The sequence below is a fragment of the Pelosinus sp. UFO1 genome (assembly GCF_000725345.1).
In the GTDB taxonomy this organism is placed as follows: Bacteria; Bacillota; Negativicutes; order DSM-13327; family DSM-13327; genus Pelosinus.
The window spans coordinates 2,397,358-2,512,700 of the sequence record NZ_CP008852.1; the positions used below are offsets into that span (position 1 = coordinate 2,397,358).

A 115,343-nucleotide genomic window follows, 5' to 3' on the forward strand; every position below is an offset into this window, starting at 1 on the left:
TTTACTTTTTCAATAGTTAAGTGATAACCGTCGACTGGTAAAAGGGATAGCTGTTCTCTTAGAATTTCCTCTGGTAAACCTGCATTTAATAATGCTCCTAATAACATGTTACCACTAATGCCGGCAAAACAATCTAAATAAAGCGCTTGCACGATATCACCTCATCTTATTAATAATACTTGCCAATCGTCCTGCACCAAATCCATTATCAATATTCACAACGGATACTCCGGCGGCACAACTATTTAACATACTTAATAAAGCTGCTAGACCATTAAAGCTAGCACCATAGCCAACACTAGTAGGTAAAGCTATGACTGGCTTGGCAACCATCCCCCCAACGACACTGACTAAAGCCCCCTCCATACCTGCAGCGACGATAATAACATTCGCCCTTTGGATGACCTGCTGCTGAGAAAATAAGCGATGAATGCCGGCTACTCCGACGTCATAAACACGTTCTACTTTATTACCCATAATCTCTGCAGTAACAGCAGCTTCCTCAGCTACTGGAATATCACTGGTTCCTGCTGTCATAACTAGTATAAATCGTTCATCATCTGGTTCGATGGTATTATGTTTAACAAAAATTATTTTAGCTACTTCATAATACTGTGCGTCAGGTACAACTTTTTTTACAGCAGAATACATATCCGCTGTTGCTCTAGTAGCTAAAACATTTTGATTATGTATCGATAAGCTTTTCATTATAGTTGCCACTTGCTCGGCTGTCTTTCCTTGACAAAAGATTACTTCAGGAAATCCCTGTCGAATCATACGATGGTGATCTATCTTTACAAAATCTAAATCTTCATATGGTAAAATTTTAAGCTTGTCCACTGCTTCATCCAAAGATAATCGACTAGCATGAAATTCTTCTAATACATTGCGTAGGTTCTTGATATCCATGTTATCTCCTTATTATTATTTATTCAGTTATCAATAAGATTGTTTCCTATTATATCACTTTTTACTTTTAAGTATGACTAAGAAGGAAAAAAGTTAAGAATTTGTTCAAATAAGACAATATAATACAGAAAACTTGGCCTTTAGCCAAGTTTTAGTAACTTGTAGCAATGATCCCAATATTAGGTTCATGTAATAAATTCACTATTCCAATTGGCGTGGAAATGAGCGGACGAGTTAAATTACTACTATTAAGCCCGAACACTTTGCCATTTAAACCATTGGTAAGTTTGACTTCACTATCAATCTGATAAGGAATAGCCACTGTATTGAAGGCTTCAATTACATTTTCATCAAAATATACTTTATTACCTTTATTTATTATTTCCATTGCCTCAAATGAAGTAAGTCGTGAACGATAGACTCGATTTGTTGTTAATGCATCATAAACATCTGCCACTGCAACAATTCTTGCTAATGGATGTATTTGTAATTTTGGGATCCCCCAAGGATATCCGCTGCCGTCGCATCGCTCATGATGCTGTAATGCCATAAAATTAATACGATAATCGAGTTGTGTATCTACTTTTAGTACATTATAGCCAAGGGATGCATGTTGCTTAATTTCATTAAATTCTTCTACAGTTAATTTGTCTTGTTTATCAAGAATTGTTTTTGTAATTCTTGTTTTTCCGAAGTCATGTAGTAATCCGCCCATGCCTAAAATACATAATTCTTCATAAGGTAATTCCATTGCAATGCCAATAATGATAGAAAATATTCCTACATTGACACTATGCATAAACAAATAATCACTTGCGCAGTTAACATCATTTAAATACATTAGAATATCCTTATTACTAGCTAATGTAGAGACAATGTCTTCTATATAATTTTGCAATTGTGTTAAATGTTTAGCTAAGCCGTCAGAACTGGTAAAGGCGTTTTCTACATTAGAAATTAACTGCAACCTAGTGTCCATGCTTATTAAATCGCGAAGTTCGTTAATCTCACGATTTGTAAACTTATGGTCACATACATAAACAGAATAAATTTCGTGTTTTATAAGTAAATTAATTATTTCGTTTTTTAATGTCATTCCTGACGCTACAAGTATTCTACCATATTGATCAATTACGTCTTCTGCTAAAATCATTCCCGCTTTGACATCATTTAACAACTTTTGTTGAATCTTCGTTACCTCCCATCAAGGGTATGCTTTATCTTCATGTAGTAGTAAGCCCAATTTTCTTTATGTTAATTCTACATAAATTTCACAATTCCCTTCTATTTCAATGAAAATATTGGATATTATATAATATTAATAAAAACAAAAAAAGTAACCGCCAATATCAGGCGATTACTTTAGATAAATTTGCAACTTTTTATAAATTAATGTTCTTTTCTGTTTTGCTTTTCTTAAAGGATTGTTGCATTTGATCAATTAAAAAATACACTAGTGGAACAATAATTAAAGTTAAGAAAGTGGATGTTATTAGACCGCCAATAAGTACTACACCCATTGAAGAGCGTAATTCGGCACCCGCTCCCAAACCTAATGCTACGGGCATCATACCAAAAATCATGGCCATTGTAGTCATGAGAATTGGCCGCAATCTTAAAACTCCAGCTTCGACCAAAGCATCCTGGATTGACATGCCGTTATTACGTAACTGTATTGTATGGTCAATTAGTAATATTGCATTTTTCGTAACTAGACCCATTAACATGATAATACCAATTAAAGACATCATATTAATTGTTTTACCTGAGATTAAGAGGCCTAGAACGGCACCAACAAGTGAAAAAGGTAGTGAAAGCATAATCGTCAAGGGATGAATAAAGCTTTCAAACTCTGCAGCTAGTACCATGTAGATAAGTACAATAGCCAAAAGTAACGCTTTACCAATTTCTTTGAAAGAATCCTGCATCATCTGCGCTTGGCCTACAAATTTATAGGTATAGCCTAAAGGCAAATTGATCGATGGAATAATTTCTTTAATCTTTGTGAGAACTTCACCTGTAGATACCCCTACTGTATTTGCATAAACGATAACTTGCCTTTGTCGAGATTCGCGGTCAATTTGGGTAGGGCCGGATGAAAACTTTACGTTAGCAATGTCTGCAAGCCGGACAAATCCGCCTGTTTTAGATGATATTCGTAAGTTGGCTACATCAGACATGCTTAACCGATTGCTAGGCTGCATCTGCACACGAATGTCATAATCACTGTCTGCTACATTATATTGATTCTTAGTTGTGATTCCGAGGAATGCCATCTGAATGACCTCTCCGGCAATAGTACTGTTAATCCCTAGCTCAGCTGCTCTGACAGGGTCCAATTTAACTTGCACTTCTGGTTCAGATTGATCACTTGAGATATCTACATCTGTTGTACCAGAAATTTGTTTAATGGCTTCTGCTAAATCAAAAGCACTACGGTTTAAGACCTCTAATTCAGGTCCCCTGATGCCCACCTGAACAGGGCGAGAATCCCCTCTACCCATACCTTGGTTAGATTGTACTGCAACCTTTAAATTTTGGACTGTACGGAATTTGATTCTTAATTGATCCATGATTTGAGACATAGATCGCGATCTATCAGCACTGTCGATTAGTCGTATACCTATGTTTACTTTATTTAATTGCCGGTTTGTGCCAATCAAAACAAACGCAGATTCTAGTTCTGGAATAGATAATACTTCTTTTTCGATTGGCTCTACAAGCTCCTTCATTTTTTCCATAGATGTGCCAGAGGATGCAGTTAACATCACGTTGAACTCTCCAGAATCGTAAGTAGGCTGAAACTCAACACCAATAAACGGTAGTAAAAGTCCGTTAAGGAACAAGGACAATACAGCTAATGCAACTAATTTCTTCGGACGTTTTAGGGCCCATTGAAGAATTAATTTGTAGTTATCTCTTAAGGAAAGGAAGCCAGTCTCCCAAACATCAAGGATTTTTTGCAGCCAACTCCAGCGGCTTTGTAGTGATTCACCATGATTGTTTTTTAGCCAGTAAGCGGCTAAGGTAGGAGTTAAAGTAAAAGCTACAAATAAGGAAAAAGCTACTGCAAAAGCAACGGTAATACCAAACTGTTTAAAAAATTGGCCTATGATTTCTCCCATATTACCTACAGGAACAAACACGGCTAAAATCGATAAAGTAGTAGCAACTACTGCCAAAGAGATTTCGGTAGTACCGACTCTAGCAGCCTCCATAGGTGATAGACCATCTTCCATATGACGGAAGATATTTTCAATGACAACAATAGCATCATCAATCAAAATCCCTACTGCTAAACTAAGCCCCATGAGTGACATATTATTAAGAGTAAAGCCCATTACTTTCATAGCAAAGAAAGTCGCTATGATAGAGGTTGGGATGGCAATGGCTCCAATCATTGTTGCTCGAGTATTTTGTAAGAAGAGAAATGTAATTACCACTGCCAATAAGCCACCAAAGAGCAATGATACCATAACATCTTCCACACTACTGCGAATATACTTGGAGCTATCTCGGACAATAGAAACTTTAATATCTTGTGGTAAGACATTCGTCTGCATGTTTTCCATTGCCCTTTTTACTCGTTCTGCCACATCTACTGTATTTGTACCGGATTGCTTTTGCACAGAAATAATTACACTAGGTGTACCATTTGTATGTGCGTAAACACGTTCTTCGGCCCAGCCATCTTCAATTGTAACAACGTCCTTTAAAGTAATAAGACGGCCGTCTTGATTTGCTACAATTATATTCTTAATCTCATCTACACTTTTATATTTGCCCATTGTACGTACCGTTAATTCGGTACCTTTTTCGTTTACTTTACCACCAGGAGTATTTAAGTTTTGGTCATTAATTGCATCACGGATTTGTTGGAAAGAAATATTATAAGATTCTATTTTTTTAGGGTCAATAAAAATATGAATTTCCCGATCCGTGGCACCAAAAACGTCTACTTGCGCTACTCCGTCCATGCGTTGTAATTCATCTTTTACAACATCAATGGCCAATTTACGTATTTCACCACGACTACGAGTATCAGAGGCTAAACTAAAATAAACAATGGATTGCGCCGTAATATCGAAACGTTGTACAACAGGTTCGTCAATTTGATCAGGTAATCTTTTACGGACCCCTGCCACTTTTTCTCTAATCTCATTAGCCGCTAATTTTGGATTTGTTCCAAACTCAAATTCCAAAGTGACTTGAGAGGTACCTTCACGAGAAACTGAGGATAAAGATTTTATTCCGGAAACGGAACTAACTGCGTCTTCCACTGGTTTAGTAATTAGGCTTTCCATTTCTTCTGGTGAAGCACCTGTGTAAGTTATGGTTACAGTAACAATAGGAAACTCAACATCTGGGTTTAAATCAATTCCCAAGGTAGGATAAGCACCTAAACCAAATACTACGAGTAGCATGACGATCATCGTAGTAAATACAGGCCGCTTAATAAATGTATCAATCATTTAGTTTCCACCCTCTTTGCCGCTAGGAGCAGTTATAGTGGAACCATCTTTTAATTTATTTTGTCCTGCAATTACAATGCGTTCACCATCGTTTAAGCCTGCTAATACTTCAGCCCAACCCTCACCTACATATCCTAATTTTAGAACGCGTTGTTGGACTTTATTTTCATTTGTTACCACATAGACTGTCTTTTGATCTTCACGCATGACTAATGCACTTTCAGGGACAACTAATGCATTTTTATGGACTGTACCAGGAATTACTATTTTACTAAATAAACCAGGTTTCAATATCCCAGAAGTATTAGGAATTGTAATTTCTGCGGTAAATGTTCGGGCTGGCAAAGTTGCTGCCGGAGAGATACGAGTGATTGTTCCGATGTATTCCTTATCTTGTAAAGCATTTACTATGATTTTAACTTGTAAGCCAACTGCAATTTCACTAAGTTCAGATTCACCAAGTGTAGCCTTACCCAATAAAGATGAGACATCAGCGATACTTACGATTTGTGCTCCAGCTTTTGCATATGAGCCAGCTTGTATGTAACGTTTTAAAACAATCCCACTGCGCGGTGCTATAATATTTGCATTGTCTAAACGAGCCTGCAATAAAACAACATTACCTTCTGCTGAACGTACTTGTCCAATCGCCAGATCTCTTTTTGTACGAGCTGTATCTAATGATTGTGCTGATACAGCGCCTTGCTTTGCTAGCGCCTGTGCTCTAGATAAGTCTAATTCGGCTTGTTCCAAACTTGCCTGATTCGAAAGTAAATTACCTTCTGCTTGCATAACTTGTGCTGCTAGCTCATTCGTATCAAGCACACCAATTATCATACCTGCAGTTACAATATCCCCTTCATCAACGTAAAGTTTATCAACTCTACCATCTACTTTAGGCGAAATATCTGCATTCCATAAGGGTTCAAGATTAGCTGAAAATGTTAAAGTAGGAGTAATGTCTCGTCTTGTTACTACTCCTGTTTCGACGGCTGCGCCACGTCCTTGGGAACCTTTGATTGCACGTTCTTTGTTGGCGGAAACATTGTCATAGATTCGGTATGAGATAATACCTAAGAAAACGAGTACTACGAAACCTGTAATAAAGAAAACCTTTTTCTTTTTTGCATTCACTACTATAACCTCCATAAAAAGTTGCATATCCTTATAGTTAATTCGATTTGAATGAATATGTTCCTGTTTATTAACTAAAAAAAATAAGTAATAATTTTAATTATTACTTATTTTTAAATCTAGTATATTTTATTTGGAACTGTAATTTCTTTTAAGACACGAATGACAACATCTTCAGGAACTTGTTTACAGATACTGACCTGCCCAATCTCATTCAGCAATACCCAATTAATCTTATTATCAACTACTTTTTTATCTCTATATAAAAGTGCAAATAATTCGGTTATGTTACATTCAGGTGCAGATAATGGTAATTTGAATTTACTAATAGTATCTTTCAAATTGATAACAGTCATCTCACTGCACATGCCAAGATACTTGCTAATTAACGCTGCGCCATACATACCAATGGCTACAGCCTCGCCATGATTATAGATGGAAAAGCCCGTATTAGCCTCAATAGCATGGCCAATTGTATGTCCAAAGTTTAAAATCGCTCGCAATGAACTCTCTTGCTCATCTTGTTCTACCACCCAGGCCTTTATTTCACAAGATCTACGGATAATTTCGGTTAAGGTACCTGGCTCTTTGTCCAAAATTTGTTGTACATTGTTATTCAGATACATAAAGAAGTTTTTATCTGCGATGACACCGCATTTAATGACTTCTGCTAGGCCAGTGAATAATTCTCTATCGGGTAACGTATGCAGGCAATCAATATCGATTACTACAGTTTTGGGCTGATAAAAAGCACCAATTAGATTCTTCCCTAGGGGATGATTAACTGCAACCTTTCCCCCGACACTTGAATCTACTTGCGAAAGCAGTGATGTTGGTACTTGAATAAAAGGAATACCTCTAAGATAAGTAGCTGCTACAAAACCTGATAAGTCACCAACTACTCCACCACCCAATGCAAGTATAGTTGAATTACGGTCAAGCCCTAAAGCTATGGCTTTTGTGTACAATTCCATAGCTGTATCAAGGCATTTTGAGTGCTCACCTGGTGAAATACAATGTAGCTCTACAATAAAACCAGATTGTTGTAATTGCTTTTTTAGTTCTAACCCATAAATATTTCCTACATTATGGTCTGAAATAATTAAAACTTTTTGATTTACTTTCATATTTTGCATAAGTGTAGCAATTATGTTCTTGTTTGCCACATCAATAAAGATTTTGTAACTTCTGTTTCCTAAATTCACATTAACTTCTGCCACGCAAATAACCTCCCTGCCGTAAAAAAAACATGATTTCGTTAATTACCTGTTGTGGTGAACTATTACTCGTATCAATATGACAATCTGCTTTCTGATATAGTTCCATCCGCTCTTTCAGTAACTTATTAACAATTTGCTCTCGTTTTTCAAAATCATCAAGTAATGGACGAGTATTGCGTCTACCCGTTCTTTCTAGAATCGTTTCGGTAGAAGCAGTTAGGGCGATAATAACACCATTTCGTTTTAAACGGATCATATTCTCGGCTGATAGCACCACACCACCACCAGCTGCAATAACAGTACTATTATAGTGGGATAACCTGGCTATCATTGACCTTTCTTGTTGGCGAAAGTATGTTTCGCCGTAAGCATTAAAGATTTCACGAATGCTCATACCGTTTTCATATTCAATTTTCTTGTCGCTATCAATAAAGGGGCGACCTAGACGATTGGCCAAGAGTCTACCAATCGTTGTTTTCCCTGTTCCCATAAAACCTATCAATACAATATTTCTCATCATATTACCTACAAACTCGTTGGTAACAGTTATTAATCGTTATATCAATTGACATTTTTTTTGAAGCTTGTCTATAAGGTCTACCTATAGTAATAATTTTTGTCATAGTAATTCACCTCAGCGAAAAATAAAGAAAACAATAAGACAAGCGATGTTGTTATTAATATTTCGTGATTAAATTTCACTATTAATAACAGCACCGCCTGTACTTTTTTCAAGGCTTGTGTATACTATTTTACTATATAATTGTAAATATATCTAAAGTTATTTCAATTATTTTTAATATCTGTAGTTTTACTGCTTTCAGCAGGTACTCCAAAACTATAAATTTTAGCTAAAATTTTACTTTCTAAATTGTTTTTACCTGCTTGCATAGAAATGGTATGTACATTTATAAAACGTAGTTCATTTTCAAGTTTATTTAAAAAGTTCATAGATTGTGCAAATGATCCACTTATCAGTATTTCAATAGCATATTCTCTATAGCCTTCTTTGTTAGACGTTTGTGTTGGTTTGACATGACCAAGATGTACACCGCATCCCTTCGATAATTGTTCTATTTGTATAAGAAAATTACTAATACCAGGATTATTCGGTAACATTGCATCAACATTTATAAACTTTTTATCTAATTCTAATGCAAATTGTTCAACATTTGGATGGAGTAATAAAAACTCCTCAATTACTTTTACCTTTTGACGTTCTATATTAGATTGTGCTGTTAATTCTTCGATTTGACTCCATTGAGGCAAGAGTAAAAAAGAATATAAGAACCAAGTTGTAGCTGCTACACTTGCAATAAACAAAATAACTTTATCTTTATTTGATGTTTTATTCCATGAAAAAGAATTCATTATTGCATCCCCTTAAACTTTACCATTATTTCAAATTTAACAATTGATAAAGTCCCATCACTTTCAACCTTGTTCAAATTTGGTTCGGTAAAAATAGGATCATTCTCTAAATTTTTCATTAATTGGGCTACAGCGGGATAGGCTCCTGCCGAACCTTTAATATAGACGACACCTTTATCCGTATTGCTTAAATCAGTAAACCATAAATCCTGAGGCGTTATAGTTACTAAATGTTGTATAATGGAATACCAAGTGCTACGTCCTTTTGTTAAACTCACTACTAAATTATTTTTTTTATCATATAATTGCTGTTTGGCATCCAAATTAATCATCTGGATTCTTGTTGGCTGCAACAATTCATATTGGTTACGAGTAGCTTGCAGTTCTTTTTCGATACTCCAGATTTTATAAGTATTATAACAATATAAACTGCTAAACAGCAAAAGTAATAAGAAAATAGATATAATTAGAAATTGATTTATAGGCCACTTAGGTTGGCGCTCCGCAAGAGGTAAGAGATTGATGGTATTCATCTCTCACCTCCTCGTAAGGATAAACCAATTGCAGTGCTTAATTGAGGTGCTATTTGTTGTAAGTGATTTTTATCAAAAGATGCTGGGATTTCTAATTTTTCCAATGGGTCATGCAATACGATTGGTAAATCTAATTGTGTGGCCAAATAAGGAATCAAATTACTCATTTTTGAGCCACCACCTGTAATATACATCTTATCAATAATTGCTGCGTTATTTTGTAGCTGATAGTATTCAGCAGTGCGACGTATGTCTCTACAAAACTCAGTTAACAGTAACTTTAGTTGTTGATTTACCTCAGCATATTTTCCCGTCATGTCTTCGTTAATCAAATCAAACTGTCCTTGTTTTACTTGCTCTGCTTCAGTATCTGTAAGCTCCTCTACTTCCATAATTACCTCAGTCATACGTTCTCCACCAATCGGAATGTTGCGGATTACAGCAGGGCTACCATTTTGGAATATAGTAACTTGGGAAATCATTTTTCCAATATCAATTATTATAGCATTTTCGGCATTAATAAAAGTACGATATAAAGCCATTGGTTCAACATCAACAGCGACTGGTACTAAGTCAACACTTCTAATAATAGTCGTAAGACTATTAATTAGTTCATGAGGAGCAGCCACTAATAAAACCTTTATTTCCGTCTCAATATCACCCTTACCTACGATAGAAAAATCAAAATAATAACTCTCAGGAGCATAGGGTATATATTTTTCTAAATCCCACTTAATTGCTTCTTGTAATTCTTCTTGCGTCATTACAGGGAAAACTAATTCTCGTGCAAACATTCCTCGGCCACCTACTGCGACAACAACATGCTTACTAGAAATTTTGATAGTGGCAAGCAATTTACTTAGAATATCACTTAAAAGGTTACTGTTAATGATACGCCCATCTTCAATGACTTTTGGTGGTAAGGTTTGAATACCAAAGTTTTTTAATACGGGTTGCTCTTTCGTCCATACGATTTCAACAACTTTTATGGCACCTGTACCAATATCAATACCAATCGTATTTGATGTCTTTTTTAATAAAAATCTTTCGATTTTTTTCCACATAATACTCACCTATTTTTCCGCATGATGGGGTTGCTTTTTCACTATTTTAATGGCTTGGGTAATAGCAGATACGACATCGACGTGAAACTGTTGGTCCAATGAACTTATTTTAGTATAGGTTTCACCTGTAGAAGTTGCAACATAACGAGTCGGCAAAGCATTCAGAGCTAAGGCGGCAATATCATACTGGCATCGCTGGCAAGTACACATAGTAGGGTTTGCCTGAATAACAATCTCAAGTTTTTCCATAACTAGTTTTTCCATATAATTTTTAAGTTCCATAATACACATCTCCTTAATAATCCCAAGTAATTTCAAAAGGACTTGCTATGTCAGTTGGCAGATTGAAAAATTGTATAATATTGTTATCATAAATAACAGTGGCATCCTCTACATTAAGTTTTCCACCGACAGAAATACAGCCTGTAATTTCTGCACTCGTATCAATTTGCCCATTACCTTTCGCTAATAAGATAGCTTTGTTTAGGATAGCATGATCTGAGATGATAATATTTCCACCTGCAACTATCATAATATTGCCGAGTATTTGAGATTTTGTATCAATTATGACATTGTTTTTCACGTAGATTAAACCGTTTCCTAGTAAGTAGCTATTATTTTTCATAATAAAATTGTCATTTGCAAATGATAGGTTATCAGTTAGAGTATAAGTTTGTCCATCAAGAAAATCATGCAAAAGGCTACTATTCCTATAGTCATTTTCATTGTAAGCAGGTATTTTAATAATTGGTACATTATAGTTTATCATACCATTTATTGTTGTTTCATTGTAACTTATTTTAGTAGAATCCCGAATAAATATATCACCGATTATTTCACAATTGTTACTCAAAGTAATGTTGTCATTACTACGGAGTGATCCAGTAATCATAGTGTTCGTAATGCTTAAATTGGCAGTGGAGAACAAAGCATAATTAAAAACACTACTAGCTACTACTGGTAAAAGCACCTTGCCAATAATTTGGCGTTTTGCTTTATTAACTGTTCCAATGGATCGAATGAGGCGTACATTTTTGTTAGTAGTTTTAGAATCCGGTCCTATTTTAACATTATAACTTCCAATTGGTGATAACGTACCAAGAATTTCGAACGTGGTTATAAAATCCTTGCTCTCAGTTTGGCTTTTGAATTCATCATCTATTTTTAGCTTAGTAATAGCCCATTGTATTCCAGCCTCAGCTACGTATTGTGCAGCAACTCCATCTCGATGATTCGTTGCTATTTCCAACTCTATTCTGCTGCGTGTCATCATGCCAAGGCCTATTAGTCCTAATAACATCATAGCAATAATCCCTAACAATGCTGCCGAACCTCGCTTATTGTTCATTAAGCATGCCACCTTTATTTAAAGGGTAACAGGCTGTATGAAGCAGCTTTTTTTCGCCAGTATTCTCGTCAGTTGTTTCTAATGTTATCATTACCGCTTTTGGATTTTCACTCTCCGGATAAGCAAGAAAATCTAAGTTGGTTACAAAATTTTCTGTTATCGGATTACTGGATATCCCCCCTGCAGGTTTTGTCTTAGTTTTATCTATAATAATATATATGGTTTTGGAATGAGTTCCGCCACCTAATTGAAAGGTATTATTTTCCCCACTTGGTTTGGTAATAAGTAAAGAGGATTTATTCTTAAAAGTGATTTGCTGAGCATAGCGTATTTCTCGAGCTATACTATCCATTGCTAGGCGTGCTGTTTGCTGAATATTCTCTTGATTTCTATTAAATATCCAAAGTCTTAAAGATTCGGAAAACAAATCTGCGATACCAGAAAGTAACGTAAGCATTAGCGTGATACTAATTAATAATTCTACTAGAGTCAATCCATCTTGTGCAGTAAGGTATGCTTTTTTCATGGGACACCACCTCTTTTGCTAACAAAATGCTATTAGTTAAGGGTAGGATAAAATGCAACAAACTGTAGATTGCACTCTCTATTCCTCTCCTTCCAAGAAGCAATAATATTCACCTGCACAAGATGACTGTCTAGTGTAGATAAAGTTGCTTGTGAGGTTAATGTGTATTTTGATGGTGGTAGTAAACGATTTACTTGCCACGGTATTTGACAAGGCAGTGCCAGCTCTGCCCAATATTCAGGAGATTTAGTTTTTAATAATTCTAATTGTTGTTGCATGAGATTCGCAGCACGGGTATAGTCAGCAGCTTCAGCACTGGTCTGTATTGATTGCGTAAACAAACCAGAAATTGGTACTAAGGCTACACAGACAAGAAAAATTGCGATTATCACATCAGCTAACATGAACCCCCGATTTTCCTTCAGAACATTCATATGAGTACCTCCCCCTTATTCTTCAGGTTGTGTACTTATAGAGCTACTGATACGCACTCGTCCAGTGACTGGCGCAAGAATAACATACTTCGACTCTTTTAGTTTAGGGCTATAAAGAGCAACTGATTGCGCACTATTTTTAGGTGCTCCATTCAAGCTAAAAGAAATAGAGGAAAACTGCCCGGATAAATTTACTGATGGTGGAAAGGTAACAGCTTTTATTCTTTGGGTATTCGCAGTAATATAATAGCCATAAGGAGCCGTATATTTAAAAATTAATACATAAGCAGTTGTATCTACACCCGAATTTATAGATATCTGCTGTAACCAACGAATGTCTGCAACTAATTGACGAGTGCTATTCTCAAGCTCTTGTTTTGCTAAGGATTGACCAATTGTTGGCACTGCCATACTAGAAAAAATGCTGAGTATAGCAATACATAGCAGAAGTTCAATAAGGGTTACACCTCGTTGCATGGGATATAGCCACCTTATTATAATCGTTCCAAATACCAAGTAATAATTTCATTTCCGTATAAGCTACTAATTAAGGCACCTAGGGCGATAAAGGGACCAAAGGGTATGAAATCTTTACGGTTTTTTAACTTAAAAGCTAATAATAATAAGCCGCCTACACCACCAATTATAAAAGATAATAGTAAGGTTAGAAGTAAGTATTGCCATCCCAACCAAATACCAAGAGCTGCAGCAAACTTAATATCGCCGCCTCCCATGCCACCACGGCTGATTACGGCAATGAAAAGTAATAATCCACCACCAAGGAAACTGGCGATAATCATGTCCCAGATGTCTAGGCTATTTGTCCACAAATTTATAACAACACCAGCCCCAAATAGCCATAGTAAAACTTTGTCTAATATAAGTTGGTGATCATAGTCAATGAAAGTAATAACAAGTAAAAAGGATGTAAGAATAAGGGTTTTGAAAAGTTCTAAAGAGATCCCCAATATATACAGACACCAGACAAAAAGGCCTGCGGTCAATATTTCTACGATAGGATAGCGCGACGAAAAGGAAACACCACAATAGCGGCAACGACCGCGGGATAAATGATAACTAAGGACAGGAATTAGATCCCATGGTTTAAGATGTGTATTGCATGTCATACAGTGAGAAGAAGGCGTAAGGATAGATTGGTTTTGCGGTAGACGGTAGATGCAGACGTTGAGGAAGCTACCAATGATGAGACCTAGAGTAAAGAAAAATAGTTCAATATACAATTGAATTCTCCTTAGCAATTTTATCTATTAAAATGCAAATAAATACTATAAATCTGTCAAGAAAACCATCAAGGCGACTACAAGAAGCCGCCTTGATGGGATATTGTTTCTAGTTGAAAATATTTCTCAACTTCCCACAGACGAATATATTTACTGTATCGCTTCACTGCCTGGAGATTTAGTGGCAGTACCTGCCGAATTTTTTCCTGATAATTTGTATGAAGAACTTGAAGCTACTGTTGATCCACTTGCTGCTCCTTCATCTGTAGGTGTATAACTCATATCTTCACCTTTAGCATCTTTAGGAACTTCGGCTATAAGTTTATCTGTAACTAAAGTAGCCAAGGTTGCAGGATATTTTTTAGGAGTAGTGGTTGAGTTAGCATAGCTCATCATTAGTGCGCCGTCGAGAGTTCGTAAATCAGCTGTCAGCTTAGCATCTTTTGCTGACGCTGTTGCACCGGTCATTTTAGGTATGGCAATTGTAGCTAAAATACCAATTATTGCAATTACTACCATCAACTCTACTAATGTGAACCCTTTTTGATTTTTCATTTTTTTTCTTAAATTGATTAACATAGATTTACCTCTTTTCAATTTTTTATAAATATCAACAATTATTGTAATCCGAATGAAACGATTCACCTCCTTACATTAAAACAAATTTTACACATTACTAAAATTTGTTATGACATCAAAGAGTGGTATCATAATAGAAATCACAATTAAACCAATCACCACTCCCAATACCCCAATAATTACAGGCTCAATGATGCTACTTAGACGGCTAATCACATCATCTACATCATTCTCATAAAAATCAGCAATTTTTTCTAGCATTTTGTCCAAGGCACCACTTTCTTCGCCTATGGATACCATTTGGATGACCATAGGAGTGAAGACTTTACTTTGGGCTAAGGTTGTGGCTAGTCCCATGCCTTCTTTGATACCACTTTGGGCTTGTTCTAAGGCTTTCGTCATACTAAGATTACCAATAGTTTTCTGGACTACTTCTAAGGCAGTAATGATAGATACGCCACCGTGTAGCAAAGTACTCAAGGTACGACTAAAGCGAGCAATACCAACTTTCCGGGACAACATACCAACAATGGGGATCTTTAGTGTTAAGGCATCTATATATTTTTGCGTATCTTCTCGCTGATAGGCAATCTTGAAGCCGTAAACGCCAGCGATAACGGCTATTAAGAGAAAAGGAGCATAATTACGTAAGAAAGCACTAATTGCTAATAAGATACGAGTTAGTAATGGTAACTCCATCTTCATATTGTCAAACATTTGTACAAATGTGGGTAAAACAAAGGTTAGGATAAATACTACAGATAAAACTGCCATAGCACTTACGACAGCAGGATAAGTCAGAGCAGATTTGATCTTCTCATTCATTTTGTGTTCTTTTTCAAAATGATTTGCCAAACGACCGAGTACATCATCGAGCACCCCACCAACCTCTCCAGCTTCTACCATGTTAATCATAAGCCCAGGGAAGATACGAGGGTGATCCCCTAAAGAACGTGATAAAGTTTCCCCTTCCTTGACTTTTTTATAAACATCCTGGAGTGCCTTTTTCATCCGAGGATTATCAGTTTGTTCAATGAGTACATTAAGACATGACACTAGAGGTAAACCTGCATCGATCATCGTAGAAAATAACCGACAAAAAATAGATATTTCCTTTAGACTAATACGCTGTAAGTTATCGATAAAAGAGCGTATTGCACTAGTGCTACCTTCTTCTTTAAGCTGAGTAATAAAATAGCCTTTTTCACGAACGTGCAGAGCTACGGCATGTTCATTCTCAGCCAAAATACTGCCTGTCAGCACTTGTCCATTACGGTCTTTTGCTCTATAGGCAAAATTTCTAGCCACTCAAAATCTCCTACTTTCCTTTTTAACTATTAGCGAGACGAGCGAAGGTTTCCTCATCAATGGCTCGCATGGCTGCTTCCCCATAAGATACAATTCCACGTCGATATAGATCTCTTAGGGCCATGTCCATTGGTTGCATGCCAAACTTTGCTCCCGTTTGAATCACCGAAGTTAACTGGTGGGTTTTACCTTCCCGAATCATGTTGCGTACTGCAGGCGTGGCGATTAGTATTTCTAAAGCAGCAATCCTACCTAGTTGATCAATGCGAGGCAAAAGTTGCTGGGCAACAATTCCTTGTAATGTGACGGAAAGTTGAATACGAATTTGCTGCTGTTGATGGGCGGGAAAAGCGTCGATAATACGGTCAATAGTCTGGGCGGCACTGCCAGTATGCAGGGTGGCAAATACCAAATGTCCTGTCTCTGCTGCTGTAATGGCAGTAGCTATTGTTTCGGGATCACGCATTTCCCCTACCAAAATAACATCAGGATCTTCCCGTAGTGCAGCCCTTAGAGCAATTGTAAAAGATTTTGTATCTGAATGCATTTCACGCTGATTTACAATAGATTGATTGTGTTTATGTAAGTATTCGATCGGGTCTTCCAGAGTTAGGATATGGCAGGACCTTTCCTTGTTAATCAAATTAATCATCGCTGCTAACGTTGTGGATTTACCACTACCAGTAGGCCCAGTAACTAGGACCAGCCCTCTAGCTTGAGAGGCTAGATTTTTAAGCACAGGCGGATGCCCTAATTCTTCCAAAGTAGGCACAGTTTCATTTACAACACGAATGACAATGGCCGTTGAACCACGTTGCCGGAAGGCATTTACCCGGAAACGGCTTAGACCGAAAATAGCAAAAGAAAAGTCAATTTCACCATGGTCTTTAAAATACAACTGTTGTTCTGGTTTGGTAATGGAGAAAAATAATTCCTCCGTATCCTTGACTGTGAGCACCTTGTGTTCTGCCCGTACCAAATTACCATTGACTCTCAATATAGGTGGTACTCCTACCGTAATATGTAAATCTGAAGCCCCACTTTTTACGGCTTGATGTAATAATTTTTCCATTAGAGTTCCTCCCCGTTACTTCCAGCATAGGCCACCCGCATCACCTCTTGAACATCTGTCAAACCAGCTAAGGCTTTTTGAATCGCATCCTGGCGCATAGTAGTCATACCCTGTTTAACAGCAATGTTACTAATTTCGTCACTAGAAGCTTTACGGCTAATCGCTTCTCGTATTTGAGCGGTTATAGGCATTAGTTCATGAATGGCCATTCGTCCCCGATAGCCCGTATGATTACAACGTGCGCAGCCTACTCCCCTATGTAGTGTAATTTGTGCGTCGGGTCCGATACCTAAGAAGAGCCGTTCTAAAGAATCAGAATTAGGTATATAACCTTCTTTGCATTCGGGACATATTAACCTGACTAACCGTTGTGCTACAACACCTAAAACAGACGAAGCTACAAGAAAAGGCTCAACATTCATATCTAGTAAACGGGTGATAGTCCCTGCTGCATTATTTGTATGTAAGGTACTAAAGACTAGATGGCCAGTCAAGGCCGCTCGAATCGCAATATCCGCAGTTTCGCTATCACGTATCTCGCCTACTAACACAATATTAGGATCTTGGCGCAATACGGAACGAAGTCCGCTAGCAAAGGTAAGACCAGCTTTAGGATTGACTTGTACCTGATTTACACCAGCCAAACGATATTCTACAGGATCTTCTAGGGTAATAATATTTTTACTGGGTGAATTCACTTTAGTTAACGTAGAATAGAGAGTCGTCGTTTTTCCTGATCCAGTGGGACCTGTAACTAAAACCATGCCATAGGAATGGGAACATAATTTGTGATACATAGTAAAGTTTTCAGGGGAAAAGCCAAGTTTATTAAGATCCAAAATAACTGCTTTCTGATCTAATAGCCGCATGACGACTTTTTCTCCCATAATGGTAGGTAGAGTTGATACTCGCACGTCCACATTATGGCCTGCTTCTTTCACTTTGATTCTGCCATCCTGGGGTATCCGCTTCTCCGCGATGTCCATATCACTCATAATTTTAATTCTAGCAACAATTGCAGGATGAATGTCTCGCGGAAAGCTGCCAACTTCTCTTAACATGCCATCTACACGATAGCGAACTCGGAGTGTCTTATCTTGTGGTTCAATATGTATGTCACTAGCCATGTCCTTAATGGCTTGGTTCATAAGAGAATTGACCAAGCCAATGATAGGCGCATCATCTGCTGTTTGGAGTTCGGCTGTTAATGCCATATCTTCTGGTCGCATATTATTGACAGCCTTTTGCACTAAATCTTGGACACCATAAGATTCTCTTATGGCTCGTAAAATATCTTTTTCCGTGGCGATAACTGGTTCTACATCAAAACCAGAAGCCATACGAATGTCATCAATGGCATAAAAATTAGTAGGATCAACCATAGCTAGGGTAATTTTATTACCAGCTATTTTTATCGGAATCACTTGGTGTCGTTCTGCTAAATTCACTGGAACAAGAGCTGCTGTTGCTGGCTTTATAACAATATTTGATAAATCCACATGAGGTACGCCTAATTGAAACTCAAGAACTTGAATCATGGCATCTTCGGATACATAATTAAGATCGCTCAATACTTTACCTAGCCGTTTATTGTCCTTTTTTTGAATCTTTAGTGCTTCCTCTAATTGTTGTTGTGTGATTAGATTTGTCTCAAGCAACAAATCACCCAGTCTTTTTCGTTTCATTTTCCACCTACCTATTCATAAAAAAAGCAACCGAACAGCAAATACATTCATATTTTAATTAAATGCATAAAGTTAGTCGGTTGCACTACTTGTTCCATCCTAGATAAAGTGCCCAAATACATCACGGATTTCATCACAACTATCTATATCAACTTTTATATCCAGCATTCGCTAAAATAATGTCAATTTATTACCAAAAATGCTAAATAATAGATTTATAATTATGTAAAGATTACTCTTATTACTTAGAAGTGTGTGCTGTTAAAAATATAATGACTTCCGTTTCTGATTTCGAATTATGTACACTTTTAAATAATGTTCCGATCAAAGGCAATTCACTTAAGAAAGGTACATTATTATTTGTTTTGGATTCTTCACTACCAATAAGACCGCCAATTACCATTGTCTCACCATCGTTCATGCAGACCGTAGTTTCAGCTTCGCGAGTAGTAATACGATAATTTTTAATATCAGATACTAAAGTTGGAGTACTCACTTCCGTACGAACTTTAGCAGTCACAGTACCTTCAGCGGTAATGGTGGGGGTATAAGTAAGTTTAATACCTGCGTCAACATATTCTACAGTAGTGGTTGTTTTACCGTTTTCTGTTTTTTCTGTGAGCACAGGGATGTGATCTCCAATTAAAATACGTGCTTCCTTGCCATTAATGGTAGTTACCTTAGGACTTGCTAAAATCTTAGCATTACCATTGCTAATAAGAGCATTGATCTTTGCCTGGTAGTAAAACTCATAGGGGACTCCTGCAGGACTACTACCAAATCTTATAGTACCTTTATGTGCTGTCCGAGTAATTGTGGTCTTTGCGGGTGTTGTTACTTTACCGTTACTATCTCGTACTTCATCTGTTGTTTCAACTTCAGGGTACTGGGGCGTCACATCCCATGACCAATCAATTCCTAGATCTTTTGTTTTAGCTTTATTTATGGCTACTACTTTCGCTTCCAGGGTTACCTGCTGTTGCGGAATATCAAGATCTGTTAATAGTGTTTTAATACGAGCACAGCCTGTAGGTGAACCACTAACAAGTAAGGAGTTTGATACTTCATCTATCTCTGCTTTTAGTTTGAGACTTCCCATAATAGGTTCTAGAGATTTTTTTATATCAACAGCACGAATATAACGAAGTTTATAGACTTCTGTTATACCCATGTCAGCAGGTTCGATAATGTAGGAATCACCTATTTTTCGATACGATATTCCCTTAGCAGAAGTGATTAGGGCCAAAGCATTTTCAAAGGTTATATTATTAATTTTCATGGTAATATTACCTTTGATCGAATCATCAATAATCATATCAACATTTCCAATTGTGGCAAGAGTATGTAGGACTACACGCACATCTTCATCCATGAAATTAAGGTTAATACTTTGAGGAGATGCCATTGCCATACTAGAAATCCCTATAGAGAGAAAAAGTACTAACAAGCATATAAATATCTTGTATCTCATTTTCTTCCTCCTTTTTTCCCGGGAGTTTCTAGGGATAATACGAGCTGGCTATCATTATCTTTAAGAATAACAGTATCATCCTGAATCGCAACCAGTTGGTATGTATCTATAAATTCATATAACTGGTAGGCTTTACTTTTGTTCGCTGATTGAATAACTGCTAAACGCTGATTATCGGTACTAACTATACCAGTCAGTGTAACAGATTCTTTGGCTTTAATTGGGGTAATTAGTTTTTCACTCGCGGTAGGTTCTCTATTTGAACTAGGAACCTTTGAAAATCCTTGATCTCTTACGTTGTTAGTAATTGGTATTTTTTCTTGAAATTCGGAAGGTATAAGGAAAGGATCACGAAACACTTGGTTTGTTTGATTACCTTGTTGTCCAACAAGCATAATAGCCTTATTGGTGGAGCTCTTAACAACTCCCGTATTTGCTTGTTTAGGAATAGTAGGTGCCGTCACTACTTCGGTAGGTGTTATATACATTGTGATGATAAATACGATGCTTCCCACTCCGAGAATTATGCCTAGACGTTGTTTGGCTGTAAATTTTCCAATTTGAGCTGATAATTCCAAAGTTGTCCACCCCTACTATACTAAATAAGACCTAGCAATTTTTCTCTTATTTACTTAAAAAATTACTGATAATTGCGACAAATAAAAAGGATATTATAATGCAATTTATCATAATAAAATTTCAAAATAAAGGCTCGGGTCCTGGGACCCAAGCCTTTATGTCCTAATTATGTATATTCTAACCAATTTTGTAAATTCCTGCTTTAAAATAAGGTGTTTTGTTATTTTTTTACATATATTTTGATAAAATATTCGACATAATAGTACGCGGTGCTTGCTTATCTGTCCATAGTTCAAATGCTAAGGCCCCTTGCTCTACCAACATTCCTGCTCCATTAATGATTCTATAGCCACGAATTTGAGCTGAGTTTAAAAAAGCAGTAATTGGCGGATTATATATTAAATCACAGATAGTAGCGTCCTTATTTACATTCTCCCATAGAATAGGCAACTCTTCTTTTTCACTAGTTGACATACCAATGGGAGTCGAGTTAATCAGAATATCGCATTCTTTGACTTGGTTAGTAAAAGTACTATCTCGCCAGTTACAGCCTAATAAATTTTTAAAATTTGGGAAAAAATTGGTGAACTCTTGTGCCTTTAGAGAGTTTCTTGTGCCAATGGTGATTTGGTGTATGCCATTTTGTATGAGACCAGAGGCGACAGCTCTTGCTGCGCCACCAGCGCCCATAACAACAGCTTTCTTACCCCTTATAGTTACATTCTTTCTTGTTAACGACTGGATAAATCCTTGAGCATCCGTATTGTAACCAATACATTTTCCTTCTTTTATAAGAATTGTATTCACCGCTCCCACAAACTGGGCACTAGGATCAATTTCATCAAGGTAAGACATAATAGCAACCTTATGTGGTATGGTGACGTTTGCACCAGTAAAGTCCATGGCTTTTAAACCAGCCACAGCTTGAGCCAATTTTTCTGGTTCAACAGGTAATGGTACATAAACATAATCAAGATCGAGTGCTGTAAAAGCTGCATTATGCATGAGGGGGGATAAGGAATGTCCCAAAGGCCATCCTAAAATGCCTATTTTTTTTGTCTTACTGGTAATCATAACCTTACCTCCATTTATTGGATATTTCCTGGAAATATATGTAATCTATTTTAATAACCCCTTAGTTTTTAATAATCCTACAGCCAATTTTTCTAATCGACGAGTAATTTTGGTACCAATGAATTCTTTTGCACTGAGAGGTTTAACCCAAATGGTAACTAAACCTAAACGATTACCACCAAGTATATCAGTGAATAATTGATCACCGATAACAGCCACTTGGTTTGGAGATAATTCCATTGTTGCGATTGCTTGGCGAAAGCCTTTCTTAGCAGGTTTATAAGCTCTAGATACAAAGGGTGCATTAAAAATAGTAGCTATACTTTTCACCCTTTTCCCCATATTATTTGATAAAAAACATATTTTAAAACCTTCAGCCAGCAAGGTATTTAACCATGCGATAATTTCAGGTGACATTTCTTGGCTATCCCAAGGAATGATGGTATTATCTAAATCAAAAATGATCCCTTTAATACCTCGGCTTTTTAAATGATTGTATTCAAGGTCGTGTAAGGAATTATAAATTAAGTTTGGACATAAAAGACTATACAAAGAATCTGTACCTCCATAATTAAGGATCGTTCACTTTCATCTTACGAAAAATCCTATATATTATTACGAAAATGAATGGCTTCTGCAATGTGCATATCTGTTATTTCGTCTGTTTTTGCTAAATCTGCAATTGTACGAGCTACTTTTAGTATACGATCATATCCTCGTGCGCTTAAATTCATTTTTTCGAAAGCCTGTTTAAGGATTAATTGTGCTCCTGGCGTCATGTGACAAGCAGTCTTAAGATGTTTATGACTCATTTGGGCATTACAAAATAAATTATACTTTTTTAAACGAGCATACTGAATAGCTCTTGCTTCTATCACCCGTTGGCGGATAATAGCAGAGGATTCTGTGGGTACAGTCGTTGTCATTTCTGCGTATTCTAAGCGTGGTACATGTACATGTATATCCATTCGATCAAGTAAAGGACCAGAGATCTTCTTGCGATAACGATTAATATCACCAATACTACAGGAGCAGCCCTTACTACTATCACCCAAAAATCCACACGGACAAGGATTCATTGCCGTAAGAAGCATTAGCTTTGCTGGATAAGAAAAAGAAGCATTAACTCTCGAAATTGTAACTTGTCCATCTTCTAAGGGCTGGCGTAATACTTCTAAAACGGTTCTTGGAAATTCAGCTAACTCATCTAAAAATAACACACCATGATGGCTCAATGTAACTTCGCCGGGCCGAGGGATACGTCCACCACCTACCATGCTAGCAGCAGAAATAGTATGATGGGGACTGCGAAATGGTCTTGTCGTTACCAATCCCGTATGATTGTGTAGTAAATCTGCAATGCTATATATTTTTGTGACTTCTAATGCTTCCTGGGGCGACATGGTAGGTAAAATAGAGGTAATGCGCCTAGCTAACATAGTCTTTCCAGAGCCTGGTGGTCCTACCATTAATAAATTATGTCCACCCGCTGCTGCAACTTCTAAGGCCCTTTTGGCAACGAATTGCCCCTGTACATCAGCAAAATCCTCATAGTTATTGTTCCCCAAATCGGTAAAAGGTTTTTGCTTTTCGGGTGTCAGAAGCTCTTGTCCATTTAAATGGTTAACTAATTGAGCTAAGTTAGTAGGGGAATATACCATTAACCTATCTACCAGCAGGGCCTCTTGAGAATTATCAGTGCCAACAACTATTTGATTGACTCCTTGCTCAAAGCAATGAATCGCCATTGGTAATACCCCTGAGATACCTCGTAACTTACCTTCTAAGGATAACTCACTGACAAACACATATTGCTGATAATGTTTTGAAATAATTTGTCCGCTGGCCGCTAGGATACCAATGGCAATAGGTAAATCTAGTCCCGAGCTATCTTTTTTTAGATCAGCCGGTGCTAAATTAATTGTAATACGTCGGGAAGGAAATTCAAAACCTGAATTTTTTATTGCTGCCCGTACACGTTCTTTCGACTCTTTAACAGCAGTATCGGGTAAACCAACAATATCTAATGCTGGCAGTCCATTGGATATATCTACTTCTACTGTAATAAGAACTCCATTCAAACCTAAAGTGGTTGAGCCAAATGTTTGCGAAAACACAAAGTTACCTCCGTAAGTTATTCATCTTACCATCTGGAAATAAATCGTTAATATCAATTGTATCACAAATTTTACCAACCATCATATCAATTAGGTCGTTTAATGTATTGGGTTAGGGATATCTACTTTGTCAATTTTACGCGACATTTTCGTTCTAGTATATCATATCCAGCTCGAAGTAAATAATCTGCAGCCACCTGTTCCCCAATATCTCCTCCTGAGCCTTATGCACAATTACACCTAGATACAATATACCCCTAAAAAACAACATCCTGCTACTTCTCATTTTCAATAATACTCAGTGTTGGAATAAATGTAGACCAAGACTTTTATGGTAAAGACGCACCGGAAAATAAATCTTCGAGCCTAGTAAGATAATAAAGGAAAAAAGCTTTGCTAAACTATAAAATTCTAGATAAAAATCTCCCACTATTAGTAAACTTTAATTATAGCAGATTTGTTGCTGATGTCACTGTAGTGGCTACTCCATAATCTGAGGCGCGTACGTGGCTAACTCCAATACAATTAATTTCTATTAGACTGGTTGCTGTTATGAAAAATTGCATCCCGAAGTTTCTTTACTCCAATACCTATTGCGACTCCAGCTCCAACCACAATAGTTACTGCCGCACCGTAGCTGCTACTCCAGCCGCCCCAGCGTTACCCTGCTGCAGTTAGGGCTGAAGCAGTAGCTGCCGAGAGGTACCCATCTCTTGCTACCTTTCCAGTGAACTCTCCAACCAAATATACGCTGACGATTCCTCAACTGCCACACACGGTTAAGTAGTAAATTCTTCAATTGTTAATACCTAAATTGCTTGTCGTTATCATTAATTCCACTCCTATTCACATTTAGTACTAGCATTTGAGCACTTTACTTAATTTTAGAATTAACAAAAATATAGTGAATTCAAATTCGTCTCGTTATTAGTTACTTCGTTTCTCTTTTAAAGCCCTTTTCCCTGCCTGTCTATAAACAAATCCATATTCTGCAATAATATGTAAAAATATGAGTACACAAAAAAGCACAGCTCTGCTCCACTGATGGATAGGCTGTGCCTCTTTTATTAAGTAATTATTGTTTGTATGTGTAATGGCTATTGCTGCGCAATATCAACTAAGATCGTTGCCAATCCTTGAGGATCAGATAAAAATGAAGAGTGCCCAGTATTCATTGAATATATTTTCCGGACAGGTGTTGCGGCAATCATCTTATCTTGTAATGCTGGTGATATGGCTAAATCTTGAAGAGAAGACAATACCACCGTCCCCATTGTCTTCTTGTTGAGTTGTAATTATTCTTTCATAACCATATCGATACACATAACCGATGCCAATACAAGTGTACGTATATTGTCATCTTTATTAATCGAGTCATTGATTGAAAGCATGTAGTATTTTCTTCTCCCTTTGTTGTATTAAAATCCATTACTGAACCTTTCTAGTCTAATGAAGACACAGCACTACTCCACTAATGGATAGGCTGTGTCTTTCTTATAGTTTTTCGTCGTTACAAGTGATACGGTTCTTCATATCGGGTCAAACGGCGAGTTTTTTAGGGAAACTCTGAGTCAAGGAACCGCCCCATTACTCATAAAATAAGTGTCCCTCCCGGCTGCATTACGTGAACCGGAATTCTGTAGCGTTTTTCCACTAACTTTTTAAACTCCTCAGGCGAGGCTTTTATTAAAGGATTGGTATTATAATGCATTGGAATTACTGCCTTGGGTTTGATCAGTCCCACCGCATCTGCCGCGTCAGCTATTCCCATAGTGTAGTTATCTCCTATTGGCAGCAACGCATAATCGACTTTAGCCTTGGCGATGAAGGCCATGTCACCGAATAAGGCGGTATCACCGGCAAAATAGATGGTTTTCCCGTAGAAGTTAACAATAAACCCAGCGGCCAGTCCTCCGGGGACACCAGAACCATGAACAGCCGGTGTTAACTTGACGTAGCCGAAGTCAAATGCCCGCTGACCACCGATATCCATAGGGGCCACATCACATCCTTGCTCTTTCAGCAGTCCGGCAAGAGCGTTAAACGTAATAACCTTAGCACCAGTGCGCTTGGCAATTGGAACGGTATCCCCCAGATGGTCCTGATGACCATGTGAAACAAGGATGTACTGGCATTCAATTTCATCGGCATTGGCCGCCTTCCACGGACTCTTACTCAGATAAGGATCGAAGATCAACTTTGTGTTGCCGTGAGAAAGCATAAACGCCGATTGCCCATAGTAGGTCAGGGTAACTTTTTCGTTAACTGAGTTGTCATTTGCGCTTGCTGCTGCAGCCAGCGAGCTACTCAACAACAGCATTAAAAAAGATAAATAAACCAGAAATTTTCTCAATATGTTTTCCCTCCTATTGTCCTTTAGTCAACAAGTTGTACGCCTTAGATTAATATATAAAATATCTTTCTCTTTAAAATCCTCTTTCCCTGCCAATCTTTGAGAAAAAATCCATATTTTGCAACAATATGTAAAAATATGAGTACACAAAAAAGACACAACCGCTCCATTAGTGGATAGGCTGTGTCTTTTTTGTGAGCAATGATTGCTTGTACGTGAACGAGTCGGACAACCGTCAGCTGACTCATTCATATGTTAAATTCATATTAAGACTTGTTCTATTACATAGCACCACTGTCATAATCCTCGTGAACTCTAAGTTCATTTTTTCTGGGATTGTTCTATGACTTTTGGTATTCGCCGAAGTCCATCCCTACCTATCAAGAACAAATACTCTCACCCCATGAGTACGCCCTAGCTCATATAGTTCTTCGTCTGAAGCGTCTATATGAACGTCAAACACTTTACCTTTAACCGCCCCCCCGGTATCTTCTGCGATACGCCGAAACACTCTGCCGTCAGGCATAACAATCTCAACCTCTGAACCTAGTGGAACTACGTCCGGGTCAACGGCTACAGTCCTGCCCGAGGTAGCTGTTGTGCCTGATGCTGTTTTACCTATATCGTTGTACCAAGTCACCTGTGCGCCGTCTATGTAGCGAGCCACCCGGTGCCCACCACGGCTAGTTGGGTAGACGTCACGCTGGACCGCCAGCTCACGCCTTAGAATTGCTATGTCTTTTTGCATGTCCTCAACCTTTTGCAGATTCGCTTGGGCCTCAGACGTTATTTGTGCTATTCGCGCTTCATCTGCTTGCTTTTGATCAATGATTGTTTTGTAGTTGATGCCAACGCCAAGCATTAAGGTTATTATAATCGTGCCGATAGTCAATTTTAGTCTCATCCTATCACTCCTTCAAATGATATATTAAGGCTTAGCTTATATTATATCGGTAAAGTGGAAGCGGTATCAATGGATAAATTTTCTCATTCCCATTAGAGTCCATCAAGGTAACTGTTTGTCCTTACCATCTACAACTAAAATACTATATTTTGCAATAATATGTAAAAATGTAAGTAAAATAAAAAACAGCCCTGTTCCACTAATGGATGGGCTGTGTCTCACATTGATTTCATATTGAAAAAATCCAAAGTTGAGTAATAGAGCGAATTTCTAATATTACTTACACCATTATACGAGGATGCGCCCTCACTGGTTAGATTATAACCTGAAGGGTATGGAATAGTCTTACTTTCCGCAATAATCTCATTGTTATCTGTACTAGCTGCGAAAACTATATTCACAGTATTCAAACTAATTCCCAGAACCATATAAGTAACTAACAAACAAAATATTTTCTTCACTTTACCACTCCATTCTTTTATATTGTACAAACTAATTGATACTAATCAATTCTATAACTTCCCAGTTATAAAAATAGCATATGCCACACAATACTATAAAGGATGATTTTCACACTAATTACTTAAGGAGGCAATATTCATGACTGTACAAAAAGATTTACAAAAAGCTGTTGCTGCTGCAGAATCCGCTAAAGGTACATACGCTACCTTTGGACAATCCACTGATGATCAAACTGCTAAACAAATGTTTACACAAATGGCACAAGATATGGACCACCACATCAGTCAGCTCAATAGCCGCCTTAATGTTACAGCAGAAAATCAGTTAAATAATCAAGAAGACCAATAAGGAATAAGGGGTAGTGATAACTACCCCTTATTCGCGATGCTCCATATTCTAAAATAAAGGATTGATACGGTGGACGTTCATGTTGGCATCCCACGCGCAATGCTCTATCACGAGTTTGGCAGTTTATGGACTGCTTTTTTTAAAAATTTAGGGGTTCCAGTAACAGTATCTAATGAAACGAATCAGCAGATACTAGATCGAGGTACAATGCTGGCGATTGATGAATCATGCCTGCCATTAAAAATATATCTTGGACATGTCGAATCATTGTTACCAAAATGCACGCATATTTTTATCCCTCGTATCGCAGGATATCACCCTGGTTTTTTTCTATGTGCTAAATTTGCTGGCCTACCTGATATTGTAAGAAACACTTTTAACATGTCTTCCGATCAGCTTATTGCCCCAAATATTGAAAATAAATCTCTGGTTACCCAACTCAAAGCCCTCTATACCACATGCCAGGCTCTAGGCGCATCTAAAACATCAGGTTACCTGGCCTATCAAAAAGCTAAAAAATCCTGGAAAAGCGACCTTGCCTGCCCTGCATCTGGTTCTAAAATAGCAGTTATCGGTCACAGTTATTTATTAAATGACGCATTTTTCTGCCACAATATCTTAACCACCCTGTCCGAGCGTGATATTAAAATAATCACTCCTGAGCAAATTCCAGGTAAGATATTATACCAGGAATCCGTAGTCTCTCAATCTGATATTTATTGGCAGCTATCAGCAAAAATTGACGGGGCAGTTCGTTTTTTTAGCCGTCAGCCTGATATACGCGGCATTATTATGGTATCAAGTTTTGGCTGTGGTCCTGATTCACTATTGAACGAATATGTCGAACATCATATTTTGAAAAACAGTAGTAAACCTTATATAATTCTTAATCTTGATGAACATACAGGTAATGCAGGTATTATTACTAGATTGGAAGCATTTTTGGATTTAATGGATCGGAGGTTAGAATCTTGCAGGTAACATTCCCCCACATGGGCTATTTGAATATCCCAGTATCTAATATGCTGACAAACCTAGGGGTTAGCGTCATCGAAGCGCCGACAATTACCAAAAAGACTATAGAATTAGGCTCACTTCATTCCCCAGAAGGCGTCTGCCTGCCATATAAAATTAATATGGGCAATTTCTTAGAAGGTATTGAACGTGGAGCTGACACGTTGGTAACAGTTTGTGGCGCAGGCAAATGCCGCCAGGGGTTTTATAATTCTGTGCAGAAAATATCCTTATCAGAAAAAACACCACTGCAATTTCACACTATCAACGCCTCAGAGAACTTATTCATAAACTTATATGGTTTCTTACGGACAGTAGCACCAAATGCCAGCCGCTTTTCAATCGTAGAAAATATTGCTATAGCTATTAAAACATTAAAAGCCCTGGATGCCCTTAACAATGCGAAAAACTATTATGGAGCACGTGCTAAGAACGCTGATACCATAATTTCTATTTATCAGAGCGGGATAAGTCAATTAGGTCAATGCCATACATTTCGAGAAATAAACAAAAAACAAGCCGAAATTACTGCTCAGATGCAAGCTATTGCTACTGGCGGTGCAAACCAACCTGCAAAAGTTGGAATAATTGGTGAATTATATCTATTATTAGAACCATATGTAAATCACAATATTGAAGATCTACTTATTAAACAAGGTGTTGAAGTGAAAAAATTTGTTTACACTGGCGATTGGGCCTATTCGCAAATAATATTACGCACTTTAGGACTGTATAATGAAGAAACTGATCATCTGAAGCAAGCACGTCCTTATTTAAACTATCACGTAGGTGGCGATGGATTAAAATCCGTCGGTACAGCCTTATGGTGCACGCGTCATCACTATGATGGCATCATTCACCTTTACCCATTTGGCTGCATGCCTGAAATAGTAGCACAATATGCACTTAAAAATATTGCTAAAGACTATAACATCCCTATGCTAGCGTTAAGTATTGATGAACATGCGAGCGATGTTGGAATAATAACTCGTCTGGAAGCATTTATCGACTGCCTCAAACGCAAGCAAAAATAAAAAATAATGATCGATCAAAAAACAGTGTTAAAGATCATTTTTTCTCAAGCTTAGAGCATTCGCTCTAAGACATTTTAAGGAGGATTTAGTTATGCAGGCTTTTTTAGGGCTTGATGTTGGTTCTGTGAGTACCAATATTGCAGTACTTAATATGCAAGATCAAATTATAGACAATTTATATATACGTACTCAGGGGCGGCCGATTGATGCGGTACAGAGCGGTTTGCGAGAAATTAAAGAGCGTAACCCTGAATTGACGATAGAAGGCGTCGGTACTACAGGTAGCGGCAGACAATTGGCAGGAATCGTTGTAGGTGCTGACTCCATCAAAAATGAAATTACAGCCCACGCCGTAGCTGCAATACATATTGTTCCTGATGTACAGACTGTTATTGAAATTGGTGGACAAGATTCTAAATTGATTATTATTCGCAATGGGATAGTTACTGATTTTACTATGAATACCGTGTGCGCGGCAGGAACAGGCTCATTTTTGGATCAGCAAGCTGCTAGGCTTAATATACCTATAGAAGCTTTCGGTGAACGGGCTATTGAATCATCGGCATCAGTAAGGGTAGCAGGACGCTGCGCAGTATTCGCTGAGTCGGATATGATTCACAAACAGCAAACTGGGCATCAGATTCCAGATATTTTAAATGGCCTATGTCAAGCGTTAGTACGCAATTTTCTTAATAATTTAGGTAAAGGTAAAGAACTCAAAGGTCCTATTATCTTTCAAGGCGGTGTAGCTGCTAATAAAGGTATGAAACGGGCGTTTGAAGAGGCATTAAATTGTTCAGTAATAGTACCGACCTACCATAATGTTATGGGCGCTATTGGAGCGGCACTCCTAGCTAAGGAGCAAATGGCGAAGTTAGAGCAGGCAACCGTTTTTCATGGTTTTGATATAGTTGATTTTACCTATACACCGCGTAGTTTTGCATGTGATGGCTGTCCTAACATATGTGAAGTAATCGAACTTAAAATGAATGATCAGATAACAGCAATGTGGGGTGACTGTTGTGGTAAGTGGAGCAAAAGTATGCCATTATAAAATAAGAACATTGATTTATGCCCGCATTAAGATTGCATGAACGATCGGTATTAGCTGTAGCGTAGATCATTACGAGCTCTTTAAAGCTAACGGATATACTCATTAGTTTTTTACGTTTTAGCTTAGACAAGCCTGCAAAATTAGCATACTAAAAAAGTGAGGTCAGCGGATTTTTATCCGTTGACCTCTTTGCTTCATTGTACTTGTAATTTATTACTGACGTGCGTCTTGGATCTTACGATTTAGTTCTTCGTATGCTCTACAACTCATCGGCACCTTTACACCTAATGAAGCCGCAATTCATTTAATCTTACATACCTTGCTATTCCATGATTTAATACCATATTTTTCAACAATATGTAAAAATATGATTGATACAGACAACCTGGCACGGGTATTGAAACCTAAAGCCTGACACCGCGTACTCTCCTTATAACGGCAATTTAAAACTAGAATAATCTGCTGGAGTTCAAACAAGGGGCATCAACGGGAGATATAGCCTGGTGATAGAGGCTTGAAGCGGAAAATCAGATATGGTGTTGTATTTTCTGCCTTTCCATCGTGGAAAACAGCGGCTGCGGAGACTTGGGACGCTGAAACATACATATTACCGTCTAAGGAATATGAAATACCATCAGGCCACACCATGTCCGGATGACTTATTAACGTATGGTATTTACGGTCTGGTGTTATAAGTCCAATAGACTTGCTCTCCAACGCAGTCAAGTAAATATTACCTGATTTATCGATGGATAGCCCGCCATTATTGGGCTTATCAGAGTACCGCTCCACTTTCGAGCTAAGTTCTGCAGACGTAAGCTTTTCGTTGTTCAGTTCATCTACACGAATCCGATATAAAGATTGCCCACTCAACGGTCCATAATATAGCCACTCTGCCTTCCAATCCATAGTAATACCGTCACACCCAACTTTGATAATGACGGGATTTCCGTCTTTGCCTGGGAAGGTAAGATCTTTATCATCAAAATGAAGTGGAACATTCTCCGGTATTGTAGAGCGGTCGCCTTCCAAAACTCTTCGTGCATATCCACTGTCCATGTCGATAATGATGATGGCGGATTGTGAACCATCCCCACCAGGACCGATATCTTCATCTGCTATATAAAACTTTCGATTTTTCTGATCGATAACTAAGTCTTGTGGTTGCGATCCTGGTCGTGTCACAGGTTCTGGCATATAATATATTCGCTCAAGCTTGTTAGTCCGTGTGTTCCATCCAACCAATTTTGGGGTAATATGGGTGCGAAACCCCATATCAAGCATCCAGACAACTCCATTCTCATCCGACCTCAATCCAAGTACGTTATCAAGATAATGATCAGTGCCCTGCCGCGGTGTGTTCCATTCGGCATTCGGAAAAGCTTCGAACGTCGTTGGCGATGTGAGTCTAGCTACTCGAATATTCGGAGCATAAAACGGATGATGACTAAAAATAATTTGATTTTCTGGCGTGAAAGCAATGTTACCTACGGAATAAGGAAGTCTTGCAACAATTTCCGATTGGACAGGCTGAATGTTCGACTCAGCAGCATCGACGCTCGTAAAAAATGTGGTCAAAAAAACTGTTAATACAAGTATTATAATATTAGTCATTCTTATCATATCGATTTATTTCCTCCTACTAAATTTAGTCCATACGATTCCTGTATCCTAACTTAACTTCCAAAAGCAAAAACACTTATAGCAATTACACTGCGAATAAAAATGCACCTCCTCTTCGCCAGCAACCTTTGTTTTCCCTACTGGTCAGAAAAAAACAACTAGAGACCAATCCCAAAACGGAATTGGTCTCTAGTTATCTAGTCAACCATTATTTGTTATATCTTAAACTATATTATTTCTTCTTGTCAAGATGTCTTTTAGAAAGGACAGGCTATTTTATTCCCTAAAAAAACCAAAGAACTTCTACCAAATTAATAAAAATCTGACAAGAGTTCTATTTATTTCGCATTACCAATGATACCGTTCTCCGTATCGGGTCAAGCGACGAAATTCATTTTTAGAAAATATCAATGCGAAAAGACATCCCTTGTCCCATTATTTAATGTAAATCTTTTTTCAGCAGTCCCTGAACCGCTTTTTGCCAATTCCTGCACAACTTCCGGCGGTGGCTGTTCTTTGGGGTACTTCTTATCACCTAAAATCCAGCCATCTTTTGTCGCAAGAATTTCTTGCTTTTTCTTATCCTCTGCCATAAAAACACCCCTCCTTCACCAATACTCACACCGCCCTAAGGTGACGATTCTACCGTCTCCTCCTTCTTGAAGGGACATCACCTGTAACGCTGTACCCCGTTCTTCCTCGTTTAACAATACATCCAAGCCTAAGGCAGCAAAACCTCCAACAGGTTAACTATTTAATACTCCATAACATGCCATGTTGCATGCTGTCACCAGAATATGCAAGGAATTAAAGGAATTTCTCTTGATTTAAGGAACAATAATATTACTAATATCTATTTTTATATTCATTGTAATTTTGCAGTGTCACTGCAAGTCTAATATCGGGGGAGGATGCACCTATGAAAAAAATATTTTTATCTAATGTGCAAACTGAGCTAAATAAATGTAAAGCGAATAACGAGGTATTTACGGAAGAAGATATTTCTAATCTTCCTAGCCCAGTACAGCGATATTTTAGATATTGTGGCTACATCGGCACAGAAAAAATGACTAATGTTAAATTTCTGTGGGATGACGTTAACTTTAAAATACGCCTTGATAAACCATGGACAAAAATGGAAGTCCAGCAATATAATTTTGCCTCTGAGCCAGGCAGAATCACTTATATGTATATAAAAATGTTTGGCATAATTCCTATGGAGGCCAAAGAAGAATATCTGAATGGGAAAGGCACAATGCTTGGCAAATTGCTAAAAAAAGTAACCATATTTGATAATAGGGGATCGGAAACAAATGCATCCCAAGCTATAAATTACTTAGCTGAATCTTTGTTTGTCCCTACTTGTGCTCTACAGCAAAATATCCTATGGCAGTATATAGACCAAAATCATGTCAAAGCAATCTATGAATACAAGGGCGTTAAAGTAGAGGGTATACTTACCTTTAATGATAAGGGTGAATACACAAAGTTTGAAACAGAAGATCGATATATGGACACTGGTGGCGGCACATTAAAAAAAACCAAATGGACGGCTGAAGTATGTAATTATGTTGAAAAAAATGGTATAGCAATACCATCGGATTTAAAAGCAATTTGGAACCTACCTACTGGAGATTTCGAGTATTTTAATGGTACTTTAACAAATATTGTGCATAATAATACAAGAATCAATTAACTTAGAAAACATCAGATGGTTTTAAATACTAAACTTAATTAATCAACATCTCTAAATGTCCTAGCCTATTCGCAAGAAAATTGCAATACTGATATAAATATTTAAACTTAAGCGGATTCCCCTTAAGCTTTTAGAATGATATTATATATAAGGCGGTACATCCGTCTTTTTCTTTAATCATTTTACCGAACATATGTACTAATGATATTTTTTTAGAATAATAATATCGTGTTTTGCGACAACTTCTACAAATACCTTATAGTTACTCATAATTCCACCTCTTAAAGCGAACACACGTTCGTTATCGTTATAAAGTCAAGATTAGTAAAAATCAAGTAATATGGAACAAACAGATTCTACCAATAGGAATCCAAGTAGCAAAGGTGACGCTAAAAGAACCAGCAAATTAATTCGCTGGTTCTTTTAACTGAGAAAGACATGGGGAGAATCCAAAAGGAGAATTATTTCATCTCCATGAATTGTCGTTAGGTTTATCATACATTAAATTTGTGAAATAATTGTATCGTTTTTGTTATTTTTATGTTAAAAAGCAATTTAACATATGTTAAGGATATTTTCTGGTATTTAATTTTATAGATATAATTGGCACTAAAATCAAATAAAAAAGCACCGCCCTACCAATTAAGGTAAGACGGTGCATCTTTATATCCACTCACCTAATTAAAGGTAAATGAAGATGGAAAATTCATTCTTTCTTATGTGCGGCAGGTGCTACGTTAGAAAACATCCTTAGAATCCATAGAAAGATAATGGCTCCTATAGTACTTGAAATTATCGATCCTATCGTACCATATACGGGCATACCTATGAGGTTAAATAAATATCCACCAATAAAAGAACCAAGAACGCCAGTTACTAAGTCACCCCAAATACCAAAACCTCTACCGCGTGAAATCAAGCCTGCCAACCAACCAGAGATTAATCCGATTAATAATAACCAAAGCATTTGCATCAAGTATCATCCTTTCATGAGTGATGCTTGTATGCTCTCCATATATTTACCATTTTATACAATGAGAATGTGACTGTTTAGTCATTTCTCATTAAAAATAAAATCATCGTATTTTGATGAAAACTTACGAGTGCCACCTATAAATGAAATAATGTAATAATCGAACTACTAGCAGTGTACAATACTAGTATTCCAGCAAAAATTACAATCGGATGACTACGCCATTCATTTTCTTTTATATTGTCACGTTCGTAACCATCACTGGAGCGACCGTCTGAACCGTCACTATTGACATAGCTCATGTATTATCCCCTCCTTCTTTCAGAATTATAATACAGGAAAAATATGACAATTTGATGACAGCAAGAAAGCGTCCACCAATTCGGTAGACGACTTTTATTCAGTTATATGAGCCATTTCATTCTTTCTTATGACTAGCTCTGCTTAACGAAACATACGTATGGCCCATAGAAGTATAATAGCTCCCATAGTACTTGAAAGTATCGATTCTATTGTGCCATACACAAAGATATCCGTAACATTAAATAAAAATCCGCCAATAAAAGAACCTATAACAGCCGCCCCTAAGTCTCCCCATATACCACCGAAACTATCGTTGCGAGAAATCATGCCAGCCGCCCGCCGAATCTTCGTATTACTTTCTTTATCTGCTGGTTCACAATATGTATTCGACATTAAAATCATTCCTTCCGAACTAAAATATTATCGTTGAGGTAAATATATACTTTTTGATAATCATTGTAAATTTAAAAGTGTATTCCGTTAAAAGGCGCAATTGTGTAAATTATAAATATTAAATATTGCTGTAATTGTTTGTAAAATAAAAAAGCACCGCCCTACCAATTAAGGTAAGGCGGCGCTTAAATAGATAACTTCTATTCTTCAATCTTTTTTGCGCTACCCTTTACACACTCTCTATAGATATCTAAGTCAACATATTTGCTTCGAATAAAATTGCGACCTAATGCTATCGCGGGATTTTCAATAAACTTGTTATAAAAATGCGCAACAACAATAGATATTAGCGGAACCATAGCTACAATGGCGTAAATAGGAAAAAAATCTTTAAGAGAATAAATTGCAGTCAGTAGGACTATCGGGTGTACTAAATATAAACTATATGAGATTTTACCAAGATATATTAATTTGGGTTTTAACAAAAATCCTTTTACTTTATCGTCTCCTAATGATAGTGCAATAAAAATAGATGCCCCAATTCCTGTTAAAAGATCAAGAACATTATGACTTAAATTAAAAGGAATTAACCATTCAAAAAGGTAAAAAATTAATCCAACAATAGAAAATGTGAAATTCATTGCTTTTTTTGAATTAGCTATATATGAAGAAATAGAATAGTGATACTTAGCCAATAAACATCCCATTATAAAGAAAGATGAAAAATGTACTAAATGCGACTTATGAAATATTAGTAAAATAGAAATACATAAGACTATTCTCCAATTTGCCTTTTTGACGAGGTATACCAATAAGGGGAATATAATTGAAACTTGCATCTCGTACACAAGAGACCATGTTACAGTGTTGATATTGTGTGTTTCATCTGTGCTTACCATAAGCAATAAACCTAACCAACCCGCAAAGTCGGGGATACTTTTCCACATTGCATTAAACCATTTACTAAGACTGACTATTCCATGTTCAGATAATATTTGTAATAACAATGCCGAAATTATTAGAGAGACTACATATGGGATGTATATACGGAAAATCCTCTTTATAATGTATTTGAAATATTTTTGTTGATTTTCTTGAAAATAAGGAAGAGATAATACAAATCCACTTAGTATAAAGAATAGAATAACGGCTTCATGCCCAGCCCAAAATAAATGCAACGGCGAATAGGTTAAGAAAGAAACAATAGGTATGATACCTTCATGAAAGTTAGCTGCAAGAAATAATGGGAATACAAGCAGGCAATGGTGAAGAACAACTGAAAACGATGCCAAACCCCGTAGTGCGTCTAATTGATGAATTCTAGTTGCTATAACTATGCACCTCACTTTATAGACATATTATAACAAACTAGACAAGTATTTACTACCCAAGCATACACAAAGGCCGCCAAACTCATAAAGAGCTAGGCGGCCTTTGTGTATTACTAACGTGTTAGCAAATATCCTCCTGCAGCAGTACCAACTATACATCCAATACGTTCCTTCTTGCGGGAGGATTTTTCTTTCTTCATCTCTTCTGCATTTATTTTTGCTTGTTTTTCCAGTTTTTGATTAGCGATTAGCCTAGCTTGAACATTCGCCATTCAGTAACATCTATTTTAGTAGTAGAAGATGTTGAAAATCCCAAAAATCATCATAGTCCTAAACATATGATTAAGCCCCATAGAGTTATCCAATAGGTTTGCAAGCGATACCATTACAAGAATAAAAACCTTTCGTTTCAGACCATTCAAACGCAGCATAAAACCCTTTTCCATATTCCCGGATAATAAGCAATTTTCTATTATGATATTCTTAGGTGCTATGCCTTTATGAGTTTCCCAGTGATTTGGCTCGATTCCGATTCCGGATTCTGGTGCTGTACCATTCTGGTTTGTAAAATCTGAATCCCGAATTATAACACCATCACACGACACAATTGATAAGCCCTGTCGCCTATTGTTAGTAGAAATTACATTTGTTACCAAAACGTTTTTTAGATAATTTATAGTCATATTACTGCCCAAATAGATGCCATCTCCCCAACCATCCTGAGTAATGACAGAATCTATTTTTATGTTGTTACACCCTTCAATGATCTTTATACAGTGCCCCCATTCTCCCTTTATTGTGCCACCGGCAATAACTACATTCTCAACATTTGACAGGTTAAAAACAGCATAAGTATCTGAATTATTAGGGATAGCTTGGATTACAGCGTTTCCTGCCATAATTATTCTGGTTCTGCAAGCGGCTTAATGTCAATATCGACCCTGGCCTTTTCTTTTTCAAGCCCAAGGCTGTTCTCTGTTTCCAGTGCCTCCGCTTCCAGGAGGAGAAACTTGTGTGCGTTTTCCACTCCCTCCACCGATGAAGCATATTCCGTTAAGGCGGCTTCACTACCTTCTGTTAGTCTACCGTTTTTAATTAGAAATCTTGAATTCCTTCGCAAATCGAAGCTTGGTGTTGCATTAGTAAGCTATTCTTATTTGCAGTCGAACACTTGTTCGTTTCGTCGTTTGCCGACACCCCCATCCATGGTTTAAAATGGATACGAGATAGTAGTTGGAGAAGATCTGTGGCCACAGTGTAGCCTACTATCTCCTGCTGGGAGTGCCCAGAAAAAGGGGTGGACGTTAGCGCGTCCACCCTCTATCTTTCCCTCTTACATTGATAAAGAGAAAAGCTTAAAATCCAGGAAGCTTTACGCTACCTGGATTTCTAAACTAGCTTACTATTTTTTTATCTTATATCGAGATTTTTGATCAAAATAAGTCATATCGGCATAACCAGCGTAAATTTTGCCGGAATGTCTAACTCCTTCGAAAATAAAATAACGGTCACCTTTGACAAATGTTTTCTTTACTCCATCAATTGTTAGATCAATTTTTCCTTCTAAGACGATACCCCATTGAAATTCATGAGAGTGTTCGGGTAGTTCAACATCTTCACTAAATTCCATTATGATTTTTGACTAATATGAAACAAATGATAAATGAAAAAGTGCCATTGGTAAATATCCAATTAATTCTCTTATAACACAATTGGACTTACTCTATTCGAAAGTTAATGTGCCAGTAAGTTTTACGGCTACTTGTCCTGTGAAATTACCTTTATATGGATGGTATTAGATAATAAAAAGCACCCCGAAGGATGCTTGATAATCACAATTTTATTTCTTTTAGAAGTACACTTTTATCAATCAGGAATCACAGGAATCACAAGAGTCACTGGAGTCGCAAGAATCACAAGAATCACAGGAGTCACTGGAGTCGCAAGAGTCGAAGGAGTCGCACTCGCACTCCCACTCGCATTTATGACACTTATGACACTTTTTACAATCACGATTGGATTCAAAATCGTTCATTTCTTCACCTCTTTTACACATTATTCTATATATAATATGTAATTTAAGTGAAAAGGCTCCTAACTATTTGATTCTTAACAAAACTGCCCCAGTACTGAGGGGAGAACATTAGATAATAAAAAGCACCCCGAAGGATGCTTGAGTGTTGAGCCTCAAAATTTGAAGTGCTCTCTATTTAGAATGTTTTGCGCATAAGAATACCTTCATATTTAATCACTAACGTACCTATTATATAAGTTCTTGGTAGCTAATGTAATAATAATAACTGAAACTACTATATTGGGTATACTTACGCACCAAGAAGTTATTAGAGTATTTACCCCTGTCAAACCAATATTTAGCAAGGTTAAATAAAAAATCATAGCTACACCTCCAACATTATAATATGCGCATTAGTTAATAATAGTCTAATTAATTACAGTATTGACATATCCAACATTTACCATACGTCTTTTATCTAAAAAAGAGCACATTGGCTTAGTTTCTAATATAGGTTCGGCGTTTTGTTGTAGATCTTCTTTTGCTTGTTATTTTCTCATAAAAATCAATACTCATTGTTAGTATTCCCAAGAGGGTCGCGATTAATGTTAGTATCCTATCATAATCCACTCCCCCATGAACCCACCTCCTAATGTAATTTTAGAGATATATTACAAGGGTTACACTTATATATTACCATAATATGGTACTAAAGTAAAACATTCACGTATAGCAAATACCGACAATCCCACATAATACCAATTGAACTTTTTTTCACTTTTATACTACAAAAGGTTTTAATAATAGTTATGAGTAAGTACATAATTCTATGACTTCTTTTATGTAAAAAAAGCCATCTGTTAATCACTTTCCATGTTTCTATGATATCCCTCTTAACTATTAAAATAAAAGAGAAGGTAGCAGATAATTAGTCTGCAGATCCTTCTCATGTAATTACTTATAAATTTTACTAATATCATTTTATCTCATGTGAACTCGCATGTCACTGTCATGTTTTTCGCATCTAAGAAATGCCATCAATGCCGAAGATTAAAGCACTTAGCTTTGAGCAAGCTTCACGAATGTCACGATAGTAGGTACTTTCATCTATCCCTTCACTCTCACATAAATCCGCTAGTTTGAGTCCATCAAAGTAAACAGCCTGTATAATGCGATACCTCCGCTCATCCTCAACCTTCCCAGATGTCTCACAATAAATCTTATATAACTTTAACATCTGATCAATATGAGCAAGGATGATATAGGTCCTGGTTACACTTTTTTTAATAGACTCAATGTAAATATCACTGCTATAACATTCTAGAGAATCAAGCACATCTACAACCCTTTCAGTAGTGATAGCCTTCGGTAAATCAAATACAGATTCTCTGCAATGCTCTTTTAAAAGTGGGTAGTGCTTTAAAAGCAACTTTGTTTTCTCAGTCTTTTATCATGACGGGATTTTTTCTTTTTTAAGCTCTGTTGCGCAAGATAATTCATAGCTGCATTTACGGCCGCTTCAGCTGCAATTTTAACAATTAATTCTTTGTTCATTTTTCATGCCCCCCACAAAATAAAATGCCGACACTCCTGGTAATCAGGTAGTGCCGGCTTCCGTTCTTCGGTCAGCCAATTATTCTTTTTTTCTCCGGCCGGATACTCTGACGTATATCGACTCGGGTGACTTCACCGTTTTGGATTATAAAATCTACGTTCCCATATTTGAGGGAATCTAACTGGTCTTGTACTTTTTTTATTTGAGCGATGAGTTCATTACTTAATGTCATTCGCGCCTCCTTCAACCCCTTAATAACTTAAGAAATAGTAAATATTTACCGATATACTAGTGGAATTATGGAAGCTTATTGATTTAAAGGAGATGTTTTATTTGAAACGTATATTATTGCTCATTCTATTGCTAATGGTATTTATAACAACTTGTGCTTTTGCATCTGAGGGAAGTGTATATGAGGATCGATTCCACAATACATTCCGCATCACATTGCCCAACGAATGGCAAAGCAACCAAGTTCATGGAGCCATATTCGGAGCAACTGCACCTAGCCATTCTACTTTTAAAATTTACATAGATGTTGCAAACAAAGAAGATCCTTTTTCTTCGAAGAAAGAGGAAGAAGAATTTGCAACCGCTATTGTTGGAGAAACAAACACGGTAAAAGATAATCACCACATAGTGATTGATAACCGAGATGCCTTACGAATCATATCTTTCGATGATAAAAAATCAACGTATAGAATACAATACACTTTCTATAAAAAAGGGGTTATCTTTGTGGTAACGGGTGAAGGTGAGCTTGGCCAACTAGATGAAGATCAAAGTACTTTTGACCAGATTATGTCCACCTTTAAGTTCCTCTATTAATTCAACCTACCCAGTACATGCTGGGTATTTTTCTTTACCTCCCCATAATAACCTCACGCCTACCATCACTGTAGGTTCTTTTCACTTATCTACTCTCCATTTAATCTCCGCTATTTCTTCTTTAGTCATTATGCTTGCTCTCCTATCATTTGGTTAATTTTAGTATAATAGTAAAGAAGGAGATGATTATTTGAAACGTATTATCTTATTTACATTGGCATTATTATTTACATTCTCAACTATTGGATTTGCCCAAAAAGGAATAACTTACGAAGTTGATGATTCTTTTATAGTTACATTTCCTGAGACTTGGGAAGTGAAAGAGAGAGATTATAAGATTAGCTTTATAAACCTAATTTTGCCTAACCATTCATCTTCGGTATATATCTATGCATTGCCAATTAGTAATATAAAAGATTTTAAAAGCCTTGATGACATGGTAGTTCGTAGTGAAAAAGATAAAGTTTTATTATATAGCCGATCAGGTTTAGACATTAGATTACAAGAAAGTAGTAGCCTTTACATAGACAATCATGAAGCGAGACGAATATTATATTCTATCGAAGAGCATCCACCCTTTAAAAAGACCTACCATCTTGAATATAAATGTCAATATAACGAATATATCTATTCATTTATTTTTGATGGCAACTACGATGATTTAGAAACTGATCAGCTAACTATTAACGATATAATAGATAGTTGTAAACTACTAAATAAACAAGAAAACATACATGGAATTACTAATATCTTTACTGTTGATTTCCCAGAAGATTGGACTGTAAAATCGTTTCGCAATTTGGCAACAAGCGGTATCTCCCCTAATGAATTACCTAAAGTAACCATAACATTCTTTCCTATGATCCAAGAAAGTCTTAATGAATATATTGATAGGATAAAGCGTACGGAAAAAGAATCTATTCAGTTAGAAGATAGTCAAAACCTATATATCGACAATCGAGAAGCAAGATTGCTAATATATTCTGGCTATAATCCCAAAGGAGTCAAATCTTATTATATAAACTGTTATGTATATGGTGATCAAAATGTCTATTATATTTGGAGTACAGGGAATTACGATGATTTAGAAACTGATCTCAAAACCTTTGATAAGATAATATCTAGCATAAAAATACTTAAGTGACCTTCCACCAGCACTCGTTGCTGGTTTTTCCTTATCCCGCCCACGAATCTCCGCTAGTTCTTCTTTAGTCATTGCCATATGCCTGTCATTTTTAGTTAATATTGGATATAATGGTCCCAAAAGGGTTTTTTTATTTGAAACGAATATTTTTTTTCTTATTACTAATTTTAGGTTTATTATCAAATGTCGTTAATGCTGAACAAGGAATTAAATATCAAAACAGCTATTTTTGTATCATAGTTCCAGAGAGTTGGAATACGGTTTACATTCCAACTTCTATTAGAATTACATCTCCCAATGGAACAAGTAGCATATTAATTTGTCCATATGCTCAGCAGCAAATCTCGCTTGATGAAAAAGTGGCTGGAATAGAAAAAGATTATCCACTTTTTAATAGATATTTAGAGCAAAGTGGGAATTTACATATTGATAATCTGGATGCAAGATTTTCATTATATGTTGAAAAAAACTCAGACAATATAAAGGAAAAATATCTACTTAATTATGACTTTTATAAAGATCAACGCTTCTATATGATTTGGACTAATGGCAATTATGATAATCTGGAAACAGATCGCAAAGTTATTTCCGAAATAGTGTCTAGCCTCAAAGTACTACAATAATTAACTATCCATGTCCCATCAGTCACCTTTTAAACTCTAGCCCTTATCTCTTTCAGTCTAGCTCTCATACCATCTCCCCCCCAATTCCAAATACGTTGCTGCCCTCTAGCTGGTATTGGGTCTATTGCTTTGATGTTTTTGAGTAACCAGGCATAACGGCCAATCGTGTAATCACCAAATTCCAGCTCATTTCCCATAATCTTTATGTCATTTTCTAAGACAACAGCCACTCTTTTTTCATCACCTATTTTGAGCGATATTTTCCCTATTACTTTAAGGCAATTAGTTAAATCCGCTATAGCTATGACAGCTCCAAAGTGCAATTCAGGAACTATTACCCCTAATCTTTCAGCTCTGAAAACAATATGTCTAATGCGCTCATTCTTTTTATCTTGGTCCTTAGCTGCATGGATGGCTATTGGACCTCTATATTTTGTTGACCATGATCTAGTCTCTATTGTTTTTGCACCCGCTGGGATTAGTCCCGCCCACGGCTGCAGGATGGTTATTGCTTTCAATATATCTTCCTCCTTTAAACGTATATTTATTGTGGAACAAACCAACAATTAAATATACGTAATTTTCTAGGGGTTGATTTAAATGAGTAATCAGACGTTATTATGGGCAAGTTTCGTACTTTCTTGGTTATCTGTTCTTTTTCTAAAGAAAACAGAACTCAAACGTTATATGCCTGTTGCCTTGTTTGGCGGTCTTGTAGCCACGATTGTAATAGAGATGGGGATAACTTTGCATTGGTGGGCGACTAAAGAAACTGTTTTCCCGCTTGTAAATATGCCGATATTTAATTATGGCTCTTTTCTTATCGGGATTATTTGGATTTTCAAGTTCACTTATAAACGCTTTTGGTTGTTTCTTGCCACAAACGCAGTTATTGACTTCATACTCACAGGTCCCATGGATAAATGGCTTGTCAATCGAGGCATTTTAGAGTTGTATGATATTACTAGTTTTCAATTGTTTCTTGTGGCTACTGGAAACGCCATCATCTTATATTGGTATCAACTTTGGCAGGAAGGCGATGCTAGTCCGTTTCAAATATTAAAATTTTCACAAAACGTACAACCTGTTGCCAGCAAGCCCCTTAAGGATAATGAGGATTAAATTTAACCACGTTTAAACCTGCCCTCCCAAATATAACCTCACTCCTACCATCCTTATATGATGCTTATCCTAATGTTCTGTGCGATGATCGCTATGAATACAATGGGTACAGGGGGAGATTATATTGGTTATTGAATTCATTCAAAATTCAATCCTGCTCATGCTTACTCCGGTAGCAACTGTCGTGATTATATGGTTAATCTGCAAGATATTTAAAGGCCATTAAGCTCTCCTTAGGAGGGCTATTTCTTATATGCTCGGCTAATCACTCTTATTTACCAAAGATCATATTATGTATAAATATCTTTCTATGAGCAATTAGGAGGTGATAGTATAATATGGATTATCATAAATGGGGAGATCCTGATATTGAAGAGTGGAGAGAAGACCTAAACGATAGAAATGAATTCGGACTAGGGTATAATACTAGTGGTTATCGTCATTCTTGGTCATGCTGGCCTAGGCAAGACTGCTGGTATAATGATCATCATCATCAGTATAATGGTTGTTGGCCTAGATACTTCTGTTGGCCCAGACAGTCATGCTGGCCTAGAGGGAATTGTTGGCCTTGGAAAGCTTGTTGGCCTAGACAAGGTTGCTGTCCACGTTAGTATTCCATACTTATTTACTATTAGAAAGCCTTCGGGCTTTTTCTTTTATTTCTCACGCTCTAATAATAAGTATCACTCCCACCTATTTATTTCCAAAACCAGCCCCGCCCACACATCATTTTCTCCTATCGCATCGTAATTCAGCTCCCGAATCCCCTCACGGAACTCAGCTACTTGCCGAATTCGACTACCTGGACAATACTCCTCTGCTAATGACTGCAGTGTTTCTCCAGGGGAGCAAATATGTTGAATTGCCACAAGTACCAATACAAGAACAAACCGTCTCATTTTCAACCCCATCTCCTTTTAGATTTCATCTTTAGTATTTTAGTTTGACTCAGATTTTCCAAGCTACAGAATAAACTATATGTCGCAAAGTATTTATTATGCATTTGTTTTCCAGAGTTATGTTCATCTTAACCTAATAACCGGCAGGGATTTTTATAGTCACGGCCAATGTTTTTAATATCACGTAGATCTGATACCCTATCGTCGAACATTAGTTCTTTTTGTCGGAGGATTCTATGGATATTAAACGTCGTGTAAGGAACTTAGTTAAAAAGTATAACACCCGTAACCCTTATGAACTTGCAGAGTATTTCAAAATAGAAATTAGATTAACTTCTTTACCATTACATATTCATGGCTTTTATGATCGTGTTCTTAGACGCAAATTCATTGTGATTAATAGTGAGTTAGAGCCATACAAACAACGACAAACTTGCGCTCATGAATTAGCACATGCCCTACTTCACAAAGGTTGGGGTTATTACTTTATGATTGAGCATACCTTCTTCTCTCCTGGGCGCTTTGAACGTGAGGCAAATGAGTTTGCGTGGCAGCTGTTGTTTGATGAAGAAAGTTGCAGATCTGATTATGACAATGATCTTGGTAGGTATGCGCGTGAGGAAGGGATTGTTGAGTTGGTTGATTATATGAAGAATAACATAGCAAAGACACAGCACTACTAATAGATAGGCTGTGTTTTATTTTAAGGGATGTATATCTTTTAGATGAGGTAATTCCTGCCGTGATACTGTATCCTATAAGTAACAATATTTATTGAAATCATAAAGTAGCAAAACTTTAGCCTAAAAACGGTGGACTTAACAATACAATTAAGACAAAAGCAGTCTTATATCTGTCACACGACGCATGGGAGTGATTCAAATGTATTTACCTAATTGGAAAGATACTATTCATTATATTAAAAAGGATAAATGGTATTTTACTTATGGATTACTTGTTACGTTCATTTTATTTACTGGATTACTCTTTTATCATTATTATATTATTCCGCAACTACCCGCCCCACCACCGACCCCAGGAATAATGGCAGAAGAACTTTTGGGAAAAGAGTTTGGTCTTCTCACTACTTTATCAGGAACGGCACTACAACATTATGCGAGTTCTCATAAACGTACTCTAGCATATAGTCAAGGCAGCTATAAAACTAATAAAAGCTATAGAGAAATTCGTGCCTTCTATATTGAAGAAGCGAAGAAAAATGGATGGACATTTGTAACGGAAGAGCATCTTAATTCGGATTCATCAGAACATATTCAGTTTCGTAAAGATGGTCCTCAAAAAGCTGATCAATTTCATATTTATTCTTTTCAACACAAATTAAGTATTTATTACTTTTCAAATAAAAACCTTTTTACAGTAGATCTGACTTCAAATGGACACGTTATCAGCAATAACTAAAAAGGGCAGCCTACTTCATTATTAGATGCAGGCTTTTGTTTTGAATATGCTCTATTCCACAGGTTAAGATTGTTGTCGGTTCCGGTTCTGGCAGGTATGTGCGTGAGGAAGGGATTGTGGAGTTAAGTGGATACATGAGAAAATAAAAAAAAGACGCAGCACTATTCCACTAATGGATGTGCTATGTCTTTCCTTTGAGCAATTATTGACATCACATGTCTAGTAAGTACAAAAAAGAATCAGCAATTACTCTGAGATTTTCGTTCTTAGTACACTTTCCTTTATACAACCAGCATATAGGTTCTTTCATAGATTTTCTCGTGGTCAATGTTCATCTATGAATTTTTGTAATTCATAGTGCCATGCATCAGGCTCAAATGTACCAATTCCAGTTTCCTCTCCAAACAAAAGGTCTACGATGTAGCGTGGCTTTTTACCTCCGATATGCATTGCTTTGATACATGAAATGCAATAAACCACCACATTATCACAAGGTATATCATTTGAGCGTTTTTTCATCTGTTCTTTTACAAGCTCCACAGGCAAAATTCCGTAAAAACTGTCGCCACAGCAGATTGCTTTAGTACGAGTATTTTCTGGTTCAATAATTTTTATATTCATTCTTTCAAGGAGTTTTCTAATTGCAGAATGTACCCTTTCCTCGGTGCGTGTAGGACAGGCATCATGTATGGACATATTCATACCGTTATAGTCAGGAAATGAAAATGTTTTACTTTCAGCTAATATCTCCCAAAGCGATATGGTAGATATCCCATCATAAAGCTCTCTATATCGCCTGTCACAGCCTCCACAGGTGTTAATTACCTGTATGCCACTTTCGAGATTAGGTTCATGTCTACAACAAATCAGATGTTCAGGAATATCGCCTAAATCCTTATTTAAAAAATCTAATACTTTTCTAGCAAGCTCCGACTTATAAATCATAAATGCACAACCTGGTGCATAAACTTGTTGCATTACAATCCCCCTCCAACAATAATTCTAGTACAGACATATTTTACAGGAAATGAAATTATAAATCTTCCTATATTTCATCGAGTAATTTTGTGCTAAAAAATTTGTTCTTCAGTTAACTTTTTAACAGACTCACTGAAAGCTGGATTTGATTAATATGTACATTAAACAAAATCATTATTGTCAGCATACTCTTTGATCTCAGTCATGATTTAACGCTTCATCGCCTTTATCCTGCCAATCTTTGAGAAAAAAACCTATTTTGCAACAATATGTAAAAATGAGTAAAACAAAAAGACACAGCACTACTCCACTAATGGATGGGCTGTGTCTTTCTTATAGTTTTTTTCGCCGTTACCAGTGATACGGTTCTCCGTATCATTTATAACGGCGGATTATTCTAATCGCATTCAAGTCAAGGACCGTCCTTGAATAGCTCAAAAAGCAACTTAATAAAGTGTATTACTTTGAAATTAAGTGTATTAATAAAAATATTGCGAGTTAGTAAAGTTCTATAATATTGCGCTAAACGAGGATGAGATTATATATATTTTTCATATTCTTATGAGTCTATGGCGACTATATGATGCGTATAAGGTGGAAATCTATACTAATTAGATGATGTGTATAGTAGATAGGCGATAAGTGTATTTTTTTATTTTCAACAGATCCCAAGATAATCTTAGCGTATTTTTTATATTTTGCACCAGTTGTCAGAAATTCTACTACCGAAAAACATAGAAAATCCGCGCATCTGCCATTTAACTACAAATACTAAAATGATGAAAGCGCCGACACTACAATATCAATGATGGTGCTTTTTCTTAGTGGCCCAGTTAGTACTACCTGTTTTTCCGGCGTATATTATATTTGGCACAAAAGTTGCATTATTATGGAAATGTAATAATAGAAGAAGGAGCGAAATCAAGATATTATGAGTAGATATTAAAACGAGGCCATTTATTGTATAAAATGGCATGGACACATTAGAAGAATCTTTAAATAAAGATGTAAAGTTTTTTTCCATATGCCCCCTTTCAGAGATTTATGCCAAGGAATAAGAGTATGGAGGTATTACGTCATGTCACAATATCAATCTGAAGAACATTACACAATCAGAAAATCGTCTTTCCTTGCCGATAATAAACGTCATCAATGGCTATTGTCAGCCTACTTATTAATAATGATAGTGATCCATGGCATTAATATTTTTGCATCTTTCACATCCAGCGTATTAAGTGGTTTTGTTTTACTATTAACGATACTTATGTTGGTCGTTTTGTATCAGCAAAGAGCTACAAAAGAAAACACAATACCAACAATTGTTGAAAAAAAAGCAGTCTCGGCTGCGGGGCAAGAAATCAAGGCATCACTTATAGAATACTCTCTTCAATTAGATACTATAAGCGAAAAACTTTTGTTAAGTATGGACTGCTCATTACAGACAAATCGACAAGTAGTTACCAATGCTAACCAAATATCGAATGACACAGATTCGCAAATCATTGTAGTTGCTCAGGCCATGACAATTGCAGAAAAAATGGTAGAAATCATTGATAACATATTTGTTGCTATGGCAGAAGCTTCAGAAAAATTCGAAGTAACAATGTCAAGTGCTTCAGCTGGGAATCAAGCAGTACTATCGGCTACCCAACAAATGATGGTAATCAATAATGCAGTGAAACAATCAGCTAAAACGGTACAAGAATTAGGGAATAATTCAGAACAAATTGGTGAGATTGTGGAAGTCATTACTGCTATTTCTAGGCAGACGAATCTATTGGCATTGAATGCAGCCATAGAAGCAGCCCGCGCAGGTGAACACGGACGAGGCTTTGCAGTGGTTGCGGAAGAAGTACGTAAGTTGGCCGAACAATCACAGTCTGCTGCTCAGAAGATAACCTTGATTGTGAGTGAAATTCAATCTAAAACAGGGGAAACTATTCAGTTGATGCTCCAAGGTGCCACAGAAGTAGAACGAGGCAATGAAGTCATTATACGTTCAGGTGACTTCTTTAAGCATATATCATCTTTAGTAGAACAACTTAGAGGGCAAATACATCAAGTAGCTGCAAATACTTCTGAACTTGCTTCAACTGGTTATGAAATATTAGATTCTGTAAGTACCGTAAAAAACAAAATGGTTAAAAGTATCGGCTCTACCAAAGGATTAATCGAAATCACAGGAGAACAATCACACAGTGCAGCCCAAAATATTGCTATAGCTGAAACCATTGTTCAAATTGCTAGCAAACTGAAAACCACAGTAAATGTATAAATAGTTGTATCCTATCGCTCTGGTCGGCGACTAACCTTGTCAGCACACATTTAGAGTGTAGCAAAGGGTAAGTACTTTTTATGTAAATCGCGAGAATTTTGATCCTAAAGATTTAAGCTAGTATATAAGAGAAGCAGGGAGCAATTTAACTCCCTACTTCTCTTATATACTAGCTTAATTTATTCAATTACTTCTGACATAGCTTCCTTATACACCATCACTATAATGTTCGCTCTGATATACAAAATTCCGCACAAGCTAGCTTGCAGCGATGATAGCCGGAATGAAACTACTGTTTTTCCGTTCGATTTTATGTCTAGAACTAACACGGACTCCAAGACTCTTGAGAAAACTAACTATAATTAGCATCGTCACAAACATTCCTATATAAATGATACGGTTCTCCCTAATTAATCTTAAACGACTGATATAAGCTTTCTAGTCTTATGTGTTGCGGTCAATTTTACCTCCATATTTCCTCCCCCTGCCCTCTCTCATCAGATAGCGATCCCTATTCAAATTGCTCATTTAGATGATTGTGCTGCTGATGCTATTGCACCAATAAAAAGAGAGGTTCTTTAATTTATTTTGTATATTTTATTAATAAACGTTGTTGATTTTTATAAGCCCACTGCGTCGCCGTTTTATCGTTGTTAAGTTCAATACATTTATTATAGTCTGCTAGAGCAAGATCGTATTGTCCTTTAAATTCATAAGCAACTCCTCGATTATTGTAAGCGATCGCATATTGAGGGTTAATTTGAAGAGCTTTATTATAGTCATCTATTGCAAGGTCATATTCACCGATTATGTAATATGCCCAACCACGACGGTTATAAGCTGTTATATTGAAAAATTCTGTATTGTTTAACTCGATTACTTTGCTATAATCTTTTATAGATAGATCATATTTTTGCTGTTCAAAATAGGTAAACGCTCTCTTCCAGTAAAGGCCTTGAATAATAATTGGATCGCTCTGTTTTGCAATTGCTTCATTATAGGCTAATATAGCATTATCATAATCTTTATTATCACTATACTCCACACCTTTAATAAACCATTGTTCGGCAGTCAGTTCTTGTTTAGCGGCGAATACAGGAAAAGTTAGAAGTAACATTAGTAATATAATAATGCTAGTAACTAATTTGTGTGGTATTAAATTAAACATGCAAAAAAACCTCCATTTAGATATGTAATCATGCTGCATAACTAAGCTATTACATATAGTCCATAAATTAACCTTTAATTACAAAAAACAAAATATCAAGCGAACTCTAATACAGGTAAGTTTCATTATGCTGGCTGTAGGTATGTTAGGATGATGTCGCCAGGTCATAAGGTATTTTATGATAATAGAGATGAGGCTATAAATGCGGGGTTTGTGCCTTTTAAGGTTTGTAGGCCGTAAGGTTGATAGTTACTTAAATAAGAAAGACACAGCCTTGCTCCATTAATGGATAGGCTGTGTCTTTCTTCTTGTTTTTCGCGCTTACCAGGTCTATCATGAAATCTTCTCGCATTTAATATCTTAAAAAATGATTACAAACATAATCCTCCATTATGCTATATATTTATAATTTAACTAAAAAAGAATGAAATTGCCAATGTCGTACAATAGGATTGATAGCACACACTATTCGTTATTTCTCATTTTCTTTTCCTCAGGGAAGTAACAGTTTCTCCACCTATTCCCCAATTATCCGTATCTACTTCATCAATCACGACAACGGTAGTCTTCGGATTTTTTCCTAGAAGTTGAGTTGCTCCCTGAATCAACAGTGCCTTTTGTTCGGGTGTGGCTCCTTCTTTGGTAATCTTTATGTTTACATATGGCATTATGCATCACCACCCTTCTTATTTATAGCTGATGTCATCAGCACTAGTAAAGCAAGTATTAACATCACAACAGCAAAAAAGCTAGGAGCTAAGATGTTGAAGTTTTTTTGAAGATACGCTGCGACAATAGGTCCTACGATCTGCCCTAAGGCATATACGGTTGTCAATTCTCCGATAGCCTGTAATTGAGCTTTCGGCTTTACTCTGGATGCCAAGGTAATTGTTAAACTGGTTATCCCCATAAAGGTTCCACCAAATAAAGCACCTCCTACCATAGTACTAACTTGACTCGGAATTATAACTGGCAGAAGAATTCCCAGAGCCTGCGCCCCATAAGCCAGCCTCAAGCTCACTGTTATACTTGTCTTTTTAGCAATTTGCGCCCAAAGATATGTCGAGGGGGCTGCCGCCAAGCCAATTAATATCCAACTTTGGTTTGCAATATGACTGAGTTCAGGCATTGATTTTATCATTTGTATAATGAATGTGGCTGTAATGATATAGCCAATACCCTCAAGTCCGTAACTGATGAGAAGAACGTACCACTCATAATCCCTTACAAACTTATCTTGGATTCGTATCTGGCCTGACTTCCCAGCTTCAGGGCACGACGCTTTCGATAGAGTATACCACGCGACAATTCCAAAGATACTTCCTCCCAGTGCTAATCCCTGCCAGGTGGCTGTCCAACCACCTACAATATCAAACATGGGTACAAATATTCCAGTAAACGCAATGCCAATACCAACTCCACCATAAAGATATCCTGCCCAATCACTTCGTCCTTGCCCCAGAGTAACGCTTGAGGCAACGACAAATAAAATTGCGCTAAGAAACCCTGAAACTAACCTTAGTAAAGACCAAAGTAAAATATTTAACGTGAGTGACATAGCTATCAGTAAAACAATACTGGTAAGTATTCCTCCACCTAACCAGATTCGGATATACTTTCTGATCCACTGTTTTCGTGAGATATAGGCCCCAATCAGATAGCCTAGATAATTTGCAGAAGCCATAACTGCGATATCCCATTCGGTTACTCCAATATCCCTTTGCATCAGCGGAATAATTGGCGTAAACCCAAATCTCGAAATCCCCATGGCTAAGCTCAAGGCGCAAATTCCACCTACAAGAGTAGAAATATTACGGTTATTTTTCGATTTCGTCGCCTCCTAGCCAAATAATATGATTATATGTTACTATAGAAAAAACACTAACAGAAGCGATTCATTTCTATTGCAGCAATCGGTTTTATCTATAAGGAGCTGACGAAGATGGATTTAGAAGATATAAAAGTTTTCCGCGAAGTAGTATTGCATGGTTCCATGACCCAAGCAGCAGAAACTCTAGGATACGCACAATCCAGTGTTACTGCACGCATACGAAAACTAGAAGCTAACTTAAAAGTGAATTTATTTTATCGTAATGCCAAAGGAGTGCAGCTCACTCCCTCCGGTCAAATTTTCCTAGAGTACGGCTCAAAAATTACACAACTCACGGAAGAATTATACCTCCTCTTGAGTCCAAGTGAAGTTCCAAACGGATTACTGCGAATTGGCTCTATGGAAACAACAGCCGCAATTCGACTACCTTCGCTGCTCAAAAAATATCATTCCTTATATGATAAGGTCGAATTATCACTTCAGACTGGGCCTACCGAATACTTAATTAATCAAGTTCTGAATTACGAGCTCGATCTGGCCTTTGTCGCAGCGCCTGTCAATCATCCAGAAATCACTGAAATCGAAAGCTTTAGAGAAGAGATGGTTCTGGTTGCCGAGAATAAAGAAAATATCCAAGATATTTTGGATATTATAAGAAATAGAACGATATTAGTTTTCCGCCCTGGCTGCTCTTATCGATCATTGCTTGAGCGATATTTATTGGAAAGCAAATCGATACCTTTGAGGCGTTTTGAATTTGGATCTCTGGAGGCTATTATTGGCGGTGTGTCAGCTGGTATCGGAATCTCCTTATTGCCTAAGTCTGTTATAGAAGATAAACTTCAATCAGGCGTTCTAATCGCTTATGAATTGCCATCTCATCTACGAATTTGCACAACAATGATAATACGAAGAAAAGATGTGATACAAACAGCGGCCATGGCTAATTTTATTGACTTAATAAGTACCTAACACTAGCCACTCCACAGAGGGTACGGGTGTTTTAAGATAGTCGGGATGAGGCGGTTCACGCGGGGTTTGTGGCTAGTAAGGTTTGTAGGCCGTAAAATTGATAATTGCTTTTAATAGAAAAGACACAGCTCTGGTCCATTAATGGATAGGCTGTGTCTTTCTTATAGTTTTTCGCCGTTACCAGTGATAAGGTTCTCCGTATCAAGTGTAACAGCGAATTTAATTAAGTCTATTATAATTGCATTGCTTCTCAGCTCAACGGAACTCATCCCTTCGATTTTCTAAAACTGCCGCTTTGTAAACAATCGAAAACTAGAGCATTTACTGACTTTTAAGCCGTTACTTTCATTGAGAAAATAAAGATAATGCTGATTAGAGCAATCATCATACCCGGCGCCGTCCGTTTGGCAATTTCGATTGGACTTACGCCTGCCAGTGTCGCACAGACAATGGCCACACCGGCTACCGGCGACATCGTCCGCCAAACGCACCGGAAATGGTAGCCAGAGAACCCAAGAAGTACCTATACTAATTGTAACATTAATCTAAGCCTTCTAGATATTTCATTACCCGCTCCCCGATTTTCGTCCGATTGGTATTTTTATCTTGATACATGGCATCATCAGCCTGACGTAGAACCTCACTCACTCTAAACCCCTTCCCTAAGCTACAGCCTATGGAAATATACAATGGTAGCGAACCCTTATTCCTTCTATATGCTTGGATTTTAGCGGTAATATCTTCACGCAACGTATTCATGTTCTCTTCTGTGGCATCCCATACTAGAAGAGCAAATTCGTCACCGCCAATTCGCGTCGAAATAATTTGCCTATCGTTAAACGAGATCGCTTGTGCCGCTGCCTTTAATAGTGCATCGCCAGTATGATGTCCTAAGAAATCGTTAATTTGCTTCAACTTATCCACATCACAGATAATAATACCAATATCCCGGTCAGACGTAGCCATCTGATTGATTTGAAGTTCGAAGTAAGCCCGGTTATACAGACCAGTTCCGGCGTCATGGTAACTCATATATTCTAGTTTACTTTCCCATCTTTTTCGCTCACTAATGTCAATAACACTTCCCAAGATAGCTTTCTTGCCATTGATTATACATGTGCTGGTAAGTATATAAACATCGATAATAGTACCATCTTTGTGAACAAAGCGAATCTCGTAACTATAATGACCTATATCGCCATCCATTCTCCTTTGAGCTTTATCCAGAACAAATTCTCTATCGTCAGGATGAACATACTCAAGAAAACTACTCAGCTGTTTCACTTCTTCCATGGTATAACCAATCATTTCTTCCATCTTTGGGTTTAAATACGTTATCTTTCCGTCCACTAAAAAAGAAACGCCAACAAGGGAATTCTCCACGAGGCTTCGGAATTTATCTTCTGCCTCTATGAGTAAATTATTCACTTGGTTCAGTTCATCAATAGTGGCAATTAATTTTTGCGCCATGGAAATAAAAGCTTTGTTCAAGTACTGTAATTCCTGAGGAGCTTTTGAAAAGGAGCCTTCTTGGTATGATACTACACCATAATCTCCACTTTCTACTTTATTAGCCATTGCTACTAGATCGAAAACCGGTCGGTTTATTCTCTGTGTAAAAGCGGTGATCAGATAAACTAAGATAACTAATAAGGCGAGATATACCAAGCCTAATATGCTAAGATTTTTGTAGAGTGGGGCCAAAATTTCAGCCTCATCTACTTCGGCTATTATGGTCCAATTGGGATTTCCAATTGCGGAGAACGCGCCGAACACACGTTGTCCGCGGAAATCCGTGTATACTTCCGACCCCGACTTTCCTTGTATTGCCTGTTCAAAACCGTATGTCCCTTTTACGCTAATACGCCCATTCGTATTTGGTATTCCACGAGTGGCAACGTCACTCGTCAGTCGCGTTGGTGTAACCATTATACCGTTTCGGTCAACGAGATAGCTTTCTCCTGTTGACCCGAATTGAAACTGCTCCATAGTTTTGCTAATCGTGGTTAATTTTACCGACCCAGCAACTACTCCTATAACATTGCCACCTCGGTCGAATATAGGAGATGAAAATAAAATTACTGGTGTATTCGTGACTCGACTATAAAAAACATCTGTAGTATACGAACTTCCAAGTAAGCCTTGCTTAAAGTACTCCCGGTCTGAAACGTTAGCGCCATCGTATGTCAAGCCATTTACATCTATAAATGATAACCACCAGAATTCTGAGTTGTTACGTGAAAATGTCTCAATATTTTTCTTTATTACTTCTACATCTCCATCTTTCGTTGACTGAAGCTCAGAGAACGTTTTTATCTGCCCAGCATGATTATTGAACCAATCCTCGATCATACTCCGTTGAATCTTGATAGTCTGTTCAAAGTTTTTTAAGATGTAATTGCGGGTTGTTTCAACTTCGCGTGAAACGAAAATGAAAAAGAACAGTGTAAAAACACTGATAGATGCCAATAAAAGTAGTCTAGTAAAGCCGGGAATTGTATTATAGGATAACAATCCATTCATCTTTTTGTAAAAGGTGGTCATTGAATAATCTCCTATATATTATTTATAATCGATAATATTCGACTTTTTGCAAACAAACCCTTTCTCAATTTTATGGTAGACAGCTTTTCCTTTAGCACCTCGCGGTCAGTGGCATACTCACGGAGTTCAGCATAGTCGTCTATTCCAACAGTGTCGATATGTCCCAAACACAGAAGCTCTTAGATGCTGCCCCCTTTTTACCCCGGACAACTGCAACAACATTTTTTCGTCCTAGGTGATCGCCGCTTATCGGCAAAAGCTGCAGTTGCTCAGGATAACGCTGAAAGTAGTCCATTCGCCGGAAAAATTCATAATTTTTCGGCTACATCTACTTCCCCATGAGTCCCTACTACACTTCTAATTTTCCCTCCGAGTTCAAGCACACTCTCCAACTCCTATTTATAATAATTTTGTTCATAATCCTGTCATAAGAAAGGCTACAAAAAACCTCTAGTAGTAAAAACTACTAGAGGTATGCTCAGCAATTATATGCATCCTGGGTTATTTACCAAAACCGCCAGCCCGAATTATTAATAGCTTATTTTATACGTAATATCAGCCTTTCCTTCTACCGGTTCAGTAGGTATCTGTGGCAGTCGAGCAAAGGTCAGTATCAATGTGTAATGCTTGTGAATAGTCGAAAGATTGCGTATAGGTATGTAATGATCGGTATTGGCTGTAGCGTAGATCATTACGGGCTCTTTTAAAGCTAACGGATATTTCCGTTGGCTTTTTATTTTTTTGACGACATTGAGGACATGAAAAAGCGAGGTCAGCGGATTTTTTACGTCCACTGACCTCGATGTCATTTGATCATCTGCGATGTCTTAGACTAGGAGCGTGTCAACAACCCCGTCCCCCTGTCTTGCATCTCCCTGGCACCTTCCTACATTTTCTAATCGTCCGTAGAATAAATCATTATAGGTGCTGTAATATTTATTTCATCTCCAGATCTAAGTACAATATTTACTTTTAATAAATCTCCTTCAACCTCTTCTATATCTAATGAAATAACATTAACCCCCGGTCCCCATGGTTCCCTTCGATTGACTTCTACGTATACCACATTTTCGAATTTCAACAATGCGTTATATCGCCCTTTATCATCCATAATTATAGGCAGTTCAACAGTTCCGCTATCATAATCACAAATAATCTTCGCTACGAACGCATCATGGAAATTTATTTTCTGTAGCTTCGATTTTTCACTTACGATTAGCACATTCCATCATCCCCCTTTTTTATTCTGGGACTCTATCGCCTGGATACATATGGTCGTTACCAGAAACCGTCTTTACCAGCATAGTTGCCTGCTTGTTAGGTTACACTGGCATAAGTAGAATCGGTTTTACCTTGACTTACAGAACCAATTACGCCACCTTTAGGGCCTGTACTAAATCCAAATCCACTATTTTGATTCTTCGCGGTATAGTCATCTGTATCCTGCTTGCTGGTTAAGGGGGTAGTTGTCCTTATTATGGAGGGAATGAGTCGAAGTCATTTTAATTTTAGAGTTACTCAGATGTTTCTAGATTAATTGAAATGGAAGAGAAAAAGCTAGGTCAGTGGATTTTTTACGTCCGTTGACCTAGCTTTTTCATTGAATCCTATAACTTTAATACGCAGAACGTCCCCAAATATCACTTGTCACTTGCATCTACTTCAATCACTCTTGGGACAAGGAACCTGTCCCCTCAGTTTCACCATCGTCATCGTAATGTTTTCCATCTGGAGCTGTATCCGTTGTATTATATATGTGCCGATTACCATAAACTATCATCAGTTCCTTACTCCTAATAGTGTTAATGGCATGAGTTATAAAAAATACTTTTTTGCTACTTTTATGCACTCCTCTAGTGATTTAGGGAACCTTTCACCAAAGCTGTCAATAAAGACTCTTTTTATAATTTCTCCCAAATCATAAGCATTGTGTAAATTACGATTAAAAATTCCTTGTATTCTTTTTATCTCATAAGCATACTCATCAACTATTAGTGGATGTATATCCATAGGATTCCATTCATTTATTATAGTTATCAGTTTTTCGTCCATTATTTCCTCCTACTCACCAAATAAAGCTTTTGATAGAGCTTTATAGGCATCATCATAATATCTTTTAGGAATTACTGTTACAAGGTATCCATCTGTCCCAAGAACTGCCGCTCCATCTGGGGTGAAAAACAAATGTTTTCTTCCTCCCGCTTGTTCTAATGCCTTTCCATTTTGAACCCAAGAGTCAACCATTTCCGATGTAACTCCTCTTTCAGCCATTCTATCAGCTCCATGCTGAGTTTGTAGTGACCAATTTACTTTAGTTCCTGGGTTTTCTACAAGCACACCAGCTTTTCCGAAATTATCTCCAATTTGCGCAAGTTTACTCGACCACTTACCTAAACCAGTTCCTCCTATTAAAAAGCCACCTGCTGTAGTCCAATCAGATTCAAACTGATGTTTATCTACTGCTTCTTGAGTAACACCATTTACTGCTCTCGCATAAGAAATTGTCGTTGGACTAGATATATGGTCAACCAAATTCGCCCATGTTGCATTAACATCATAAGCATTAGCTGCAAAAGCTACATTCCAGTCATAAGCAACGTTTGTCTTCAAGAAGTTTTTAAAATCTTGACCAACAGTACCGCCTTCCATATCAGTAAAATCATTAAAATGATAAGGAGAGTCAGACCCGTTCGCATTACCCCTACTACTGCTCCAATACTCCTTAATCAAATCTACAAGTTCTTCTTTTCCTGCACCATCATTTACAGCTTTAGATAGTTTATCTTTAAAGCGGACAATCTCATAATCATATAATGCATTATTCTTCGTACCGCTAGCTGCAGTTGATCCACCAGTTTGTGCATCTCCTCCAACTACTGCAGCAGCAGCAGCACCTATAATAGCGCTCGCCCATTGATGCATATCAGGATTATCTTTAAATTTGTCTTTTAGTTCTTTTTGAACCGCCTCATTTAATCCAGCACCAACAGCTCCTGATAAAGCATTTCCGCCACCCATATCAGCCATTACTGCTCCGACAAAAGCATGTAGTGCTATCTTTTGAGGACTTCCTTCATCCCAACCATTGGCCTTGCTGATTATATGAATTTGTTCAAATGCTACTTCACCAAATACCTTAGCTAATTCCTGCTGTTCTTGAACAGTTTTCTTATCAAATATCTTGCCTAAGGCATTTAATGCCCCTTCTGGATCACGGCTAAGTTTCGATAAGTCTTGAGTTGGATTGCTACGTACTTCAATCGTACCAGGAGAAATAGCTGATTTGGTTGTGCTGTCTGCATCTCCTGATGCTTTTACCCCAATATTAGGAGTTAAACCTTTTTCGTTTAATTTAGCGTCTTTTCTAGTATCAAGATTTACCCCTACACTACTTGCGCTGTACTCCGCCTTATTTTGTATATCAGAGTAAGTAAGAGTATCTGTGCTAATCTTGTTTTTATCTGGAGTAGCGTCGCTGGAAATGACCGCACCTTTCAGGTCAGTATTCTTACTAACAGTGATATTAAAACCACCGTCACCAGCATAGATGCCTGCTTGTTCTGTGACACTTGCGTAGGTAGAGTCAGTTTTGCCTTGGTTTACAGAACCAGTTGTACCGGCTTTAGGTCCTGTACTAACTCCAATTCCACTGCTTTGATTCTTCGCTGCGTAGTCACCTGTATCCTGCTTGTTGGCTATATTGGCAGGTATCTGTGGCAGTCGAGTAAAGGTCAATGTCGTTTGTGTAATGCTTGTGAATAGTCGAAAGATTGCGTATAGGTATGTAATGAACGGTATTGGCTATAGCGTAGATCATTACGGGCTCTTTTAAAAGCAACGGATATTCCCGTTAGTTTTTTATTTTATGTGCTAAAAAAAGAAGGTCAGCGGATTTTTACGTCCACTGACCTTGTCTTTCTTATTACCCATTATATTTTTCCGTAAACGTCCGCATTAGATAATTTCTGCAAAATTTTCACATAATTTTTTTAATAATTTGTGGTTTTCTTTCTTTACAGCATATACATAATTCCAAACAAAACTATCGGAACTATATACAAGTACAAATTCAAATTCACCATAACTTAACAAACATGCTTTGCCTAACTCATCTTCTGTTTCTTTAACAACTTTTACTCCTTTAATTTTTGCGAATTTTTCCAATATCAAATTGAAATCTTCTTTTTGCATCAACCCATCAAAGATCAGCTCTACATTTCCATTATCAAGCGATACTTCTGCGATTTTCAACTTCATAGTAATCTCCTTTATTTTATCTACTCTATCCCAAGTGATTTATTTACGCTAGTTCTTGACCGTTGTGCTGCATTTATAATTTCATGATATAAAGCATCACCTTGAAATCCTTTTTCAGTATACTTTTGAGCAACTTGTTCCCACGTTAAATTAGGGTCAGTTTTGTTTAGAGATGCTGCAAGTTCTCTATCTCACGAGAAATATCCATTAACAACTTTCGTTAACTCATCGGAACCATTTTCTATATTTGTCAGGTAATTTATAAAAAGCTCATCTATCTCTATCTGCTTAAAGACACTTAGATATTTAAACGCAGACAACAAGGAACTACTTTTATTATAACTACTTAATTCTGTTGATGCATAATTAACAACATGATTTACAAACCTATCACACTTGTATTTCATTAAAGCATTTAGAATAAAATCGACTTCGTCCTCTTTATTACTACAAAGAATATCTTGGATTTCTTCTTCTGTTAACTCTTCTAGATAAAGAACTTCCTTAACGTGATTAAAATTTTTAATTGCTACGATTTCGTCGTTGTAAAAATCTTCCCAGAAAGAATTGTAACAAATTTCCATTGGCATAATCCAGTAGTTATTCTTAGTCTTTTGATTAAAAATCCAAGTTGAACTTAGTTTATCTGATACAATTTCAAATAAGCTCGCAGGGTAAGGAACTATACTATTGTCGTCATTCTGTAAACGAAATTTAATATATTCTCCTGAAACAGATGAATTGTTGCTAAACTCCATTGCGAAAACAATATAACTTTTGTGTAACGTCAAATTAAGTTCCTTGCCATTTGAATCTATGTACTTAATTTTCACCTAATCACCTCACTCCTAATGGTCTAAACGATAGTTTATTGTGTCCGATATAGTTTCACTAGCAAAGAACCAGTTACTCCACCATTAGATCCTGTATTAAATCCTAATCCACTGATTTGATTCTTCGTTGCGTAGTCATCTGTATCCTGCTTGCTTACTATGTTGAAAGAGATCTGTGACAGTCAAGCAAAGGTCAGTATCGGTTGTGTAATACTTGTGGATAGTCGAAAGATTGCGTATAGGTATGTAATGATCGTTATTGGCTGTAGCTAGCTTAGATCATTACGGGCTCTTTTTAAGGCCTAAAACAAAGAGGTCAGCGGATTTTTGTCCGTTGACCTCTTTGTTGATTGTTTATTTTTTTATCCCCTACCGTATCATTTTATCTAGTACAAATCTACTAATTGTCCCTCCATTTATTGAGATTTAACTTTAAATTTGAAGCTGTATATTCTATAAATTCTCTTATCTTTACTTTAATCATATCTGGTTGAGTCTTGGCTAATATTCGTAATTCTTCAATACTATTGTTTTTTTCTACCATATAATCAAAATGTTGCGTACTTGCTTCAAGAAATGATGTTCTGTCCTTAAGAAATGCAAAAAATGTTTGATCGGCTAATTCAAATTCTTCAAAATATAAGTAACTATACGCCAAGTATTCTGTTCGAATCGTAGGTGCTATCAAGTAAGGATTTCCAGGAGCCCAACTATTAACGAAGGAAATAATACCTTCGGGATGTCCGACCTCTTCAAACCACGGCAATGAATCTGTTCTTAATTGTTCTAGAATTTGTTTAAACTCTTTTTCTAATTCCACTTCATCATCAACTAAACCCCATCCAGCTCGCCTTTCATTAATATGTCTCAGGCGAGCTCCAAAACCCAGATTAGGTCTCTCAAAAGGAATGTATAACGGTTGAATTACTACATTGCAATAAAAACCCCCTGGTGGAATTTCAAAGCAAATTATATGCAGTACGTCTTGCTTGACCCTAACTAAAAGGGTTGGCTTTAAAAATATGAACTTATTCTCTTCTGCAAATGACTTTAGTTGTCTTTTTATCAGCTTCCGTATTTTTTGTCCATACGTCACAGATTCTTCCTCCTAAAATTACGGTTTGATACCAAATATCGGAGTATTTGGCCCAGCCGATCCTGTTTTACCCTAACTGAATGAACTAGTTAAGCCACCTTTAGGGCCTGTACTACTGCTTTGATTCTTCGTTGTGTAGTCATCTGTATCCTGCTTGCTTACTATGTAGGCAGAGATCTGTGACAGTCGAGAAGGTCAGTATCGGTTATGTATGCTATGGTTGTCGTAGGCATGTAATGAACGGTATTGACTGTAGCGTAGATCCTTACGGGCTCTTTTAAAAGCTAACGGATATCCCCGTTAGTTTTTTATTTTATGTGCTAAAAAAAGAACGGTCAGCGGATTTTTACGTCCACTGACCTCGTTTGTTCTCGAATAGCGTTATACTTTTGAAATAATAATTTGGTTGCAAGAAACTTCAACACTCATAGGTGGCATTAATATTTTGCAATTTAATACTTCAAATTCATCAATAATACAATCTACAACTTCAATATCTTGAATGAAATACGGTATTTGGGGAATAGTCAGTTTCCTAAGCGGTTTTTTTCTATCACTAACATCAGTTGTAAAATTGACCTTCGAGCAACCAGAAAACAATAGCTTTATATTATTATCTGCATCTTGAAATATAATTGTCACCTCATCACCAAAATACTCAGCAGTTATTTGTAATACTCTAGCATCCCAATAATGCAATCTTTCAATTTCCTCTTGTATCTGTCTTGCTTTCAAAATATTTCACCTCAATTCTGATATGGTATATGGCCATCTGAACTTTTCCTATCGACAATATTTAAATCAGCATCCAATGAATTACCCTTTTCATCGTAGAGATGGACATGATCATAATTCGTAACTTTATCTGGAGGATCGATTCTCATACGAACGTTTCCATCAGCATCCCTAACATGCACAAAACCATTATTTTCAGTATACTTCCAGTCATTTGGTAATTTTTCAAGGATTTCACTTTTGGACATATTAGCAATTTCACTTGCATTAATCTTTCCTGCAAAAATTTTTTCAATTTCTCTGCCTAGTCGTACTGATCCACGTTCATTTTTTACATTGCTACGTACTTCAATTGTTCCTTCAGCAATCGCTGATTTTGTTGTACTATCCGCATCTCCAGAAACCTTCACGCTAATGTTAGGTGTAAGCCCGGCATCTTTTTTCTCGGTGTCTTTTCTAGTGTCCAGGTTCACTCCACTGTTGCTTGCGCTGTACTCCGCCTTATTTTGAATATCAGAGTACGTAAGAGTACCTGTGCTAATCTTATTTTTATCAGGTGTAGCGTCGCTGGAAATGACCGCACCTTTCAGGTCAGTATTCTTACCAACAGTGATATCGAAACCGTCTTTGCCAGCATAGATTCCTGATTGTTCTGTGACACTTGCGTAGGTAGAATCTGTTTTCCCTTGGTTTATGGAACCAGTTGTGCCGCCTTTAGGTCCTGTACTAAATCCAATTCCACTGCTTTGATTCTTCGCGGTATAGTCATCTGTATCCTGCTTGCTGGATATATTAGCAGATCTGAGTCGGTTTCCGCTTGTAATGCTTGTGGGTTGAAGGATTGCGTTTAGGTATATAATGATCGGTATTGGCCGTAGCGTAGATCATTATGGGCTCTTAAAAAGCTAACGGATATCCCCGTTAGCTTTTATATTTAATATGAGGACATCAAAAAGAGAGGTCAGCGGATTTTTACGTCCGGTGACCTCGCTCTTTCTTCTTTTATATAATTTAAGCCTGATCCTATAATTTTTCTCATATTTAAGCAAAAGCTCTTATGACTTTAAATACTTCTTGAACCAGTCAACTGCCGAAGTTGATGCCTTAATAAATGCATTTCCACTATAAACACTGAAGTGACTACCTTCAACAACAACCAATTGCTTCGGTTCTCCAGCAAGTGCGAAGCCCCTCTTTTGAACATCGGTCGGACACACATTATCATGATCTGCAACAATCATCAGTAATGGCGTTGGAGATATAATATGAATGTATGTCATTGGAGCATATTCTTTGTTAATGTCTATAGATTCCGCAGTAACTTTATTTTCCCAATTAGGGGCTGTCTTAGCAGCTTCTGTAAACCACTCATAAGATTCTTTTTGGCTAAGACATGAAGGCTGTCCCTGCGGTGCAACTACAGGGATATATTGTACTATACCTGTAGTATACTCATTGCTCCGATTTTTAGCGAACCATTCTCTCATCCCTTCCAGCGCTTCAGGTTTAGCATTTTGATAATAAGTTTCCCAAGTGTAGGATGCTGGAACTTGAGCAACTACTGCCTTTACACGCTTATCAAAAGCAGCTAAATGTAACACATGACCACCACTCAAAGAAGTGCCCCAGAGACCCACGCGCTGAGAATCAACCTCCTTTTGAAGGGATACCCAAGTAATTGCATTACGGTAATCCTGTTGCTGATCATAGTAGAAGAATTGCCCTCGGGGTTCTCCTTCACTTGCACCAAAATATCGATAATCGAAAACCAATACAACAAATCCAGCTTCGGCAAATTTCTCTGCAAATTTATCAAGTCCCATCTCTTTTACAGCGCTCAAGCCATTAGCCATAACAATTGCAGGTCTTTTTTCTCCAGATTTCACATCATTAGGGATATAATACCAGGCTGCACAATCTAGTCCCTGGCTTTTGAAAGTTACATCACGCCGTTCGAAGTCATTGCACCAACCTTCACGTGGAAATAATGTGATAAGAGTCAGAACGATTATTCCTATTAAGCCTATTCTTGATAAACTTTCTTTCAAGAGTACACACCTTCCTTTGTCCATTTTTATACCCATTCTCGAAATGTTATATTTTTCCTTCAAAAAATATATGCTAAAAAGGTTGAGGATTCGATCTCTCAACCTATTCTTAAAGGCTGTACGGCAGCCCAACTGTTGTCGTGTGGTCAAAAGGGCTGTATAACGGTCGATCTAAGACTGTCATGGGTGTTGAAGGTATAGGGCTCGGCCGTTGTCGGGAGATTGCGACCGGTTCGGTAGGTATCTGTGGCAGTCGAGCAAAGGTCAGTATCGGTTGTGTAATGCTTGTGGGTAGTCGAAAGATTGCGTATAGGTATGTAATGATCGGTATTGGCTGCAGCGTAGATCATTACGGGCTCTTTAAAAGATAAACAACCATAAGACATAAAAAGAAGGTCAGCGGATTTTTATGTCCGTTGACCTCGCTTTCTATTGTTATCTCAATTTTTCTTTTGCATCAATAAGAAGTTTTACTAACCAATCCACTGGGACTACTAATCTTTTAGTATTTTCATACCAATGAATTTCTAGACCATCAACGCCTTGACGTATAACAGCGACATCCTTATCTTCATACAGGATTTCAAGAACTACCTCAAAATCATTGTTGGGATCATTAACAAAATCCGCACTCCACCCCTTCAATTACATCCTTCCTTCCATCATTTTGTAAACTTCCAAGAAACCGACAAAAGCCTTACATCTGCCAACCATATTGCATCCATACCCTCAGGCAGTCTTACACTTAAAATTCCCCTATATATAGGATGATCAAATTGTGGTTGCTAGGCGATAATCCGAAAAAGAGAGGTCAGCGCTTTTTATATCTACTGACCTCCATGTTTATATTACCTTACGCAAAACAAATACATGATTCCCTGACTCATTCTAAAATTTTTGCGCGTACCAATTCCCCTAATTCCTTCGCTGATAAATCCTTACATATAACCCCAGTAAAAGTGTCTGTCTCATCAAATAATATCGCATTGTATGCGTCTAGTTTTAAGCATCGATAACTATTAGTTTTAGAAACAATTAAATACAAGCTCTTTTCTTGTATATATGCTTCTAGTTTCCCTTGTTCAAAAATATGGTATTTCTTTTCATCAAAACTACTAGTATCAAATTGTGGATAGCCCTCTTCCTCTTTTCCATATTTTATATTGCTATTGTTTTTTTGAACCTTTTCATCCTGGAAGAAGAACTTTATATAACTAATAAATCCATCATCAGGGTTTATTGCGATATCAAAAGGAGGTTTTCTCTTATCCTCTAAAAACCAGTGATAAGGAGATAAGCATTTAGGGAGAAATTCCAGTTTTACCAGCAGCAAATTTTCACCCATTGCCTCAAAATTTCTTTGAATTCTTATATTGTTTAATTTGTTACATATTTTTGAAATTTTCAATCCCATCTTATCCTCCTACTATTCAGGTAGTGTGTGGTAAATCAACACTGTATCAGTGTTGATTCTTACATATCGCGTTTTTGATTAGTCCAATCACGTATTTATGGACTCATGTTAAGTCTAAAATCCATTGATTAAATTCTTCGTGGTTTAGTCATCAGTATCCTGCTTGCTGGCTATGTTGGCAAAGTATCTATAGTAGCCAAGCAAAGGTCAGTATCGGTTGTGTAATGCTTGTGGGTAGTCGAAAGATTGCGTATAGGTATGTAATGATCGGTATTGGCTGTAGCGTAGATCATTACGGGCTCTTTTAAAAGCTAACGGATATCCCCGTTAGTTTTTCATGTACTAGCCCATAAGACATAAAAAAGAAGGTCAGCAGATTTTTACGTGATATGCTCCCCCTTGCGGTAGGCAGTTTAAATAATAAAACTGACTACTACAAGGGGAGTATATCAAATCTACTGACCTCGTTGGTTTCTTCAATTTAAATCTTATATTTGTGCTTATTAGTCTCTACCTAGTTTATTAAATCTCAATTTCCCAAGCGATTCTTGCATATTCAATACAAATATATGACACCCCTCCCTCAAGGTCAGAAGTATCCATCCGCATAGATTCCCTTTCACCAAGTATTTTACCTGATGCAACAAAAGTGTAACTATTATCTTCCCGTTCTCCATCTAATTTAATAATCACTACAGATAAATCTTGCTTTATTTTTTCAAGGTAAGGAATAAAACAATCAATACCTTTAAGATCATATTGATTTATGGGAAAACCCAATTTATTTGCCAATTGTATATATTGTATTAAGTAAATACGCTATTTATGTACTTCTGCTTTTAAATTTTTATGAATATCTCTTACTATGACCATCACTAGGTTATAAATCGTTATTATTCCAAGAAAATTGAAAGTAACTACACCTAGCACGTCACCTTTGGGAAAAAATGAAATTCTCGTATTTAATTTCCATAGCTTCCATATACTTAAATCCTTCATACCTTGCCATACAAAAGCAGGATTATCTTTATCATAAATTACTGGGAGTTTGCTGTTTATCTGTTGCGGAACATTAAGTTCAATCTCTTGGATATGACCATCATACACAATGACGTAAACATGACTAGTCTCTATTGTCTTATGCCGAGATAAAAAACTATAAGTCCAAATGTTTTGAGGTTTATACTCTAATACCTTTGCAGACGTTTCAACGCCTCGGCTTTTAAACATAATAACGTCTGAAAAACTATAGATAGTATCCTTCAATAGAGATATAGTAGACCAACCCACTATTAAAATTACAACAATTAGTAATAGGTATTTCTTGCATAATAACATTCTTAAATTCATTCAATTGCCCCTTACTATGGATTGTTTTCACACTAATATCTATCGATTATATACATTCAATTGTTTATTGTATTTTAATCAAATTTCAAATTTCCTTTTTCCCATTCTGATAAGGTCATTTTAGCGTTAAATGCAACCGCCCCTCTACCAGCCGCCACTATCGCTAGAACATTTCTTGCCTGCTCTGGCAATAGCGGAATTAAGCAAAATGCTGTATTTAATCTGACATTTGCACTTGAATGCTCCAAAAAAGGAATTAGTTTTTCGATTCCATATTTGGGATTTGCTTTCAAATCACGTCTGATATCGTTAATTATTCGATACTGCTTATTTCCTGTTTTAGAGTCTCCTCGCTTTAAAGAATCCTCCTGCTTAAGACATGCCTCTACAAACTCTTCTAGAATTTGCTCCAACGCTCTCATACAAACTCAGCCTCCTCAATAATTCAAACGTTTAAATACCAACTTACATTATTTAACACCGATGAATCATTTATCCTTATTCGACTTTGTTTTTCCATATATTGTAGATGTTAATCAACACGTCAGGATTTTTATCGTCACCAAAAGCTACTTTTAGTGAAAGATTATTTAAGATCCTATGTGGATCAAGTTCATCTTCATATTTTCCAGCCATAAATCCTAATAACACTGGGCGATTATAGTTAATATAGTTTTTAGACCGTGATTTAGCCAGGCCCCAATTTACATTTTTACAAGTTCTAATAAATACTTCAGCAAGATATATTGCAATATCCATGGCAATTGCCAATGTGCCAATGCTTAATCTTTCAAGATTTCTAGGTTTCCCACCAGGGAGAATCTTTGCTTCTTTTTCTAATTCTGCTGCCGTTTTAGGTTCAGTAATAACTTGAGGAATAAACCATTCCCACAGTATCCTTAACGACTCAACTGAATAATCAAGCTTTTCTTTTTTTCTCCCACCCGTAAATTCAAAAGCATTGCTAAGTAGTTCCAGTCGTTCTGGTATTTGACTTAGATACCATTCCAAGTGTTTCTTCGCTTCTGTTTTTGTCATATCATCGTAATGTTTTAAATTTGGTGGGTCTAATAATGAATATATCATAAGCATTGCTCCTTATTCAGGTATTACATAGCCAGATAATTTTTAATGTGACATTTTATCTTTTACATATCGCATATAAAGAAACTAAAATCCATATTAAAGCAAAAATAACCACTGCTGGTAATACTATAAAGCCGAATACATTTTCTTCCATCTCCTGGAGGCATGAGACTGGTACTATGAGCCCAACAATAGATAAGGGAATCATTGTAGTACTTATTCTCCCGAAGTTGCCTAAAATATCATTATGAATTCCTGTACCCCTTTTAAGTAAAGCAAATACTGCGAGATATAAATATCCGAAAGCTATTAATGCGACTAATCCAAATAATGAAATATGAAAATAATGTCCTCCTATAATAGTTCCTGGTATTTGACTAAATATCATCGCGAGAAATGCAACTGGATTCCCTAAACTTACTATTAGACCCCTTATAATATTGAACCAATTCATGACTAACCTCCTAAGGATCTGGCTCGTTTTTTATTTGAGGTGAATTTAGTTTTATCAGAGATACACACAATGTAATAATCTTCCCCTTCAACCGTTTTAAGAAAAGCTAATAGCGTCTATATCTGGTTTTGCTGGTTTTGCTAGCTCTGTTAACTCTCGTCATATGCTGACTAACAGCCTAAAACCATGCTATACGGCGGCATGACGATAAAATGAGTCAAGGAAACGGCTCCATGGACTCATTGAGTTTTTTGCAATCATTCTATTTCAATATTGACCTTTAAATCTTGGGAATCTTTAAAAGTAACGAATATAACGTCAAACAAATCGCGTCCATCACTAGTAACAAAGTAGTTTGATAAGTTTGTAATGTCACCACTTATGTTGGTTCCCCATGGTGGCTTTTTATTCAAGTTTTCAATGTCCCAGATAACCTCATTAGGGCTAAAATGAGTTAGCTTAGAGCGTACTTCTTCTAGCTCGGTTACTGCTTTAGCGACATCAGTCACACAAAGTTTTCCATTATACAAATGGTTTAATAGGTAAGGATATTTAGTACCCCACCCTTCAGGCTCGAGATGGTAGCTTATAGTGGAGAAAAATGAATGCAAAAAATCTCCATGTCCAATTTCATACCTTAAGAAGTCAATTTTAAATCCAACAGACATTTCCTTCTCCTCTCAAATCACTTAGTATCGTATATTACTAAATTATACCATCAATCACACAATCAGGGTTATCTACATTTCCAATCACTGGAAAAAAATGTTTTTTCTACAGAAAATAGCATAGGCTCATATACAGATATAAATATTTAAACTTAAGCGGATTCCGCTTAAGCTTTTAGAATGATATTATATACACAAGGCGGTACATCCGCTTTTTTCTTTACCTATTTAATCGAACATACGTTTTTACAAGGAGGCCTATCATGCTAAACATTGCAGTGTACTGTCGGGTTTCATCAGAAGACCAACAAGAGCGCGGTACTATAGAAAACCAAATCGAATTTGCAACAAAATACTGCGATCTTCATCAACTAAATATAGTTAAGTGGTATAAGGATGACGGGATTTCTGGAACTCTCCCCTTTGAATCTCGTCCAGAAGCCTCCATAATGCTTCAAGATGCACAAGAAAAGAAATTCGATACTCTCCTATTCTATCGCCTTGACCGCTTTGGCCGAAGTGCTAGGACTATCTTAAATGGTGTTCACACTTTGGAGCAATATGGCATAAAAATCAAGTCAATGACAGAACCCTTTGATACAGGCGACCCTTCAGGTAGATTTCTTCTCACTATCCTTGCCGGTGTTGCTGATTTAGAACGTTCCAATATTTTAGACCGTCTTTGGCATGGCACAAACCGTGCTGCACGTAATGGCAAATGGCTTGGTGGTATTTGTCCATATGGGTACCGAGTTGATGATGAAGGATTCCTTACTGTTAGTGACACTCCCCTCCCTGGCTTTGACATGTCAGAGGCTGATGTTGTGCAAATGATTTACAGGCTAACAACTGAGCAGCATATGAGTACCATCAAAATCGCTGATTATCTTAATGCCTTAGGAATTCCACCTAAATATGCAATAGAGGGTCGTAAGATCGCTAAAGGCAAACGAAAAGAAAATACATCTGGGCATTGGCTTCCAGGTCGTGTCAGAAATATGATTGTACAGGAAACTTATAAAGGGATCCATTTTTTCGGTAAACGTTCTAAAAAAGTAAGAGAAGTAATCAAACGCGAAGTACCTGCTATTGTAGATGAAGATAGTTGGGATAAGGCTCAACTTGTATTAAAAGACAATCAACTTGAAGCTGTACGCTTTACTAAGTATAGTTACTTACTTAAGTCTCTTGTAAAATGCTCACTATGTGGTCTAAACTTCTCTGGGACTGGTTATTCAGGCGTAAATGGACAACGTACTGCCTATTATGTATGTAATGGAAAAACATCCTATAGAGGCAAGTACATGGGAAAATGCGTAGCCAAAAATGTAGCTGCCAACTGGTTAGATGAAAAGGTTTGGAATGATTGCGTTAATTTCATCAATAATCCTGGACAATTATTAACTGACCTATCACCAGATGAACAAGAACTATTGTTAATTACTTCTTCCCTCTCTCAAAAAGATACAGAGAAGCAATCTATCCTCGACCTATATAGAAAGCAACTTATAACCAGTAAAGATGTGGAAGATCAGCTCTCTAAAATTGCTATTGAGAGATCGGCTCTTGAATACCGGCAGAAAGAATTAAAAAATGCCCTCCTTACGACTAATGATGAAGATTATCGTAAAAAGGACGCTCTTATGCTCTTAGGTGATTTAAAAGAAAAACTAACAGGTCAAATTACATATGAAACGAAACGGAATATTATTAAGCAACTCGTACGTGAGGTAGTTGTTTGCACGACACATTCTGATAATAGGGATGCTCCTGAAGTAAAAGTTCACATCAAGTTTGTTTTTCCCCAGATAGTTCCATGCACGGACAAGGATTCATTGCCGTAAGAAGCATTAGCTTTGCTGGATAAGAAAAAGAAGCATTAACTCTCGAAATTGTAACTTGTCCATCTTCTAAGGGGTGGCGTAATACTTCTAAAACAGCTCTTGGAAATTCAGCTAACTCATCTAAAAATAACACACCATGATGGCTCAATGTAACTTCGCCGGGCCGAGGGATACGTCCACCACCTACCATGCTAGCAGCAGAAATAGTGTGATGAGGACTGTGAAATAAATGTAGGCAAAAACCTTTAATGGTAAAGACGCACCGGAAATTATCCTTCATCATGAGCTCGTAGCTTAGAAAGAAACGGGGGACTCAGAAAACGAGCACCCCCGTTTAAGTACATAGTTAATTTAATCGGTCTCCCTTCTTTTCTGCAACTATCAAGATTCTTCAGGGTAAATCATATCCGCAGGGGCTACATTGAAACGTATTGCCCATGGATAATATATGAGAGCAGTTGCGATTAATCCAACAATCCAGGAAATATCAGTACCTCCTAGCATCTTAGTAATGGGGCCTGTGTACATGGCTTGAGCTAGAAAGGGGATTTGTATCAGTACACCGATAAAATAGGAGATAATGGCAGGTACGTTCCATTTGCCGTAACGTCCATTAGGATCATATAAGGCCGGCACATCAATTTTTTCCTTTGAGATCCAATAAAAATCAACGAGATTAATAACACTCCACGGTGTGAAAACCATGAGCAGTACCAAGACGAAGTTCTTGAAAAGATTGAGAAAGTCTTTGCTGGCAAAGATAGCAATAAAGACCGACGCTATAATCATTCCCAGAATGAACAAAGTCCGTTGAGTTGTCGTAGCACTCTTTTTACCATTAAGAGCTGTAGTAATTGTCAGCATGGACATGAAAGAACCATAGGCATTAAGCGTATTGACTGTTAATTTGCCGATGACTATGACCATGTAGATCAAGGCGGAAACAATTCCGATTCCACCTAGTTCACCTAAATAACCCACCTGATTTTTCAGGAAACTACCGCCGTACCCCGCAAGGCTGGCGGCGCTAATGATGACGCCGAGAGTCATCGCCCATTGGGTGCCAATGACGCTTCCCATAAAGGTATTCCAGAATGTGACCGACTGAGGAGTGCTGCGTGGCAGATAACGGCTGTAGTCTGCCACGTAAGGACCGAAGGTGAGTTGCCAGCCTGCTGAGAGGGAAACGGCCAACAAGAAGGTTGTCAATTCGAAAGGTTTAACTCCAAATAAAGAAGCTACAGGAAATTTGGTGAATGCCATGACCGTAAGATAGGTGAAGCCGAGGATACCCGTAATGGTAGCGATCCTACCTAGAGCATGGATATATTTGTACCCAAGAATCGACAGCAACGCTGTGAGGCTTCCGAAGATTATTATACCTACCGCTGGAGTTTCGACGCCAAGGATGCCGTTTACAGCCTGCCCGGAAAGTACTGTGCCGGTTGAAGCGAAACCGAGGTACATAATTACAACTAAAACAAGGGGTATAATAGCACCGATAACGCCAAACTGAGCGCGACTGGAGATCATCTGTGGTAAACCCAAGCGCGGTCCTTGCGCAGAATGAAGGGCCATTACAGCACCTCCCATGATATTACCGATGAGTAGTCCGATGAAAGCCCAAAGAGCGTCAGCTCCAAAGACTACAGCCAAGGCGCCGTCCACCACAGAAGTAATCTGCATATTTGCGCCGAACCAGAGTGTGAACTGACTAAATGGAGTGCCATGTCTTTCATGATCAGGAATCATGTCAATAGAACGTATTTCAATCAAACTTTCTTTTGCTTGGTCCACCATTTCCACTCCTTTTTTATAAACTATCAATCATTACAATACAATATGTAAAAAATATGATTACGATAACAAAAAAAACACAGCTCTGCTCCATTAATGGATAAGCTGTGTCTTTTTTAGTTTTTCACCGGTTCTGCGTATCAGGTCAAACGGCGAATTTTTTTACGATAAATAGCTCAATTGAACGAACAAGTCAAGACTGACTATTGCAGTCAGCATTACTATGCCTACTTCTTGTTGCGAAACTGAACTGGCGTCATTCCATATTTTTTCTTAAATAATCGATTGAAATGTTCCACGTTCTGATAACCTACGCTATCAGCAATCTTTTCAACTGTCATACTTCCATTATTCAAAAGAGTACAAGCCTTTTTCATCCGTACATTTCTAACGATTTCACCAAATGTTCCCCCAGATTTTTCTTTGATATATTTCGATAGATAGGGAACCGACAGATGCATCTGTTTTGAAAGCTCCTCTAACGTAACAGTCAAGTAATTCGTTTGGATGTAATTTATGATTTCATTAATTCTTTCATCCCTGCATTTATCTTCCGCCTGTATTTCGTCTAATTGATTGACAGCTACTACAAGGGCATTAATCGAAGATGTAATAATGTCGTCATCAATCCCAACACCCCAGAATAATTTGTTGTTGCTGCTAACTCCAACATAGGAAACCGCCTTGGAGGATGAACCCTTTGAAAGTGCATGTTCTTCATAAATGGCTAATTCATAATGGATGTCAAAATATTGTTTAATGGCATTGCTGACAGCATCCAATCGCCCATTTCCATTTCCTACAATCGTTCTAACCTTTCCGTTATGATTTATGATAACTTGTGCTATAATGCCATCTATTTGTTTAAAACGAAATTCTTCTATGTGGAAATATGGAGTATTATTCACATATTTGTTTTCAAATATGTGATATACCCACTGCGGTGATAATTCTTTATGTTCCCTATCAGAAACACCTTTAACTGTGTAACCCACATCTTCTTTCATCTTAGCAGGAATGGACAGTCCATAATTTCCTTCCAGTATGTAACCAATACCACCTTTCCCTGACTGACTATTAATTCTGATGACATCTGAATCATATTCCCTCCCAACATCCTTAGGGTCAATAGGAAGGTACGGAACTGACCATGTATCAGTTTTCTTTTCTGTTCTGTAATTCATCCCCTTAGCAATTGCATCTTGATGGGACCCAGAGAAAGCGGTAAATACTAGTTCGCCTGCATATGGTTGGCGAACATGCACTTGCATTCGAGTTAAATTTTCATATTTCTGGCATATTTCTGGCATATTGCTAAAGTCAAGTTTAGGATCAACACCATGTGAATACAGGTTCATTGCCAATGTAATAATATCAACATTTCCTGTTCTCTCTCCGTTTCCAAATAAGGTTCCTTCAATTCGATCAGCGCCCGCAAGCATTCCCAGTTCGGCATCACAAACACCGCAGCCCCTATCATTGTGAGGATGCAAACACAAAATAACAGAATCCCTGTATTTCAAATTCTTACTCATAAACTCCACTTGACTTGCAAATACGTGGGGCATTGCATTTTCTACCGTTGTTGGCAGATTAATAATTGCTTTTTTATCAGGAGTGGGTTTCCATACATCAAGTACCGCATTACATATTTCTAGTGCATAATCCACTTCTGTTCCAGGAAAACTCTCTGGGCTGTACTGAAATGAAAAATTACCAGTTGTCTCTTCTGCCAATTTCTTTAATAATTCTGCTCCACCAACAGCAATCTGCTTGATTTCTTCCTTACTCTTTCTAAACACCTGCTCCCTCTGAGCAACAGATGTTGAATTATACAAATGAATTACAGCGTGGGGTGCGCCCTTAACAGCTTCAAATGTTTTTTTTATAATATGTTCCCGGGCTTGTGTTAGTACTTGAATGGTTACATCTTCAGGTATCATGTTTCTCTCTATTAATGCCCTTAAGAAATTATATTCTGTGTCTGATGCCGCTGGGAAACCCACCTCAATTTCCTTGAACCCAATGTCCACCAGCATCTGAAAAAAATCTATTTTTTCCTCCAAGCTCATTGGTTCGATAAGTGCTTGATTTCCGTCTCTTAAATCAACGCTGCACCAGATTGGGGGCTTATCGATATGATCTTTCCTAACCCAGTCATAAGATACTTGGGGTGGCATAAAATATGCCCTTTCATATTTTTCAAAATTCTTCATAATATCCTCCTTCTTTCACCGCATGCACATAAAAAAATCTTCCGTCCTATAATCCATAACAACGAATTATAGAGACGAAAGACAAAGCTCTCGCGGTACCACTCTATTTCATGATCAACATACGCTCATCGGCACTACTAATGCCTATCCCGATAACGGAGGACTTCCGTCATGACCTACTATATTTCAGCCAGAAGCTCCAAGGCGAGTTCACCACATTTCTTATACTGTTTCGCATCATCCAACAGCTTTCTGCAATCAATTTGTGGATACTATTCCTTTTCATTGCCTTTCATATGGAATAAATTATTAAATTATCCAATAATGTAATTCACTTCTAATCCCTAATTGGATAGTACCATATATCTTCCACATTGCGTAGTGATAAATTTAATCAGTTTTCTTGATCTTATTTAATTATTTGTGCTAATCATAAAATAAAGCGAAAGAAGGGCAAGTTTTTTTTAAGAATGTTAAGCTTGGAAGAACGGCTTGACTTATTATAAATATTTCGTTTTTTAATATCTCTCATCTAGTAATAAATCAAATTCCAGAATAACTCAATCATGACTCAGACAGAGCGCCGTCTAGAATGGGGTCATAAGTTAGTACTTCTGATACTATTGGGAGCGAAAATGAATATAAAACCGTCCAGGCACATCTTTTTCTTAATTTTTCGCCGTGTTGCAGTATAAGATAGGTGTACGCCCTGTTTTCTGGTTAATCTTACATCGTTTTTTAGGAAGATAATAGGTGCAAACTATTCTTGAGGAGGTGATCATATTTATGTATCACACTAAAAGAGCGATGCGTAAGATGATGAATATGGACATGATGCCTGACATGGACATACCAACCACCGCCAAAGTTGTTGTAGCAGGTGCTATGGTTTGGTTTGGTGCTAAAATGTTAATGAAAGAATTTATGGACTAATCCTACTCAAAAACCCAGAACTCCTGTCTAATTAATAAAATTTGACAGGAGTTCTATTTTTTCGCCATTACCAATGATATAGTTCTGCGTATCAGGTCAAACGGAGAATTTAATTTTGCTTAAATAGCCTTTTAATGACATGCCGGATTAGGCACTATCACTCGAATAAAAGTAGTGACCAATCACCCACCTCCATCAGAAATCATCCTTCTAAAGTTCAATATCAAGCTCTATTAGCTTCTTTAAATCATCTACACTGTTAATCTCAATGTTGCCTTTTTGAAAATCACTGATCCACTTGACGATGCCTGCTTGGACAAGCTTACGATACTTGGATTTTGATTCTGTAATTCCTTCAATATGGATTGCTTCGTGTTGCATTAACAGGCTTTTTTTATCCATCGAACATTCGTTCGTTTTTTGTTGTCATCACCCTCGCCATGGTATAAAATGGTTAGGAGATAGTAGGCCACAGTGTAGCCTACTATCTCCTGCTGGGAGTGCCCAGGGCAGGACGGATGTTAGCACATCCGTCCTTTGTCTATAAATCTTTAATCTCGTCCAAGTCCTTGACTTGACCATTTGGTAAAAAGTCTATATTCTTATGAATAATTATATGTGTAGGAGTGAATTGTATGGAAAACTATATAAGGGATTTAATAGTTAGTTATATAAATACTTATTCGGAACTGAAACAAACATCGACTGTTTGGCAAGGCCCTATAATTTCTTTTGCTTCTGCCGACGACAGTCTCTTTAATACGCTAAAAGAAGTAGTAGGCCCAAACCATGCATTGCCAACAGACTTTTTGAAAAATGCACAATCTGTTATTTCATACTTTATACCGTTTGTTAAAAATACAGTAATAAGCAATATAGAAGGAGTTCAATCTTCTCGTGAATGGGCTTTAGCTTATATCGAAACCAATAATCTTATCCTAGACCTTAACAATTTTGTTCAAAATAAACTGAATGAACAAGGCTACTGCGCCATTCCAGGAATACATAATTTTGATAAAGAAAAACTGATCAGTGACTGGTCACAACGCCATGTTGCCTTTATTGCCGGTCTAGGTAATTTCGGCTTAAATAATATGCTAATTACTGAAAAGGGGTGCTGTGGACGTATCGGTAGTATTGTAACTGATCTAGAACTTCTCCCCACTCTAAGATCAAATCGAGAAAATTGTTTATATAAATATAATGGCCGTTGCAAAAAATGTGTTGATCGGTGTGTAACGAGCGCATTAACTGAGACAGCTTTTAAGCGATTCACCTGTCATGAAATGTGTTTAGTTAATGCCGAAGTTTTCAAGGAATTGGGTCATGCTGATGTTTGTGGAAAGTGCCTAGTAAATCTTCCATGCTCTTTTATCAATCCAACTAGCAAATTGCCATAAGAACAAATGTAGTATTAGGATAATTTACGGATGTTGGTTTGATTGCGTGTATTTAGGTCAGCATTGTTGTATCTACTAAATCATCAAAGGCACAATATACTGTTATGCCACGGGCCTCAACGTTAAGTCGCTTGGTCATTTCTTCACCTCGTTTAATGTGAAATCACCCCCGTTTCTTCTTATGTTGTTTTGGTATGGTTCTAAGTTTACAACGTGCTGAATTAGTATGGTATGTATCCCTCATGCATTCGTTCTCTTGATTGCACGCGCAGTCTGAAAAGCATTTCATTTTCGACACCTCCTATGTTGAGTTTGCATAAAATAGATTAGAGAAACTAAATTATCATTGGAGGGATTCTTATGGAATTCGGTAATAATGGTGCGTGGATTATTTTTATAATTATCATCATTATTTTACTTTTTTCTTGCTCTGATAATTTTTGATTTCTTCTAAACCAATCCCACATTTTTCTCTTGCAACCACGTTCAATCAAAACGTGGTTTATTTTTTATAAAGAAAGAAGCACCCGCGAGGGTGCTTCTTTAATCAATCTCACTTACCTACCTATTACCTTTTATATACACAAAGCCAGCAATATCAATATTTATCCAAAGGTGTTCTAAAGGTATTCCAAAGGTAAGTTATTTTAGGCATAATAAAAGCCCCCCGAAGGATGCTTAATGATATATTTTAATTCTTTTAGGCGTACAATGCTATCAATCAACAGTCACAAGAGTCACAAGAGTCACAACAGTCATGATGCCAATCATGATGACACTTGGGGCACTTATGCCAATCTTTGTGACATTTATGATGGCATTTAGGGCACTCCCACCCATTGCACTCGCATTCACACTCATGCCAATCATGATGACACTTATGGCACTTTTTACAATCACAATCAAAATCGTTCATTTCTTCACCTCTTTTACAAGTTATTCTATATATAATATGTAAATTAAGTGAAAAAGGCTCCAACTATTTGGTCATAATAAAAACCTCCCTATTCGGATGGTAATAAGTTGCTATCCATAGCTGACTTATATAACTGGTCACTAGTTAAAGCTGCTTTAAGGATTATAAATGATGCAGGAGATACCTTAAATTCACCATTTAGAAGAGTATTCATTTCCTCAGCTAAATCCACAAAATAAAATGCCGACACTCCTGGCAATCAGGTAGTGCCGGCTTCCGTTCTCCGATCAGCCAATTATTCTTTTTTCTCCGGCCGAACACTTTGACGTATATCGACTCGGGTGACTTCACCGTCGGATTATAAAATCTACATTCCCAAACTTGAGGGAATCTAGCTGGTCTTGTACTATTCTTACCTACCCAATATAACCTCTCTCCTACCATCTTCATATGATGCTTATCCTAGTGTTCTGTGCGGTGACCGCTATGAATAGAATGGGTACAGGGGGAGATTATATTGGTTATTGAATTCATCCAAAATTCAATCCTGCTCATGGTTACTCCGGTAGCAACTGTCGTGATTATATGGTTAATCTGCAAGATATTTCAAGGTCATTAAGCTCTCCTTAGGAGGGCTATTTTCTTTATCTTTAATAATATATCTATTTCCACAGGTTAATTACAATCCTCAGTCCCGCCCATACATCATTTTCTCCTATCATATCGTAATTCAGCTCCCGAAACCCCTCACAGAACTCAGCCACTTGCCAAAGGACAATACTGCTCAAAAATTAATTGCAGAGTGTCACCAGTGTTTACTGTGTATTGCATTGAAATTAGGATCAAAACTGAAATAAATTGTCTCATCAGGATCTTATCGACTCCTTCCAAGTATAATTATTGCCATAGGCGGCAATAATAGTGCTGTGTACACATTGTATCTCCCTACAGGTGACTGTAAAAGCAGAGCCTGTAACTCCTTCATGAAACAAGACCACCAACGGTGCTGGTCTTGTTTTTTTATGCCTAGCCAATCAATTTTGTAGGAATCTTTATCCTTTTAAAATCAATGTTATTTAAAAAGCCTTTCTACGATTCGCATGTTCACATTTCATACTTCTACCTCAACCTCCGTCTCATATAGCACCAAAGTACCTTCCTGCACTGGTACCGAAACTGGAAAAACTAACATCTCGCCACGCTGATTTTTAATTACACGAAATGGTTTCTGATATTGCAAAGCCATCTTGATAGCCTTCTCCTTCTGGCTACGTAACTCTGGGCTAACTGCACCGTTCTTTTCCTTGCGCCGCTGACAATGAGAGCAGACATTCTCCACGTCACTCGTTAACCGACCACAATATACACATGGCCACATAACCATCCCTCCCTAAATTGGAATCTCCTCTTCAGGAAACACCTCAGTACCAAAGGAGCTCATATCATATCCGCTTGTGCTAGGTGCTTGAGTGGTGATCTGCTTATTATCCAAGAACTCAACGTTCTGAGCTACTACGTCAGCGTCCTACTTTTCTGCCCATCTTTCTCGTAATCGCGAATTTGTAAGCGTCCTTCTACCAAGATACGACGTCCCTTAGTCAGATTATTACCAAATGTTTCTGCCAGTTTTTCCCAGGAAATAACAGACACAAAGTCAATGTGCTTATTCTCACCAAAGCCAGTATTTATAGCTACGTTGAATGTGGTTATATTTTTACCTGTCTGCGTATATCTTACTTCATCTTCAACGGCAAACATGTGTTCATGAAGTAGCACCTACCCTACTCCATAAAGGTTGGGGCTCACTATTTCATGATTGAACATACCTTCTTCTCCCCTGGCCACTTTGAGCGCGAGGCTAATGAGTTTGCGTGGCAGCTGTTGTTTGATGAAGAGGTTTGCAGATCGGATTATGATAATGAAAGAGCAGCCCAAGCTGCTCTTTTTTCTGAGTTATAATATTCCCCCCAGAAATTTAATAGGAATTATTTTATTGCTCCAGCATAAGATGTTCTATCTTGATTTTTTTGGAGGTAAATAATTAATGGATTTTGTCATTTTAGATGAGGTACTAACAGCCTTATCCTTTATTACCCCTTTTATACTCTATGGTGGAATGATTTGCGTTTTATCAATAAATAAAAACTCTGGATTAAACGACCATCAGTTCCATAATCGCATCCTCAGGTTAAAAGAACTTCTCCGATGCAAATGCTTCCTAGATAGGCTTCACAGTGTTAACCATAAACCAAATAACAACTTGTTTCACCGAATTAATAACCATAGATAAACTCATCCAACATAACCCCTCGCCTTTTGGAGAAAATTTGTGAATATACAAGTAAGGAGGTCAGCTGGTTACATTCACTGCCCTCCTTATTTATAGAATTAGAAAACCTATCATTTTACACAAATTGCTTGTAAGTGGATTATTCGAAATGCTGTAATCCTTTTAAAATTAGTTGTATTGTATTCACTTGCCTATCCCAATTTGATTGAGAGTTATTAATTGTAATGTCAGCTAAATGTTGCATTACGTTTATTTCTTCGTGATAAGTCAAAAGTCTCATGTCATCATTTTCACCTCTTGAAGAAAGCCGAGTAATACATTCTTCTAATGTTGCAAAAACACCTAAAAACAAAGTATTAGCCGAATATGTACTTTTTAATTTCAAAGCGCCATTACAATCAACAACGATTGAACCAATTTCCCCAAATTCTATCAGCCTACGAATTGACTCTAATGACGTAGCATATAGATTTCCTTTATACTCTGTGTATTCTAATAATTTTCCATCACGATGCATTTGCATTATTTCATCTCTAGTGGCAAAGTGATACTCAACCCCACTTTTCTCCCCCTTTCGTGGTAATCGTGAGGTCCAAGTAATAATTGGATTTAATCCTAAAGACCGTTGCAGTGTAGTTTTCCCAACTCCACTAGGGCCAATAAAAGCAACAATATTAATCATAATAACCTCTGTTTTTATTAATTACATTAAGGTCTCACTAGTATTTAGTTTAATCCTCTGAATAAACTCTTGCCATGGAAAAAATACTCCTGGGCATGTCGTTCCCTGGGTCACTTCTCTATGTGGCATGATATTCTCTAATGGAATATGGTATTTTCGCATTAGTTCGAGGGTTAATTTCACTAGAGCATCCATCTGTACAACAGTAGGGGACTTACTCTCAAAATTACCGACTAATACGATACCGATGCTACGTGGATTAGCTCCCAGAGCATGAGCTCCTATTAAATTTTCCGGACGGCCATTCTCGACAGTACCATCAGGCAGAATCACTTTATGATAGGCAATACCTGCCCAACCTTTTTTTAAATGTAACTCGTGGATATCAGATACTGACATATCTTCTATAGCAGTATGGTGAATTACTATCATATCTGTTTTCTTCCGCGGCAACAAATTTTCAGAAAAGAAAAGCTCCGGTTGAAAATAATTATCCGTTTTTAGCCAATTATCATCTCGGCTTGATTGTTGTGCATTAAGATTTGACGCTATTCGATTGAACCGACTCTTCTTAAGATAATTTTTGGCATCACCAGGAGCAATCTCTGTAATTTCAAAACCGTGGATTTTTGAATGCATATTTATTTTTGCATTGGCTTTTAAGTTATCTATGAAAAAACGAATTAAGTTATATTTGTTATCCGATTTTCGAACAATCACCCTTAATTCTGGAAAAGTACTATTCACGAATACAGTGCTATCTGCTGCAATAATGTCGGTGTACAGTTCGCCAAAACAGTTTTGAAAGTCCCTAATCTTAATGTTACCATCCATTATTTGAGTTTCTTTTACAACTCGATTTTGTGCATTATATTCAATCCAAACCGTTGCATTCATCTCTCCCACTATGGTCATGTAACCATAGGCCTTAGCACTACTATTTAACGTAGATTTCCATTCACTTTGTGTCCAGATCCGATTAAACCCATCTTGGACTAAAGAATAATCACCGTACCTTTGCTCAATTTGGCTTTTGCTATTTCCAATTTCAGCAGAAGCACTGGATGTTAGAGTAAAGGTCAATACACAGGCAAGAAAAAATATCAAGCAGGGCTGCTCGAATAATCGTATTTGTTTAATAATCACAATATCATCTCCTTAAAAAATTTGTATATTGCAATTTGATTTTTCTAACTTATTGTATGGTTAAACCTATGTTAGCAGATCCGTATTACTGACTAAAAGATACTTCTCTTCCTTATTAGCCTTAAACACCTTCTTCCCCTGCAAGTAAAATGTACTTTTTTTCTATCTGACTATTAGTAAATTATAAATTCAGATACACAAAAGCAACCAATACGACTCACACTTTCTCCATGAGTGGTATTGGTTGCTTTTTAAAACTGTTCAATCCTATTGAATTGCAACCGTTAACTTCAATGGTTCACTATTAATTAATACATCTGTATACTCTCTTACTTCATCAAACACAATTTCCACCGCCAGGGTTTCACTCATAATATAGTCCTTGTATTGAATCACAACGTCTTGAAGACAGACATTTCCCGTCATATAGATTTTAATCTTATCCATTACTTCAAAAGAACTATCTTTTCTCATATTTTGGATTTTGCTAATGATTTCTCTAGCATATCCTTCAACTTTCAGACTTTCAGAGATATGGGTATCAAGAACAACACCAACATCACCTTCTCCAGCAAAGGCGAAACCTTCGAGTCCATTCATCGTTACCAACAAATTGGTAGAGTTAAACTCTATGAGAGTACCATCAATTTCTACTGTAATGGCCTCGTTATTTGAAATTTTCAACGCTAACGCCATCTGATCCATCTCCGAAATAGCTTTTCTGATGGCTGGTATAAACTTACCATGAGTTTTCCCTAACACTGGCGAATTGGGTTTTACGATATAACTTACATAATCAGACATATTAGCGTTCACTTCTACGCATTTTATATTTAGTTCTTCTTTAATAATATCAATATAATAATCAGGTAGTGTCTTAGTACTTAGTAACATTTTGGAAAGAGGCTGCCTATTTTTAATATTGGCCACATTTCTCGCACTTCTTCCTAGACCACAAATCTTGTAAGTTAGCTCCATTTCTTTTTCCAGCTGCCTATCGACAAGCTTTTCATCATATTCAGGCCACCTGCACAGATGCACACTCTCCGGTGCTTTTACATCACGACCTACTACAAGGTTTTGATAAATCTCTTCTGTTATAAAAGGAACGAAAGGAGCAGCCACGATTACTAGATTTTTCAGCACAGTGTGTAAGGTAAGATACGCATCGATCTTATCATCTGTCATCTCCATAACCCAATATCTGGTTCTATTTCTCCTCACATACCAGTTTGACAACTCATCAGTAAATTCTCCGATAAGCTCTGCTGCTCCAGTTATATCATAAGCATCCAGATCTTCCCCAACCTTATAAATCATGGTATTAAGCTTAGAGATAATCCACTTATCCATGACATGGCTACTTTGTCTCCCATGATACGTAGTCGGATCAAACTGATCGATCTGTGCATACAACACGTAGAAAGAATATATATTCCATAAAGTATTTAAAAATTTACGTTGGGCTTCAATCACCGCATCTTCATAAAACCTGGATGGCAGCCAAGGAGCACTAGCAGTATAAAAATACCATCGTAAGGCATCGGCTCCTTGATTCTCCAGAACCGTAAAAGGATTTAAGACATTCCCTTTATGCTTTGACATTTTAATACCGTTTTTATCGAGCACATGCCCAAGAACGATACAATTTTCAAAAGGACTCTTATCAAATATGGCAGTAGATATAGCGAGAAGGGTGTAAAACCATCCTCTTGTCTGATCAACCGCTTCCGATATAAACTGGGCAGGAAAGTTTTTCTCAAACAACTCCTTATTCTCAAAAGGATAATGATATTGAGCAAAGGGCATGGAGCCGGAATCATACCAGCAATCAATTACCTCGCTAACTCTTTGCATTTTTTTTACACACTTAGGACATTGTAGTGATACCTTATCAATGTAGGGCTTGTGAAGCTCAATATCTCCCGGCACTTGGATTGCCTTTTCCTTTAGTTCGGCAAGGCTTCCGATGCATTCCCTATGCCCGCATTCGCATTCCCAAATTGGTAAAGGGGTGCCCCAATAACGTTCCCGACTTAGTCCCCAATCAATCACATTATCCAGGAAATTACCAAATCGACCTTTCTTAATATTATCAGGATACCAATTGATTTTATCATTATTTTCTAAGAGATTGTCTCGTAAGGAGGACATCTTTACGAACCAAGAATCCCTCGGATAATATAAAAGAGGTGTGTCACAGCGCCAGCAGAATGGGTACGAATGAAGATATTTCTCTGTTTTATAAAGGATATTTTTTTCCTTCATAACTTCAATGATTTTTTCATCTGCTTTTTTAACAAACATCCCCTGCCAGGGGATGACCTCTTTCACAAAATTCCCCTGCACATCAACCAAATTTATCAACGGCAGATCATATTTCTGCCCTACCCGATTATCATCTTCTCCATAAGCAGGTGCTATGTGAACCACACCTGAACCATCACTAAGAGTTACAAAATCACCATGAACAATATAATAGGCTTTTTTCTCAGGAGTGACAAAAGAGAACATTGGTTCGTACTCCTGCTCAAGAAGCTCTTCTCCTTTAAAGGCTCTTACTACCTCATACTCACCATCAATCCTGCTAAGCAAATCTTGGGCAATGATCAAATGCTCTTCCTGATTGATGATTTCCACATAATCATATTTTCGATTCACTGCAAGAGCTACATTACTTGGCAAGGTCCATGGTGTTGTCGTCCATACTAGAATATAGGTATCTTTACCCTTTAGTTTAAATTTAACGTAAGCAGAGCTATCCTTCACATCTTTATAGCCTTGGGCAACCTCATGAGATGATAGAGCGGTCCCGCAGCGCGGACAGTAAGGAACAATTTTATGACCTTTATATAACAAGTCTTTATCCCAGAGCTGTTTCAATGACCACCATACCGATTCAATATATTCATTTTGATAGGTAACATAAGGATTATCCATATCAATCCAGTAAGCTACCCGTTCGGACATATCCTTCCACTGGGTTGCATAGGTAAATACGCTATCTTTGCACTTTTTTATAAAGTTTTCCACACCATATTTTTCAATTTGCGGTTTTCCAGATATACCAAGAGCTTTCTCTACCTCAAGTTCAACAGGCAGACCGTGCGTATCCCAACCCGCTTTGCGTAAAACATGATATCCTTTCATAACTTTATAACGAGGGATAAGATCTTTAATCACTCGAGTAACGACATGACCAATATGAGGTGCACCATTGGCTGTAGGAGGGCCGTCGTAAAAGGTAAAATATTCACTACCTTCATTCATTTGAAAATTTCTTTTTATAATATCTTTCTCTTTCCATTGTTCAAGAACGGATTTTTCCATTGCTACAAAATTATTCTTGGAATCAACTTTTTTATACATGTTAAAAACTCCTTTTACTCGATAGCCTTCACCATTCTATCCCTTCACTAAAAATAAAAAAACTTCATCCTGTCCAGGACGAAGTTTTACATTCGTTATACCACCTTTAACAACCATTCAGGTACTAGCATACCTTATCCTTTAACGCAGAAATACGGATTGACTTACTCTAATTTCAGCCATCAGCTCTCAGGTGATTTTCTTCAGATTATCATCATAGGTTCTCAGCAATCCCTACTCTCTGTGTATGTAAAATCATGAATACTCTTCCCGATCATCGCTTTTTAAATACTTCTATTAATTTACCAACAGTATACGCCCTGCTTTTTATATTGTCAATGGATGAACAAAAGATATTCCTTCATATCCTTCTTCTCTTGCTCTGGATATAACCCAAAAGTCCTGCACTACTTATCCTAAGTAGTACAGGACTTTATATGCTGTTTTATTCTAGAACAGTAATAGTATCCCCATTTTTAAGCTGATCGATAAGAGTTGTTATTACCAGACTACCTTGTGGTATAGCTGATGTAACTTCCAACAAATCTCCAATTACTTCACCGACTGTAACCTGTTGACGAATTGCCTTTCCTTCAATGTCAAAGAAAATAAAATATTGTCCTTCTGCGTCACGTAGCACGGCTTGGGCCGGAATCGCTATCGTACCGACCTCTTGTCCAGTAGCAATGCGCACGGTAATAGACATTCCCAGTGGTAACATATCCCCTGGCGGCTGGATTAGTTTTATATGCGCCATAAAAGACGCAATCTGTTTATCTTTAACTTCGGGATAAATGCCGGAAACTTGCCCCGCCAGTTGCTGTCCCGCTACCTCGATAACTGCTTTTGAACCGAGCTGGATAAAATATAACTCACTTTGTTCCAGCGGCACGACAATCTCTACATCTTGCCCACTGCCAAGCGACATAAGTTCTTGCCCTTCCGTAACCGTACTGCCGGCGGCTACCACGCTTCCAGTAATCGTTCCATCAATTGGTGACTGAATCGTAACCGGGCCGTTCACGACAGTAGTAACCGGTCTTTCAGGTACTATCATACCTTCTTGCGAACCCTGCATGCCTGCCTGAGCCGCCTGTAGACGCCCTTCCGCAGTTTCCAACTGTTTACGGGCAATAGCACCTTGTTCATAGAGTTTTTTATACCGATTGTATTCATTTAATGCCTTTTCATATATATCCTTCGAAACCGAAGAGACTTCTACTGACGTAGAGTTAGACGCGACCATAACCTTACTATCCCCGCCAGTGATGTCTAGTTTAATTAGCGGCTGACCTGCTTTCACTACCTGACCTGCTGTAACGTAGACATCATTAACACGGCCTACCCCTTCAGTGTAAACAGGAACCATCGTCGCATGCACTACCAATCCGGCACGCTCAATGTGTAGTGGTTTACTAACAGTACTGACTTGAGTAACGGTGACACTCACTGGCGTCCGCTGACTCGTACGTTGTAAAAAAAAAGTCGTTGCGATGGCTAAAACAACAATCAGTACTATGATTGCCTTCCTCGACTCACGAAATTGCTGTATAGATATCTGCATATTTGTCATCTCCATTATGAAAACTTAGCCGTTACTATGTTCTCATGTTTCGTAAGTGGCGTCAAGTTGTTATTTTTAGCAGATTTTTTAATTTAGGCAGGCAAAATATCTCGATTTCCGCTATAATGTAAAATGGTAGACAAATTATCCTATGAGCTACCTTTTATCTTATAATTCTACGTTTAAGGAGGAACCCCAGTTATGACAGATCCTATAGAAACTCCGACTGCAAAAAAGGCAACTGTTATCAAAAAAATGCTAACACTCTCAGCACCATGGCGCATCTTCTTGCTATGTATGCTACTTATATCGATACTCTTCTACCAATTACACTTGCCGCTTACCTCGCAGGTGGCAACAGCAAATGAAGTTACCGAGTACACAGCTCCCAGCTTGCCAACTCCACCCTCGATTACGCCTAAACCAGCTGCTAACTTAGTTGCAACACCTTCTATTTGGCCTGTTCGAGGAACCATTACTTCAGGGTTTGGTTGGCGAATCTCGCCATTCGGCGACGGTAATGAGTTACATCCTGGTGTCGATATTGCCTATACTATGGGCGCACCAGTAGTGGCAACTGCCGACGGCGAAGTCGTAGCGAGTGGTCCGGCTGGTGGCTATGGCAATCTAGTACAAATTGACCACGGAAATGGTATCGCAACACTATATGGCCACAACTCCCAGCTAGCTGTTAATGTTGGACAACAAGTCAAGAAAGGACAGGTTATTGCCTATGCTGGCAGCACTGGCAAAAGCACCGGCCCCCATGTCCATTACGAAGTGCGTATAAACAATACTCCTATAGATCCAATGAAATACCTAGTATCCTATTAATAATGTCAATAAAAACAGCAGCTACATCCCTGAGGCTGTAGCTGGCTTATTTCAGAATGCTATTTTTAAATTATTAAACCTTGCTTGGTATATTTCTTTTTTCACATACTACTAATGCAACTAACCCCATAAACCTGCTTGCAAAATAAAGAAGCTACGTATATTCGTGGCTTCTTTATTTTGCGAATTATTGTACTATCCCACAAAGGAAACCAGCAAATTGCCATTATCTATTAGTGATAATAGTAAATACCTTACAATCCGCTGGAAATCATTAGAACTAAGGTGGCAAAATTAATGACAACACTTTGAGTAATTACAAATTAAATAGTGCAATAATCGAGTTACTTGCAGTGTACAATACTAGTATTCCAACGAAAATGACAATGGGATGATTGCGCCATTCATTTTCTTTTTTTATTTCTTTTATATTATCCACAAAAAAACACCTCTTTGCATCTTTAATCAAGCATTTGATAGTTTTTTAATTCTCTCGCAATTAACTAATTCTCTTATTCTAGCATGGATAGTAATTTCAATATCCCTAGTTAACTCTTCTAGAAGTCTCTCTACTTGTTCATCACTAGCCTCAGAAAAATATTTTTTCACAAGCTGTTTTGTTTCTTCTTGTTTCAACATAACAAATACTCCTTATTTAGTACTAATTATTATTACTTCAATATTAAAATGAAAATTCCTTCTTCCTAATTAAACAAAAATGCAATAATAAATAGGATGTTTTTTACCACCTTCTGTGATTCTTATTGTTTTCCAATACAAGCTAATAAAGAATAGCTTGTATTGGAAAACAAGATGCACCTACTCCGCTAGGGCACTATCAGTGCTACCAAATACCATCAATTGAAGTAGACCTTTGCTCTCGAAGGTTAGTTTTATCATCAGTAAAACAATGCCTCACGGATCATGGCCTTGTAGAAGGATATGTTTCTAGTGGCTGTATTAGAAGGTGTAAATCGAGATATTGAAGAGTTATTTTTTAAAAATTAAGTTGGTACTTCAGTAATAACCATCATTTATTATCGCTTTAAAATAAAATAAGCACCATCTAACTAAAAGTAGACGGTACTTGGCTTACCAATTTGATAGGGTGTTAAAAGTGGCACTAGGCATAAAAACAGTGATCATATTACTTAATTAAAAATCAAATTTTCTCTAATTGAAATATTGATTTATTTGAGAAAAGTGCAACCTTGTTAAGGTGGCGATCATTTTACCTTGTAAAATAATATGAAACGTCCATCTTGCGATATAACATCCAAGTTTCTTTTTTCAAGAAAGGTCATTATATTATGTACGGTCTTATATATTGGGGTATTAAATTCCTGAACGTTATTAATACTGCTAGAACCAACAGACTCAGACCAATTAGCATTCTCCTGAGTTTTGGAATTTGAAAAAGCAACGTCTTTGTTACAATCTATTACTATGTTTGAAGCTAGAATCATTGTTAAAATTAGCCATGCTGCTTGTTTTTTCACTGTTTAAACCTCATTAATTTTATTTTTAGTATATAACGATTAGTAATAAGCGAAAAGCAGCAAATAATTCCAGTGTACACAAAGCAATATAGCTAATTCTAAAAACAAGAAAATAGGTTACCCATCTTACAAAGATATTAACCTTATACGCTTTTCACGTCTGATGCTTATAATATGGAATTTAACTTGCTTAACTCAAATTCCAAAGGTATACTAAAGGTATACTAAAGGAATTTTACCAATAAGAAAAGAGTGTGAGCATATGGCAAAAGTATTTTTCCCTGAAGCAGCCGCTATGGTACCAGCTAGTCCACCCCATCCTCCTAATACCCAATATAGAGTTTCTATAGGTCTTGAAACTTGGGGCGGAGAAAACCATAGGGTAGTTAAAGTTCAAATGGTTTATGACGGTAAGATAGCAGACCGTAGGCCTCCGTCTTATCCTGTTGGAAACGATGATTATATGCGAGTGACAGAAGTTATAAGAAAAATAATTAATAGAAGCTAAAAAAAGGTTGCATAGTAGCAACCTTTTTTTAGCTTCTATCGTCTCGTTTAGAGATAAAAATAACATCCTTTTAGTTTTTGGCATCGCCTCTGCAAAAGGGATGTAAACCAACCTACAGGAAATGAGGAATCAATGAATAATTAGCCTCCTACTCAATTGTTATTTGTGATTATCTCGCCATGATATAAATTTTTTCTATATCCTCCATATTTAGAATTTGGAAATTGCCGATGGTTCTTGTTTTTTTAAAGCTACACTTGTAAGCCAACTCGTGAATCTGCTCGTCCGTTAATTCAACACCCAATTCCCTAATAGAAGTGGGCATACCGATAAATCGATAAAAATTCTCCATGGCTTTGATACCTTCCAGAGCGGTTTTTTCAGGATCTTTGAAATCATTGGACACCCCCAACACATTCACCGCAAACTGTACAAAGCGCATTACATCAGTCTTGTATACATACCGTGCCCAACTTCCCCACACCGCCGACAGGCCCGCACCGTGAGCTACATCGAACATGCCGCCCAACTCATGTTCCAACTGATGGCACGACCAGTCACCAACAGAACCGCACCCTGTCAATCCATTGTGTGAAAGGCTTCCAGCCCACATTATTTCTGCACGTGCATCATAACATTGGGGTTTATGCATCAGTATTTTTGCGTTATGGATCACGGTCCTCATCAAACCTTCGCTGATACTATCTGTCACTTCCATGCTTCTTTCCGTAGTGAAATAACGCTCCATAGTATGCATTAGAATATCAGTACAGCCACTCTCCGTCTGATACTGTGGTAACGTATATGTCAGCTCCGGATTCATAATAGCAAATTTGCATCGTGAATAGTCAGTATTACAGCCTCTCTTCAGCCATCCTTCTTCCTTGGTGATAACAGAGGAACTACTCATCTCACTACCCGCTGCTGCAATAGTCAGGATGACACCGACTGGCAGGCATCCGGTTGCCTTAGCTTTGCCTTCGTACAAATCCCATACATCACAGTCATTTACCATACCGTAGCCGATGGCTTTTGCAGAATCAATAACGCTACCGCCACCTACAGCTAGAATGAAGTCAACGTTCTCTTTTTTGCACAGATCTATACCTTCATACACCTTAGAAAGTCTAGGGTTAGGTACCACACCACCCAAAGTAACATATTCGATCTCTGCATTTGTGAGAGAATCAAATACTTTGTCCAACAAGCCGGACTGCTTCGCACTACTGCCTCCGAAATTAACTAACACCTTTTTACAATTCTGGGCTTGAATAAGGCTTCCAGTCTGTGCTTCCGCATCCTTACCGAAAACCACTTTAGTAGGGGTATAATATTCAAAATTTTTCATTACTAACACACTCCTATTTCCTATTTAATTTGCTTCCATTCATCTTCCTTAAATCCTACCAATACTCGATTGCCAGCAACTAATATAGGCCGTTTGACCAGCATTCCATTGGTTGCAAGCATGGCGAACATCTCTGTATCGCACATCTTCGGTAGCTTGTCTTTTAGTTGCATTGATTTGTATAAAAGTCCGCTGGTATTAAAAAATTTTTTAACCGGAAGGTCGCTTTTCTTCTGCCACTCCTCTAATTCCACCACAGACGGATTTTCATCCTTGATATTCCTCTCCTCATAAGTAACTCCATTATCATTCAGCCATTTCTTTGCCTTTTGACAGGTGGTGCATTTGGGGTAATAAACAAACTGATATCTCATGTAATTTCCTCACTTGTCTGACATTTTATATGCGCATTGCCATGCGCCGAAAAGTATGGCGTCTGCCACGAATCGCAATAGAATAGGCTAAAATATTCTCCGGAATAGCAAAACCAGCATATCCAGCATCACCAATATGGTGAATATCAGTTCCAGCCATTTTGCAGTTTAGTGCAATGCTTTTAATTGTCTGGGTATCTGCCCCTTCTTGGGAAGTACCGATCGTAGTCATCACCAAAGCTCCATGTTGATGTACATATTCACAAATTCGCTTAATAAACTCAACTGTAATTCCTGGTACAGTCCCGGGGGCTGGCACCAGAATAATATCAGCTCCAGCAGTTAAGAATTTTTCTACAGTCTGCTCAGTTATAATATTTTCTGCAGCTTCGCTCTTAATCCCAGAAGCATGCATTTTCCCTGCGATAATAACAATATCATTGCCTAACTCACTACGAATTTCGGCAATTGCATGTTGAATGGTTTGATTATCAACACCTACTTTGGGATTACCTGTAATAGTAATGAGTTGGGCACCTTGCTCATATGCCAGACGAGCATTTTCCCGAGTCGCCCTGCGCCCTAATGGCAACTCTTCTTTTTCACCCATAAACACGGGATCACTTGCAACCGGCTCAAGATTCACGCCAACGACCCGACCACTCAAGCGTTTTACCGCTTCAATCACACTTTCACCCTGTAGTGGGGTAATACCAAAAACATCTGGTTTATATACATCATATAGATTTAAAAGCACAATATCAGCACCAAGGCCAGCCGCCAATTCAGGATTGCTAACATCATAGAGCATTGACATCATCGGACAAACCATTTCACTCAAGATGGTACGACCTTCCGCCGTCCTAATACTTTCTACCAAAGCATTACCTTGTAGCTTCAGTAGTTTTTCTGGACGTAAATCTAATATACGTTCACTCATCCATCTTCCTCCTTATTGTATTCTAATTTTAAAATAGTCTAACTTTTCCAATGGGATCAGGGAAAGATCAAAGCATTATTTTCATCAAAACTTAAAAAAGGATTCCAAGCAACTTCCCATAAATAACCGTCTGGGTCAGCAAAATAGCCGCTATAACCTCCCCAAAATACTTTTTGGGCTTTTTTGATAATTTTTGCTCCTGCTTGTTCAGCCTTATAGAGAACTTTATCTACTTCTTCAATACTTTTAGCATTATGCGCTAAAGTAATACCTGAAAAGCCTGTTCCTTCTGAACTTACATTTGCATCTTCTGCAAGTAGTTGTTTAGGATATAGCGATAAGCCAACGCCTCCTAAATCAAAGAAGACGATATTATCCTGACTTGCACTTGAAGACTTCCATCCCAAACCGTCCCGATAAAACCTAGTAGCAGTATCTAAATCCTTTACGCCTAAAGTAACCAATGTTAATTTATTTCGCACAACAATCACCTTCTTTTAAATATTTTTAAAAATGTAAATGTTGACTATCACTTTAATTATCATCTTCGAGGTATATTCATCTGTATCCTGCTTACTGAGTATATTATGTGTAAGTGTCAAAGGACTTTTTCCCTGCCCAAGTTAATATAGCTGCATCTTGTTGTTTTTCCTTATGTATATCCATCAACTGTTAGAAGAAGAATATATCAATTAATGCTATTCTTCTTATTCTGGGTCAGTGTTATCCCCTATATTGTGTGGTGGAAAATCGTCGACCGTAAAAATTTCTTTGAAATTACGACTTACGGATTATTAGTAGCTTTATTTACCGGCCTACTAGATGCAATTGGTGTAGAATTGGATATCTGGGATTATAAATACGATCTAGTCCCTTTATCGGATGTCCTTATCGTATATGATGTGTCTATATTGCCGATTACGTATATGCTTGTTTATCAGTACTTCCGGACATGGAGGTCATTTGCCATCGCTCATGTCATCGTTGCTTTTGTGTTCGCCTTTGTCTTTGAGCCTATTCTTATGTGGTTAGATATTTACCACCCATCCAAATGGACACATATTTATTCTTTTGTCGGATATTTTCTTGTTGCCATATTTCTCCGATGGCTGATGAATCAATTAATTAAAAAGAGCAAATCATTCTAATTTAGAATTCATTTACAATTGAAGAGTAAACATAGACAATGCATTGCCGATCATAGTTCCCAGATTAACTGGACAAACTCTTGTTCAGTTGCATCCTCTGTACTTGGACATTCTACCCCTCTCATAGTCTTTATGGGAGGGGATTTTTTTTGAAATAAATAGAGGTTTCCATTCTTTTTTACCGAATATTCTATTAATTGAGAAAGGAAGTGTTATTACGGATACTAAGGAGCTGCAGATATTAAAATCTCTTCATCATAAGATAGAACAAAATGCCTTTGATGAAAAAGATATTTATTCTTTTTTTACTATAATCAAGAAATTGGCGAAAAAAGATACCCCTACTGTTGAACTTGGTGATTTTATCGTTCAGAGAGAAAGATATAGAGGATTTATTAATACATATATACTTGATGCAAAGGCAAAGTTAGATAAATCAGCAAAAGATAAAGTAACACTAACTATTGAACCCGTTTACTCGTTTGATGAAATACTCCAAGATATTAATGAAATTATGGTGTTGCATAAATTATCTACTTTTAAAGATGAAGTTATTTGTGGAATTGTTTTATGCATAATCTCCCTTTTGCACGATGTGAAACTATCAAATAAAAAAGAACAACTTGGCCAGTTAGTATTTTCTATTCAAAATGATCAAATCATACTCTTAGGTGTAATACGTGGCAAAAATAAAATCGATGTGCATTTTCCGATAATCGCAGCTAAAAATATTTTTTGTCAGATAGCGAATCAAACTAATGAACCTATTCTATTTAGTGATGGCGTTAAAATAAAGAATGTCCATAATAAATTGATTGTTAATTTCAACTAAATGAGAGCAAAGGTGCTTCGTGTTTAGTTCTCCAGCTACCACGATTTCGCCGCTCCTATTGACGCGTATGTCAATAGGAGTTTTTATGTTCTAAATTCTTTAGCTAATACCACTTTGTAATGCATCGGCTATAGCTCTTCAGAAACTCTAATGAGTTAACCTTCGTCTAGATTACCAAATAAATGTAAAAAAATTGACTTTTGAGGTAAATACGGACAAAATAAATAGATAACCTCGCTTCAGATAAAAAAGCACTCTTTCTGAGAGTGCTTTTTTATCCAATTGCCTTACCTTTTATAAAGTTCCACCTAATCCTCGAATACGATTCTGGGCTGAGTCCACCAAATCTTTATCTTGAGGCAACGTTGCACTTTGGATAAGCTTACGATATGTATTAATAGCATCCTGATATAATGTTCTGTTTTCATATGCCAAGCCTAAATTGAAATATGCTAAGGTATAATTAGGATTAATTTCTATTGCCTTACGTAGATCATTAAGCCCCAAATCATATTGTTTTTTTTGGTTATAAAGGTTTCCACGATTATTGTAGGCAAATGCATAAGCGGGATCAGATTCTATTGCTTTGCTATAATCTTCAATAGCTAAACCAATATTGTCCATTTTTTCATACAAAAATGCCCGATTAAAATAGGCAAATGCATACTTAGGATTAATTTCTAATGCCTTATTAAGGTCATTAAGCGCTAAATCATATTGACCTTTTGCCCGGTATGCATTTCCCCGTTTACAGTAAGCTATGGCATCATTGGGATTATTAGTTATAATGTTCGTACTACTAGTTATCGTTTGGTCAATAGGATTTACAATAGGTTGTGTCTCTGAAGCAAAAACTACGGACATGCTACTTAACATAAAAACACATATGATAATTAACAGGCTTTTTTTCAAGTTAAAATCCTCCTTTATATTCCACTACATGTAAATTATATTATATAACATATTGAAAATACCTCTTTAATTATAAGAAATTCTCTCCCTCTAATTAGCTACCGATACAGAATTATCGCAGTTAATATTTTACATTAATAAATAATAAAAAGCACCCCTAAGGATGCTTAATAAAGAGTGTTGAACTTTAACAATTTTATTAACTTCTTATAAATGCTAGTACTCTTTTAAAATTCGATACTTTATAATGTTTTCTACTTAGAATATTTTGCACAGATCATATCTTCATATTTAATCACTAACGTACCTATTATATAAATTCTTGGTAGCCAATGTAATAACAAGAATTGAAACAACTATATTTGGTATACTTATGTACCAAGAAGTTACTAGATTATTTACCCCTATTAAAACTGTATTTAGTAATGTTAGATAAAAAATCATAGCTGCACCTCCAACATTATAATATGCACATTAGCTTAATGATAGTCTAATTTTTTAAAGTATTTGAGCTAAACAATTTACTTATGTCTTTTATTTAAAAAGAGCACAAAAGTCTTGGTATCTAAATATGGGTCCTACGTCTTATTGTAGATTTTCTCTTGCTTTTTATTTTCGCATAAAAGTCAATACACATTGTTAGTATTCCCAAGAGGGTCGCAATTGTTGTTAATATATTTTGTATCCTATCATAATCTACTCCCCCATGAACTCACCTCCTAATATATATTTCAGAGATAATCTTATAAGGGTTACAACTCTAAATTACCATAACTCGGGATTAAAGTAAATTATTAACTTATCGCAAATACCGACAATCCGGATAGTAAATATGCTACTCACTATTACTTATATCACTGGTAGCAGCAAATTATGTATGCTTTACACCAACTTACCTTTTTCGCTCAGCAATTTTCTTTTTTCTTCTGTCGGATTAATTTTTCTAATCCATTTCAATGTTTCCACTCACTCACACTTTACATTTATAATAGATCACTTTTACTCGCTATATTACATATCATGTAATGAGATTGATAATTAGCTAATAATGAGATTCTAAATACACCCACAATTAATCGATAACGTATAATAGATAAAATAATATTGGGAGGGATTCTTGTGGATAAACTTCAAAGAAAAAAGGTTGTCGCTAATTCTATAAAAATCACTTACGGTGATCGCAAAAACACTTCCAAAACAACAAGTGACCATAAAGTTAAAACAAAGACGAAATTTTAAAGCCTTAGTTGATAAAGTTGGCTGTTCTTTTAGAACAGCCACTCATTTTTAACTTAACTATATTTAATACCTTCAAACCTTATTAAAAATTTTCATATTGGTTAAACTATCAGCAGGAGGTGATCACTTTGAAAAAAGCACTTATTTCCGGAATGTTTTCTAGTGTTTCCGATGCTGAGTTGATTACCCAAATGCTTGATGTTGCTGATTTGGAAGAAAATAAAGATATATCGGATAAAGATTTAAACCAAACGTTTGAAAATAACAATGATCTACGTTAATGAAAATTTTAATTTACCGTCCTCTAAAATATAGGGCGGTTTTTTTATTAAATAATCTACATCAAAGATATATATAAGGACTTACATCCACAAATTGCAAAACTCCTGCCAAATTTTTATTGGCAGGAGTTTTATTACTCTATTAACTCAATTTTGTATTAAACTCATTATGTAATCGCCCCTTCATATCGTCTAGCTACTTCTTTCCAATCAATTATTTGAAAGAAACCTTCGATATAATCAGCACGCAGGTTTTTGTATTTTAGGTAATAAGCATGCTCCCATACGTCAATTGCGAGGACAGGGCACCATTTACCTTCTATTTGCATAAGTGGATTATCCTGGTTCGGTGTTGAGCTTACTGCAAGATTTCCTGCAGGATCGGTCGAAAGCCACGCCCATCCTGAGCCAAATCGGGCAAGAGCTGCAGATTTGATTTTTTCCTTAAAACTAGCGAAACTTCCGAAATCTTTCTCGATTTGTTTTGCCAAAACGCCTGTCGGTTCTCCGCCGCCTTCAGGTGAAATAACTGAAAAATAGAGATTGTGATTATAGTACCCGCCCCCATTATTTTGGATGGCAGTTCGAAGTACAGTATCGGAAATAGCCGGCAGGTCTGCCAAGATTTCCTCGATTGTCTTATTGGAGAGTTCTAACACCTTCTCCAACGCCATATTTAAATTATTGGTATAAGTCGCGTGATGTTTAGTATAGTGAGTTCTCATGGTAAGTTCATCAATATGAGGCTCCAAAGCCTCAAACCCATATTTTAATTCTACCTGTTTCATCTTAGAAACCTCCTTTAATTATCTGTTATATTCATATCATACTCCTTTATTAAGAAATATTCAACATGTTTTAGTACGATTAATTAATAAATAATAATTATCAAATATTCTTATAGGTACACTTTATATCCACATTTACCAATATGCTGCCTTGTGAAAATATCTAGACGTAGTAATGACCCCCTAACAGTAGTTTTATCCTACCATAGGAGGTCATTACTTTCATTTTCCATTTTCGAGGTTCACTTTAAGTAAACAATGCTTTTTATAGATATACGTTATATGAAATTTAGAATTTGAAATTAACGCCTCCACCAATCCCTTTGAATGTTGCACCGTTATTATCATCGTAGTTCTTCCAACTGAGATTCATTTGACTGTTTTTATCCATAGCATAGGTAATACCGATGACTTCATCTCTAAAATGCGAGCCTTTCTGATAAGTCCCATACACAGCAAAACCAGAAGCAAGGCTTTGTTTAATCGATGCACCGTAGAACAGATTATTGTCACTTGCAGCATTATCCGTCGCCATTCGTCGTTGGCCAACCATCAAGGCTACATTCGGTAGTAATACCGTGGTTTTAAGACCAAAATCCGTATAGGATGTTTTATCGGTCTGGGCATGGCTTACAAAAGCTCCGTACCCTAACCCTAAGCCGACGCTACCATAGAATTCGTTAAATCCAGTTTTCCCTTGTTCAATACCACCAGACGTCTTTTTTAGGTCATAATAATTATAACCTATTTGAATATCTCCGATTCCTGAGTTCGGATCTGGCACCGCACATATTCCAATTGACGATATTGCTAGAACGAATATCATTGTAAATAATACTAACTTTTTCATCTTTGCTCCCCCTACATGTTTTTCTAAGCGAATAATAGCAATTACGAAAATTAACAACTTATTATGTAATTACTCCATTTTAAAATGGTAAATTCATTTTCACCCTATTTTCAAATTTAATTATAATCTTAATATATGACAAAATAATGACAACAAAAAGCCCCAGTAAACTAACAATTCTCATTCCCTATGAATAAAAAATATCGGATACTTGTCCTAATCTATAATGCCTTAGGTTTTTATATCGTTGTCTTTGCTCCTATTAATATAATTTCCCTTATTATAGTGCAAAGCAGATACCCCATAAGATAACTATATGGGGTACTAACTACATTTTCCATTTTTTCTGTATAGAGATGTTGAATATTCTCCAATCCTTATACCTACTCCAGTACCAAGTATGGAAGCGGAATTATCAAGGCTGTAGGATAAATATTATACTACGATTGCACACTTGGCGTTAATTTAACTTTGATCGCCTAATTTAAGACAAAAACTAAGATGAAAATTTCCAAAACTATGCCCAAAACCACCTAAGGCATGCCCAAAACCTCCGAACCCAGGATCGAAACTAGGATGGAAACTAGTACCAATAAATGGGCCCCAACCATCACAGTTACGATACATTATTTTTGCACCTCCTATGTCGCTTACTATATATTATGTAATTTTACAATAAAAGTACCAATTAGATACTATGTTCCCTGTCATGCTCAGAGTGATCTCTTCCGTGTCGGCCCGCCCTACTCGTTATCAAATTGCTACTGCAAGGAGGCTACTTTATTTATAGCCGTTAAGTTTATGTTACTGCTGAACATTTACATTATATATACTAATATCTGTTTAAAATAAAAAAGCCCCTACCCAAAGATAGACGGCTCATCTATTTATTCGATATCCTTATTTTAATTTTTTTACCACAACCAGAGCATTTTCCTTTACCTTTATCGCTAAGGTTAACGGTACATCCACATTGCGTGTGAACCAACAAATCCATCACCTCTTTGTTTGTATTAATCTTTAGCAACATCTGCTATTAGGTTAATTATACTATAAAATAATTAATAAGTTTGTTACTATCTTGTTAATTTCACCAATTACTTACTATTGTTTTAATTTTAAGATAAATACTTTTTTGTCATTTTATATTTATTTACACGCCCTCACACTTAACCGCATATAATCCCTATGAATCGGACATACTCTTTTTAACGACTTCCCATGTCGTTAAACATATCTCTCCCATTCTTATGGCTCTCATTAGGAGGGCTATCTTTTTTTGCCAACCTTTCTAATATCTAATCACTCTTACTTATTATTGATCATATTATGTATAAAGGTTACTTATACTTCCATTCATTAGGAGGTGAAACTACTATATGGACCACCGTAAATGGGATGGCCCCGATATTGAAGATTGGGATGATAATTCAGAATTTAGGTCAGAAGATGAGCGGCAGTTAATCGTAGGCGTAGGTTTCGGTTTTGGTTGTTTTCCTCGTCGCTTTTGTTTCCCTAGACGATTTTGTTGGCCTAGAGAGTTCTGTTGGCCTAGAGAATTTTGTTGGCCTAGACAGTCTTGCTGGCCAAGACAAGGTTGCTGGCCCGTACAAGGATGCTGGCCGCGCTAGCATTAATCCTTTATTTTTAGAAAAAGCTTTCGAGCTTTTTCTTTTTATGCTCTATACAATTATATAAACTAGAAGAACCTGCTATTAGAATACAAATAAGACGGCACCGAAAGGTACCGTCTATAACTTATTTCTTTGGTAATTTAGGATCAAATTTGGCTGTAGATGATTCACCTATTTTTGTCTTAGGCCAAGACGCATGTGTTTTCCCCTTTTCTCCATTTTTGGATGCATCATTGAATTTTCTTGGTGGTTTTGTTGTTTTCATACTATCAACCCCTTTGGATTATCTTATGAATATGAGGGATTAATTGTGCTATATTTTATAATATGCAATTTATCTATTCGACACAAGATCTTTTTTAAGGCGTTATCATACTATAGGTTCCTGTATATTGGCACGTTGTTTTGTGCATACTCCTACTAAAATAAAAAGGAGGTTGAATTATGGAAAATATAAATACTAATTTGAGTGCTAAAATATCTTCTAGCACTCCCCTGAAAGAAGATTCGGACTGTAGTGCTACTATCCAAGGCTATCCTAATACTGATAATATAAATGCTTCTTCTAAAAGCTGTGAAAATGCAAGGACTGAAAGTTTCGCAACACCTGATTATGGTGATACTTCAAAAATATAATTGATATATGAGGTGGCTTTTGCCACCTTAAATCTTTAGAATATTTCTTATACTAAATTAGCCTTATGACACAAATATGTTAGGATTCCTAAAATTAAAATTATTATTTTTTCGATACTGATTGTATCCTTTTAATCGCTGTATTTATCCATCTTATCTTTCTTTTATTTATCAAATCTAACGACTCAAAGGCTTCAGAAAAAAAAAGTAATAGAAATACAACAATATTTAAAATAAATGCTGCGATCATGCATAGTAAACAAAGAAAAACGCAAGCCAATACCGCTTCAAAATACGTCAGTCCACTTATTGTTAATAATGATTTAAGAAATACCATATTTACCTCTTATGATTATAAATTAAAAACGATAATCATTAAGTTCCCCTACTACTAATAAAACTATTCCTATAGGCACGAGACCAAAAGTTATTATAAGCCATTATGAATTTTCTATATCCTGCATAGTAAATAGGGCTTCGTTAAATACTATCTATAATCAAAACTTAGGAGGATGTAAACGTGGAAGATAACAAAGTTCAACAAGATTCTACTACTATGGAAAACGAGCAAATACAGGCTGAATCTAACACTCTAGATTCACAAAACACAAAGAACATTGAAAATAAGAATATTAATAGCATCTTTAATGCAGACATGATTTTCCCTAGCTAACTATGCAACAGTTGCTGTATTTCACTTAATTTTTCATTTGCTGCTTTCTCACCTTGACCAATATACAACACTGCTTGTTTATTATCTTTACATTTGATCTCAAAAGTATTAGGCCGAATAATGACGTCAGCATATTGTTCCGCTTTAAGTAACGTAACCTCCCTGCCCATAATTTCGATACATTGTACTAATATTTCCCCAACAGTCTTAATATCATAATTGGATTGACCATCATAACCTAAATCAACTCCAATTACTATATCGGCTCCCATATGCCGCAAAATATCAGTAGGCAAGTTATTCTTTACTGCTCCATCCACTAATGTCATACTACGGTATTTCTTGGGAAAAAATATTCCTGGAATGGAAATACTCGCGCGAACTGCTTCCGTTAAAGATGTATTATGGTAGTACCTAGCATTTAAAATAGCACGACTATCGAAGACGGGACTAGTAAAGAATACTGTATCGGCAGTATTTAAATCTACCGCTGTAATTGCAACTGGAATATTAGTATCCTTTACCGTACGATTTTGCCATAGACCATAAAAAAACTGTTCTACTTTATCTCCCTTTATAAAGCCAGTAGGTAATACAGACCAAAATCGAAACATGCCATTAAACAACCATTTCATACCATGTTTAAACAGATCACCTACAGTAACATTTAAGTCGATTAATTCGTTCATCTTTAAATTTTGTACCATTACTTGCATTTGTTGCGGAGTATAGCCACAGGCATACATCGCAGCAATGATAGCACCTGCACTCGTTCCACTTATCATATCAATAGGAATGTTGTGCTCTATTAATACCTTTAATACTCCGATATGTGCCATACCTCGGATGCCCCCACCACTTAGTGCTACTCCTATCCGTTTTTTTCTATTACTCTTGTAACCAGTACTTTTTAGATCCATAACATATCACCTCATATACGCACTTACTATATGTTATAATCTAAAAGGTCATACTGTGCCACATAATAGCTTTTATCTTGACACCCTAACTACTACATTCTTTGAAATAGAAAAAAAGATGTGATTAGTTGACTAATCACATCTTTTTTTATTTATTCAATGCTGTTATATATTGACTGCCACGTAGGATGGCCTGCTCATTCATCCATAATATTTCTGGTTTTTTTGCGAAAATCTTCGCAAATGCTTTTATTACCGACTCAGATTGTATAGTACCAATTGCGGTCACTAATGCACCTAGAATTACCATATTAGATACCCTGCTATTATTAAATTCCAAAGAAATCTCATTCGCAGGAATTTGATAAACCCTAAGATCTGTTCTTGTAGTATTCCATTCTACAAGAGAGCTATTAATAATTAGAATTCCTCCCGGTTGTATAACTGTTTCAAACTTTTCAATAGAAGGTAGATTCATAGCAACTACTGCTGTTGGCTCTGATACAGTAGGTGCACCTATGGGATTTTCCGATATAATAATTGAACAATTAGCGGTTCCGCCACGCATTTCTGGGCCATAGGAAGGTATCCATGATACTTGCTTATTTTCTAACATTCCAGCATATGCCAGTAATTGTCCCATTAACATAATTCCCTGACCACCAAATCCAGAGATTATAATTTCTTCTGTCATTTTACCACCTCTTCTGGTGCCTTAAATATACCTAAAGGATAATATGGGATCAAATTCTCTTCCAACCAAGTAGCCGCTTCAACAGGACTCTTCCCCCAGTTTGTTGGACAAGTTGATAATATTTCTACCATCGTAAAACCTTCACCACGTAGTTGAATTTCAAAGGCCCTCTTGATTGCCTGTTTTGCTTTTGACATATTAGTTGGATTATTTACAGCTACACGAGCAATAAATTTAGCCCCATCAATTGTCGAAAGCATTTCAGATATACGAATTGGCATACCAGAGTTTTCTAAATTACGACCATATGGCGAGGTTGTCGTCACTTGATTCACCAATGTGGTTGGTGCCATTTGACCACCAGTCATGCCATAAATAGCGTTATTCACAAAAATAGTAGTAATCTTCTCCCCACGCGCTGCAGCATGCACAATTTCACCGCAACCAATAGCAGCTAAATCTCCATCTCCTTGATAGGTAAAGACAGTAGCATCACTATGTACACGTTTAATTCCTGTTGCTACAGCTGGCGCGCGACCATGAGCGGCCTGAAACATATCGATCGTAAAATATTCATAGGCCAATACGGAACAACCAACTGATGCTACACCAATTGCTTTGTCACGCACCCCAAGTTCATCAATCACTTCAGCTACTAATCTATGTATAATACCATGATGACATCCAGGACAATAATGAGTCGCCATATCTTTTAATGTCTGGGGTCTGGTAAATAACTTTTGTGACACACTATAGCCCCCCTTTTCCATACATAATATTGACTATTTGCTCATATATCTCTTTGGGACTCGGCATCATTCCACCCATCCTACCGTAAAAATAAACAGGCTTAGCACCGTTTACAGCTAACCTTACATCCTCTACCATTTGACCTGCACTCAGCTCTACTGTCAAAAATGCTTGGGCTCTAATAGCAAGCTTAGAAATTACCAACTCGGGAAACGGCCATAATGTAATCGGGCGAAGTAACCCTACCTTCATTCCTTTATTCCTTGCCATATCCATTGCAGAGCGTGCAATACGTGAAGTAATACCATAGGCAATCATTATCAGTTCTGCATCCTCTGTATTGATTGCTTCATAGCGTACTTCTTTACTACGAATCTCCTTATACTTTTCTTGTAAATGAATATTATGCTTTTCTAAATTTTCTGGCTTTAGGTGTAGAGAATTAATAATGTTTGGATCTTTACGTCCCCTTAACCCAGTCGCAGCCCAAGGTTTCGACACGATATTTTTTGTCTTTATCATAGTAAGGTCGACAGGTTCCATCATTTGCCCTAATGCCCCATCCCCTAGAAGCATTACAGGATTACGATATTCATCGGCAAGCTCAAAGGATAGTACGGTAATATCCGCAAGCTCTTGTACTGAATTCGGTGCTAAAACGATATTACGATAATCTCCATGTCCGCCACCCTTAGTTGCTTGAAAATAATCACATTGTGACGGTTGAATACTACCAAGCCCTGGTCCACCACGCATTATATTAACAATTACACAAGGTAATTCTGCTCCAGCAATATAGGAAATCCCCTCTTGCTTTAAACTTATACCTGGACTCGACGAAGACGTCATGGCTCTAGCACCTGCCCCAGCAGCACCATACACCATATTAATGGCAGCTACTTCGCTTTCCGCTTGAACAAACACGCCTCCAATGTTAGACATTCGTTTTGACATATATTCAGTCAATTCTGTCTGGGGAGTTATGGGATAGCCAAAGTAATGCCGACAACCGGCAATAATTGCTGCTTCCCCGATAGCTTCATTCCCCTTCATCAAAATCTTTTCTGCCATAGTAAAATCCCTCCCCAATCTTTCTTACTCTTTATGAATCTCAATAACTATATCGGGACACGCCTTGGCGCAAAGCAAGCAACCAATACATTTTTTTTCATTTACGCATGTTGCAGGCAAATACCCTCTACTATTAACATGCGCCCCAGCTCTAAGTATTTTTGTTGGGCATACAACAATGCATAGTCCACAACCTTTGCATCGTTCTTCTCTAAACACTGGCCTAGGCATATTTTTACCCCCATTCTATTAAGTTGACCATCTCTTTATATAATGCGTAAGATAGTCATTCTGCTAGTAATTATATATTCTACTATACTACTAGTCTTTTAGGTATTGGATGTTATTAACTACCCACTATTTAAATACAGTATATTGATAAAAAACCCTGCATATTTTGTTGTTTTTTTAAAAATTATAGCAAAAAGACTTGTATCAACTCTGCTAGAGAGCTAATACAAGTCTTAATTCTTTTCAACTACTATTTAATTATTTCGACGTTACCACCATTTTTGCACATAGCCGCATTGGCTTCATCTGTATCAATGTGCATTTCTAAACAGAAACTTTCATGCACTCTAATCAATACATTTTCAAAAACCAGACCACGTTCACCATCACAACGTACCTTTACAATATCTTTATCCTTCACACCAAATTTTTCGGCATCAGTAGTATTCATATGAATATGACGCCCTGCAGCTATGACCCCTTCTTTGATTTCCACTGTTCCTTTTGGACCAACTACAGTAATGCCAGCAGAGCCTTTTGTATCTCCTGAATCACGGACAGGAATGCTTATTTTAAGTTTTAATGCATCAGTAAGAGCAATTTCCACCTGTGTTTGGTTACGTACAGGCCCTAAAATCCGAACGTTTTTAAATGAAGATTTCTCAGTAACCAAATCTACTGTCTCATTAGCAGCAAATTGCCCTAATTGAGATAAATCTTTCTTAACTGTTAGTTGATAACCTTCACCATATAAAACATCCAAATCCGCTTGTGATACGTGTATATGACGTGCTGAAATACCTACTGGAACTTTTGTTTCTAACATTGCTATAAACACTCCTTCTAAAAAATATATATTTTATAATATAACTAAATATATTATACACATAAAAAATCCATAGACGACTATTCAATAATTTCTGAAAAGTATATTACGGTTACGGTATCACTTAATGTGAAAGTCTTATCATATATACTATGTAAAAAAATCATCAAATCGTCAACTGTGGCAATATCAGGATTTTCCCCTTGCAAATCCTCTTTCGTTAATTGGGATATAGGCTTTACTAGTACTCTGTCAATAACACCAGTATATATTTTCTTTTTCTGGGCAAAACGTTTACCAACTGTTACCCAAATAATATCCCCTTCAGTATATTTATGGGTCTTATCACCACGACGAATCGTACAGGTTTTACGCCGGCATACTAGTTGGCTATGATAATTAGATGAATAAAAATTTAAAGCACGCATTATTCACTCCCCCTTAAACAAATAATGTTAATCTATTTAAAAGTATGTAATCCACATAATGCTATTATTCGTTATATTTTCATATAAATCCTTTTGAATTCATCTAAGTTATAAAATAAAACGTAATGTCAGATTTGTTATTTAATAAGGCGTATGCCACGTTTATTTGCTTCATACATCACTTGCTCTTCATCAATAGTAGTCAAAGATCTGTTATCAAGAAGAATCTGTCCATCAACTATCACCGTATGAACATCTCCAGCTCCTGCAGAATAGGCAAGTAGGGAGCTCCTATCATGACGAGGATACCAATGAGGTGCATGCATATTAAATAAGGTAATATCTGCTTTAAAGCCAGGCTCAATTCTACCTGTTACTTTACCAAGTCCTAATGCTTGCGCTCCACTGCTTGTAGCCATCTCTACAGCCGTTTTTGCAGGGATGAGTAAAGGATCTAGTGCATGTACTTTATGCAGCATAGCAGCCAATCTCAATTCTTCTAACATATCTAAATTATTGTTACTTGCAGCACCATCTGTACCTAACCCAATACATAACCCTGCAGAAAGCATAGCAGGTATTGGAGCAATGCCACTAGCCAGCTTCATATTACTTCCTGGATTATGAGCAACTCTAACATTCGCTTGCTTCATAAGGGCAATATCATGATCTGATACATGTACACAGTGAGCAGCTAACACACCACATTCAAATAGACCTATGTCCTTCATTAACTCAATGGGAGATTTCCCATGATTTTTTTTACATTCATCCACTTCTCCAATCGTTTCAGACAAATGAATATGAATTTCAGCCCCCAAGCGTTGTGCTAAAGAAACTACCCGCTTTAAATATTCCGGTGGGCAAGTATAGGGAGCATGAGGACCAAGCATCACAGTAATACGCCCATCAGCGGCATTATGATACTGATGAAAAAAATCCTCGCTTTCTGTTAATGCTTGTTCAGCATTTGGTGCCACCCCTGCCATACCTCTAGCTAATACTGCTCTTATACCGCTCTCAGCTACAGCTTTGGCTACTTGTGGCATATGAAAATACATATCAGAAAAAGTAGTAGTACCTGATTTAACCATTTCGGCAATTGCAAGCAATGTACCCCAGTATACGTCTTCAGCTACTAGATTCCCCTCAGCTGGCCAAATTTTATTTTGTAGCCAATCCATCAGCATCATATCATCAGCGTAACTCCGAAAGAGACTCATAGCTGCATGGGTATGAGTATTTACAAAACCTGGTACTGCTAATTTATTCGTGCAGTCAATAATTTTATCAGCTTGCCAAGTAGCTGGTATTTCACCTACTTGAAAAATGATTGACCCATCTATTGCAATATCTGCAGATTTAACTATACCATCTTGCCCTAATATTTCTGCATTTCTTAATAAAATCTTTGCCATTAGACCGTCCTCCCTTGTTGCCGCTTACTATAATATTCAACATAGAACTTATGCATCACGTCTATATCTCCATTAGTTAAAAGTTGTGCACCACCTATTTGATTCGCATATATATAAATCTGTGCAGCCTTCTCAACTAACTCGCAAGCTAACATGGCTTCATCAAGTGTCTGTCCACAGCCTACCACCCCATGATTTGCCATCAAAACTGCATTTTTATTTCCCAGTGTTTTTACAATGTTTTGTGCAAGTAGTTCCGTTCCTGGCAAAGCGTATGCGGCAACATCTACACTCCCCCCAGTCAATTGAACTAAATCTTCAATTATTGGGGGTATGCTTTTATGGGCCACGGCACAAGCGCTAGCAAAAACACTATGTGTGTGAACGATAGCCTGTATATCAGTACGAGCTTGGTATATTGCCAAATGCAGCGGCAGTTCTGACGAAGGCTTAAATTGTCCTTCTACTATTGTACCTACTGCGTCAACAACGACAATGTCATCAACTGTAATTTCGTGATACCTTTTTCCTGAAGGAGTGACAGCTACCCATTTTGTTTCAGGTATCCGTACACTTATATTCCCCCAAGTACCAGCAACAAGTCCCTTATCTACCAAAGCTTGCCCACCTTGTAACACTTCAGATTTAATCTTAGTAATAGGATGCACTCGCCAACCACTCCTTAGCTCTTAGTCCTGGCCTAAATAAGCTTTTTGTTCATCCGTTAATGTGTCAATGCGAATGCCTAAGGCTTGTAATTTCAACCTAGCTACCCTTGCATTTACTTCATCTGGAAAATTAAATACTTCATTTGGCATTTCCTTATGATGCTCTAAAATATGTAATACTGCAAGAGCTTGCATTGCAAAAGATAAATCCATGATTTCAGTTGGATGTCCGTCACCTGCAGCCAAGTTAACCAATCGCCCTTCAGCTAAGAGATATATTTTACGTTTGTCAGCCATAACAAATTCTTCAATATTCTTACGCACTGTGCGTTTAGAAACCGCTAGGTCTTCCAAGTGCTCCTTATTAATTTCAAGATCAAAATGTCCAGCATTTGCTAAAATAGCTCCCGATTTCATCACAGCAATATGTTCACCACAAATAACATGCTTACAACCAGTTAGTGTTACAAAAATATCACCAAACTTGGCTGCTTCTTCCATAGACATGACTCTAAATCCATCAAATACTGCTTCAATTGCTTTTATCGGATCAACTTCTGTGATGATTACATTTGCACCTAGTCCTTTTGCCCTCATGGCCACACCTTTGCCACACCAACCGTAACCTGCTACTACAACTGTTTTCCCTGTAACGGTTAAGTTCGTTGTACGCATAATTCCATCCCAGGTTGATTGTCCAGTTCCATATCGGTTATCAAATAAATATTTACAATAAGCATCGTTTACAGCTATCATTGGAAACTTCAAACGTCCTTCAGCTGCTAAGGATCGTAAACGAATAACACCTGTTGTCGTTTCTTCCGATCCACCTAGAATATTGGGTAATAATTCACTTCGTTCCCCATGCAATAAAGATACTAAGTCACCACCATCATCAACAATAATATCTGGTTTTGTATCTAAAGCTTTATGTAAAAAAGTCTCGTATTCTCCCTCTGTTGTATTATACCAAGCAAAAACCTTAATACCTTTTTCAACTAACGCTGCTGCTACATCATCTTGAGTAGATAATGGATTACTCCCCGTAACAGTAACATTTGCCCCAGCATTTTGTAAAACCAATGCCAAATAAGCAGTCTTTGCTTCTAAATGCATAGTTACAACTATGTTTTTACCACGTAAGGGCTTACTTTTTGACAAATCCTCATTTAATACATTTAAAACCGGCATAAATTCCTTAACCCAGTTTATTTTATCATGTCCTTGTGGCGCTAATTTTATATCTCTAATCATAGATTCCATTTTACAGCACTCCTTTTAACTTTTGTTGTATTTTAAGAATTTCCTCATTGTAAGGTTGTTTTAAAACTCCATATTCAGTTATAATTGCTGAAACTAGTGCATTTGGTGTCACATCAAAGGCTGGATTAAAAACATCCACTCCTTCTGGAGCCGTCGAAATACCAGCAAAATTTGCTACTTCTGCAGCGCTTCGTTCTTCTATTGGAATATCAAACCCACTCTCCATTGCAAAATCAAAGGTAGATATCGGCGCTGCGACATAAAAAGGTATATTATGTTCTTTTGCCAGTACTGCTACACTGTAGGTTCCAATTTTATTAGCTACATCACCATTAAGAGTAATTCTATCCGCCCCTACAATAACAGCTTGCACCATATTTTTTTTCATTACCCAGCCTGCCATATTGTCAGTAATTAAAGTAACAGGAATATTTTCTTGCATTAGCTCCCAAGCAGTTAATCGAGATCCTTGAAGTAAGGGACGCGTCTCATCCGCGTACACCCTATTAATCTTTCCTTCGGAAAAAGCCTGGCGAATTACACCTAAGGCCGTACCAAGGCCAGCAGTTGCTAATGATCCAGCATTACAATGGGTAAGTATTGAAACAGGTTCATTAAATAACTGAGCACCATATTGAGAAATTTTATAATTCATTTCACGATCTTCAGTAGCAATTGCAATAGCCTCTTGTTCTAACTTTAAAACAAGATCAGTAAGATCGCTTAACTTATCCGATTTATTAACAACTGACAACATTCTCTCTATAGCCCAAAATAAGTTTACAGCGGTAGGTCTTGTTTGCCTTAATTCTTCAGCTACTTCCTCAATACCAGCAAAAAAATCCTGACTGTTACAAAGTTCTTTTGCTCCTAGTACGAAGCCAAATGCCGCTGCTGCACCAATCGCTGGTGCTCCCCGTACTTCCAATCGCTTAATTGCTTCTGCTACCCTACGATAATTATGACATTCAATATATTCTGCTGAATTAGGCAGCAGGGTCTGATTTAGTAAAAGCAAAGATTTATTCTTCCATTCCATTGTCTGTAACAAATTACCACATCCTTTATAGTTTAAAGCCGCCGTATTCGGCTAATGCCTGCTGACAACTACAATCTAAGGTAGTATCGATTAAAAGGATTGTATTCATAAGTAACTTCTTAAGCTTTTCTGTATTTTCATTCATAATTTCAATAACTTCACCGTAAGTTATGGGCTTTGGCGAAATACCTGCCGCATAATTCGTAACCATAGCAATCGTAGAATAACACATTTCGGCCTCACGAGCCAATATAACTTCCGGTACATTTGTCATACCTACCAAGTGCCCCCCCATTTGAGCATACATGGCAATCTCAGCTGGAGTCTCGAAACGAGGTCCTTCTGTACAAACATAAGTCCCAGAAGAATGGATAACAATGCCGATCTTTTGCGAGACTGACAACAAGGTTTCCCGCAAAGTTAAACAATAGGGACTTGTTAAATCAACATGGACAACTCCTTTGTCGCCACCTTCATAAAAAGTACTCTTTCTAGTTTTAGTAAAATCAATAAACTGATCAATTAAAACGAAATCTCCCAACTTCATTGCAGTGTTTAATGAACCAACTGCAGCTGTAGCCAAAATTTTCTTTACTCCAATTTTTTTCATAGCCCAAATATTTGCTTGGTAATTAATTAAGTGAGGTGCAATGGAATGCTTACTACCATGTCGTGGAATAAAAGCAATACTCCTCCCGGCAAAATCTCCAACCTTGTAAGAAACTAAACCATAAGGAGTTTTGATTTCATCTTGACGTACATTTTCCAAAATAGTAGGATCGTATACTCCTGTTCCACCAATAATTGCGATATTTATCATTTTTTGTCACCTACCTACCTTTTTGTACTGTTAACTAGATATTTTCTATTATAAACTAGTGAACTATTTAATGCCACAAATCGGTAATAAATCAGACATATTCCCCAGTATGTAGTCTGGTTCTTCAACTAAAATTGTTTCCCAAGCAACTCGCGACCACCGCACAGCAGCCGTTTTCACATTAGCTTGTCTAGCACTTATCAAATCAAAAGAGCTATCACCTACCATCAAGCATTCCTCTGGTTCAACTTGCAATTTGGATAGCGCTGCGAGGACAGGTTCTGGATGAGGTTTATGATTCTGACACTGATCTGCACCAATAATAACTGAGAAATAATGATCGAGATTAAACAATTTTAAGCCGCGTAAGGCTGTACTTTCTGTCTTCGATGTAACAATAGCCATAACAATCCCCGCCTCATATAACGATTGTAGTGCCTCTACTACTCCATTAAAAGTGGTAATCATTTGATCATGATTCTTTAAACTATATTCCCTATAAGTCTTAATCAATTCTTCCACTTGATCCGGACCTAAATATTCCATTGCAGTGCGTAGTGTTTTACCAAAAAACTCATAAATCTCACTATCAGCAAGTTCCCTATTATAATGTTTTCGAAAAGTATGCTTAAAAGAGCTAATAATTAAATCGGATGTGTCAAGAACAGTTCCATCTAAATCAAATAACACTGCTTTATATAACAAAAGTAGCCCCCCATTATGCTATATTATAACCTAAAAGAAAAAGAGGCTCAAAGCCCCTTTTACATGTTTCTTCTAGTTTTATAGAAACATTACAAGTTTACTCCTACTATACCACCCAAAATTCCAACTGCAATCCCGGCCATAACCTTATTTGCTAAAACAAATGGTGAAATAGATTCTTGACTCATTTCCATACCGATACCTACAGAAATTAAAACATAGATGAATCCAATCATAATGCCGATAACCATTCCCCTAGATGAAGCTTTTTGTGTGGCATACACACTACCAATAAAAATACTAACCATAGTTACCCCAACCATAACATACTGCATATAATTATCAATATATGTATTCTCGGTCACTAAACTGACGAGAGACAGAAAAAGAGTACAGACCAGTGAAGTTATTATACTAACAAAAACTCCCTTAACTATCAATGAAGCCATTCCTGGTCCCTGGGGTGTGGTATTGAATCGTGTCCGCCTAACATATTTAGACACAGGACTATTCCCTCCCTAAAATAGGTATTCCTAGAATTGCTATTGTAATTTTATGCAGTGTAGGATTAATTATGCCTATATTATAGAATTTATAATATATTCAAATAAAAATTATTATAAATTCCAACTTTTTAATATATCCATAATGCCATAATTAGTTAGGTCAAAATGAATTGGTGTAATCGAAATTTTTGACATGTTCACAGCAACAATATCACTATCCGGATCATTTTCATTTTCGACAATGTTACCACCCATCCAATAGTAGGTGCGCCCTCTAGGGTCACGTCTAGGTTCAAAAATATTTGCATACTCCCTTACACCCAATTTAGTGACTGCTACGCCATCAATTTGTTCTGTTGGGAGTGCAGGTACATTAACATTCAATAAAGTATTTGGTGGTAATGAGCGTCGAG

General features: G+C 37.1%; 128 protein-coding genes, 4 pseudogenes, 1 riboswitch and 2 other annotated features (2 of these 135 only partly in view). Of the genes and pseudogenes, 27 read left to right on the forward strand and 105 right to left on the reverse strand.

The features are described 5' to 3' along the window. From larC to UFO1_RS11330, 28 genes are all read right to left on the reverse strand, one after another. Positions 1 to 152 carry the 5' end (the start) of a nickel pincer cofactor biosynthesis protein LarC gene (larC, locus tag UFO1_RS11200; protein WP_038670839.1) on the reverse strand. Its footprint begins 1,042 nt before the window's first position, so only the first 152 of its 1,194 coding nucleotides appear in the window; it begins with the start codon at positions 150 to 152; its stop codon lies beyond the left edge, outside the window. A gap of 4 nt (positions 153 to 156) precedes the next feature. Further along, on the reverse strand, positions 157 to 909 hold the full coding sequence (gene larB / locus UFO1_RS11205) for a nickel pincer cofactor biosynthesis protein LarB (protein ID WP_038670841.1): 753 nt from the start codon (positions 907 to 909) through the stop codon (positions 157 to 159). Between the two features lie 151 nt (positions 910 to 1,060). Further along, complete coding sequence (locus UFO1_RS11210) at positions 1,061 to 2,086, reverse strand: HD-GYP domain-containing protein (protein ID WP_236639385.1); 1,026 nt, start codon at positions 2,084 to 2,086, stop codon at positions 1,061 to 1,063. A 205-nt stretch (positions 2,087 to 2,291) separates the two neighbouring features. Beyond that, positions 2,292 to 5,381 carry an efflux RND transporter permease subunit gene (locus UFO1_RS11215; protein ID WP_038670843.1) on the reverse strand — a complete coding sequence of 1,030 codons (3,090 nt, stop codon included), beginning with the start codon at positions 5,379 to 5,381 and terminating at the stop codon, positions 2,292 to 2,294. Continuing rightward, a complete protein-coding gene (locus UFO1_RS11220) occupies positions 5,382 to 6,515 on the reverse strand; it encodes an efflux RND transporter periplasmic adaptor subunit (protein WP_038670845.1) in 1,134 nt (377 codons plus the stop codon). A 119-nt stretch (positions 6,516 to 6,634) separates the two neighbouring features. Then, on the reverse strand, positions 6,635 to 7,735 hold the full coding sequence (gene aroB, locus UFO1_RS11225; RefSeq protein WP_038670847.1) for a 3-dehydroquinate synthase: 1,101 nt from the start codon (positions 7,733 to 7,735) through the stop codon (positions 6,635 to 6,637). Continuing rightward, positions 7,722 to 8,252: a shikimate kinase gene (locus tag UFO1_RS11230; protein WP_038670849.1), complete on the reverse strand. Its 531-nt coding sequence runs from the start codon at positions 8,250 to 8,252 to the stop codon at positions 7,722 to 7,724. Before UFO1_RS11230 ends, aroB begins: the two co-directional genes overlap by 14 nt. A gap of 269 nt (positions 8,253 to 8,521) precedes the next feature. After that, positions 8,522 to 9,106, reverse strand: a complete 585-nt coding sequence (locus tag UFO1_RS11235; RefSeq protein WP_038670851.1) for a type 4a pilus biogenesis protein PilO — start codon at positions 9,104 to 9,106, stop codon at positions 8,522 to 8,524. Beyond that, entirely contained in the window at positions 9,106 to 9,639 is a 534-nt protein-coding gene (locus UFO1_RS11240) for a PilN domain-containing protein (protein ID WP_038670853.1), read from the reverse strand. The genes UFO1_RS11235 and UFO1_RS11240 overlap by 1 nt, the downstream gene beginning before the upstream one ends. Continuing rightward, positions 9,636 to 10,703 (reverse strand): type IV pilus assembly protein PilM, encoded by a 1,068-nt coding sequence (pilM, locus tag UFO1_RS11245; RefSeq protein ID WP_038670856.1) that lies wholly within the window; start codon positions 10,701 to 10,703, stop codon positions 9,636 to 9,638. Before pilM ends, UFO1_RS11240 begins: the two co-directional genes overlap by 4 nt. A 9-nt stretch (positions 10,704 to 10,712) precedes the next feature. Next, entirely contained in the window at positions 10,713 to 10,985 is a 273-nt protein-coding gene (locus UFO1_RS11250; protein ID WP_038670858.1) for a late competence development ComFB family protein, read from the reverse strand. A 13-nt stretch (positions 10,986 to 10,998) separates the two neighbouring features. Continuing rightward, a complete protein-coding gene (locus UFO1_RS25560; RefSeq protein ID WP_071842009.1) occupies positions 10,999 to 12,051 on the reverse strand; it encodes a hypothetical protein in 1,053 nt (350 codons plus the stop codon). Then, entirely contained in the window at positions 12,041 to 12,577 is a 537-nt protein-coding gene (locus UFO1_RS11260; protein WP_038670860.1) for a PilW family protein, read from the reverse strand. The genes UFO1_RS25560 and UFO1_RS11260 overlap by 11 nt, the downstream gene beginning before the upstream one ends. Before the next feature lie 32 nt (positions 12,578 to 12,609). After that, positions 12,610 to 13,011: a hypothetical protein gene (locus tag UFO1_RS11265; RefSeq protein ID WP_038670862.1), complete on the reverse strand. Its 402-nt coding sequence runs from the start codon at positions 13,009 to 13,011 to the stop codon at positions 12,610 to 12,612. A 15-nt stretch (positions 13,012 to 13,026) separates the two neighbouring features. Then, positions 13,027 to 13,488 (reverse strand): Tfp pilus assembly protein FimT/FimU, encoded by a 462-nt coding sequence (locus tag UFO1_RS11270; RefSeq protein WP_038670863.1) that lies wholly within the window; start codon positions 13,486 to 13,488, stop codon positions 13,027 to 13,029. A 17-nt stretch (positions 13,489 to 13,505) separates the two neighbouring features. Beyond that, positions 13,506 to 14,252: an A24 family peptidase gene (locus tag UFO1_RS11275; RefSeq protein ID WP_236639386.1), complete on the reverse strand. Its 747-nt coding sequence runs from the start codon at positions 14,250 to 14,252 to the stop codon at positions 13,506 to 13,508. A 150-nt stretch (positions 14,253 to 14,402) separates the two neighbouring features. Next, positions 14,403 to 14,831, reverse strand: coding sequence for a competence type IV pilus major pilin ComGC (locus UFO1_RS11280; protein ID WP_038670865.1), 429 nt, complete (start codon positions 14,829 to 14,831; stop codon positions 14,403 to 14,405). Between the two features lie 87 nt (positions 14,832 to 14,918). Next, positions 14,919 to 16,139 carry a type II secretion system F family protein gene (locus tag UFO1_RS11285; RefSeq protein WP_038670867.1) on the reverse strand — a complete coding sequence of 407 codons (1,221 nt, stop codon included), beginning with the start codon at positions 16,137 to 16,139 and terminating at the stop codon, positions 14,919 to 14,921. A gap of 22 nt (positions 16,140 to 16,161) precedes the next feature. Next, a complete protein-coding gene (locus tag UFO1_RS11290; RefSeq protein ID WP_038670869.1) occupies positions 16,162 to 17,211 on the reverse strand; it encodes a type IV pilus twitching motility protein PilT in 1,050 nt (349 codons plus the stop codon). After that, a complete protein-coding gene (locus UFO1_RS11295; protein WP_071842010.1) occupies positions 17,211 to 18,896 on the reverse strand; it encodes a GspE/PulE family protein in 1,686 nt (561 codons plus the stop codon). The genes UFO1_RS11290 and UFO1_RS11295 overlap by 1 nt, the downstream gene beginning before the upstream one ends. A 65-nt stretch (positions 18,897 to 18,961) precedes the next feature. Continuing rightward, positions 18,962 to 19,046, reverse strand: a riboswitch (cyclic di-GMP riboswitch). A gap of 91 nt (positions 19,047 to 19,137) precedes the next feature. Further along, a complete protein-coding gene (locus tag UFO1_RS11300; protein WP_038670871.1) occupies positions 19,138 to 20,367 on the reverse strand; it encodes a secretin N-terminal domain-containing protein in 1,230 nt (409 codons plus the stop codon). After that, positions 20,364 to 20,945, reverse strand: coding sequence for a hypothetical protein (locus UFO1_RS11305; protein ID WP_038670873.1), 582 nt, complete (start codon positions 20,943 to 20,945; stop codon positions 20,364 to 20,366). The genes UFO1_RS11300 and UFO1_RS11305 overlap by 4 nt, the downstream gene beginning before the upstream one ends. 229 nt (positions 20,946 to 21,174) lie before the next feature. Further along, positions 21,175 to 22,020 carry a shikimate dehydrogenase gene (locus UFO1_RS11310; protein ID WP_038670875.1) on the reverse strand — a complete coding sequence of 282 codons (846 nt, stop codon included), beginning with the start codon at positions 22,018 to 22,020 and terminating at the stop codon, positions 21,175 to 21,177. A 45-nt stretch (positions 22,021 to 22,065) separates the two neighbouring features. Next, entirely contained in the window at positions 22,066 to 22,572 is a 507-nt protein-coding gene (locus tag UFO1_RS11315; protein WP_038670877.1) for a YqeG family HAD IIIA-type phosphatase, read from the reverse strand. 53 nt (positions 22,573 to 22,625) lie between these two features. Continuing rightward, the gene (locus UFO1_RS11320; protein WP_038670879.1) at positions 22,626 to 24,137 is read right to left on the reverse strand and encodes a YifB family Mg chelatase-like AAA ATPase; all 1,512 of its coding nucleotides are present in this window, start codon (positions 24,135 to 24,137) and stop codon (positions 22,626 to 22,628) included. A 1,097-nt stretch (positions 24,138 to 25,234) separates the two neighbouring features. Then, positions 25,235 to 25,396, reverse strand: coding sequence for a hypothetical protein (locus tag UFO1_RS25185; RefSeq protein ID WP_158442794.1), 162 nt, complete (start codon positions 25,394 to 25,396; stop codon positions 25,235 to 25,237). A 332-nt stretch (positions 25,397 to 25,728) separates the two neighbouring features. Then, a complete protein-coding gene (locus UFO1_RS11325; protein WP_236639387.1) occupies positions 25,729 to 26,490 on the reverse strand; it encodes a metal-dependent hydrolase in 762 nt (253 codons plus the stop codon). A gap of 373 nt (positions 26,491 to 26,863) precedes the next feature. Beyond that, the gene (locus tag UFO1_RS11330; RefSeq protein WP_038670881.1) at positions 26,864 to 27,394 is read right to left on the reverse strand and encodes a 3D domain-containing protein; all 531 of its coding nucleotides are present in this window, start codon (positions 27,392 to 27,394) and stop codon (positions 26,864 to 26,866) included. A 600-nt stretch (positions 27,395 to 27,994) separates the two neighbouring features. On the opposite strand from UFO1_RS11330, the gene UFO1_RS11340 reads away from it, so the two are divergent. From UFO1_RS11340 to UFO1_RS11355, 4 genes are all read left to right on the forward strand, one after another. Further along, positions 27,995 to 28,204 carry a DUF1657 domain-containing protein gene (locus UFO1_RS11340; protein ID WP_038670885.1) on the forward strand — a complete coding sequence of 70 codons (210 nt, stop codon included), beginning with the start codon at positions 27,995 to 27,997 and terminating at the stop codon, positions 28,202 to 28,204. Positions 28,205 to 28,273: 69 nt separating this feature from the next. Continuing rightward, positions 28,274 to 29,185: an acyl-CoA dehydratase activase-related protein gene (locus UFO1_RS11345; protein WP_038670887.1), complete on the forward strand. Its 912-nt coding sequence runs from the start codon at positions 28,274 to 28,276 to the stop codon at positions 29,183 to 29,185. Then, positions 29,176 to 30,252 carry a hypothetical protein gene (locus UFO1_RS11350; RefSeq protein ID WP_038670889.1) on the forward strand — a complete coding sequence of 359 codons (1,077 nt, stop codon included), beginning with the start codon at positions 29,176 to 29,178 and terminating at the stop codon, positions 30,250 to 30,252. Before UFO1_RS11345 ends, UFO1_RS11350 begins: the two co-directional genes overlap by 10 nt. Before the next feature lie 91 nt (positions 30,253 to 30,343). Then, on the forward strand, positions 30,344 to 31,306 hold the full coding sequence (locus UFO1_RS11355) for an acyl-CoA dehydratase activase (RefSeq protein ID WP_038670891.1): 963 nt from the start codon (positions 30,344 to 30,346) through the stop codon (positions 31,304 to 31,306). Between the two features lie 483 nt (positions 31,307 to 31,789). Here the strand turns inward: UFO1_RS11355 and UFO1_RS11360 are convergent, their stop codons facing one another. Both UFO1_RS11360 and UFO1_RS25355 read right to left on the reverse strand, forming a co-directional pair. Next, positions 31,790 to 32,929 carry an L-dopachrome tautomerase-related protein gene (locus UFO1_RS11360; protein ID WP_201771063.1) on the reverse strand — a complete coding sequence of 380 codons (1,140 nt, stop codon included), beginning with the start codon at positions 32,927 to 32,929 and terminating at the stop codon, positions 31,790 to 31,792. Between the two features lie 407 nt (positions 32,930 to 33,336). Beyond that, entirely contained in the window at positions 33,337 to 33,522 is a 186-nt protein-coding gene (locus UFO1_RS25355; RefSeq protein ID WP_162472643.1) for a hypothetical protein, read from the reverse strand. A gap of 326 nt (positions 33,523 to 33,848) precedes the next feature. On the opposite strand from UFO1_RS25355, the gene UFO1_RS11365 reads away from it, so the two are divergent. Beyond that, positions 33,849 to 34,625, forward strand: coding sequence for a DUF6544 family protein (locus tag UFO1_RS11365; RefSeq protein ID WP_051788902.1), 777 nt, complete (start codon positions 33,849 to 33,851; stop codon positions 34,623 to 34,625). A 706-nt stretch (positions 34,626 to 35,331) separates the two neighbouring features. Here UFO1_RS11365 and UFO1_RS11370 read toward each other — a convergent pair. From UFO1_RS11370 to UFO1_RS24450, 12 genes are all read right to left on the reverse strand, one after another. Further along, positions 35,332 to 35,592, reverse strand: a complete 261-nt coding sequence (locus tag UFO1_RS11370) for a GlsB/YeaQ/YmgE family stress response membrane protein (RefSeq protein WP_038675119.1) — start codon at positions 35,590 to 35,592, stop codon at positions 35,332 to 35,334. Between the two features lie 143 nt (positions 35,593 to 35,735). Next, positions 35,736 to 35,900 (reverse strand): hypothetical protein, encoded by a 165-nt coding sequence (locus UFO1_RS25190; RefSeq protein ID WP_158442795.1) that lies wholly within the window; start codon positions 35,898 to 35,900, stop codon positions 35,736 to 35,738. Positions 35,901 to 36,042: 142 nt separating this feature from the next. Continuing rightward, positions 36,043 to 36,294, reverse strand: a complete 252-nt coding sequence (locus UFO1_RS11375; RefSeq protein ID WP_051788903.1) for a GlsB/YeaQ/YmgE family stress response membrane protein — start codon at positions 36,292 to 36,294, stop codon at positions 36,043 to 36,045. 200 nt (positions 36,295 to 36,494) lie between these two features. Continuing rightward, positions 36,495 to 37,640 carry an acyltransferase gene (locus UFO1_RS11380; protein WP_071842011.1) on the reverse strand — a complete coding sequence of 382 codons (1,146 nt, stop codon included), beginning with the start codon at positions 37,638 to 37,640 and terminating at the stop codon, positions 36,495 to 36,497. Between the two features lie 98 nt (positions 37,641 to 37,738). After that, entirely contained in the window at positions 37,739 to 37,897 is a 159-nt protein-coding gene (locus UFO1_RS11385) for a hypothetical protein (RefSeq protein ID WP_236639388.1), read from the reverse strand. Positions 37,898 to 37,912: 15 nt separating this feature from the next. Continuing rightward, positions 37,913 to 38,524, reverse strand: coding sequence for a right-handed parallel beta-helix repeat-containing protein (locus tag UFO1_RS24065; RefSeq protein WP_051788904.1), 612 nt, complete (start codon positions 38,522 to 38,524; stop codon positions 37,913 to 37,915). Between the two features lie 2 nt (positions 38,525 to 38,526). After that, positions 38,527 to 38,652, reverse strand: a complete 126-nt coding sequence (locus tag UFO1_RS25985) for a hypothetical protein (RefSeq protein ID WP_256380542.1) — start codon at positions 38,650 to 38,652, stop codon at positions 38,527 to 38,529. 375 nt (positions 38,653 to 39,027) lie between these two features. Further along, the gene (locus UFO1_RS11400) at positions 39,028 to 39,255 is read right to left on the reverse strand and encodes a cupin domain-containing protein (RefSeq protein WP_051788905.1); all 228 of its coding nucleotides are present in this window, start codon (positions 39,253 to 39,255) and stop codon (positions 39,028 to 39,030) included. Between the two features lie 614 nt (positions 39,256 to 39,869). After that, positions 39,870 to 40,022, reverse strand: coding sequence for a hypothetical protein (locus tag UFO1_RS25195; protein ID WP_158442797.1), 153 nt, complete (start codon positions 40,020 to 40,022; stop codon positions 39,870 to 39,872). Positions 40,023 to 40,663: 641 nt separating this feature from the next. Next, a complete protein-coding gene (locus tag UFO1_RS25740; RefSeq protein ID WP_236639389.1) occupies positions 40,664 to 40,975 on the reverse strand; it encodes a DUF1492 domain-containing protein in 312 nt (103 codons plus the stop codon). Positions 40,976 to 41,058: 83 nt separating this feature from the next. Continuing rightward, a complete protein-coding gene (locus UFO1_RS25990) occupies positions 41,059 to 41,193 on the reverse strand; it encodes a hypothetical protein (RefSeq protein WP_256380543.1) in 135 nt (44 codons plus the stop codon). A gap of 71 nt (positions 41,194 to 41,264) precedes the next feature. After that, complete coding sequence (locus UFO1_RS24450) at positions 41,265 to 41,426, reverse strand: DUF2292 domain-containing protein (protein ID WP_071842012.1); 162 nt, start codon at positions 41,424 to 41,426, stop codon at positions 41,265 to 41,267. A 101-nt stretch (positions 41,427 to 41,527) separates the two neighbouring features. Here UFO1_RS24450 and UFO1_RS11410 point away from each other — a divergent pair, with 101 nt between their 5' ends. The 3 genes from UFO1_RS11410 (at position 41,528) to UFO1_RS11420 (ending at position 43,789) form a co-directional block, all read left to right on the forward strand. Further along, positions 41,528 to 42,022 carry a hypothetical protein gene (locus UFO1_RS11410; RefSeq protein WP_038670897.1) on the forward strand — a complete coding sequence of 165 codons (495 nt, stop codon included), beginning with the start codon at positions 41,528 to 41,530 and terminating at the stop codon, positions 42,020 to 42,022. A 190-nt stretch (positions 42,023 to 42,212) separates the two neighbouring features. Continuing rightward, positions 42,213 to 43,166 carry a hypothetical protein gene (locus UFO1_RS11415; protein WP_038670898.1) on the forward strand — a complete coding sequence of 318 codons (954 nt, stop codon included), beginning with the start codon at positions 42,213 to 42,215 and terminating at the stop codon, positions 43,164 to 43,166. Between the two features lie 134 nt (positions 43,167 to 43,300). Then, entirely contained in the window at positions 43,301 to 43,789 is a 489-nt protein-coding gene (locus UFO1_RS11420; protein ID WP_038670899.1) for a hypothetical protein, read from the forward strand. Between the two features lie 29 nt (positions 43,790 to 43,818). Here the strand turns inward: UFO1_RS11420 and UFO1_RS11425 are convergent, their stop codons facing one another. Then, entirely contained in the window at positions 43,819 to 44,307 is a 489-nt protein-coding gene (locus UFO1_RS11425; RefSeq protein WP_038670900.1) for an ASCH domain-containing protein, read from the reverse strand. 82 nt (positions 44,308 to 44,389) lie between these two features. On the opposite strand from UFO1_RS11425, the gene UFO1_RS11430 reads away from it, so the two are divergent. Both UFO1_RS11430 and UFO1_RS11435 read left to right on the forward strand, forming a co-directional pair. Next, on the forward strand, positions 44,390 to 44,911 hold the full coding sequence (locus tag UFO1_RS11430) for a hypothetical protein (protein ID WP_038670901.1): 522 nt from the start codon (positions 44,390 to 44,392) through the stop codon (positions 44,909 to 44,911). 338 nt (positions 44,912 to 45,249) lie between these two features. Then, complete coding sequence (locus tag UFO1_RS11435; protein ID WP_051788907.1) at positions 45,250 to 45,522, forward strand: hypothetical protein; 273 nt, start codon at positions 45,250 to 45,252, stop codon at positions 45,520 to 45,522. A 72-nt stretch (positions 45,523 to 45,594) separates the two neighbouring features. Here UFO1_RS11435 and UFO1_RS11440 read toward each other — a convergent pair whose 3' ends face one another. Then, complete coding sequence (locus tag UFO1_RS11440; protein ID WP_051788908.1) at positions 45,595 to 45,810, reverse strand: hypothetical protein; 216 nt, start codon at positions 45,808 to 45,810, stop codon at positions 45,595 to 45,597. A gap of 236 nt (positions 45,811 to 46,046) precedes the next feature. Here UFO1_RS11440 and UFO1_RS11445 point away from each other — a divergent pair, with 236 nt between their 5' ends. Together UFO1_RS11445 and UFO1_RS11450 are read left to right on the forward strand one after the other, a co-directional pair. Next, positions 46,047 to 46,493: an ImmA/IrrE family metallo-endopeptidase gene (locus UFO1_RS11445; protein ID WP_038670902.1), complete on the forward strand. Its 447-nt coding sequence runs from the start codon at positions 46,047 to 46,049 to the stop codon at positions 46,491 to 46,493. Between the two features lie 199 nt (positions 46,494 to 46,692). Further along, on the forward strand, positions 46,693 to 47,229 hold the full coding sequence (locus UFO1_RS11450; RefSeq protein WP_038670903.1) for a hypothetical protein: 537 nt from the start codon (positions 46,693 to 46,695) through the stop codon (positions 47,227 to 47,229). 324 nt (positions 47,230 to 47,553) lie between these two features. On the opposite strand, the gene UFO1_RS11455 is transcribed toward UFO1_RS11450, so the two are convergent. Then, complete coding sequence (locus UFO1_RS11455; protein WP_038670904.1) at positions 47,554 to 48,207, reverse strand: (Fe-S)-binding protein; 654 nt, start codon at positions 48,205 to 48,207, stop codon at positions 47,554 to 47,556. 1,078 nt (positions 48,208 to 49,285) lie between these two features. On the opposite strand from UFO1_RS11455, the gene UFO1_RS24765 reads away from it, so the two are divergent. Then, positions 49,286 to 50,482 carry a methyl-accepting chemotaxis protein gene (locus UFO1_RS24765; protein ID WP_051788909.1) on the forward strand — a complete coding sequence of 399 codons (1,197 nt, stop codon included), beginning with the start codon at positions 49,286 to 49,288 and terminating at the stop codon, positions 50,480 to 50,482. A 583-nt stretch (positions 50,483 to 51,065) separates the two neighbouring features. On the opposite strand, the gene UFO1_RS11470 is transcribed toward UFO1_RS24765, so the two are convergent. The 3 genes from UFO1_RS11470 to UFO1_RS11480 form a co-directional block, all read right to left on the reverse strand. After that, positions 51,066 to 51,650 carry a tetratricopeptide repeat protein gene (locus tag UFO1_RS11470; protein ID WP_051788910.1) on the reverse strand — a complete coding sequence of 195 codons (585 nt, stop codon included), beginning with the start codon at positions 51,648 to 51,650 and terminating at the stop codon, positions 51,066 to 51,068. Between the two features lie 479 nt (positions 51,651 to 52,129). Continuing rightward, the gene (locus tag UFO1_RS11475) at positions 52,130 to 52,318 is read right to left on the reverse strand and encodes a 4-oxalocrotonate tautomerase family protein (RefSeq protein WP_038670906.1); all 189 of its coding nucleotides are present in this window, start codon (positions 52,316 to 52,318) and stop codon (positions 52,130 to 52,132) included. Further along, positions 52,318 to 53,430: a YbfB/YjiJ family MFS transporter gene (locus UFO1_RS11480; protein WP_236639390.1), complete on the reverse strand. Its 1,113-nt coding sequence runs from the start codon at positions 53,428 to 53,430 to the stop codon at positions 52,318 to 52,320. Before UFO1_RS11480 ends, UFO1_RS11475 begins: the two co-directional genes overlap by 1 nt. Before the next feature lie 162 nt (positions 53,431 to 53,592). Between UFO1_RS11480 and UFO1_RS11485 the strand changes: the two genes are divergently transcribed. Continuing rightward, on the forward strand, positions 53,593 to 54,453 hold the full coding sequence (locus tag UFO1_RS11485) for a LysR family transcriptional regulator (RefSeq protein WP_038670908.1): 861 nt from the start codon (positions 53,593 to 53,595) through the stop codon (positions 54,451 to 54,453). A 331-nt stretch (positions 54,454 to 54,784) separates the two neighbouring features. On the opposite strand, the pseudogene UFO1_RS24895 reads toward UFO1_RS11485, so the two are convergent. The 11 genes and pseudogenes from UFO1_RS24895 to UFO1_RS11535 form a co-directional block, all read right to left on the reverse strand. Beyond that, positions 54,785 to 54,969, reverse strand: a pseudogene (locus tag UFO1_RS24895) (C4-dicarboxylate ABC transporter); the annotation flags it as partial. A gap of 24 nt (positions 54,970 to 54,993) precedes the next feature. Then, positions 54,994 to 56,997, reverse strand: coding sequence for a diguanylate cyclase domain-containing protein (locus tag UFO1_RS11490; protein WP_038670910.1), 2,004 nt, complete (start codon positions 56,995 to 56,997; stop codon positions 54,994 to 54,996). A gap of 895 nt (positions 56,998 to 57,892) precedes the next feature. Next, positions 57,893 to 58,219 carry a hypothetical protein gene (locus UFO1_RS11495; protein WP_038670911.1) on the reverse strand — a complete coding sequence of 109 codons (327 nt, stop codon included), beginning with the start codon at positions 58,217 to 58,219 and terminating at the stop codon, positions 57,893 to 57,895. Positions 58,220 to 58,812: 593 nt separating this feature from the next. Beyond that, entirely contained in the window at positions 58,813 to 59,049 is a 237-nt protein-coding gene (locus tag UFO1_RS11500) for a DUF1871 family protein (RefSeq protein WP_038670912.1), read from the reverse strand. Between the two features lie 9 nt (positions 59,050 to 59,058). Beyond that, positions 59,059 to 60,732: a DUF4258 domain-containing protein gene (locus tag UFO1_RS11505; RefSeq protein WP_038670913.1), complete on the reverse strand. Its 1,674-nt coding sequence runs from the start codon at positions 60,730 to 60,732 to the stop codon at positions 59,059 to 59,061. A 219-nt stretch (positions 60,733 to 60,951) separates the two neighbouring features. Next, positions 60,952 to 61,254 (reverse strand): hypothetical protein, encoded by a 303-nt coding sequence (locus UFO1_RS11510; protein WP_038670914.1) that lies wholly within the window; start codon positions 61,252 to 61,254, stop codon positions 60,952 to 60,954. A gap of 191 nt (positions 61,255 to 61,445) precedes the next feature. Then, complete coding sequence (locus tag UFO1_RS11515) at positions 61,446 to 62,087, reverse strand: hypothetical protein (RefSeq protein WP_038670915.1); 642 nt, start codon at positions 62,085 to 62,087, stop codon at positions 61,446 to 61,448. Between the two features lie 400 nt (positions 62,088 to 62,487). Continuing rightward, a complete protein-coding gene (locus UFO1_RS11520; RefSeq protein WP_038670916.1) occupies positions 62,488 to 63,183 on the reverse strand; it encodes a hypothetical protein in 696 nt (231 codons plus the stop codon). A 381-nt stretch (positions 63,184 to 63,564) separates the two neighbouring features. Further along, positions 63,565 to 63,918, reverse strand: coding sequence for a hypothetical protein (locus UFO1_RS11525; RefSeq protein WP_038670917.1), 354 nt, complete (start codon positions 63,916 to 63,918; stop codon positions 63,565 to 63,567). 11 nt (positions 63,919 to 63,929) lie between these two features. Beyond that, the gene (locus UFO1_RS25745; protein ID WP_236639392.1) at positions 63,930 to 64,391 is read right to left on the reverse strand and encodes a hypothetical protein; all 462 of its coding nucleotides are present in this window, start codon (positions 64,389 to 64,391) and stop codon (positions 63,930 to 63,932) included. Between the two features lie 582 nt (positions 64,392 to 64,973). Next, on the reverse strand, positions 64,974 to 65,990 hold the full coding sequence (locus UFO1_RS11535) for an alpha/beta hydrolase (RefSeq protein WP_158442798.1): 1,017 nt from the start codon (positions 65,988 to 65,990) through the stop codon (positions 64,974 to 64,976). Between the two features lie 116 nt (positions 65,991 to 66,106). Between UFO1_RS11535 and UFO1_RS24465 the strand changes: the two genes are divergently transcribed. After that, on the forward strand, positions 66,107 to 66,337 hold the full coding sequence (locus tag UFO1_RS24465) for a hypothetical protein (RefSeq protein WP_236639393.1): 231 nt from the start codon (positions 66,107 to 66,109) through the stop codon (positions 66,335 to 66,337). A gap of 64 nt (positions 66,338 to 66,401) precedes the next feature. On the opposite strand, the gene UFO1_RS11540 is transcribed toward UFO1_RS24465, so the two are convergent. The 8 genes from UFO1_RS11540 to UFO1_RS11575 all read right to left on the reverse strand — a co-directional run bounded on the left by UFO1_RS11540 (position 66,402) and on the right by UFO1_RS11575 (position 70,938). After that, positions 66,402 to 66,611 carry a hypothetical protein gene (locus UFO1_RS11540; RefSeq protein ID WP_038670918.1) on the reverse strand — a complete coding sequence of 70 codons (210 nt, stop codon included), beginning with the start codon at positions 66,609 to 66,611 and terminating at the stop codon, positions 66,402 to 66,404. 238 nt (positions 66,612 to 66,849) lie between these two features. Beyond that, on the reverse strand, positions 66,850 to 67,380 hold the full coding sequence (locus UFO1_RS11545; protein ID WP_038670919.1) for a hypothetical protein: 531 nt from the start codon (positions 67,378 to 67,380) through the stop codon (positions 66,850 to 66,852). Positions 67,381 to 67,902: 522 nt separating this feature from the next. Continuing rightward, entirely contained in the window at positions 67,903 to 68,172 is a 270-nt protein-coding gene (locus tag UFO1_RS11550; protein ID WP_144390882.1) for a hypothetical protein, read from the reverse strand. A gap of 27 nt (positions 68,173 to 68,199) precedes the next feature. After that, complete coding sequence (locus tag UFO1_RS11555) at positions 68,200 to 68,730, reverse strand: hypothetical protein (RefSeq protein ID WP_038670921.1); 531 nt, start codon at positions 68,728 to 68,730, stop codon at positions 68,200 to 68,202. Positions 68,731 to 68,804: 74 nt separating this feature from the next. Continuing rightward, positions 68,805 to 69,152, reverse strand: a complete 348-nt coding sequence (locus UFO1_RS11560) for a DUF2019 domain-containing protein (RefSeq protein WP_038670923.1) — start codon at positions 69,150 to 69,152, stop codon at positions 68,805 to 68,807. Positions 69,153 to 69,228: 76 nt separating this feature from the next. Next, positions 69,229 to 69,816, reverse strand: a complete 588-nt coding sequence (locus UFO1_RS11565) for a hypothetical protein (RefSeq protein ID WP_038670924.1) — start codon at positions 69,814 to 69,816, stop codon at positions 69,229 to 69,231. Positions 69,817 to 69,871: 55 nt separating this feature from the next. Continuing rightward, positions 69,872 to 70,270, reverse strand: a complete 399-nt coding sequence (locus tag UFO1_RS11570; RefSeq protein ID WP_038670925.1) for a hypothetical protein — start codon at positions 70,268 to 70,270, stop codon at positions 69,872 to 69,874. A 257-nt stretch (positions 70,271 to 70,527) separates the two neighbouring features. Next, positions 70,528 to 70,938 carry an immunity 70 family protein gene (locus tag UFO1_RS11575; protein ID WP_038670926.1) on the reverse strand — a complete coding sequence of 137 codons (411 nt, stop codon included), beginning with the start codon at positions 70,936 to 70,938 and terminating at the stop codon, positions 70,528 to 70,530. Positions 70,939 to 71,201: 263 nt separating this feature from the next. Here UFO1_RS11575 and UFO1_RS11580 point away from each other — a divergent pair, with 263 nt between their 5' ends. Beyond that, positions 71,202 to 72,782: a recombinase family protein gene (locus UFO1_RS11580; RefSeq protein ID WP_038670927.1), complete on the forward strand. Its 1,581-nt coding sequence runs from the start codon at positions 71,202 to 71,204 to the stop codon at positions 72,780 to 72,782. On the opposite strand, the pseudogene UFO1_RS24470 reads toward UFO1_RS11580, so the two are convergent. The 4 genes and pseudogenes from UFO1_RS24470 to UFO1_RS11590 all read right to left on the reverse strand — a co-directional run. Then, a pseudogene (locus UFO1_RS24470) lies at positions 72,757 to 73,008 on the reverse strand (ATP-binding protein); the annotation flags it as partial. The gene UFO1_RS11580 and the pseudogene UFO1_RS24470 sit on opposite strands and share 26 nt — an antisense overlap. 155 nt (positions 73,009 to 73,163) lie before the next feature. After that, positions 73,164 to 74,582 carry a cytosine permease gene (locus tag UFO1_RS11585; RefSeq protein WP_038670928.1) on the reverse strand — a complete coding sequence of 473 codons (1,419 nt, stop codon included), beginning with the start codon at positions 74,580 to 74,582 and terminating at the stop codon, positions 73,164 to 73,166. A gap of 224 nt (positions 74,583 to 74,806) precedes the next feature. Next, the gene (locus UFO1_RS25750; RefSeq protein WP_236639431.1) at positions 74,807 to 75,040 is read right to left on the reverse strand and encodes an AraC family transcriptional regulator; all 234 of its coding nucleotides are present in this window, start codon (positions 75,038 to 75,040) and stop codon (positions 74,807 to 74,809) included. Between the two features lie 108 nt (positions 75,041 to 75,148). Beyond that, positions 75,149 to 76,795: pseudogene (locus UFO1_RS11590) on the reverse strand (2-isopropylmalate synthase); the annotation flags it as partial. A gap of 67 nt (positions 76,796 to 76,862) precedes the next feature. Then, positions 76,863 to 77,090, reverse strand: a binding site (T-box leader). A 491-nt stretch (positions 77,091 to 77,581) separates the two neighbouring features. On the opposite strand from UFO1_RS11590, the gene UFO1_RS25200 reads away from it, so the two are divergent. After that, entirely contained in the window at positions 77,582 to 77,728 is a 147-nt protein-coding gene (locus UFO1_RS25200; RefSeq protein ID WP_158442800.1) for a hypothetical protein, read from the forward strand. 210 nt (positions 77,729 to 77,938) lie between these two features. On the opposite strand, the gene UFO1_RS11595 is transcribed toward UFO1_RS25200, so the two are convergent. After that, positions 77,939 to 78,109, reverse strand: coding sequence for a hypothetical protein (locus UFO1_RS11595; RefSeq protein ID WP_201771064.1), 171 nt, complete (start codon positions 78,107 to 78,109; stop codon positions 77,939 to 77,941). A gap of 254 nt (positions 78,110 to 78,363) precedes the next feature. Between UFO1_RS11595 and UFO1_RS11600 the strand changes: the two genes are divergently transcribed. Further along, complete coding sequence (locus UFO1_RS11600; protein ID WP_038670931.1) at positions 78,364 to 79,128, forward strand: epoxyqueuosine reductase; 765 nt, start codon at positions 78,364 to 78,366, stop codon at positions 79,126 to 79,128. Between the two features lie 717 nt (positions 79,129 to 79,845). On the opposite strand, the gene UFO1_RS11605 is transcribed toward UFO1_RS11600, so the two are convergent. The 3 genes and pseudogenes from UFO1_RS11605 to UFO1_RS11620 form a co-directional block, all read right to left on the reverse strand. After that, the gene (locus UFO1_RS11605; RefSeq protein WP_051788912.1) at positions 79,846 to 80,034 is read right to left on the reverse strand and encodes a hypothetical protein; all 189 of its coding nucleotides are present in this window, start codon (positions 80,032 to 80,034) and stop codon (positions 79,846 to 79,848) included. 1,121 nt (positions 80,035 to 81,155) lie between these two features. Beyond that, on the reverse strand, positions 81,156 to 81,422 hold the full coding sequence (locus UFO1_RS11615) for a hypothetical protein (protein ID WP_038670934.1): 267 nt from the start codon (positions 81,420 to 81,422) through the stop codon (positions 81,156 to 81,158). A gap of 12 nt (positions 81,423 to 81,434) precedes the next feature. Next, a pseudogene (locus tag UFO1_RS11620) lies at positions 81,435 to 81,802 on the reverse strand (single-stranded DNA-binding protein). Between the two features lie 54 nt (positions 81,803 to 81,856). Between UFO1_RS11620 and UFO1_RS25205 the strand changes: the two are divergent. Continuing rightward, the gene (locus UFO1_RS25205) at positions 81,857 to 82,003 is read left to right on the forward strand and encodes a hypothetical protein (RefSeq protein ID WP_158442801.1); all 147 of its coding nucleotides are present in this window, start codon (positions 81,857 to 81,859) and stop codon (positions 82,001 to 82,003) included. A 470-nt stretch (positions 82,004 to 82,473) separates the two neighbouring features. Here the strand turns inward: UFO1_RS25205 and UFO1_RS11630 are convergent, their stop codons facing one another. The 4 genes from UFO1_RS11630 to UFO1_RS11645 all read right to left on the reverse strand — a co-directional run bounded on the left by UFO1_RS11630 (position 82,474) and on the right by UFO1_RS11645 (position 89,095). After that, a complete protein-coding gene (locus tag UFO1_RS11630) occupies positions 82,474 to 83,016 on the reverse strand; it encodes a guanylate kinase (RefSeq protein WP_038670935.1) in 543 nt (180 codons plus the stop codon). Between the two features lie 21 nt (positions 83,017 to 83,037). Further along, the gene (locus tag UFO1_RS24075; RefSeq protein WP_051788913.1) at positions 83,038 to 84,162 is read right to left on the reverse strand and encodes a peptidoglycan recognition family protein; all 1,125 of its coding nucleotides are present in this window, start codon (positions 84,160 to 84,162) and stop codon (positions 83,038 to 83,040) included. Positions 84,163 to 84,429: 267 nt separating this feature from the next. Further along, entirely contained in the window at positions 84,430 to 87,531 is a 3,102-nt protein-coding gene (ileS, locus tag UFO1_RS11640) for an isoleucine--tRNA ligase (RefSeq protein ID WP_038670936.1), read from the reverse strand. Between the two features lie 71 nt (positions 87,532 to 87,602). After that, positions 87,603 to 87,818: a binding site (T-box leader), on the reverse strand. Positions 87,819 to 87,976: 158 nt separating this feature from the next. Further along, positions 87,977 to 89,095 (reverse strand): efflux RND transporter periplasmic adaptor subunit, encoded by a 1,119-nt coding sequence (locus UFO1_RS11645; RefSeq protein WP_051788914.1) that lies wholly within the window; start codon positions 89,093 to 89,095, stop codon positions 87,977 to 87,979. A 201-nt stretch (positions 89,096 to 89,296) separates the two neighbouring features. Between UFO1_RS11645 and UFO1_RS11650 the strand changes: the two genes are divergently transcribed. Next, positions 89,297 to 89,929, forward strand: a complete 633-nt coding sequence (locus tag UFO1_RS11650) for a M23 family metallopeptidase (protein ID WP_084159819.1) — start codon at positions 89,297 to 89,299, stop codon at positions 89,927 to 89,929. Positions 89,930 to 90,394: 465 nt separating this feature from the next. Here the strand turns inward: UFO1_RS11650 and UFO1_RS25210 are convergent, their stop codons facing one another. Then, positions 90,395 to 90,568: a hypothetical protein gene (locus UFO1_RS25210; protein WP_158442803.1), complete on the reverse strand. Its 174-nt coding sequence runs from the start codon at positions 90,566 to 90,568 to the stop codon at positions 90,395 to 90,397. 587 nt (positions 90,569 to 91,155) lie between these two features. Beyond that, positions 91,156 to 91,428, reverse strand: a complete 273-nt coding sequence (locus UFO1_RS11655; protein WP_038670937.1) for a hypothetical protein — start codon at positions 91,426 to 91,428, stop codon at positions 91,156 to 91,158. Between the two features lie 262 nt (positions 91,429 to 91,690). Between UFO1_RS11655 and UFO1_RS11660 the strand changes: the two genes are divergently transcribed. Then, positions 91,691 to 91,936 (forward strand): hypothetical protein, encoded by a 246-nt coding sequence (locus UFO1_RS11660; RefSeq protein ID WP_038670939.1) that lies wholly within the window; start codon positions 91,691 to 91,693, stop codon positions 91,934 to 91,936. A gap of 169 nt (positions 91,937 to 92,105) precedes the next feature. Here UFO1_RS11660 and UFO1_RS11665 read toward each other — a convergent pair whose 3' ends face one another. Genes UFO1_RS11665 through UFO1_RS11680 form a run of 4 tightly spaced genes read right to left on the reverse strand, consistent with a single transcriptional unit; the run spans position 92,106 to position 95,080 of the window. Then, entirely contained in the window at positions 92,106 to 93,284 is a 1,179-nt protein-coding gene (locus UFO1_RS11665) for an iron-containing alcohol dehydrogenase (RefSeq protein WP_038670940.1), read from the reverse strand. A gap of 20 nt (positions 93,285 to 93,304) precedes the next feature. Then, the gene (locus UFO1_RS11670; protein WP_038670941.1) at positions 93,305 to 93,658 is read right to left on the reverse strand and encodes an arsenate reductase family protein; all 354 of its coding nucleotides are present in this window, start codon (positions 93,656 to 93,658) and stop codon (positions 93,305 to 93,307) included. A gap of 25 nt (positions 93,659 to 93,683) precedes the next feature. Next, on the reverse strand, positions 93,684 to 94,598 hold the full coding sequence (locus UFO1_RS11675; RefSeq protein ID WP_038670942.1) for a PEP phosphonomutase: 915 nt from the start codon (positions 94,596 to 94,598) through the stop codon (positions 93,684 to 93,686). A gap of 56 nt (positions 94,599 to 94,654) precedes the next feature. Beyond that, positions 94,655 to 95,080 (reverse strand): VOC family protein, encoded by a 426-nt coding sequence (locus UFO1_RS11680; protein WP_038670943.1) that lies wholly within the window; start codon positions 95,078 to 95,080, stop codon positions 94,655 to 94,657. A 213-nt stretch (positions 95,081 to 95,293) separates the two neighbouring features. Here UFO1_RS11680 and UFO1_RS11685 point away from each other — a divergent pair, with 213 nt between their 5' ends. Both UFO1_RS11685 and UFO1_RS11690 read left to right on the forward strand, forming a co-directional pair. Continuing rightward, complete coding sequence (locus UFO1_RS11685; RefSeq protein ID WP_051788915.1) at positions 95,294 to 95,746, forward strand: CBO0543 family protein; 453 nt, start codon at positions 95,294 to 95,296, stop codon at positions 95,744 to 95,746. 322 nt (positions 95,747 to 96,068) lie between these two features. After that, complete coding sequence (locus tag UFO1_RS11690; RefSeq protein ID WP_038670944.1) at positions 96,069 to 96,578, forward strand: hypothetical protein; 510 nt, start codon at positions 96,069 to 96,071, stop codon at positions 96,576 to 96,578. A 294-nt stretch (positions 96,579 to 96,872) separates the two neighbouring features. Here UFO1_RS11690 and UFO1_RS24080 read toward each other — a convergent pair whose 3' ends face one another. Beyond that, positions 96,873 to 97,490 carry a tetratricopeptide repeat protein gene (locus UFO1_RS24080; RefSeq protein ID WP_051788916.1) on the reverse strand — a complete coding sequence of 206 codons (618 nt, stop codon included), beginning with the start codon at positions 97,488 to 97,490 and terminating at the stop codon, positions 96,873 to 96,875. Between the two features lie 1,367 nt (positions 97,491 to 98,857). On the opposite strand from UFO1_RS24080, the gene UFO1_RS25215 reads away from it, so the two are divergent. Then, positions 98,858 to 99,010 carry a hypothetical protein gene (locus UFO1_RS25215; protein WP_158442805.1) on the forward strand — a complete coding sequence of 51 codons (153 nt, stop codon included), beginning with the start codon at positions 98,858 to 98,860 and terminating at the stop codon, positions 99,008 to 99,010. 167 nt (positions 99,011 to 99,177) lie between these two features. Here the strand turns inward: UFO1_RS25215 and UFO1_RS11700 are convergent, their stop codons facing one another. The 3 genes from UFO1_RS11700 to UFO1_RS25220 form a co-directional block, all read right to left on the reverse strand. After that, a complete protein-coding gene (locus UFO1_RS11700) occupies positions 99,178 to 99,798 on the reverse strand; it encodes a superoxide dismutase (protein ID WP_038670945.1) in 621 nt (206 codons plus the stop codon). A gap of 289 nt (positions 99,799 to 100,087) precedes the next feature. Next, positions 100,088 to 100,648 carry a hypothetical protein gene (locus UFO1_RS11705; RefSeq protein ID WP_038670946.1) on the reverse strand — a complete coding sequence of 187 codons (561 nt, stop codon included), beginning with the start codon at positions 100,646 to 100,648 and terminating at the stop codon, positions 100,088 to 100,090. 465 nt (positions 100,649 to 101,113) lie between these two features. Then, the gene (locus tag UFO1_RS25220; protein ID WP_158442806.1) at positions 101,114 to 101,275 is read right to left on the reverse strand and encodes a hypothetical protein; all 162 of its coding nucleotides are present in this window, start codon (positions 101,273 to 101,275) and stop codon (positions 101,114 to 101,116) included. Positions 101,276 to 102,027: 752 nt separating this feature from the next. Between UFO1_RS25220 and UFO1_RS24475 the strand changes: the two genes are divergently transcribed. Next, positions 102,028 to 102,279, forward strand: a complete 252-nt coding sequence (locus UFO1_RS24475) for a hypothetical protein (RefSeq protein WP_071842013.1) — start codon at positions 102,028 to 102,030, stop codon at positions 102,277 to 102,279. Positions 102,280 to 102,406: 127 nt separating this feature from the next. On the opposite strand, the gene UFO1_RS25445 is transcribed toward UFO1_RS24475, so the two are convergent. Continuing rightward, entirely contained in the window at positions 102,407 to 102,547 is a 141-nt protein-coding gene (locus UFO1_RS25445) for a hypothetical protein (protein WP_173406219.1), read from the reverse strand. A gap of 179 nt (positions 102,548 to 102,726) precedes the next feature. Between UFO1_RS25445 and UFO1_RS11715 the strand changes: the two genes are divergently transcribed. Both UFO1_RS11715 and UFO1_RS25225 read left to right on the forward strand, forming a co-directional pair. Next, a complete protein-coding gene (locus tag UFO1_RS11715; RefSeq protein WP_038670948.1) occupies positions 102,727 to 102,918 on the forward strand; it encodes a hypothetical protein in 192 nt (63 codons plus the stop codon). 520 nt (positions 102,919 to 103,438) lie between these two features. Beyond that, complete coding sequence (locus UFO1_RS25225) at positions 103,439 to 103,591, forward strand: hypothetical protein (RefSeq protein ID WP_158442808.1); 153 nt, start codon at positions 103,439 to 103,441, stop codon at positions 103,589 to 103,591. Here UFO1_RS25225 and UFO1_RS11725 read toward each other — a convergent pair. The 15 genes from UFO1_RS11725 to surE form a co-directional block, all read right to left on the reverse strand. Further along, positions 103,588 to 104,511, reverse strand: coding sequence for a patatin-like phospholipase family protein (locus UFO1_RS11725; RefSeq protein WP_038670950.1), 924 nt, complete (start codon positions 104,509 to 104,511; stop codon positions 103,588 to 103,590). The two genes, UFO1_RS25225 and UFO1_RS11725, sit on opposite strands and share 4 nt — an antisense overlap. 148 nt (positions 104,512 to 104,659) lie before the next feature. After that, a complete protein-coding gene (locus tag UFO1_RS11730) occupies positions 104,660 to 105,205 on the reverse strand; it encodes a 2-oxoacid:acceptor oxidoreductase family protein (RefSeq protein ID WP_038670952.1) in 546 nt (181 codons plus the stop codon). Further along, positions 105,202 to 105,912 carry a thiamine pyrophosphate-dependent enzyme gene (locus tag UFO1_RS11735; protein ID WP_371256726.1) on the reverse strand — a complete coding sequence of 237 codons (711 nt, stop codon included), beginning with the start codon at positions 105,910 to 105,912 and terminating at the stop codon, positions 105,202 to 105,204. The genes UFO1_RS11730 and UFO1_RS11735 overlap by 4 nt, the downstream gene beginning before the upstream one ends. A 43-nt stretch (positions 105,913 to 105,955) precedes the next feature. Then, positions 105,956 to 107,026, reverse strand: a complete 1,071-nt coding sequence (locus tag UFO1_RS11740) for a 3-methyl-2-oxobutanoate dehydrogenase subunit VorB (RefSeq protein WP_038670956.1) — start codon at positions 107,024 to 107,026, stop codon at positions 105,956 to 105,958. Between the two features lie 24 nt (positions 107,027 to 107,050). Then, entirely contained in the window at positions 107,051 to 107,257 is a 207-nt protein-coding gene (locus tag UFO1_RS11745; protein ID WP_038670958.1) for a 4Fe-4S binding protein, read from the reverse strand. 250 nt (positions 107,258 to 107,507) lie between these two features. After that, positions 107,508 to 108,083, reverse strand: coding sequence for a phosphate propanoyltransferase (gene pduL, locus UFO1_RS11750; RefSeq protein WP_038670961.1), 576 nt, complete (start codon positions 108,081 to 108,083; stop codon positions 107,508 to 107,510). Positions 108,084 to 108,163: 80 nt separating this feature from the next. Further along, on the reverse strand, positions 108,164 to 108,511 hold the full coding sequence (locus UFO1_RS11755; RefSeq protein WP_038670963.1) for an ASCH domain-containing protein: 348 nt from the start codon (positions 108,509 to 108,511) through the stop codon (positions 108,164 to 108,166). Between the two features lie 137 nt (positions 108,512 to 108,648). Next, positions 108,649 to 109,929 carry an amidohydrolase gene (locus UFO1_RS11760; RefSeq protein WP_038670965.1) on the reverse strand — a complete coding sequence of 427 codons (1,281 nt, stop codon included), beginning with the start codon at positions 109,927 to 109,929 and terminating at the stop codon, positions 108,649 to 108,651. Then, positions 109,929 to 110,597: a class II aldolase/adducin family protein gene (locus UFO1_RS11765; RefSeq protein WP_038670968.1), complete on the reverse strand. Its 669-nt coding sequence runs from the start codon at positions 110,595 to 110,597 to the stop codon at positions 109,929 to 109,931. Before UFO1_RS11765 ends, UFO1_RS11760 begins: the two co-directional genes overlap by 1 nt. Positions 110,598 to 110,618: 21 nt before the next feature. Further along, positions 110,619 to 111,860 carry an adenosylhomocysteinase gene (locus tag UFO1_RS11770; RefSeq protein ID WP_038670969.1) on the reverse strand — a complete coding sequence of 414 codons (1,242 nt, stop codon included), beginning with the start codon at positions 111,858 to 111,860 and terminating at the stop codon, positions 110,619 to 110,621. Between the two features lies 1 nt (position 111,861). Next, the gene (gene mtnA, locus UFO1_RS11775) at positions 111,862 to 112,911 is read right to left on the reverse strand and encodes an S-methyl-5-thioribose-1-phosphate isomerase (RefSeq protein ID WP_038670971.1); all 1,050 of its coding nucleotides are present in this window, start codon (positions 112,909 to 112,911) and stop codon (positions 111,862 to 111,864) included. Between the two features lie 13 nt (positions 112,912 to 112,924). Beyond that, positions 112,925 to 113,719 (reverse strand): S-methyl-5'-thioadenosine phosphorylase, encoded by a 795-nt coding sequence (mtnP, locus tag UFO1_RS11780; RefSeq protein WP_038670973.1) that lies wholly within the window; start codon positions 113,717 to 113,719, stop codon positions 112,925 to 112,927. Positions 113,720 to 113,782: 63 nt separating this feature from the next. Beyond that, complete coding sequence (gene ppaX / locus UFO1_RS11785) at positions 113,783 to 114,424, reverse strand: pyrophosphatase PpaX (protein ID WP_038670974.1); 642 nt, start codon at positions 114,422 to 114,424, stop codon at positions 113,783 to 113,785. Between the two features lie 89 nt (positions 114,425 to 114,513). Beyond that, positions 114,514 to 114,927: a TIGR04086 family membrane protein gene (locus tag UFO1_RS11790; RefSeq protein ID WP_038670976.1), complete on the reverse strand. Its 414-nt coding sequence runs from the start codon at positions 114,925 to 114,927 to the stop codon at positions 114,514 to 114,516. Positions 114,928 to 115,041: 114 nt separating this feature from the next. Next, positions 115,042 to 115,343, reverse strand: the final stretch of a protein-coding gene (gene surE / locus UFO1_RS11795) for a 5'/3'-nucleotidase SurE (RefSeq protein ID WP_038670979.1). The gene runs 454 nt beyond the window's last position; 302 of the gene's 756 nt are visible here — the last part of the coding sequence; the start codon falls outside the window, past its right edge; it ends in the stop codon at positions 115,042 to 115,044.

What these genes read in the sequence shown, in the direction of transcription:
- larB (WP_038670841.1), bottom strand. Translation starts at nt 909, where the DNA reads ATGGATATCAAGAACCTACGCAATGTATTAGAAGAATTTCATGCTAGT.
- UFO1_RS11215 (WP_038670843.1), bottom strand. Translation starts at nt 5,381, where the DNA reads ATGATTGATACATTTATTAAGCGGCCTGTATTTACTACGATGATCGTC.
- UFO1_RS11230 (WP_038670849.1), bottom strand. Translation starts at nt 8,252, where the DNA reads ATGAGAAATATTGTATTGATAGGTTTTATGGGAACAGGGAAAACAACG.
- UFO1_RS11235 (WP_038670851.1), bottom strand. Translation starts at nt 9,106, where the DNA reads ATGAATTCTTTTTCATGGAATAAAACATCAAATAAAGATAAAGTTATT.
- UFO1_RS11240 (WP_038670853.1), bottom strand. Translation starts at nt 9,639, where the DNA reads ATGAATACCATCAATCTCTTACCTCTTGCGGAGCGCCAACCTAAGTGG.
- pilM (WP_038670856.1), bottom strand. Translation starts at nt 10,703, where the DNA reads ATGTGGAAAAAAATCGAAAGATTTTTATTAAAAAAGACATCAAATACG.
- UFO1_RS11250 (WP_038670858.1), bottom strand. Translation starts at nt 10,985, where the DNA reads ATGGAACTTAAAAATTATATGGAAAAACTAGTTATGGAAAAACTTGAG.
- UFO1_RS25560 (WP_071842009.1), bottom strand. Translation starts at nt 12,051, where the DNA reads ATGAACAATAAGCGAGGTTCGGCAGCATTGTTAGGGATTATTGCTATG.
- UFO1_RS11260 (WP_038670860.1), bottom strand. Translation starts at nt 12,577, where the DNA reads ATGAAAAAAGCATACCTTACTGCACAAGATGGATTGACTCTAGTAGAA.
- UFO1_RS11265 (WP_038670862.1), bottom strand. Translation starts at nt 13,011, where the DNA reads ATGAATGTTCTGAAGGAAAATCGGGGGTTCATGTTAGCTGATGTGATA.
- UFO1_RS11270 (WP_038670863.1), bottom strand. Translation starts at nt 13,488, where the DNA reads ATGCAACGAGGTGTAACCCTTATTGAACTTCTGCTATGTATTGCTATA.
- UFO1_RS11280 (WP_038670865.1), bottom strand. Translation starts at nt 14,831, where the DNA reads ATGTTAATCAATTTAAGAAAAAAAATGAAAAATCAAAAAGGGTTCACA.
- UFO1_RS11290 (WP_038670869.1), bottom strand. Translation starts at nt 17,211, where the DNA reads ATGGAAAAATTATTACATCAAGCCGTAAAAAGTGGGGCTTCAGATTTA.
- UFO1_RS11295 (WP_071842010.1), bottom strand. Translation starts at nt 18,896, where the DNA reads ATGAAACGAAAAAGACTGGGTGATTTGTTGCTTGAGACAAATCTAATC.
- UFO1_RS11300 (WP_038670871.1), bottom strand. Translation starts at nt 20,367, where the DNA reads ATGAGATACAAGATATTTATATGCTTGTTAGTACTTTTTCTCTCTATA.
- UFO1_RS11310 (WP_038670875.1), bottom strand. Translation starts at nt 22,020, where the DNA reads ATGATTACCAGTAAGACAAAAAAAATAGGCATTTTAGGATGGCCTTTG.
- UFO1_RS11330 (WP_038670881.1), bottom strand. Translation starts at nt 27,394, where the DNA reads ATGAGACTAAAATTGACTATCGGCACGATTATAATAACCTTAATGCTT.
- UFO1_RS11340 (WP_038670885.1), top strand. Translation starts at nt 27,995, where the DNA reads ATGACTGTACAAAAAGATTTACAAAAAGCTGTTGCTGCTGCAGAATCC.
- UFO1_RS11355 (WP_038670891.1), top strand. Translation starts at nt 30,344, where the DNA reads ATGCAGGCTTTTTTAGGGCTTGATGTTGGTTCTGTGAGTACCAATATT.
- UFO1_RS11360 (WP_201771063.1), bottom strand. Translation starts at nt 32,929, where the DNA reads ATGATAAGAATGACTAATATTATAATACTTGTATTAACAGTTTTTTTG.
- UFO1_RS25355 (WP_162472643.1), bottom strand. Translation starts at nt 33,522, where the DNA reads ATGGCAGAGGATAAGAAAAAGCAAGAAATTCTTGCGACAAAAGATGGC.
- UFO1_RS11365 (WP_051788902.1), top strand. Translation starts at nt 33,849, where the DNA reads ATGAAAAAAATATTTTTATCTAATGTGCAAACTGAGCTAAATAAATGT.
- UFO1_RS11370 (WP_038675119.1), bottom strand. Translation starts at nt 35,592, where the DNA reads ATGCTTTGGTTATTATTAATCGGATTAATCTCTGGTTGGTTGGCAGGC.
- UFO1_RS25190 (WP_158442795.1), bottom strand. Translation starts at nt 35,900, where the DNA reads ATGAGCTATGTCAATAGTGACGGTTCAGACGGTCGCTCCAGTGATGGT.
- UFO1_RS11375 (WP_051788903.1), bottom strand. Translation starts at nt 36,294, where the DNA reads ATGTCGAATACATATTGTGAACCAGCAGATAAAGAAAGTAATACGAAG.
- UFO1_RS11385 (WP_236639388.1), bottom strand. Translation starts at nt 37,897, where the DNA reads ATGGCGAATGTTCAAGCTAGGCTAATCGCTAATCAAAAACTGGAAAAA.
- UFO1_RS24065 (WP_051788904.1), bottom strand. Translation starts at nt 38,524, where the DNA reads ATGGCAGGAAACGCTGTAATCCAAGCTATCCCTAATAATTCAGATACT.
- UFO1_RS11400 (WP_051788905.1), bottom strand. Translation starts at nt 39,255, where the DNA reads ATGGAATTTAGTGAAGATGTTGAACTACCCGAACACTCTCATGAATTT.
- UFO1_RS25195 (WP_158442797.1), bottom strand. Translation starts at nt 40,022, where the DNA reads ATGATTTTTTATTTAACCTTGCTAAATATTGGTTTGACAGGGGTAAAT.
- UFO1_RS25990 (WP_256380543.1), bottom strand. Translation starts at nt 41,193, where the DNA reads ATGAACAAAGAATTAATTGTTAAAATTGCAGCTGAAGCGGCCGTAAAT.
- UFO1_RS24450 (WP_071842012.1), bottom strand. Translation starts at nt 41,426, where the DNA reads ATGACATTAAGTAATGAACTCATCGCTCAAATAAAAAAAGTACAAGAC.
- UFO1_RS11430 (WP_038670901.1), top strand. Translation starts at nt 44,390, where the DNA reads ATGAGTAATCAGACGTTATTATGGGCAAGTTTCGTACTTTCTTGGTTA.
- UFO1_RS11435 (WP_051788907.1), top strand. Translation starts at nt 45,250, where the DNA reads ATGGATTATCATAAATGGGGAGATCCTGATATTGAAGAGTGGAGAGAA.
- UFO1_RS11440 (WP_051788908.1), bottom strand. Translation starts at nt 45,810, where the DNA reads ATGAGACGGTTTGTTCTTGTATTGGTACTTGTGGCAATTCAACATATT.
- UFO1_RS11445 (WP_038670902.1), top strand. Translation starts at nt 46,047, where the DNA reads ATGGATATTAAACGTCGTGTAAGGAACTTAGTTAAAAAGTATAACACC.
- UFO1_RS11450 (WP_038670903.1), top strand. Translation starts at nt 46,693, where the DNA reads ATGTATTTACCTAATTGGAAAGATACTATTCATTATATTAAAAAGGAT.
- UFO1_RS11455 (WP_038670904.1), bottom strand. Translation starts at nt 48,207, where the DNA reads ATGCAACAAGTTTATGCACCAGGTTGTGCATTTATGATTTATAAGTCG.
- UFO1_RS24765 (WP_051788909.1), top strand. Translation starts at nt 49,286, where the DNA reads ATGTCACAATATCAATCTGAAGAACATTACACAATCAGAAAATCGTCT.
- UFO1_RS11470 (WP_051788910.1), bottom strand. Translation starts at nt 51,650, where the DNA reads ATGTTTAATTTAATACCACACAAATTAGTTACTAGCATTATTATATTA.
- UFO1_RS11475 (WP_038670906.1), bottom strand. Translation starts at nt 52,318, where the DNA reads ATGCCATATGTAAACATAAAGATTACCAAAGAAGGAGCCACACCCGAA.
- UFO1_RS11485 (WP_038670908.1), top strand. Translation starts at nt 53,593, where the DNA reads ATGGATTTAGAAGATATAAAAGTTTTCCGCGAAGTAGTATTGCATGGT.
- UFO1_RS11490 (WP_038670910.1), bottom strand. Translation starts at nt 56,997, where the DNA reads ATGACCACCTTTTACAAAAAGATGAATGGATTGTTATCCTATAATACA.
- UFO1_RS11500 (WP_038670912.1), bottom strand. Translation starts at nt 59,049, where the DNA reads ATGGACGAAAAACTGATAACTATAATAAATGAATGGAATCCTATGGAT.
- UFO1_RS11510 (WP_038670914.1), bottom strand. Translation starts at nt 61,254, where the DNA reads ATGAAGTTGAAAATCGCAGAAGTATCGCTTGATAATGGAAATGTAGAG.
- UFO1_RS11535 (WP_158442798.1), bottom strand. Translation starts at nt 65,990, where the DNA reads ATGGACAAAGGAAGGTGTGTACTCTTGAAAGAAAGTTTATCAAGAATA.
- UFO1_RS11545 (WP_038670919.1), bottom strand. Translation starts at nt 67,380, where the DNA reads ATGGGATTGAAAATTTCAAAAATATGTAACAAATTAAACAATATAAGA.
- UFO1_RS11555 (WP_038670921.1), bottom strand. Translation starts at nt 68,730, where the DNA reads ATGAATTTAAGAATGTTATTATGCAAGAAATACCTATTACTAATTGTT.
- UFO1_RS11560 (WP_038670923.1), bottom strand. Translation starts at nt 69,152, where the DNA reads ATGAGAGCGTTGGAGCAAATTCTAGAAGAGTTTGTAGAGGCATGTCTT.
- UFO1_RS11565 (WP_038670924.1), bottom strand. Translation starts at nt 69,816, where the DNA reads ATGATATATTCATTATTAGACCCACCAAATTTAAAACATTACGATGAT.
- UFO1_RS11570 (WP_038670925.1), bottom strand. Translation starts at nt 70,270, where the DNA reads ATGAATTGGTTCAATATTATAAGGGGTCTAATAGTAAGTTTAGGGAAT.
- UFO1_RS11575 (WP_038670926.1), bottom strand. Translation starts at nt 70,938, where the DNA reads ATGTCTGTTGGATTTAAAATTGACTTCTTAAGGTATGAAATTGGACAT.
- UFO1_RS11580 (WP_038670927.1), top strand. Translation starts at nt 71,202, where the DNA reads ATGCTAAACATTGCAGTGTACTGTCGGGTTTCATCAGAAGACCAACAA.
- UFO1_RS11585 (WP_038670928.1), bottom strand. Translation starts at nt 74,582, where the DNA reads ATGGTGGACCAAGCAAAAGAAAGTTTGATTGAAATACGTTCTATTGAC.
- UFO1_RS25750 (WP_236639431.1), bottom strand. Translation starts at nt 75,040, where the DNA reads ATGCATCTGTCGGTTCCCTATCTATCGAAATATATCAAAGAAAAATCT.
- UFO1_RS25200 (WP_158442800.1), top strand. Translation starts at nt 77,582, where the DNA reads ATGTATCACACTAAAAGAGCGATGCGTAAGATGATGAATATGGACATG.
- UFO1_RS11595 (WP_201771064.1), bottom strand. Translation starts at nt 78,109, where the DNA reads ATGCAACACGAAGCAATCCATATTGAAGGAATTACAGAATCAAAATCC.
- UFO1_RS11600 (WP_038670931.1), top strand. Translation starts at nt 78,364, where the DNA reads ATGGAAAACTATATAAGGGATTTAATAGTTAGTTATATAAATACTTAT.
- UFO1_RS11615 (WP_038670934.1), bottom strand. Translation starts at nt 81,422, where the DNA reads ATGTGGCCATGTGTATATTGTGGTCGGTTAACGAGTGACGTGGAGAAT.
- UFO1_RS25205 (WP_158442801.1), top strand. Translation starts at nt 81,857, where the DNA reads ATGATTGAACATACCTTCTTCTCCCCTGGCCACTTTGAGCGCGAGGCT.
- UFO1_RS11630 (WP_038670935.1), bottom strand. Translation starts at nt 83,016, where the DNA reads ATGATTAATATTGTTGCTTTTATTGGCCCTAGTGGAGTTGGGAAAACT.
- ileS (WP_038670936.1), bottom strand. Translation starts at nt 87,531, where the DNA reads ATGTATAAAAAAGTTGATTCCAAGAATAATTTTGTAGCAATGGAAAAA.
- UFO1_RS11645 (WP_051788914.1), bottom strand. Translation starts at nt 89,095, where the DNA reads ATGCAGATATCTATACAGCAATTTCGTGAGTCGAGGAAGGCAATCATA.
- UFO1_RS11650 (WP_084159819.1), top strand. Translation starts at nt 89,297, where the DNA reads ATGACAGATCCTATAGAAACTCCGACTGCAAAAAAGGCAACTGTTATC.
- UFO1_RS25210 (WP_158442803.1), bottom strand. Translation starts at nt 90,568, where the DNA reads ATGTTGAAACAAGAAGAAACAAAACAGCTTGTGAAAAAATATTTTTCT.
- UFO1_RS11660 (WP_038670939.1), top strand. Translation starts at nt 91,691, where the DNA reads ATGGCAAAAGTATTTTTCCCTGAAGCAGCCGCTATGGTACCAGCTAGT.
- UFO1_RS11665 (WP_038670940.1), bottom strand. Translation starts at nt 93,284, where the DNA reads ATGAAAAATTTTGAATATTATACCCCTACTAAAGTGGTTTTCGGTAAG.
- UFO1_RS11670 (WP_038670941.1), bottom strand. Translation starts at nt 93,658, where the DNA reads ATGAGATATCAGTTTGTTTATTACCCCAAATGCACCACCTGTCAAAAG.
- UFO1_RS11675 (WP_038670942.1), bottom strand. Translation starts at nt 94,598, where the DNA reads ATGAGTGAACGTATATTAGATTTACGTCCAGAAAAACTACTGAAGCTA.
- UFO1_RS11685 (WP_051788915.1), top strand. Translation starts at nt 95,294, where the DNA reads ATGCTATTCTTCTTATTCTGGGTCAGTGTTATCCCCTATATTGTGTGG.
- UFO1_RS11700 (WP_038670945.1), bottom strand. Translation starts at nt 99,798, where the DNA reads ATGAAACAGGTAGAATTAAAATATGGGTTTGAGGCTTTGGAGCCTCAT.
- UFO1_RS11705 (WP_038670946.1), bottom strand. Translation starts at nt 100,648, where the DNA reads ATGAAAAAGTTAGTATTATTTACAATGATATTCGTTCTAGCAATATCG.
- UFO1_RS25220 (WP_158442806.1), bottom strand. Translation starts at nt 101,275, where the DNA reads ATGTATCGTAACTGTGATGGTTGGGGCCCATTTATTGGTACTAGTTTC.
- UFO1_RS24475 (WP_071842013.1), top strand. Translation starts at nt 102,028, where the DNA reads ATGGACCACCGTAAATGGGATGGCCCCGATATTGAAGATTGGGATGAT.
- UFO1_RS25445 (WP_173406219.1), bottom strand. Translation starts at nt 102,547, where the DNA reads ATGAAAACAACAAAACCACCAAGAAAATTCAATGATGCATCCAAAAAT.
- UFO1_RS11715 (WP_038670948.1), top strand. Translation starts at nt 102,727, where the DNA reads ATGGAAAATATAAATACTAATTTGAGTGCTAAAATATCTTCTAGCACT.
- UFO1_RS11725 (WP_038670950.1), bottom strand. Translation starts at nt 104,511, where the DNA reads ATGGATCTAAAAAGTACTGGTTACAAGAGTAATAGAAAAAAACGGATA.
- UFO1_RS11730 (WP_038670952.1), bottom strand. Translation starts at nt 105,205, where the DNA reads ATGACAGAAGAAATTATAATCTCTGGATTTGGTGGTCAGGGAATTATG.
- UFO1_RS11735 (WP_371256726.1), bottom strand. Translation starts at nt 105,912, where the DNA reads ATGGCGACTCATTATTGTCCTGGATGTCATCATGGTATTATACATAGA.
- UFO1_RS11740 (WP_038670956.1), bottom strand. Translation starts at nt 107,026, where the DNA reads ATGGCAGAAAAGATTTTGATGAAGGGGAATGAAGCTATCGGGGAAGCA.
- UFO1_RS11745 (WP_038670958.1), bottom strand. Translation starts at nt 107,257, where the DNA reads ATGCCTAGGCCAGTGTTTAGAGAAGAACGATGCAAAGGTTGTGGACTA.
- pduL (WP_038670961.1), bottom strand. Translation starts at nt 108,083, where the DNA reads ATGTTAGAAACAAAAGTTCCAGTAGGTATTTCAGCACGTCATATACAC.
- UFO1_RS11755 (WP_038670963.1), bottom strand. Translation starts at nt 108,511, where the DNA reads ATGCGTGCTTTAAATTTTTATTCATCTAATTATCATAGCCAACTAGTA.
- UFO1_RS11760 (WP_038670965.1), bottom strand. Translation starts at nt 109,929, where the DNA reads ATGGCAAAGATTTTATTAAGAAATGCAGAAATATTAGGGCAAGATGGT.
- UFO1_RS11770 (WP_038670969.1), bottom strand. Translation starts at nt 111,860, where the DNA reads ATGGAATCTATGATTAGAGATATAAAATTAGCGCCACAAGGACATGAT.
- mtnP (WP_038670973.1), bottom strand. Translation starts at nt 113,719, where the DNA reads ATGATAAATATCGCAATTATTGGTGGAACAGGAGTATACGATCCTACT.